Genomic DNA, 92,692 nt, shown 5'->3' on the forward strand with positions numbered 1-92,692 from the left:
ACCTGGAGGATCGCGCATCCCCGGCAGCGGGGGCACTGGCGGCCTTGGCAGCGGCGGCTCGGGCAGCACCGGCGGCGGCTCCGGCGGCCTCGGCTCCGGCGGGCGCGGGTCCGCCCCCGCGTTGTCACCCTTCGGCGGCGGCCCCAGCGGCACCGCCATGGGCAGCGGCAGCGCAGGCACCCAAGCGGGCGGCTCAACCGGCGTCGCGCCGAACACCACCTCGTCACAACCAGGCCGCTCCACCGGCCCTGCCACCACCAGCCCCGGCGCCGCCGCCGCGGCCGGAGGCCCGATGGGCGGCCACGCGGGCGGCAAGTCCGAGGAGGACAAGGAACGCAAGTCCCCCAACTACATCATCTCCGGCGACCTCTTCGACGTACCGGGAGCAGACCTACCCCCGGCGGTGATCGGCGACGCGAAGCCCAAGAAACCAAAGGACAAGCAGTGATCACGCTGACAACCCGTGACCTCGACCTGTGGTGGAACAAGGCCGAACTGGGCCCGCTCCCCTACCCCCTCGACGTGCCGAGCATCGGCGACACCGAGGAGGAACGGACCCGGCTGCGCCAAGAGATCCAACCGGACCAACGAGCCGAGGATCTCCTGCGACTGCTGGCCGAACACGAGGTCGCGGTGCACGCGGTGGGGAGCACCGGCCGCGCCATCGCCACCTCCGCCGGCACGCGGGCCGTCCTCGCGGTGCTGGACGACGAAAAGGTCAGTTTGACCGAGATCCGGCCGACCTCGCTCGCGAGGTCGATCGTCGAGGTGCTGCCCGCCGCAAAAGCAGGGCCGGGCAGCTCGTTGTCCGTCCGGCTGGAGGCGCTGAAGCAAGCGGCCGAACCACAAGAGGACGAGAACGACCCCTGGGGCGGCGAAGACGACGACCGGCAGGCACTGCGTAAGGCCGGACTGTCCACTCAGGACGCCGCTCTGCTGGACGAACTGACCGCCGGCCGGGTGGCCGGCGGTCAGTTCGGCGTCACAGGAAGCAAAACACTGGTCAACTGGTTCGACACCGACCAGGGACGCTACCTCGTGGTCACCGAGGACGGCTGGATGAGCCTGTCCCCCGCCGACAACGAGCGCATCGCGACCCGCATCGAGGAAGTGCTCAGTCCGTGAGCCCATTCCGTGCGACGACGGACGCGAAGAAACGTCCGCTGTCCTTGACGATCCGCTGCTGTGTAACGAAATCGACGTGCACCAAGCCGAACCGCTGCGTGTACCCCAGGGCCCATTCGAAGTTGTCCAGCAGCGACCAGGCGAAGTATCCGCGCACGTCCGCACCGGAGACGATCGCGGCATGAACGGCACGCAGGTGCGAGTCGAGGTACCGTACCCGTTCCCCATCGCGCACGCGGCCGTCCGGTTCCACCACATCGACGAACGCGGCGCCGTTCTCGACCACGACGAGCGGCACCGAACACCGTGAACCCAGCCACAGCAGGAGATCGGTCAGCGAAGCCGGGCGTTGCTCCCAGCCCATCGTGGTGAGCGGCCCACGGGGCGGGAGCACGTCCATCCCGCGCAGGCCCGGCAACGGGCAGTTACCGCGAGCCGTGAGATCGTCCAGCGGCGCCGTCCTGGTCGGCGCGTAGTAGTTGACGCCGAGCCAGGACAGCGGCTGGGCGATGGTCTCCAGGTCGCCGTCGCGGATCGCGGGCTCCAAAGCGCCCAGGTGCGCGACGTCGGCAAGCACGTCGGGCGGATACCCCTGACCCAGCAAGGGATCCAGGAAGAACCGGTTGTGCAGGCCGTCGAACCGGCGGGCCGACTCGCGGTGTGCCGCGTCGCGAAAATCGGTGAGTACCGGCGAGAAGTTCAGCGCGATCGAGGCGGTGCCCAGCACCTCACAAGCACGGCCGTGGGCCAGCAGGTGGTGGTGCGCGGCTACGAGCGCCTTGCCCTCGTCCTGGATTCCGGGGGCGTGCACACCGGTTCCGTAGCCGAGAAAAGCTGAACAGAACGGTTCGTTCAGCGTGGTCCACTGCTTCACCCGGTCGCCGAGCCGGTCGTGGACGACACGCGCGTAGGAGGCGAAGTGAGAGGCGATGTCCCGGTTGCACCAGCCGCCCTCGTCCTGCAACGCCTGCGGCAGGTCCCAGTGGTACAACGTGATCACCGGCGTGATGTCGCGCTCGAGCAACGCGTCCACGAGCCGGTCATAGAACGCAAGGCCACGTGACGACACCGTGCGGCCATCAGGCATGATCCGAGGCCAGGCCGTGGAGAACCGGTACGCCCGCAGGCCGAGCGAGTCGATCAACTCGACGTCCGTCAGATATCGGTGGTAGTGGTCGCACGCCGGATCGCCACTCTGTCCACCGCGCGTGAATGTGTCCCAGATGGACGGTCCGCGACCGTCGTCGGACACCGCGCCCTCGATCTGGTAGGCAGCCGTGGCCGCACCCCAGAGAAATCCCGGTGGAAACCTCACCCGTTGATCGCCCCCTTCATGATCCCGTTGACAACTCTCCTGGCCAGCAGGAGGAAGAGCACGACCACCGGGACAGTGCCCAGCGTCACCCCGGTGAGCATCAGCGAGTAGTCGGTGAAGTACCCGCTCGCCAGCCGCGACAACGCGACCTGCACGGTCGGCGTCTCGTTGGGGTCGAGGACGATCAGCGGCCAGAAGAAGTCGTTCCAGGCCGCGGTGAACGTCAGCATGCCGAGCACGGCGGCGTGTGAGCGCAACGCCGGCAGCGCGACGTGCCAGTACGTGCGGAGCAGCGAACAACCGTCCATTGTGGCCGCGTCGACCAGCTCCCGCGGCACCGCCTCCTCGCAGGCCTGCCGCATCCAGAACACGCTGAACGCGCTGACCAGCCCCGGCACGATCACCGCCGCCAGCTTCCCCTGCCAGCCGAGCTCACCCACCAGCAGGTACAACGGGATCACGCCCAGTTGCGCCGGGATCATCGCGGAGCCGACGAGCAGCAGGAACAACGTGTCCCGGCCCGGAAAGCGCAGCCGGGCGAACGCGAAGCCGGCCATTGTGGACAGGAGCAGGTTCGACGCCGTCACGGTGACCGACACGATCAGCGAGTTCTGCAGCGCGAGCCAGAAGTCGACGGTGTCGAACACCCTGCGGATGTTCTCGACCAGGTTGCCGCCCGGGACCAACGGCGGCGTACGCGAAGCGATCGCCGAGCCGTCGCGCGAGGCCACCACGAAGGACCAGTACAGCGGGAAGACCGAGGCGAGCGCGATGCCCGTGAGCAGGGCGTAGGTCAGCCGGTTTCGCATCACTTCACCACGCGCCGGACGAGCTTGAAGTTGACCATCGCGAACACCGCGCACAGCAGGAAGAGCACCCACGAGATCGCGGCCGCGTAACCCGCGTCCAGCCGCCCGAACCCGTTCTCGTACAGGTACATCGCGATCGTCTGGAACTGCCGGTCGTTGCCGCCGACCCCCGAGGCGTCGAACAGCTGGGGTTCGGCGAACAGCTGGAAGCCACCGATGGTCGACACCACCACGACGAACAGGATCGTGGGCCGGATCGCCGGCACGGTCACAGCCCAGAAGGCCTGCCACCGCGACGCGCCGTCGAGCACGGCGGCCTCGTGCAGCTCGCCCGGCACCGACTGCATCGCCGCCAGGAACAGCAGGGCGTTGTACCCGGTCCACCGCCACGTCACCATCGCGGCGACACCGAGGTGCGACGACCACACCTCGGACTGCCAGGAGATCGGCTCCACCCCGACCAGTCCGAGCGCCCAGTTCACCAGCCCGTAGTCACGCCCGAACAGTTGAGCGAAGATCAGCGCGACGGCCACGACGGGCACGACGTTCGGCAGCAGTACGACCGCGCGCCAGCCCGTGCGGCCCCGCAGCGGGCGGTCGAGCAGCGCCGCGATCCCCAAGGCGCACAACAGTTGCGGGACCGTGGCGAGGACGAAGATGCTCACCGTGTTGAACAACGCGTTGTAGATGAACGGATCGCCCAGCAGCGCCAGGTAGTTGGCGCCGCCGACGAACCGCTGCCCGCCCTCGATCAGGTGCCAGCGGTGCAGCGACACCCACACCGTCGACAGCAGCGGGAACACGCCGAACACCGCAAACAACACAAAGAACGGTGCGACGAACAGCAGCGGTCCCGCCCGCCGGACCATCAGCTCCCACCCCAGCCGAGCACTGTGGCGCACCGCAGTGAACGTGACGTTCGAGGACTTCTATGTCCCTGAACGCCACGTTCGCTCCACCGCCCAGCGACGAACAGCAGCGGTCCCGCCCGCCGGACCATCTAGCGCACCGCCGCACGAGCCTCGTCGACGGCCTGCCGCCACGCCTCGTCCACGGTCTGCTTGCCGTCCTCGATCCGGCCGAGCGCCATGCCGAACTTCGGCCGCACGTCCGCGTCACGCAGGCCGCGGTAGTTCGGCCTGATGTCGTCCGACGAGGCGCCGAACAACTTGCCGACCGGGGCGTCGCCGAAGTACGGGTCGGTGTGACCGGTGACCGCTGGGTCCCGGTAGACGGCGGGCTGGCTGGGCAGGATCTCCTTGCTGAGGAACAGTTTCTTCTGCTGCTCCGGCGCGGTGAGCCACTCGGCCAGCTGGTACGCCTCACGCTGGTGCGCGCCCTGTGCGGGCACCGCCAGATAAGAACCACCCCAGTTGCCGCCACCACCGGGCACCGTGGTCACGTCCCATTTGCCGCTGTTCGCGGGTCCGCTCGCCTGCTTGATCAGGGCGAGCATCCAGGCGGGGCAGGTCATGGTCGCGAAGCTGCCCTGCGCGAGCGCGACGTTCCACGGTTGCGTGAACGTCGTGACGTTCGCCGTCTGCTTCTTCGCGCCGATACTGCCCGCGATGTCGAACGCCTTGCGCACGTTGGGGTTCGTGTCGCCGATGAACCTCTCGTCCCGGGCGAAGTAGTTCTCCTCGGCCTGGTTGATGATCGCCGTGTACACCGTGCCGGCCGAGTCGGTGAACTTCGCGCCGGGAACCGAGAACCGGTCCGCCACCGACGCGTACGCCTCCCACGTGGGCCACAGCGCGGCGACCTCGTCGCGGGCGGTGGGCAGACCGGCCTTCTCGAACAGGTCGCGCCGGTAGCACATGGCCAGGCCGCCCATGTCCGTGCCGAGTCCCATGACGAAGTCGCCGTCCACCCCCTGTTCCCACTTCCAGGGCGCCCAGCGGTCACGCAGATCCTTCGCCCCGAACTGAGCGAGATCCGCGAACTTGTCCTTGGACTGACGGAACTTCGGCATGTACTGCTCTTCGATCGCCACGACGTCCGCCGCGCCGTTGCCGCTCGCGAGCGAGGTGATCAGGCCCTTGTGGTGTGCGTCGAAGTCGGCGACCCGGCCGACGACGTCCACCTCCGGGTGCGCCTTCTCGTACTCGGTGAACAGCTCCTCGTACCCGAACTCCCCGAAGGTCGCCACGGTGATCTTCGTCTTGCCGTCACCCGAGGCGCCACACCCGCCGGCGAGCAGCGCCAGTACAGCCATGAGGCCGGCCAGCGACCGTTGCATCGCAGTTCCTTCCAAGAAGTGATCAGTTCGACGCGCCATCATCACCCAGCCCGGCGGCGCTACAGCATTCCGGCTCGCATGGCGTACGCCACCGCGTGAGAGCGGTTCCGCAGCTTGAGTCGGGTGGTAACCCCGGAGATCACGTGTTTGACGGATCGCTCGGAATAACACAGCTTCTGCGCGATCTCCCCGGTGTCCATCCCGTCGGCGACCAGCCGCAGCACGTCGATCTCCCGGCCGGTCAGACCGGCCGCGTTCACGCCCTGCGGCATCAGCACCTCGCGTTGTACGCGCTCGACGTGCCGGAGCAGCTCGCCGAGCAGCTGCGGCGGCAGGACCCCTCCACCCGCCGCCGCGGACTCCACCGCCCGCACCAGCCGCTCGCCGGTGGCCGCCGCCCGCGGCACCACCGCGACCACCTTGCACTCCACCGCCGCCAGCAGCTCGGCCTCGCTGATCTCATTGACCACCAATACGGTCGGCGTCCCGAACGCCGCGGCCGAGCGGCGTAGCACGGTGACGACCTCGGCCGTGAGGCGATCGACCGCGACGACGGCGACGTCCGCGTCGGCACGTCGATCGGCGGGCAGCACCTCGACTTCGTGGTGGGACGCGAGGTGGCTGGTGAGTCCCGCCCCGCTGATCGGATCGGCTGCCTGTACTGCGACGAACATGCGTTCCACTCCTCCCCAAGTGGTCGGCCGGTACTGGGGAGAAGTGTGGGAGTGCGGTCCTTCACGAAACCTCATCGCGCACGTCAGCACGGGTTTGGGTACGTACGAGTAGGGTGGATCCTCGTGGCCGGGTTACGTGTTGACGTACTGGGACCGGTGCGGGCCAAGCGGGGAGACGCCGAGATAGATCTCGGTTCGGCACAACGGCGTGCGGTGTTCGCCGTGCTCGCGTTGCGGGCCAACGAGATCGTGCTGCGCACGGAGATCATCGACGCCGTCTGGGGCGAACAGGCGCCGGAGCGGGCCGCGGGCAGCGTCTACAACCACGCCTCCGCGCTACGCCGGGCCGTGGGATCCGAAGCGCTCACATCGGCGGGCGGCGGCTACCGCCTACAGGTGACGTCGGCCGACATCACTGACTTCCAAGCGCATCGGGAAGAAGCACGTCAGTGCCGCGAACGCGGTGACCTCGCGGGCGAGCGCGCCGCACTGGAGGCCGCACTCGGCCTGTGGCGGGGCGAGGCGCTGGAGGGGCTGACCGGCCCGTTCGCCGAGTCCCATCGCGTCCGGCTGGGCGAGCTCCGGCTGTCGGCCGTCGAACGACGTGCCGCCGTCGCACTGGACCAGGGCGACGACCTGGTGGCGGAGCTCCGTGACCTCACCGAGCAGCACCCGCTCCGGGAAGGCTTGTGGGAGCTGCTGATCACGGCTTTGGCCAGGTCCGGCCACAGGTCCGAGGCGCTGGCCGCGTTCGACACCGCGCGCGAGATCCTGGTCGAACACGCGGGCACCGAACCGGGGCCCGCGCTGCGCAAGCTGCGTGACACGTTGTCCGGCGGCACCCCGGTCCGCGCGGGTGACCGGGCCGAGGTCTTCGTCGGCCGGGAGTACGAGGTGGCGCGGTTGCGGGGCGCGGTCGCGGACGTCGTCGCGGGGCGCGGTGGCTGCGTGTGGGTCGTGGGCGATCCGGGGATCGGCAAGTCCGCACTGCTCGCCGAAGCTCTGCACGACGCCCCGGCACAGGGGTGCGTGCTGGGCTGGGGAGTCGCCGACGAGTTGTCGCACCAGGTCCCGTTCGGCGTGGTGATGGAAGGCCTGCCGCACGTCGCCGAACCGTCGGTCGAACGCGCGGTCGAGGTCGTGCGGGACGTGTGCCGCCGGTCACCGCTGGTGTTCGTCGTCGACAACGCGCACTGGGCCGACGGCGAGACGCTCGAAGTGCTGCAACGCCTGCACGAGTTGACGTCGCGACTCCCGTTCCTACTGGTCGTCGCCTCGCGACCGATGCGGGCCGAGTTCGACACCCTGCCGCTCGGCCCGCTCTCGCCCGACGAGCAGCGCCTGCTGGTCGGGCAGCCGTCGAGCGAGGCTGCGGGCAACCCGCGCTATCTCCGCGCGCTCGCCGGACACGAACCCGTCGGTCCCGCTGTCGAGCGGCACCTCGGCGCGCTGCCGGAGTCCGCACGCGACACCGCGCGCACGGCCGCGCTGCTCGCGGACCCGTGCACGGTCGAAGAACTGGCGGCCGCCACCGGACATGACGTCGCCACCGACGTGGAGGAGGCTGTCCTGGCCGGCGTCCTGAACGCCGGAGGCGGGTTCCGGTATGCGGTCGTGCGCCGGGTGCTGCGCGACTCCGTGCCCGCGGCGCTGCGGGCCACGCTGCATCGGCAGATCGCCGAACGGATCGCTCCGGTCAGTACGCCGGAGCGGGTCGCCGCCCAGCTGCTCGCCGGTCCGGTCCCGCTGGACGACTGGACGTCCCGTTGGCTGACCGCCCACCTCCCCGCGCTCGCCGAAGGCGCGTCGCGGACTGCGCTGGCCCTGCTGCGCTATCTGGCCGACCAGCCGAGCGTGCCGGGCGGGCTGAGTGACGGGGTGGCGGCTGCGGTGGGAACTCTGCTTGCCCGCCAACGTGATGGGGCCGCGTGATCCGCGTCGACGTCCTCGGACCGATGCACGCCTGGCTGGGCGACGAGGAGCTGTCCCTCGGCCCGGCCAGGCAACGTGCGGTGTTCGCGGTGCTCGCAGCGCAGCTCGGCCGGGTCGTCAGCCGCGACGAGCTGATCGGTTCCGTGTGGGGCGAGACCGCCCCGGCGACGGCGGCCGGCAGCGTGCACACCTATATATCCGGGTTGCGTCAGGTGCTCCCGCCGGACGTGCTGGTCTCGTCGCCGGACGGGTACGAGCTGCGGCTCGGTGAGGAGGCGCTCGACGCGGCGAGGTTCGCCCGGCTGCGGAACGACGCGCAGCAGCGGCTCGCCGAAGGTGCCAATGCGGACGCGGCCAGAACACTGGACGAGGCGCTCGCGTTGTGGCGTGGCGAGGCGTTCGCCGGCGTGCCCGGCCCGTTCGCCGAGGTGGAACGACGCCGGCTCGCCGAGCTGCACCTGTCGACCGTCGAGCAACGTGCGCGGACGCTGCTCGAGCTCGGTCACCACCACGAGCTGATCGGCGAGCTGACCGGGCTGGTGCGCGAGCACCCTTGGCACGAACCGATCTATGAACTGCTGATGGTCGCGTTGCACGGCGCCGGGCGCACCGCGGAGGCGCTGGAGGTCTTCCGCGAGGCGAGGCGGACGCTGGTGACCGACCTCGGCGTCGAACCGGGCACCGCGCTCCAGCAGGTGCACCAGCGGATTCTCCGGGACACCGGCGACGTGGCTCCGCTCGCGGTCATGCCCGCCTCCGTGGCCAGGGCGATGCGTGCGGGCACGCCGTTCGTCGCCCGCGAGTCCGAACTGCGGCTGTTGCGCGGGCTTGTCGCGGATGTGCGGGCGGGCATCGGCCGCACCGTGTGGATCGAGGGCGAGCCGGGCATCGGCAAGTCGGAGCTGCTGGCCGTCGCGTTCGCCGGGGTGACCGTGGACGGCTGCCAGCTCGCCTGGGGTGTGGCGGACGAGCTGAACCGGCACCTTCCCTTGCGGGTCATGGCCGACGCGCTGGAGCTGGATCTCGCAACCGACGCGACCGCCGACCAGGTGGTGGCGGCCGTGCGCGCGTTGTGCGCGACCGCTCCGCTCGTCCTGGTGATCGACGACCTGCAGTGGGCCGACGAGACCAGCGTCCTGGCGTGGAGCCGGCTCGCCGCGGCCACGCGGCAGCTGCCGCTCCTGCTCGTCGCGGCGACCCGTCCCGAGCCGACCCGCAAGGAGCTCGCGCAGCTCCGGCGCGGCGTTCTCGCTCGTGATGGACAGGTCGTCGTGCTGGATCCGTTGGCGCACCAGGACGTGGAGCGGTTGATCGGCACGATCGTGCCGACGCCTGCCTGCGACGGGACGCGCGCGATCGCACGGCGAGCCGCCGGGAACCCGTTGTACGTCAAGGAGATGGCGCACGCGTTCGTCCGCGAGGGCGCCGTGCCCGACGAACCGCTGTCGCTGGCCGCGACGATCGCCAGGACGCTCGGCTTCCTGCGGCCGGACACCAGGGACGTCCTGCGGGTCACCGCCGTGCTGGGCATGGAGTTCGCGGTCGGCGAGGTCGTCGAGCTGACCGGCCGATCCCCCTACGACCTGGTGCGGATCTTCGACGAGGCCGTGTCGGCGAACGTGGTCGTGGAGGCGGGCCCGCGCCTGGCGTTCCGCCACCCCGTGATCCGCCGCGCGCTGGCCGACGGGGTCGCCGCACCCGCGGCCGTTCGCCGGCGGGCGGCCGAGGCACTGGCCCGCGTGAACGCCTCGGTCACGCGGATCGTCGAGCAGCTCACCGCCGACGAGGTCCTGGTGGACGCGTGGGTCGTCGGCTGGGTGGCCGAGCACCACGTCGCCGTCACGAACCGGGCGCCCGACCTGGCGGGCGACCTGCTGCGCCGGGTACTCGACACCGGCCTGCCCACGCCGGCGCAGCGGGAGGCCCTGCTCGTCGCACTGGTGCGCACGTTGTTCCGGCTCGACCGGCTGCCCGAAACCGAGGCGCGGCAAGCAGTCCGCCTCGCGACCGACCCCGAGCACGCCGCCGAGATGCGGCATCTGCTCGCCGCCATCCGCTACCGGCAGGGTGCCGTCGAGGAGGCGATCGCGCTGCTCGTCGAGGTCGAGGACGACCCCTCCGTGCCGGACCAGTGGCGGATCTGGAACCGGGGGCTGCTGGCCAACTTCCGGCGTGGCGACCTCACCGACCTCGACGCGGCCGAACGCCGCGCGCACCAGGTGTTCGCAGACCCTTACTTCATGGCACACGCGCAACAGACACTGTGGCTGATCAGCTCGATCCGCCGCGACCACGTCCGCGCGCTGTCGCATGTGGACAGTGCGCTGCGGTTGGCCGCCGACGAACCCGCTCTGCGGCACGACCTTCTGGACAACCGCATCTTCACGCTGCACAACCTCGACCGGCTCGACGAGGTGTCCGACCTGTCCGGGGAACTCCCCGCGGGCCTGCGGGTGTCCATCGCGGTGCACCACTACTGGACCGGACGGTGGGACACCTCGCTCGCCTGGCTGGCGGCGGTCGAGAACGGCGCCACGGTCACCGGTATCCGCGACTTCGGCGCGGTCGCACTGCTGCTGCACGGCGTGACGGCGCTGATCGCCGGGCGCCGCAACGACCACACGTCGGCCGAGGCGCACCTCGACGCCGCGGAGGCCAGGTTCCCGGCGTCCAACACCGAACGCGAGAACTGCGACTTCCTGCTGGTCGCCCGCGCGCTGAACCTCGAACAGCGGGGCATGCCTTCCGAGGCACTGGCCGTGCTCGAACCGGTGCTGCGCCCCGCCTACGCGCCGCTCATGCTGCGCCACCAATGGCTGCCGTACATCACGCGGCTCGCGCTCGACCTGGACGAACCCGCCATCGCCCAGGAGGCCATGGACATCTGCGCGTCGGAAGCGGCCCGCGAGACGACGCCCGCGCGGGCGTTCACCGCGGCTCTGCACTGCCAGGCTCTGGTCACGGACTCGCCGGAGCCCGCACTGAAGGCGGCGGCCCACTACCGGCGCGTGGGCCGGGTGCCTGAACTCGCCGCGTCGTTGGAGGACGCCGCGGTACTACTGGCCCGCGCCGGCCGGATCGGCGCGGCCGTCGACGCGTTCGGTGAGGCCGTGGACATCTTCACGACCCTGTCCGCGCACTGGGACCTGCGCCGCGCGGAAACCAGGCTGCGACCGTTCGGCATCGGGCGCCCCGCCGGCGGCAGCACCGAGCTGTCATCGATCGAACGACGCATCGCCGCACTCCTCGCCGACGGCAAGTCCCGCGCGGACATCGCGCTCGAACTCGGCCTGCCACCGCTCACCGTCCAGTCCCACGTCACCAACATGCTGGGCAAGCTCGGATCCTGAACTCGCGATCCGCAACGCCTCGATGTACTTGGGCAACTCCACTACCGCGCGCCCTCGCAGTCCGGTGTCGCACCGCGCGGTCACCTCGGCGAGCGTCGCGGTCAGGCCCTCGATGACCGGACCGGCCTCGTCCGGGCCGAGCACGAGCGCCCCCTCGACCGCCAGCCGCAGGAAGACCTCACCCGCGAAGCCCCACTCCTCGTTCGACTCCACGCGCTCATCAGACCGCATCCGATACGTCGCCGCCACCGTCTTGGCACCCGCGGCCACGTGCTCTGCCCCTTCGGGCCGAGCTCCACAGTGGACGGTGTGTGACCGGCTCTGGCCACGACCGCCACGGGCCATCGGCGGCCCTACCCGGCCGGCCGAGGGCCGTGCCATGGTCGTCACCATGACCGCTGCTGTGCGCACCGCCCTGGTCACCGGGGCGAGTCGGGGGATCGGGCGCGCCGTCGCCGAACGCCTCGGCCGCAACGGGTTCGTCGTCGCGGTGCACTTTCGCGAGGACGCCGCTGCCGCCAAGGAGACCATGTCGGCCGTCGAGGCCGCTGGGGGCCAAGCGTTCCCCATCCAGGCCGAGCTCGGCGTGCCGGGTGACATCGACACGTTGTTCGCCGGGCTCACGGCGGGGCTCGCCGAGTACGGCGGCAAGCTGAACGTGTTGGTCAACAACGCGGGCATCGGGTGCAAGGGCGGCGTCGACGAGATCACGCCCGAGCAGTTCGACCGGGTGTTCGCGGTCAACGTGAAGGCGCCCGTCTTCCTGGTGCAGCGGGTGTTGCCGCTGATGCCCGAGGGCGGGCGGATCGTCAACGTCTCGTCGCTCGCCAGCCGCGCCGCGCACCCGCAGATCGTCGGATACGCCATGAGCAAGGGCGCGCTGGACGTGTTCGGACGCTCGATCGCCGCACAGCTGGGTGCCCGCGGCATCACGGTCAACACCGTCGCGCCAGGTCTGATCGACACCGACTTCCACGGCGACCGGTTCGCGCGGCCCGAGGTGCTCGCCGAGGCCGAGGCGCTGTCGGTGTTCGGCCGGCTCGGGCAGGCCGGCGACGTCGCGGACGTCGTCGCGTTCCTCGCTTCCGACGAGGCGCGCTGGCTCACCGGCGAGCGGATCGAGACCGCGGGCGGGACGCGGCTGTGACGCGGCTGGTGACCCGACACGCCAGCCCACCAGCCAGCGACTCGAAACCGTGGGCCGAACGCGCCTCCGACGCCGCCCGCCGGCCCACCAGCCAGCGGATCGGACCGCGGGCGGGACGCGGCTGTGACCATCTCTGAAGGAGTCTGACCTTGCGCCTCAACGACATCTTCGTCGACTCGATCGGCGTCCGCCTCGGCCGGTCCATCGACCTGGCCGACGCGGTCGCCGACGGGCGGTACGAAGCCAGTGAGTACACGGCCAACGGCCTGCTCAAAGCCGTCGTCTCCGACGACGAGTTCGCCCCCGACATGGCGATCAAGGCCGTGCGAACCGCCATGGCCCGTGGTTCCGCCACGCCCGAGGAAGTCCGGCTGATCCTGCACGCCAGCGTGTACTTCCAGGGCCAGGACATGTGGACGCCCGCGTCCTACATCCAGCAGGCCACCATCGGCGGGAGCGCTCCCTCGATCGACGTCGACCAGAAGTCCAACGGTGGCATGGCCGCCCTCGGGCTCGGCGTCGCGTACCTGTCGAACCTCGACGACGACGCGGCCGTGCTGATCACGACGTGCGACCGGTTCTGCCTGCCGGGCTGGGACCGGTTCCGCAGCGAGAGCGGCACCGTGCTCGGTGACGGCGCGACGGCCACCGTGCTGACCAGGCGCCCCGGCTTCGCGCGCGTGCTCTCGTGCGTCATGACGGCCGACCCGACGCTCGAGGAGATGTACCGCGGCGACGGGCTCACCACCACGCCCGCGCCGACCGATCGGCCGCTCGACCTGCGCAAGCGCAAGAACAAGTACATGCGCCGGAACCTGCGCCAGCTCGACGAGATCTCGCTGCGCATCGCGCGGGGCGTCGGCGACTCGATGACCCAGGCGCTCGACGAGGCCAAGGTCGAGCTGGACGACGTGACCCGCGTCGTGCTGCCCAACATCGGCAAGACCGTGCGCTGGTGGAGCCTGCTCGCGGAGATGGGTGTCGGCGAGGAACGCACCACGTGGGACTTCGGCCGCAATATCGGCCACCTCGGCGCGGGCGATCAGTTCAATGCACTGCACCATTTGGTCTCCACTGGACTACTGGCGCCGGGGGACCGTGTTGTGCTGGCCGGTAGTGGACACGGGTTCAACTGGGCCAGCGCGGTGATCGAAATTCTGGACATTCCGGACTGGTCGAGCCATGAATAGTGATTTGAATCGCAGCCAGCTCGTCGAGGAATGCGACAAGGCATTCGCGGACGTGCTCGGCGCCGATCTGACCGTGCCATTGGTCCGCGGCGGGGAAACGCGGTACGTCAACCTCGACCACGCGGCCAGCACGCCGCCGTTGCGGGCGGTCGCGGACCATCTCGCCCTCATCACGCCGCACTACAGCAGCATCCACCGCGGGGCGGGTTACGCCTCACTGGTGTCGACGTCCATGTACGAGGCGGCCCGCGACTCCGTCGCGCGGTTCCTCTGCGCGCGACCGGACGACAAGGTCGTGTTCACCCGCAACACGACGGACTCGCTGAACCTGCTGTCCCGCTGCGTTCCCGGCGAGGTGCTGGTGCTCGACGTCGAGCACCACGCGAACCTGCTGCCCTGGCAGGCCGGGTCACACCACGTCCTGCTGGCGGCGGACACGCTGGCCGAGACGTTGGCAGAGCTGAACAGAACGCTCGCCGAACGTGGTTCCGCGCTGCTCGCGATCACCGGCGCGTCCAACGTGACCGGCGAGGTCGTGCCGCTCGAACGGATCGTCGAGATCGCGCACCGGCACGGCACGCGCGTGGTGGTGGACGCCGCGCAGCTGGCGCCACACCGGCGGATCGACGTCACCCGCAGCGATGTCGACTACGTGGCGTTCTCCGGGCACAAAACCTATGCGCCGTATGGCGCGGGCGTGCTGCTCGGCCGGCCGGACTGGCTGGACGAGGCCCCGCCGCACCTCGCGGGCGGCGGCGCGGTGCGGGAGGTGCGGCTCGACGGAGCGCTCTGGGCGGCCGCGCCGGAACGGCACGAAGCGGGCAGCCCCAACGTGTTGGGCGTCGCCGCGCTCGCGAAGGCCTGCGATGTGGTCGGCGAACTGCTCGGTGACGCCTCGGCCGAACACGAGGCGCGCCTGCGGGAACGCCTGGTCAACGGCCTCGAAAGGCTCGACGGTGTCAGCACGCATCGCTTCTGGGCGGACTGCACGGATGTCATCGGCGTGGTGACGTTCTCCGTCGCCGGCTACGACGCCGGGCTGGTCGCGGCGTACCTGTCCGCGGAGCACGGCATCGGTGTGCGGGACGGCCGGTTCTGCGCGCATCCGGCGATCACGCGCCTGGGACTCCCCCGCTCCGGTGCGGTGCGCGCCAGCTTCGGACTGGGTTCGCGGCTCGACGACGCGGACCGGTTGGTCGCGGCGGTCGAACAGCTGCTGATCGAGGGACCCGGCTGGGGATACGCGCAGCTGAACGGTCGCTGGACGCCGGCGCCCGACCTGCGTCCGATGCCCGAGTGGCTGCCCGTCGGCACGAACGCGGTGCCGCGCCTCTGCTCGTGAAAACGGCCGGGGTGTGTTGTCCCCCGGCCGTTTCACCTCTCGCGCTCAGCCAGCGCAGCTGAGCTGCTCCATCGATTCCCGCGGCTGCGCCGCCCCCAGGAGGTCGTGATGACGTGCCGCCACCAGACCGGCCTCGAACCGGCTGCTCACGCCGAGCCGCCGCAACAACGACGAGACGATGCGCCGCAACGTTCGCGGCGACACCTGGAGCTCACGGGCGATCGTCGAGTCCTTCCGGCCACACGCCCACAGCCGCAACACCAGCAGCTGCTGGGTGTCCAGCCGGAGCGTTGCCGCAGGCCGGTCGGCCGACTCCGCCACGAGTTCGGGTACGGGCAACGCGTTCGTCGTACCGTCCCAGCAGAACTCGAACATCCGGCGCAACAGCCGCACCACCGTTGGATCACGCACGAGCAGGACCGCACCAGGCTCGTCGTCCGGACGATGGGCCGCCGAGACCAGTGCCAGCGACTCGTCCACGACCAGCAACCGGTAGGGCAGCAGCAGCGATGTGCGCATCTGCACGCCCATCGCGGCGAGCTTCCTCAGGTAGGCCGTGGACTGCGTGCCCTCCGCGGGACTGGTCTGCATGATGGCCCGGACCTCGACGCCACGCTCCCTCGCAAGGCGGTTGCGGGACAACGACCGCGCGTGCTGGTCGGTGGCCGCGATCACGGGGTACATCCACAGGATCTCCCGCGTCGCGAGCACCGTGGCGTGCTCGACCAGCTCCTCGGCCTGGAGCGGGTCGGTCACCTCCTCGACGCCCAGCATCCCGGTTTTCGGGTTACTTGCGTAAAGAGCGAGCGCGGAGATCTGCGCACGGACCGAATTCGCATGGTTCGACGCACTTTCCAGCGTTCGCTGCTGTTGTTCCAACAGTCCGCTGAGCACTTCCCAGGGACAGTTACCCGCTGTGGTAGCCGTTCCTTCCAGGATCACTTAGACATCCCCCTGAATGATCCGCTGTCCGCCCATGGCCACGACCGCCACGGGCCACCGACAGGTCTACACGAAGTCGAAGACTTCTGACAACGTCGGACTCGAATCAGTGGATTTCCACCGTTTCACGAATCTTGATCATCCAAACGCCGTAGAAGAGCGCGCCCTGGAACAGGAAGCGAGGAGTGCACGGGTGAACGGTTACACGCCCGCCTTGTACGCCCCATCGGGGTCCGTCGGGGTGCTGGACTCGGCGATCAGCACTGGTCAGGACGCCTCATGGCGCTGGGACCGGATGATGCTCACCGCGCCCGCCGGTACGCGCGCGGTCGCCTGCCGGGACGTGCCCGCCGAGCTGCGCCCGGTGCTGCGGCTCTTCGACACCGCGTCCGCGGGCACGCTCAACGGTGGCCCGTCGGTGCCATCGGCCGGAGCGTTGCACCCCTACGAGTACTTCGCCGCCGTGGGCGAGGCGATCTACGCGCTCGACGCCGCACGGCATCGGTGCACGCTGGTCCGTTCCGGCGCCGCGGTGCGCACGGCGCTGGAGCAGGCCGGCCTCGCCGACACCGACGCGGCCGTGCTCGTCGTTCTGCGGCCGTGGTTGTCGATGCGCAAGTACGGCGACCGCGGCTACCTCTACGCCCAGCTCGACGCCGCACATCTGGCCACCCACCTGCTGGTTCTCGCCACCGAGTCGCACGATCGCGCGGAGCTCCGGACCACCCCGTCCGGCTCGCTGGGCGAGCTGCTCTCGTTGGACGCCAACTGCCGGTACGTGCACAGCGTGCTGGCGTTGCGTGGCGCGCACCACGACACCCACCCGCACGAATGGTCCTTTGTGGACGAACGCGGGGCCGCCGTGGCCGGTGACCGGTTCTGGCTGGAGCAGGAGTGCTGGAAGTCACTCGCCGGTCTGCGTGGTGACACCCCCGGCCCGGCCGCGTCGGTGCGCCGTGGCCCGTTGTTACCCGAGATGCGGGCCCAGCCGGAGACCGACCCGTTCCCCGGACCGGAGTCGATGACGTCGCTGGCCGCGAAACGCCGGTCCGCCAAGGACTTCGCGCCCGCCGTACTGACATGTGACGAGATCGACCGGACGCTGGCCGCGCTGCGCACCCCGCTGCTCACCGACCTCCCGCCGGACAGCGGGCTCGGCCTGACGCTCGTGGTGCGCGAGGTGGCGGACTGCGCGCCGGGCAGCTACCCGCTCTACGGTCCCGGCCGGATGTCCGACCCCGCCGCGGTCGCCCCGAGCGGCGACGAGCTGGTGCGGGTGTGCATGGGCCAGGAGCACCTGCGGCACGCGAGCGCGGTGCTGTTGTGCCACACCGATCGGCAACGGCTGCTCGATGCCGGCCCACGCGGTGTCAGCGACGCGTTGTTCCGCGCGGGTGCGCTCACCCACCTGCTGTACCTGGGCGCCGCGGCCACCGGCGTCGACGTGACCGCGATCGGCGGTTTCGACTCGATGGGCTGGCGCGTGCTCGCCGGACTGCCGGACGGGCACGAGGTGCTCTACGTCGCGCTGCTGGGCCGGTCCGGGCGCACCTCCGTGAAGCTCGACCGGCTGCACCGCGCCTACGCGCACAACGAGAGGTGATCCGATGCTGAGCGCGCTCTTCGACGAACTCCTGCGCCGGCACGGCGACCGCGTCGCGGTGTCCGACGGCGAGACCACCCTGACCTACCGGGAACTGGCCGACGCCGTCAGGTCCGCACGCCTGCCCATCCCAGCGGTCGAGCGGCCACGGGTCGGTCTGTGCGCGGGCAACTCCACCGCCTACGTGGTGCGCTACCTCGCCCTGCTGCACGCGGGCTGCGTGCCGTTCCTCATCGACCGCGCGACCGGCCCGCAGGACCTCGACGCGATCGTGGCCGACTGCGGGCTGGACCTGTTGCTGCACGAGGAGAACGTCACCACGTTCACCCCGCACCAGCGGCCGGACCTGCACGCGGACACCGAGGTGTGCCGCTTCACCTCGGGCTCGACGGGCCGGCCGAGCTGCATCGAGTTCTCCGGTCACGCCGTGCACCGCGCGGCGGTCAACTGGGTCGACGGCACGAAACTGACCGGCGACGACCGGATCGCGTGCTTCGCGACGCTGGCGAACGGCCTGGCGTTCAACACCTCGCTGCTGGCGGCGTTCCTGGTGGGCGCGCAGCTGCATCTCGGCCGTGGCCTGCCGACCGCGGGCCGCGTGGCGCGGATGCTCGACGGGTGCGGCGCGACCAGGCTGGTCGGTTTTCCGGCGCTGTACGAGTCTTTGGTGCGCCGCGGGCAGCGGTCCCTCGGCGCGCTGCGGCTGGCGATCTCGTCGGCCGCGCCGCTGTCGCCCGAGGTCAAGGCCGCGTTCACCGAGCTGACCGGCGTGCCGGTGCACAACTACTACGGCGCCGCGGAGGCCGGTCCCCTGACGTTCGCCACCGAGCCGCTGACCGATCCCGGTCTCGGCCGGCCGCTGCCAGGGGTGTCACTGCGGGCGGGCACGCCCGGTGAACCGGCGCCGATCGAGGTGCGCAGCGAGTCCATGGGCACGCGGTATCTCAACGCGCCCGGCCTGCTGGAGAGCCGGTTGACCGACGACGGCCACTACCGGACCGGCGACCTCGGTTACCTCGACGGCGGCAGCCTCGTGCTGACCGGACGTACCAGTCACATGGTCAACGTCGGCGGCCGCAAGGTCGACGCCGTCGAGGTGGCGTCGGTACTGCGGGACGCACCCGGTGTCGAGGACGCCGTGGTGCTGGAGGTGGCGGACCGGCACGGCGCGCCCGCGCTGGGCGCGGTGCTGGCCGGATCCCCCGACGCCACAGAGGTCCGCCGGTACGCGGCGACCAGGCTGGCGCCGCACCAGGTTCCCGCGCTCGTGCGGACCGTGCCGCTGATTCCCCGTGGCAGCACCGGAAAACCCGCGACGGCGCAGCTGCGCCGGATGTTCGAGACAACGTCATGAAAGAGGAGAGCACCGCCATGTCGCAGCCGGACGACCTCCGCGCCCGCATCGTCCGCATCGTCGTCGAGTCCGCCGAGGGTGACCTGTCCGAGCAGGACCTCGTCGCCGCGGGCGGCTCGCTGCCGGGCGTGAGCTACTCGTCGCTGTCGCTGATCCGCATGATCGACGCCGTCGAGAACCAGCTGGGCGTCTACCTCGACCCGGATTCCGACAGCGCGCGGTTCGAGACGATCGACAGCCTCGTCGAGCTGGTTTCGGAGAACCTGTGCGTGAGCCAGTGATCGGTGTTGTGGGCTTCGGGCGGCTCGGCCGGGCGATCGCCGCGCACACCAAGGTGATCCAGCTCGACTCGCGCTCTCCGCACGAGTGGGGCGAGGGGCCCGAGGTGATCGTCGACTGCGCCGCGCCCGAGGTCACCCACCAGGTGATCGACCTGTGCCACAAGCTGCGCGTGCCGCTGGTCGAGTGCGTGTCGAACCTGTGGCCCGGCCACGTCGAACGGCTGACCGAGCTCGCCCGCGACGTGCCCGTCGTGCGCGCGACGAACCTGGCGGTGGGCAACTACCTGCAGGCCCGCGTCGTGGATCACCTGGCCGAGCTGCTGGGCAAGCTGGGCGTCGGCCTGCCGGAAGCGTCCGTGCTGGAACGGCATCCGGCGACGAAGGCCCATCGGCCCAGCGCCACGGCCGTCGCGCTGGCCGACCGCTGGCACACCCGGACCGGACAGCAGGCCTCCGACATCGCCTCGCTGCGCGCCGGACCTCCGGTGAGCGACCACGAGATCCACCTCGGCTGGCCCGAGCAGTCACTGGTGGTGCGCCACGAGGTCCGTTCGCTCGACGCCGCGGCCGCGGGCGCGGTGACGGTCGCCCGCTGGGTGGCCGGGCGAGCACCGGGGCTCTATCCCGTACACGCGATCTACGACGATCTGGTGGAGGCGAACTCATGACGACCGTTCCGGCCCGCCTCGCGGCGCAGCTCGCGTTCGGCGCCCGCATGCTCTCGCTGGACGGGCACGACGACTTCAACCAGGGCCAGATCTCGGCCCGGATGCCCGGCTCGGACACGTTCTTCATCAAGAACGCGTTGTGCGGCTTCGACGAGGCCACCCCGGAGCAGGTCGTGGCCGCGTCCGTGCACCCCGACGCGCCGATCGACCCGCTCGCGCCGCCGGAGCTCCCGCTGCACCAGGCGATCTACCGGGCACGCCCGGACGTCAACGGCATCGTGCACAGCCACGCGCCGCACACCCTGGTGTTCGGCGCGACCGACCTGCCCGTGCGGCCGATCTCGCACGAGGGCGCGCACTTCGTCGACCGGCTCGGCCTGTTCACCGACACCAGCAACACCGTGCTGGACCAGGAGACCGGCGAGGCGATCGCGAAGGCCCTCGACAACGGCGAGGGTGTGCTGCTGCGCAACCACGGCGGAGTCGTCATCGGCAAGAGCGTGCGGCACGCCGCGGTGTTCGCGCAGGTGCTCGAACGCGCGTGCCGCCTGCAGCTGCTGGCCGAGCAGAGCGGGCAGCCCTACCACTACTCGACCGACACCGACGTGGCGTTGAAGCGGGACTTCATCTACGCGGACCTGTCCGTGCGGTCGTACTGGGACTACGCGGTGCGTCGCGTGGCGCGGGTCTGGCCGGAGGCGGCCGGTTGGGGGCGGGCATGACGTCTGTCGAGGTGCAAGATCTGCTCGCGTTGACCCGTGAGCTGGCCGACGAGGAGCTGGCGCCGCGCGCGGACGACTTCGAGGCGCGCGCCGAGTTCCCGCGCGAGCTGCTGCGGCTACTCGGCAAGTCCGGGCTGCTCAGCCTGCCGTACCCGGTCGAGCACGGTGGTGGCGGCCAGCCGTACGAGGTGTACCTCGAGGTGCTGGAGATCCTGGCGCGGCGCTGGCTGTGCGTGGCCCAGTCGGTCAACATCCACGTCCTGTCGTGCTACGGGGTAGCCGCACACGGCACTCCGGAACAGCGCGAGGAGCTGCTGCCCGCGTTGCTGGGCGGCGAGCTGCTCGGGGCCAACTGCCTGTCGGAGCCCGAGGTCGGCTCGGACATCTCGGCCATCGGCAGCACGGCAGTGCTCGACGGCGACGACTACGTGGTCAACGGCATGAAGTCGTTCACCAGCCACGCCGGTCAGGCGGACTTCTACAACCTGTTCTGCCGCACCGGCGGACCGGGTGTGCGCGGGTTGTCACTGCTGCTCGCCGACGCGTCGACGCCGGGACTCTCGTCGCTGGCGCCGGAGAAGAAGATGGGCGTGCGGTCCTCGCCGACCGCCACCGTGGTGCTCGACGACGCGCGCGTGCCCGCGTCGCGGCTGGTCGGCCGGCCCGGCAAGGGCTTTCTGATCGCCATGGGCCTGTTCGACCGCGGCCGGCTCGGCATCGCCGCGTGTGCCGTCGGGCTGGCGGACGCCGCGCTCGCGCACGCCGTGCGGTACGCGAAGACCCGCAAGCAGTTCGGGCAGCCGGTGGCGGACTTCCAGGGCGTCGGTTTCCTGTTGGCGGACATGTCCACGCAGGTGGCGGCCGCGCGGGCGCTCGTGCGGGAGGCCGCGCGGGCGTTGGACGCGGGCGCGCCGGCCGGTGAGGTGACCGCGATGGCGTCGCGCGCGAAGCTCTTCGCCACCGAGGCGGCCATGCGGGTGACGACCGACGCGGTGCAGGTGCTCGGCGCCTACGGCTACGTGCAGGACCACCCGGTCGAACGCTGGATGCGTGAGGCGAAGCTGCTGCAGATCATCGAGGGCACCAACCAGATCCAGCGGCTGGTGATCTCACGTGGCCTCAGTGGGTCATGACCGGACGTGGCCACCCCCTCGCTGACGGTCACAGCGGTGGATCTGCCAAGGTCGAGCCTGGTTCGTCTTCTCTCGTGAAGGTAAGGCAGTGGCACAACAAGCCGAAGAAAAGTCCACCCCGGTGGACGACCGGATCGACCCGGCTCTGCTCAAGATCGCGATCGTGGTGCTGCTCGGCAGCTTCACGACGTTGCTCGACACAACCATCGTGGTGGTGGCGTTCGACTCGCTGGTCAGCGAGTTCCACAGCTCGCTGGCCGCGGTCCAGTGGGTCAGCACGGCGTACCTGCTGGCGTTGAGCGCCGTCATCCCGCTCACCGGGTGGGCGTCGCACCGCTTCGGCGTCAAACCGCTGTGGATGGTGTCCATCGCGCTGTTCGCCGGTGGCTCGCTGCTGTGCGGACTCGCCTGGTCGTTGCCGAGCCTCATCGTGTTCCGGATCGTCCAGGGCCTCGGCGGCGGCATGATCATGCCGCTCGGCCAGACCCTGCTCGCGCAGGCCGCGGGTCCCTCGCGGATGGGCCGGGTGATGGCGCTGGTCGCGATCCCCGCGCAGCTCTCGCCGATCCTCGGCCCGGTGCTGGGCGGTGTGCTCACCGACGGGCCCGGCTGGCAGTGGCTGTTCCTCATCAACGTCCCGGTCGGCGTGGTGGCGCTGGCGATGTCGGTCAAGGCGATCGCGCCGACGACGCCGGAACGCGGCGAGCGGCTCGACTTCGTCGGCCTGCTGCTGCTCTCCCCTGGTCTCGCCGCGCTGGTGTACGGGTTGTCCGAGGTCGGTGGGCACCGGACCGTTGTGCTGCCACTGGTACTCGGCGCGGTGCTCGTGGCGGCGTTCGTGGTGTACGCGCTGCGCACGAAGATCACGCCGCTGCTCGACCTGCGGCTGTTCACCCGCCGGGCGTTCACCGCGCCGACGCTGGTGATGTTCTTCTTCGGCTTCTGCTACTTCGGCCCGATGTTCCTGCTGCCGCTGTACTTCCAGCAGGTACGCGGGCACGGGGCCCTCGCGGCCGGCCTGCTGCTCGCCCCGCAGGGGCTCGGCACGCTCACCGCGATGCTGGTGGTGGGCAAGAAGACCGACAAGATCGGCCCGCGACCGTTGATCATCGCGGGCCTGATCATCACGCTGCTCGGCACCGTCGCCTACACGCAGGTGCAGGCGGACACGAGCGAGCTGCTGCTCGGCCTGTCGCTGTACGTCCGCGGCATCGGCATCGGCGCCGCGGTCATCCCGATCATGGCGGCGGCCTACATCGGGCTGGAGAAGACGGCCATCCCGAAGGCCAGCACGACCGTGAACATCATGCAGCGCGTCGGCGGCTCGTTCGGCACGGCGCTGCTCGCCGTGGTGCTGCAGCACGAGCTCGCCGGTGGCGGCGACGTCTCGGTCGCGTACGGCCACACGTTCTGGTGGACGCTCGGCTTCAGCGTGATCGCGCTGGTGCCCGCGTTCCTCATCCCGCGCAAGGGTGCTTCGTGAACCCGGTGCTCGGTAGCGAACGTGGTGTTCAGGTACATCTATGTCCCTTTTCGTCACGTTCGCTACATCGGCCGCCCTTCGTGAAGCCTCAGAGAACTGGAGTCTAATGTGGACCGACGGCTGGACTCGCTGACCGGGGCGCGCTTCGTCGCCGCGTTCCTGGTGTTCTGCTTCCACGTGGCCACGCTCGGCCTGTTCGCGCCGGAGACCGGCGTGAGCGGGCCGCTGACCCTGCTCACGAAGAGCGCGGGCACCGTCGGTGTCTCGTTCTTCTTCGTGCTCAGCGGTTTCGTGCTCACCTGGTCGGCGCGTCCGGCCGACACCTACGGCGGATTCCTGCGCCGCAGGCTCGTGAAGATCTTCCCGAACCACGTGGTCACGTTCGCTCTGGCGATGGCCCTGTTCGCCGCGGCGGCCACCCCGCTGCCGACGGTGCTCGCGAACCTGTTCCTCGTGCAGGCCTGGGTGCCGGACCCCGCCACGTTCCTCAGCGTCAACGGCCCCAGCTGGTCGTTGTCGTGCGAGCTCGTGTTCTACCTGCTGTTCCCGGCGCTGCTGGCCTTGTCGGGACGGATCAAGCGGCTGTGGTGGTGGGCGGGTGGCGTGGTTGCGTTGATCGTGCTGCTGCCGGTGCTGGGTTCGCTGCTGCTGCCCGCCGAGCCGCGGTTCGAGCTGCCCGGAACCGTCCTGGATGGACAGTCGATCTATCCGATGTGGCTCGTCTACATCTTCCCGCCCGCCCGGCTGCTGGACTTCTTCCTGGGCATCCTGATGGCCCGGATCGTCCTGTCCGGCAAGTGGATCGGGCTCGGGGTGCGGCCCGCCGCGCTGCTCGCGGTGGCCGGGTACACCATCGGCCTGTTCACGCCGATGGTGTTCACCGTCGATGTGGTGACCGTGGTGCCGCTGGCGTTGCTGATCGCGGCGCTGGCCACCGCCGAGCGACAGGGTGCTTCGACGCTGGGCGGGCCCGTGTGGCGCCGGCTGGGTGAGGCTTCGTTCGCGTTCTACCTGATCCACGAGATCGTGCTCGTCCTGGTGCGGGCCACGGTCGGCTTCGATACGCAACTTTCCCTGTTGCCGGGCATAGCGGCCGTGCTGGTCGCGCTGGCGTTGAGCGTCGGCCTGGCGTTCGCGCTGCACCGCTGGGTCGAACAGCCCGCGATGCGCCGCTGGGCCCGCAATCCTGTTCCCGCGCCAGTGGCGTGACCCGCAACATTGGTCGTGACGTTGCGACTACCTGAGAGGTTTGCATGCGGATTCTCTTCGTGACCGGTGGCAGCCCGGCAACGGTGTTCCCACTGACCCCGCTGGCGACGGCGGCCCGCAACGCCGGCCACCAGGTGTTCGTCGCCTCCACCGAGGAGACGATGCCCGCGGTGGCGGGCGCGGGCCTGCCCGGCGTGTCCGTGTCGCCGACGCCGATCCGGACCTACATCACCACCGACCGCTCCGGCGCGCCGATCCAGGAGCCCACGGACCCGTTGGAGCACATGCACTACATCGGCCACGGGTTCGGCCGGCTCGCCGCCGGGCAGCTGCCCGGACTGTTCGAGCTGGCCCAGGCGTGGCGCCCGGACGTCGTGGTGGGCGGCTTCCTGGTGTTCGCCGCGCCGGTGCTGGCCGCCCGGCTGGGCGTGCCGTACGTGCGGCACTCCTGGGACTCCGGCGAGCCGCCCGTGGTCGACGTCGCCGCGGAGCAGGAGATGCGGCCCGAGCTGGAAAACCTCGGGCTGTCCGGAATCCCGGCCGCCGACCTGTGGATCGACATCTGCCCGCCGAGCGTGCGGCCGCCGGACGCGCCCGCGGCTCAGCCGATGCGGTACATCCCGTGCAACATGCAGCAGACGCTGGAACCGTGGATGTACACCAAGGCCAACGACCGGCGCATCCTCGTCACGGCGGGCACCAAGGTCGCGATCGACAACTTCTTCGACTACCTGGTGAACCTGGTGGACAAGGTGAAGCCGCTGGACGCCGAGATCGTGGTCGCGGCGCCGGACCGGGTGTCGGCGCAGCTGACCGAGCGGCTCGGCGTGCGGGCCGGATGGCTGCCGCTGGACGTCGTCACCCCCAGCTGCGACCTGCTGGTGCACCACGCGGGCGGCGGGACGGCGTTGACCGGCATGGCCTGTGCGGTGCCGCAGCTGCTGATCCCCAACATGCCCAAGCTGATCGGCCCTTCGGAGCGACTGGCCGCCTATGGCGCGGCGAAGATGCTGCGTGAGGGCGAGGACACCCCGGACGCGATCGCGGCGGCGTGCGAGGAGTTGCTGACCACGCCGTCCTACGCGCAACGTTCCGTCGACATCTCGCAGGAGATCGCGGCCATGCCATCGCCCGCCGAGGTGCTGAGCGTAGTGGAGAAGCTGGCGTGAACCCGTTCTACCACATCTGTTTCGTCGTCCCGGACATCGAGGCGGCGATGGCCGACCTCACCCGGACCGTCGGGGTCGAGTGGGGTGCGGTGAAGGACGACGAGCTGGGGCCGTGGCAGTACCGGATGGCTTTCTCCCGCTCCGGGTTCCCCGCGTTCGAGCTGATCGAGGGGCCGGCGGGCAGTCCGTGGGACTCGACGCTCGGCGCGCGCTGCGACCACATCGGCTACTGGGCCGACTCGGTTGAGGAAAGCGCGCAACGCCTGACGGAGGAAGGGTTTCCGGCCGACTTCAGCGGCTGCGCGTACGGCCGGCTGTACAGCTATCACCCGGTGCCGAGCCTGGGTGTCCGCCTGGAGATGATGGACATCTCCAGGCAGGACAACTTCATGGCCACCTGGATGAGCTGAGGCGGGTCGTGAGTGGTTTCCGTCGCCACAGCAACGGAAACCACTCACGACCTGTGCAGAATCCGCCGGTAGGCCTCAGTGAGCGCCCCCGGCTCGCCCGCCTGGGTCGCACGCCAGCCTACGAACCCGTCCGGCCGCACCAGCAATGCGCCGGATTCCCCGATCCCGGCCCGGCGCAGCCAAGCCCGATCCTCGATCACGTGGCCGTCCACCTCGGGCAGTTCTTTAAGCCACTGCTCACCATCAGGCCCGGCCAGCACCGTGAACCGACCCCGCACGAGATCCAGCGTCGACCGGCCATCGGCGAGCCACGCGTGCGGCAACCGCGAACCGGGCGCGCCGTCGAGGTCCAGCTCCACATCCTCTGTGGACGGAAGCACCGGCTCCGGACCGATAACCGCGCCGGAGTCGTAGCGATAACCCAAGTGCACCACCGGGGCGTTGAGGACACCGGCCGCGGCCCGCCGTTCGGCCCCCTCCGGCCCGCGTGCCCAGTGCAGGCTCGGATCGGCCAGCCGGGCCATCGCCTGCTCCATCGCGGTCAACGCGACCGGACGGCGTTCCGCTTCATAGGTGTCCAGCAAGCCAGGTCCGGCGCTTCCGTCAAGCACCGCCGCCAGTTTCCATGCCAGGTTGTGTCCGTCCGCGACACCGGTGTTCATGCCGAACGCGCCGACCGGTGGAATGACATGCGCCGCGTCGCCGGCCAGGAACACCCGCCCGGACCGGAACGCGGTCGCCACCGCACCGCGTGCCTGCCACGGCAACACGCTGACGATCTCCAACTCCAATTGAGACTTCCCTGTGGCAGCACGGATACGCTCCTCGATGCGCTGCGTCGTGAAGTCCTCGAAGCTATCGGCGGCCGGGTCGTAACGAAAGTGGTAGATCCACTTGAAGTGGCCGTCCACCGGGAGCAGTCCGCCGGGAGCCTCAGGAGTGGTGATGTCGCAGACGATGAAGGTGTGACCGCCGGTGAGATCGCTCAGATCGGCGTGGAACAACACGCTCACCAGCGGCTGTCCCAAAGCGCCCGGCCCGGTCGTGCCGATTCCGGCCGCCGCGCGTACCGTGCTGCGGGCGCCGTCCGCACCGACGAGGTACCGTGCCCGCACCTCGCGTCCGTCTCGTAACATCGCGGTCACTCCGGCGTCATCCTGTTGGTAGGACAACAGTTCCGCGCCGAACTCGGCCGGAGCGCCCGCGGCCAGCAGCGCGGTGTCGAGCTCGTGTTGCGGGCACGTGCCGCGCAAAGCCCGCGGTGTCAATTGGTCGAACTCCGCGGTGCGCGGCGGAGCGGCCGCGGCCAGCGCGTCCAAATCGGCCTCGGCCAGTGTGGGCGCCGAGAACATCTGCAGGTTGCTGCCAGTCATGTCCATGCAGGCGGCGTCGACGACATCGACTATTTCAAGTTCCCGCAACAACTCCACTGTGCGCGGACCGATGCCCATGGCCCGCGGGTGCACGGGCGGGGCGGCGGCGCGGTCGATGGCCAGCGCCGAAACACCCTGCCTGGCCAGCATCAACGCGGTGCACAGGCCAACGGTGCCCGCGCCGGTGATCAGCACGTCGGTGCGCATGTGAGTCCCCATTCTTTGTTCTCCCCCAACATAGTTCTCCTGACCTGCGAAAGGCGTGTCCGCCGGTGGCCACGACCGCCGGTGGCCACGTTCCGGATCTACCCGGATGCGCTCGGCTCTGGGAAAGTCAGATCGGTCGTGTGGGTGGAAAAACCATTTGGGAGGCGGGTCTCGATGTCCGATCTTGTGGCGGAACAGCCCGCCATCGACGGCTGGTTCACGCTTCCCGCGGCGCAACAGCCACAGTGGAGCAACAGCTGGTTACGTCATCAGATCAGGGCGGATCTGGCCGGCCTGCCAGGTCTGGTGGACCACGACGCGGTCGCGTTGCTGCGCAGGCAGATCGGTGAGGTCGCAGCCGGGCGCATGCGCGTCGTCCAAGCGGGCGACTGCGCCGAGGATCCCGCCGAGTGCGGCGCGGAAGACGTGCGACGCAAGGCTGTGATGCTCGACGCACTCGCGGGTGTGTTGCATGCGAACACTGGTAGGCCCGTGCTGCGGATCGGCCGGCTCGCCGGGCAGTTCGCGAAGCCGCGGACGGAGGCGACCGAGCGCGTCGGCGATCTGGAGCTGCCTTCCTACCGCGGGCCGATGGTGAACGGGCCGGAGCCCGTGCCGGGTGAGCGCATGCCGGATCCGTTGCGCCTCATGGCCGGCTACCACCTGTCGGCCTCGGTGCTGAACGGGCTGGCCGAGCTCGGCCGCACGGAACCGGTGTGGACGAGCCACGAAGCGCTGCTCCTGGACTACGAGGTGCCGTTGCTGCGCCGGACCCCGGCCGGGGAACTGCTGCTGGCCTCGACGCACTTCCCGTGGGTCGGCGAACGGACCCGCGCGCTCGACGGCGCGCACGTGCGGCTGCTCGCGTCCGTGGTGAACCCGGTGGCGTGCAAGGTCGGGCCCTCGATGACGCCGGACGAGCTGGTGCGGTTGTGCGAGCTGCTCGACCCGGACCGTGAGCCCGGCAGGCTGACGTTGATCGCGCGCCTCGGCGCGGACGCGGTGAGCCGGGTGCTGCCGCAGCTGGTGCGCGCGGTTCGCGAGGCGGGGCATCCGGTGGTCTGGCTGTGCGATCCCATGCACGGCAACACCGTGCGTGCCGTGTCCGGCCGCAAGACGAGGGCTGTTGAGACGCTGGTGCGGGAACTGGCGGGATTCCAGGACTCGATGCTCGCCGAGGGTGCCGTCGCCGGTGGGGTGCACCTCGAGGCGACACCGAGCGCCGTGGCCGAATGCGTGTGGCGCTCCGGTGATCAACCAGGAGATCCCTACCTGACCTTGTGCGACCCTCGACTCGACCTGCGTCAGGCGGTCGAAGTCGTGTCCACCTGGTGGGCCTGACAGATTCCTGGAGGATTTCCTTGGCAGCCAACGACTTCTCCGGCAAGATCGGCATCGTGACCGGTGCGGCCGGGGGCATCGGCGAGGCACTGACGCTCGCCCTGGCCGAGAGCGGCGCGACCGTGGCCGCGGTCGACGTGCACGACGAGCCGCTGCGGGCGCTGGAGCGCAAGGCCGGCTCGGTCACCGGCTTCGCCGCCGACGTCGCGTCCGCCGAGGCGGTTGAGTCCATTGTGGACCAAGTGGAGCAGACGCTCGGACCGATCTCTTTCCTGGTCAACGGCGCGGGCGTGCTGCGTGCCGCGAAGGCGCTGTCGCTGACCGCCGAGGACTGGGCGAAGACGTTCTCCGTCAACGTCGACGGCGTCTTCCACTTCTCGACCGCGGTAGCACGCAGGATGGTGCCGCGCCGTTCAGGCGCGATCGTCACCGTGGCGTCCAACGCGGCGAGCGTGCCGCGGATGCACATGGCCGCGTACGGCGCGTCCAAGGCGGCCGCGACGGCGTTCACCAAGAACCTCGGGCTGGAGCTCGCCGAACACGGCATCCGCTGCAACGTGGTCGCCCCCGGATCCACGGACACTCCCATGCTGCACCAGCTGTGGCACGACGAGACCGGTCCGGCGAGCTCGCTGCGCGGGTCGCTGCCCGAGTACCGGGTCGGCATCCCGCTCGGCAAGTTCGCGACCCCGGCCGACATCGCGAACGCCGTGCTGTTCCTGTTGTCCGACAACGCTTCCCACATCACCATGCACGACCTGTACGTCGACGGTGGCGCGGCGCTCGGCCGATGAGCACCGCACGAGAGGACACGACCGTGGGCATTCCCCCCATCACGCCCTATCCGATGCCGCTGCAGGACGACCTGCCGGCGAGCACGCCGGCCTGGGCACCCGACCCCGGCCGGGCCGTGCTGCTCGTGCACGACATGCAGCGCTACTTCGTGCGCCCGTTCGCGCCCGTCCAGGCACGCGAGCTGGTCGCGAACTGCGCGGCGCTGGTGGACCGCGCCCGTGCGCTCGGCATCCCGGTCGCCTACACCGCGCAGCCCGGCGGCATGACCCCGGAGCAGCGCGGACTGCTCAAGGACATCTGGGGTCCGGGCATGACCACCACGCCGGAGGACCGCGAGGTGATCGACGAGCTGGCGCCGGACGCGGACAGCGCGCTGTTCACGAAGTGGCGCTACAGCGCGTTCTTCAACAACGGGCTGCTCGACTACCTGCGCACCCTCGGCCGTGACCAGCTGATCATCTGCGGGGTCTACGCGCACGTCGGCTGCCTGATGACGGCGGTCGACGCGTTCACCAACGACATCGAGACGTTCTTCGTGGCGGACGCGACCGCGGACTTCACGCCGGAGTACCACCGCCTGGCACTGGACTACGCCGCCGCCCGGTGTGCGGTCGTGCTGACCACGAGCGCGATCCTGTCCTCTGTGGACCGGATGGTGGCGACATGACCGCGGAGTTCACCTCGCTGCTGGCCCGTGTCCTGTACGCCGAACCGGGCCCGTTCGTGCTGCTGCACCGGCCGGAGGCGGTCGGTGACCGGGTCGAGCTGCTGACCGGCGACGTGGCCGAGTACGCCACGCTGGCCGACCTGCCGCTGCCCGAGCCGGTGGCCGGGCAGCCGCGGCACGAGCTGTTCGCGCTGGTCCCCTACCGGCAGATCGGCGAACGCGGGTTCGAGTGCCACGACGACGGCGCGCCGCTGCTCGGGCTGACCGTGCGCGAGCAGATGACCTGTTCCGTGGCCGACGCACAGCGGATCATCCCGGCCACGCCGATCACGTTGTCCGGCGGCGGTTTCGAGCCCGCCGACGAGGAGTACGCGGAGATCGTCGACCGCGTGCTGGCGGCCGAGATCGGCCACGGCGCCGGTGCGAACTTCGTGATCAAGCGCGCGTTCACCGCCGACGTCACCGCCTTCACCCCGCGCACCGCGGCCGGGCTGTTCAGCCGGCTGCTGGCCGGGGAACGCGGCGCCTACTGGACGTTCGTCGTGCACACCGGCGAGCGGACGTTCGTCGGCGCTACGCCGGAGCGGCACGTCAGCCTGTTCGACTCGACCGCGCTGATGAACCCGATCAGCGGCACGTTCCGCTATGCGGCGGAGGGCCCGAAGCTCAGCGACCTGATGGCGTTCCTGCGTGACGCCAAGGAAACCGGCGAGCTCTACATGGTGCTCGACGAGGAACTGAAGATGATGGGCCGCATCACCGAGCGGGGCGGCCGCGCGGTGGGGCCGTTCCTCAAGGAGATGGCCACCCTCGCGCACACCGAGTACCTCATCGAGGGCCGGACCACCATGGACGTCCGGGACATCCTGCGCGAGACGATGTTCGCGCCCACCGTGACGGGCAGCCCGGTGGAGAGCGCCTGCCGGGTGATCCGCGAGTACGAGCCGCACGGCCGCGGGTACTACAGCGGGGTCGCCGCACTGATCAGCCACGACGTCAACGGCGGGCGGTCGCTCGACTCCGCGATCCTGTTGCGCACGGCCGAGATCACCGGTGACCGGCTTGCCATCTCGGTGGGCGCGACGCTGGTCCGCGACTCCGATCCCGCGTCCGAGGTGGCCGAAACCCGGGCCAAGGCAAGGGGAATGCTGCGCGCTCTCGGCGTGGAGGACACACCGTCCGGCGGGCCGGTCTCCGCGCACAGGTTCGGCGACCATCCGGACGTGCGCGCCGAACTGACCGCGCGCAACAGCGACCTGGCGCGGTTCTGGCTGGACCGCCCGGCACCCGACGAGCTCGTGGTGCCCGCGCTCGCGGGCAAGCGGACGCTGGTCGTCGACGCGGAGGACACGTTCACCTCGATGCTCGGCCACCAGCTGCGTGCGCTGGGACTCGAGGTCGAGGTGGCCTCGTATGCCGACGCGTGCCCCGCCGGGCACGATCTCGTCGTGATGGGGCCGGGTCCCGGTGATCCGCGTGCTATCGATCATCCGAAGATCGCGGCGCTGCGCGCGCACATGCGCTCGTTGCTCGACACCGCCACGCCGTTCCTCGCGGTGTGCCTGAGCCACCAGGTGCTCGGCGGTCTGCTCGGCTTCGAGACGATGCGCCGCGAGAGCCCGAACCAGGGCGTGCAGCACGAGATCGACTTCTTCGGCCGGCGGGTCGGAATGGGGTTCTACAACACCTTCGCGCTGCACAGCCCGAGCGACGAGGTGGCGTGCCCCGGCGTGGTGGAGAAGGTCGCGGTGAGCCGGGATCCGCTGACCGGTGAGGTGCACGGGCTGCACGGGCCGGGGTTCCGCTCCACGCAGTTTCACATGGAATCGGTGCTCAGCCCGCACGGCCTGGACGTGCTGAGCGAGCTGGTGACGTCGTTGCTGGAGGTGGACCGGTGTCCGAGTTCGTGGTAGCCGGCGGTGGGATCAGCGGGCTCGCGGTGGCGTTGGGCATCGCTCGCAACGGGCACACCGTGCGGGTGCTGGAACGCAACGCGGAGTTCGCCGAGCTCGGCGCCGGAATCCAGTTGGCCCCCAACGCCTTCCACGCGCTCGACCAGCTCGGCGTCGGTGCCGAGGTGCGGGCGAGCGCCGTGCACGTGGACGCGCTGCGCCTGTTCGACGGTCTCTCCGGCGCGACGCTCGTCGCGCTGCCGCTGGGCGAGGAGTACCGGCGGCGGTTCGGCAACCCGTACGCGGTCGTGCATCGGGCGGACCTCTACGCGCCACTGCTGCGGGCGTGCCGCGAACATCCCGGCATCGAGCTGCGTTCGGGCAGTGAGGTCGTCAGCTACACGCAGACGGCGTCCTTGGTGGAGTGCATGTTGCGTTCCGGCGAGCGGCTGACGGCGGACGGCCTGATCGGCGCCGACGGCATCCGTTCCGCGATCCGGCGGCAGCTGGTCGGCGACGGTGCCCCGCGCGTCTCCGGCCACACGATCTTCCGATCGGTGGTGCCGATGGACTCGGTGCCCGCGCACCTGCGCTGGAACTCGGTGTGCCTGTGGGCCGGTCCGGACTGGCACTTCGTGCACTACCCGATCGCGGGCGGCCGCGAGCTGAACATGGCGATCACCCGCAACGACGGCGCTTCGGTGGCGGTGTCCGGGGATCCCGTCGACCGGGACGTCGTGCTCAACGGGTTCCCCGGTCTGGCGCGCACCGCGTGTGAACTGCTCCGGCTGGGCCGCGACTGGCGGACCTGGGTGCTGTGCGACCGCGACCCCGTCCAGCGCTGGGCCGACGGCCGCGTGGTGCTGATCGGCGACGCGGCCCACCCGATGCTGCAGTACGCCGCACAGGGCGCGTGCCTGGCCCTGGAGGACTCGGTGGCGCTGGCCGGTTTCCTGGGCAGCGGTTCCGAGATCGCCCCGGCGTTCGAGACGTTCACGGCCGCACGCCGCGACCGCACCGCCCGCGCGCAGCTCGCCGCGCGCTGGATGGGCGACGAGCTCTACCACCCCGCGGGCGCCCGCGCGACCGCGCGCGACGCCATGCTTCGCGAACTGTCCACAGAGGACCTCTTCGACACCGTCTCCTGGCTGCACGAGACACCTGTCCGACAAGGAGTGTGAAATGCCTTTCCCGCCGCTCGTGAGCCCGGCCGACGACCTCGGCGACGACTACGTGCGCGCTCATGCCCACCAGCTGATCCTGGTGGAGGTCGGTGCGGCCGGCCAGCGCCGCCTGCGCGCGGGCAGCGTGCTGGTGGTCGGCGCGGACGAGATCGGCGCCCCGGCCCTGACCCACCTGGCCGACGCGGGTGTCGGCCGCCTCGGCATCGTCGACGGCTCTCCCCTGCACCCGTGGGACCAGTACGCCGGACTGCCGGGCTACACCGGCACGCGCGCCGCGGCGTGGACCTCGACGCTGCAAGGGGTTCACCCGTCGCTGACCATCACCGCGTACGAGAGCCGCCTGTCCGCGGACAACGCGCTCGAGCTCATCTCGGACTATGACGTCGTGCTCTACGCCGGCGAGGACCCCGCGATGTGCTGTCTGGTCGACGACGCGTGTGCACGCCTGGGCAAGCCGTTCGTGTGGGCGGGCATGGAGGCGGCGCAGGGCCGGGTCAGCGTGTTCTGGGAGCAGCACGGCCCCACGTTCCGCGACCTGCAGCCGATGCCGTCGCCGTACTTCCGCGGCATGGCCGGCGCGCTGAAGGCGTTGGGCGGCTGGCTTTCCGCGGTGATGGCGACCGAGACGATCAAGCTGCTGACCGGCACCGGCGAGCCCCTCGTGGGCCGGCTGATGACCTACGACGCGATGAGCGCCCACACCTCAGTGGTTCCTTTGGACCGGACTCCCCACGTCCGCCCCGGCAAGCTGACCGCGGCCGAGCCCTTCTTCGGCCTGCTCTCCCCCGCGGCCGCCGACGCGGCGCGGGAGTCGACGATCTCCGCCGAAGAGCTGAAAGTCATGCTGGACAACGAGGTTCCGTTGTTGCTGGTGGACGTGCGCGAGGCGGACGAACACGCGTTCGCCGACCTGCCGGGCTCAGTCCTGATGCCGAAGAAGGAGTTCCTCGAAGGCGACGCGGCGCTGTCGTTGCCTCAGGATCGCAAGGTGGTCCTGTTCTGCCGCATGGGTATCCGCTCGGCCGAGGCACTGGCCGTGGTCAAGAAGCACGGGCACCCGGACGCCGTGCATCTGGGCGGCGGCATCCTGGCCTGGGCGGACCGGGTCGACCCGAGCCTGCCGAGGTACTGATGTCGAACCTGCTGGCCACGTTGGCGGAACAGGAAGAACGCCTCCAGTTCGCGTCGTTCTCCAACTCGACGGCCCTGGCACTGGGCCAGTTCCTGCTGGCCGCCGCCCAGGCTCAGGGCCTGGCTGTCACGATCTCCGTGCGCCGCAACGGGCAACGTCTCTTCCACGCGGCGCTGCCCGGCACGTCCGCGGACAACGACGCGTGGATCGAGCGCAAAAGCCGGGTGGTGGACCGCTACGGTCACAGCTCGTTCTACGTCGGCGAGCGATTCCGGGCGCGCGGCAGCACGTTCGAGGAGCGGTCCCGGCTGGACCCCGACCTGTACGCCGCGTACGGCGGGGTGTTCCCGGTGATCGTGCGCGGCACCGGGCCGGTGGGCACCGTCGGGGTGTCCGGTCTGCCGGAGGTCGAGGACCACGCGTTCGTCGTGGCCCAGCTGGAGGCGTTCCTCACCGATCACCGGAACAACAGCTGAAGCACCGACCGCCCAGGCGGAATAGTCGCGGGCATGACATCGCGATCTTCAGCCATCGCACTGGTGCTCCTGGCCGTGGCTTTCGTCTTCGTTCCCGGCATGGTGGCGGGCGACCTCGGTCAGGACAACCTGGCTGAGGTCTTCCGCAAGGGGTTCGTCGGATACTGGAGTTCCGGTGCGGGCTTGGACGGCGTCGTCGACTACTGGTTCCGCTACCACGTGGTCAAGGCCGTCATCGCGGCGCTGCTGGTGATCGTGCTCGGCGTTCTGCTCCGGCAAGTCACGTCTCGCGTGGCCGTCGTTCTCGTCACGCTGCTCGGGCTGTTGTCGTTGGCGGCGTTGATGGCCAACGTCCAGGGGATGGTCGCGCCCCTGTCCTCGTTGTTGCCGATGCTTCAGGGCGCCGGCCCGGAGCTCGCCGACACGCTCAACGAGGTCAGGCGGCGACTGGCCGCGGGCGACCACACGCCCGTCCTGGACGTGTTGGTCGACGACTTCGCCCGGTATCACTGGGCGATGGCCGTCATCGCCGGGGTCGTGGCGGTCGTCTTCGCCGGCCTGAGCGTGTGGTCGTGGAAGAGGCGCGTGTGGGGCTTCGGTGTGCTCACGACGTTGCTCTCGGCGGCCCTGATCGTTGTCGTCGTGGCGAACACGATCACCGCGGCGCACTCGGCGCCCGCTCTCCTGGCCCTCTTCGAGGGCGGCTGGTAACGCCACGCGGTACGGTCTGAGTATGCCGCAAGACGCGGAAGGACCAGTCCTCGAAACCACGCTGGCCGAGTGGCTCAAGGCCCGCGATGAGACCAGGCAGCACCTGGATGCCGCGGACCCGCCGCTCGACGTGGGCTGGGTGCAGCGGCTGGCCGACCTGCTCGCCACGGAGCGGTCGTGGCAGGACCAGTACACCGAACTCGTCGCTCTGGGTAGCCGCGGCGGCAGGTTTCCGAACTCGAACCGCTGAACCAGCGGTGGAACACGCAGAGCGGGGCCCGACGGGCCCCGCTCTGTGAGTGGATGGAGATCAGACGGCGCGAACGCCGACGGCCTGCGGACCCTTGGGGCCCTGCTTCACCTCGAACTCGACGCGCTGGTTCTCCTCCAGGCTGCGGAAGCCCGAGCTGTCGATCTCCGAGTGGTGCACGAAGACGTCAGGGCCGCCCTCCTGGGCGATGAAGCCGAAGCCCTTCTCGGCGTTGAACCACTTGACGGTTCCCTGGATCATGTTCTCTCCTTGTCAGAGCCTTGGTACAGGCGCCGCAACACACGGCACCCCCGGCCGGTTTTCAGACGACGACTTCTCCGGCTCGGCCTGACAGGGCAAAGTGAGAAAACGTCCGCAACATCGTTCCCGAAGTGTGTGGAACCACGGACCCAAGATTGACGACCAACCCCTACAACGCGGGAGGCGCTCAATCGGTTCCCGGAGGTGTCACACGTCACCATTTCGTGAACAGACCATAGTAGACACTTTCGGGCCGCACGCCCGTCAGTCGCGCCGATGAAGTACTGTCGGCTGCGTTGGGACGCGAGCTGCCGGCATTCGGCCGGCGCGGTACCCGACCAATCCGGCCAGGATTCATCATTGGCCGGGGACGGGGGCACCCGTTTGCCACCGGATGGTCTGTTCACATCGTCAGTCGCAAGTCCCAGCGGTTTCGCGGAGGCGCGAGCCGCGGCCGACCGGGCCGAAGCCGTCACGCGGTCCCGAGCCGCCCTCACGGTGGCGGGCCACTCGCGGGACTCACTCGACTGCCACGAGCTGTTGCGCATGCTCGGTCTCGCCGAACCTGAGCACGCACGGAGACGGTGATCCACTGTGGACTGTTCAGACCCGGCTGCGCCGTACGCATCCGGCCCCCAGCAGGAGGAGCGCCCAGTGACGCAGGGAATCGTCAAGTGGTTCAGCGGTGCCAAGGGGTACGGCTTCATCGCCCCACAGGACGGTGGAGCGGACCTGTTCGTGCACCACTCGCAGATCCAGGACTACGACTTCAAGGGACTCGCCGACGGCCTGCGGGTCGAGTTCGAGGTCGGTGCGGGCCAGAAGGGCCCGCAGGCCAACTCGGTTCGCGTGCTCTGACGCCGGTTCCCAGAGTGACGCGAACGGCGTAGTGTTCGAGGCACGTGCCCTGGACCCCGGCTGACTGCAGCCGAGCGAGGGATCATTCCATGGCACGTCTCGATTACAGTCCTGCCACCACGACGATCCCTGGCGCCGAGCCGAAGCCGCTGATCGTTCCCGGCCGGTCGATACGCGACCAGGTCCTGGTCAAGGTCTTCGTGCTGATCCCGTTCGCCGCGCTGGTCGCGGCGGTGCCGATCGCCTGGGGCTGGGGGCTGGGCTGGACCGATCTGATCCTGGCCGCCGTCTTCTACGTGGTGGCCTGCCTCGGCGTGACGGTCGGTTACCACCGGTACTTCACCCATCGTGCGTTCAAGGCGAAACGCGCCATGCGCATCGCGTTGGCGGTGGCCGGCGGCCTGGCCGCACAGGGCCCGGTGATCGGGTGGGTCGCCGACCACCGGCGACACCACGCCTTCTCCGATCGCCAGGGCGACCCGCACTCGCCGTGGCTGTTCGGCACCGGTCCGCTGGCGTTGGCCAAGGGCTTCTGGCACGCCCACATGGGGTGGCTGTTCGAACGGGTCAGCACCAACGAGGAACGGTTCGCCCCCGACCTGCTGGCCGATCGCGACATCCGGGTGATCGACCGGCTGTTCCCGTTGTGGATCGCCGTCAGCATCGGGTTGCCCACAGCTCTGGGTGGCCTGATCTCGTGGTCGTGGTGGGGCGCTCTCACCGCCTTCTTCTGGGCGGGCCTGGTGCGGGTGTCGTTCCTGCACCACGTGACATGGTCGATCAACTCGATCTGCCACATGATCGGCGACCGGCCGTTCGTCTCGCGCGACAAGGCCGCGAACTTCTGGCCGCTGGCGATCCTGTCGATGGGCGAGTCCTGGCACAACTCGCATCACGCCGACCGCACCTGCGCCCGGCACGGTGTGCTGCGCGGTCAGATCGACATCTCGGCCAGAGTCATCTGGATCTTCGAGCGGCTCGGGTGGGTGTCCGAAGTGCGCTGGAGCAACCCGGCCCGGCTGGCCCGGATCAGCGCCACTTCTCGTTCGGGGTGAACCTCAGTCCGCGCGCGACCACGTCGGTCGCCACCTCGGAGAGGCGGCGACCGGTGAGGTAGGAGTGCGCGCGCAACCGGATGAACGCCTCACCGATGTCGGTGCCCAGCTGCACCGACACCATGCCCGCGGCCTGGTTCACCAAGCCCCAGCGTTGCTCCGGCTCGATACCTGGCTGGTCCAGCATCAGCGTGATCGCCACATCCGCGTACAGCAACACGTCGGTGAGCTCGTCCGGTGCCAGCGCACAGCCGGTGTCCCGGCAGATCTCCAGCACGCCGAGCGAGATCGCCCCCAGGGTCAACGGGATCGCGAACACCGCGGCCACGCCTGCCGCCATCGCGGCCGGGGTGAAGACGGGCCAGCGTTCAGCGCTCGCGGAGTCGTCGAGATGCGGCACGAGCACCGGCTGGTTGTGCCGGAGCGCATCCCGCAGGGGCCCTTCCCCGACCGTGAGCTGTAGCTCGGCGATCTCCTGGCCGACCTGGCCGGTCGTCTCGAGCGGGTGAGCGGCACCGCCACTGGCGAGTAGATAGACCGCCACGCCGATGGCGTTCGTCCTTATCCCGCAGGCAAGACAGACATGGCGCACACCCGCCCGTTCGCCGTCGAGCTCGGCGATCTTGTTGACCGCCTCGATGGTGTCGAGATGCCGTTGTGCGTCCACGTGGAGTTACTTCAAGCCGCGTTCATGCGGTGTCGCTTACGGTGCTCACTGACATCTCCTCACGAGACCAGGGCAACCGCGGGGTCCAGGCGGGACGACGTGACCTCAGCGTAGACCCGGAACCGGCGATATCAAAGCGTCTCCGGTGAAAGAGTGTCGAGTCGAGCCACATGTTCTTGTCCGAGCGCGGAATCAAACCGATTCGGTGAGTAACGTCTGCACGCGCGTAGTGCTGCCCAGCGGTGTGTCCACAATGCACTACAGGTCGATGGTCGTGCACACCGAGGAAGAAGACACAGCCGCAAGTCCGTCCACAATAGACGACCCTGCGGTCAGCGTTCCTCGGAGTTGGTGACGCCGGAGGGTTCCTGGAACAAACCCTGGTACGACGGCTCGCCATCGGCGTCCGGTGCCGGGACGGGGGTGTGCGGTTCGTGCGTGTCGGGATGACTGAAAAGTGGTGACATGGTTTTCCGATCTCCCTGTCCACCGGCGTACGGATCACCGCGACGCGGGACTCGGGAACTCTTGGAGCGAGTGCTCCAGACACCTCAACCCTACACGACGCTCCTCAGCCGCCGCAGATGCAGCCTCGGACCAGCGTGAACGTCGTCGTCGCCGTGCAGTACCGCACCCCGAGCGCGTCGTGCTCACTCCAGCTATGAACGCACGCGGCGCACGTGTCGTCGGCGCGGGCGCCACCCTCCGCGGAGCCTGGGTCAGAGATTGCCATGCGGGTACTCCGATGAACGGTTCTGGAACGAGAGGATGTTGGGGTTCTGGACGACTCCGTCGCGAATCTCGATGGCCCGCCGGATGGTCTCGCTGCCGTCCCAGGCGCCCGTGAGCACCGGCCGGAGGTGGGGCAGCAGGGCCTCGCTGATCTCCCAGCTGGCGGAGTCCCACAGGTAGGACGGGCTGTGGTCGACGCCGTAGTAGTACACGTGGTCGCCGACCTGGAAAACCGGATGCGTGAACGACGTCGGTCGCGCCCAGCCGAAACCCATTGCCGCGTCACAGGAGACGTCGACGATGAGGGTTCCGGGCGCCAGCGTGGCGAGGTCGTCGTCGACGAGGAAGGTCAGCGGTGCCCTGGTGTCCTGCAGCACGCAGTTGACAATGATGTCGAAGCCGGCGAGGAACTCCGCCAGCGGGACCTCGCCGTGGTCGGTGAACGCCTGGCTCCGACGCGGGTTTTCGTCGTCGTGCGCGAAGTGGACCATCCGCGCGGAGTGGATGGGCGAACTGACAGCGGCGACGCGGCGGTTGGTGAGGATGCTGACGTCGTGGATCCCATGCGCGTTGAGCGCCGTCACGGCGCCTCGTGCGGTCGCTCCGAAGCCGAGCACGGCGGCGCGCAGTCGTCTGCCGTAGTCACCGGTCGAACCGATGATCTGCAAGGCGTGCAGCACCGAGCAGTACCCGGCGAGCTCGTTGTTCTTGTGGAAGACGTGCAGGCTGAACGAACCGTCGGCCGTCCAGTGGTTCATGGCCTCGAACGCGATCAGCGTCAGCCGTCGTTCGATGGCCGTCTGGGTGAGCTTTCGTCCTGGACACAGTGCGGCCAGCCCCACAGCACCTGTCCGACCCGCAGATCGGCGAGGTCCTCCGCGAGGGGCTTGGGCAACAGGATCACGTCGCAGTCCGCGATGAGCTCCTCGCGGGAGCGCATTCCGGCCACGGAAGCGGCGACCTGCGCGTCGGACATGCCGAAGCGCTCGCCGTAGCCATGTTCGAGGTAGATGCGTTCGCGAAGGTCCGCGGCTATCCGCTCGATGTGCCGCGGGTGAATCGGCAGCCGCCGTTCGTTCTCCTTGCGCGATCGCGAGATGACGCCGAGGCTGAGCTGGTTCACGTCGTTGGTCCGTCCCCGGCCTTGGGTGACCGCTGTGGCGTGCGCCGGGAACGGCGCCGGCTTGTTCGCCGGCACACGACGGGCTCTCGGTTCCTCCGATACTACCAGGCAGCACTTTGTCCTTTTTGGACATGACGGAACTGGTTCCACCGAATCCCGCACAGACTCCGAAATGCGCGTACAGTCGGCCCGGTCGAGGATCCTCGACGAACCAGACCGGCCGGATCCCCCCGAGCGGCCGGGGACGGGAACACGGCACGACGCCGGATCATCCGCTCACTTCATCACTCCGCCGGCCGTACGGCCGTTGAGCAGCCGGGGCTGAAGTCAGCCCGTGGCGCTCACCTGGAGTCTGCCGAGCGATCCGATCCCAGCCGGCCCGACCGTCGAACCCTCCGCATCGAGGGTTCGACCCTGGTCCCGGCTACCGCCGCGGCTCGGGTCCGTCCACCGCGCCGGCCAGCGCGGCCACGCCGATCGTTCCGGCGACGACCGCTTCGGCGACCGAGCTGAGGTACTGGTTGTGGCCTCTCGCGTAGCGCCGGAGTATCCCGAACGCCTGGTCCACGTCGACGTGCAGTCGCTCGGCGAGCACACCCTTCGCCTGTTCGATGAACACCCGGCTCTGCAGGGCTCTCTGCAACTGCTCGGCGAGCAGCTCCTGGTGACTGATGATCCGCGCCTGAAGCAGGCCGATGGTCGCGACGTCCGCCATGGCCTGCGCCACCCGAACCGTCGACTCGCCCAGCCGGCGCGCGGCGACGGTGAACAGGTTCAACGCACCGATGGCCTGCGCGCGCAGCCGCATCGGCACGGCGTGCACCGCGCCGAACCCCGCCGCCACGGCCGCCGACGTGAACTCCGGCCATCGTCGTGCCGCCTCCGTGACGTCAGCGGTCACCCGCTGCTGAGTGCGGTAACTCTCCATGCACGGCCCCTTGTGATGTTGCAGCTCGAGGAGCTCGAGCAGTCTGGCGCGTTCGCTGGACGCGCCGAGCACCTGCAGTTCGCCGCGGTGGTCGACGAGGAGGATGCCGGCGGCGTCGACCCCCAGGGTGTCGACGCACCGGTCCGCCAGCAGGTGCGCGAACTCGACGGGGTCGAAGTCGGCGACGAGGGTGTCCGCCAGCTCGACGAACGTCTCGGCCAGGTTCTCCGCGGACATGGGGCACCTCTGTTGCTCGGGCTCACGGACCTCGTCCATGGTCACACCGAGTCGGGCGGCAGGCATCACGGCTCGAGGCCGACGCCGATGACCAGTTCGATTCTCCGGGCACGGGCGCGGGTCTTGGCGATTCACTGGGGTGGACAACCACGAAAGGCGTCTCATGACGATGTCGAAGCGCGGCGGAACATTGCTCCGCCGCGAGCTGGGTGGCCTGATGTCGATGATCCTGCTGGTACACGGACGCAAGGACGTGCCCGCGGACGCCACCCCGATCCGGTACGGGTCCGCCCAGAAGACGTTCATCATCGTGATGATGGTCCTGGGGCCGTTCGAGATCGTGCTCGTGGAGCTGGTCGTTCCGTGGGCGTGGCTGCGCACCGTCCTGCTGGTCGTCGCCATCTACGGCGTCATCTGGATGTTCGGGTACTACTCGGGCCTGCACACACGGCCCCACTACATCGACTTCGAACGCCTCGTGCTGCGCAACGGCCACCTGGCCGCCGCCTCGGTCGACGTCGGTTTCGTCAACGCCGCGCGCCGCGAGACCCACGAGAAGTACAAGGGGCTCGTCGCCGTCGAGGACGACGTGGTCGCGGTGCCGGGGATGAACGGCACCGCGCTCACGTTGACGCTGGAACCCGAGACGCCGGTTCAGGTTCAGGGCCGCGGAACCGTGCGCGCCCGTGAGATCCGGTTCGACGCCGACGATCCGGAAGCCGCCCTGAGGTCCATCAGGCAGCGGCTGGCCGGCTAGGTGCCAACGCCGTGAACAGAACGATGGCGCCCGCTACGAACGGCGCCGGCGGCATCAGCTCGTCCAACGCGGTCCGCCGCCAGCGGGCCCAGGACGAGCATGACGCGTTCGTTAAACCGAGCGATACATCGGATGACTTAGGGAACGAAGGGTCATATTCCCTGCTCGTCGGTTGTCAATCGGGACTATTCATCGTATGTTTCCCGCTGTTTGGTCAAGGGCGACCGCACAGTAGGAGCGCGTGATGGACGATTCCGCGACTTGGCCCGATCACCCGACCCGCCGGGGCTTCATCAAGGCCGGTGCGGTCATGGGAGCGGCCTTCCTGGGCTTACCCGTTTTCCCGGCCGCGGCCGACGTGGTCCGGCCGCGGTCGAGTCCGCTCGTCCCGGACCCGGTCACGCTCTGGTACCGGAAGCCGGGCACGGAGGCCCGGATCATGGAAGAGGGTCTGCCGGTCGGCAACGGCAGGCTGGGCGCGCTGGTCACCGGCGACCCCGGCCGTGACGTGCTCTGCCTGACGGACGCGACGCTGTGGACCGGTGGTCTCAACGACACGCTCGGCGCGGACGGCCAGTTCGACTACGGGACCGGATTCGGCTCGTTCCAGCAGCTCGCCAAGATCGTCCTGAACGTTCTGGCGCACGCCTCACCCACCGGCTACCGCAGGCAGCTCGACCTGAGCAACGGCTTCGTCAGCGCGCGCTACCAGGTCGGAGGTGTCACCTACCGCCGTGACGTCTACGTCAGCCACCCCGACGACGTGCTGGTCATCCGCCTGTCCCAGAGCGGCGGCGGCCGCTACACCGGGTCGTTGTCGCTGAGCGGCACCCACGGCGAGACGACCACCGGCGCCGGCGGCGCGATCTCGTTCGGCGGCACGTTCTCCAACACGCTCAAGTGCGGCGCGGTCGCCGGCGCGTCCGGTTCGGGCGTGGTCGAGGTGAGCGGTTCGACCATCGCGTTCACCGACTGCGCGGACGTGCTGATCGTCGTGGCGGGCGGCACCAACTACGCCCCCACTCGCGCCACCGGATACCGCGAGCCGACGCTGGACCCGCGTTCCCGGGCCGCGGCCAAGGCGAGGGCGGCGCTCGCGGCGGGCGCCACCGCCCTGCTCGACACGCACGTCGCCGACTATCGGCGGCTGCACCGGGCGATCACGGTCGACCTGGGCGTTTCGACGAGTTCCCAACGGGCCATGGACACTCCGGCCCGCCTCGCCGCCCGCGCCTCCTCGGGCATCGCGGACCCGGAACTGGAGGCGAGCTACCTGCAGTTCGGCCGCTACCTGGCGATCACCGGCTCGCGCGGCAGCCTGCCGACCAACCTGCAGGGCCTGTGGCTGGACCGCAACAACCCGGCGTGGATGTCCGACTACCACACCAACATCAACGTCCAGATGAACTACTGGCCGGCCGACCGGGCCGGTCTGGGCGAGACCGTCACCGCGCTGGCCGACTACTGCCTGTCCCAGCTGCCGTCGTGGACCGACCTGACCGCCCGCCGCTACAACGACAGCCGCAACGCCTTCCGCAACAGCACCGGCAAGGTGGCGGGGTGGACGGTCGCGACATCGGCCAACATCCACGGCGGCCTGGGCTGGCGGTGGAACCCGGCGGGCAACGCGTGGCTGTGCGCCTCGCTGTTCGAGCACTACGAGTTCACCGGGGACAAGTCCTATCTGGACCGGATCTACCCGTTGCTCAAGGGGGCGTGCGAGTTCTGGGAGGCACGCCTGATCACCACCACGGTCAACGGCCGCAAGGTGCTGATCGACGACAACGACTGGTCGCCGGAACACGGGCCCTGGCCGGCCGGCACCAAGGGCATCACCTACGCCCAGGAACTGGTGTGGGGGTTGTTCGAACACTACCGCGAGGCCGCGGCGACCCTGGGCCGCGACGCCGCCTACGCCCGTACAGTCGCTGCCCTGCAAGCAAAACTCCACCTGCCGGTCGTCAACGCGGGCACCGGCTGGCTGGAAGAGTGGATGAACGCGGGCAACCTGGGCGAAACCACTCACCGGCACCTCTCGCCGCTGGTGGGCCTGCACCCCGGCGACCGCATCACCGCAGACCGCAGCGACGCCGACCTCCTGGCGGGTGTGCACAACCTGCTCACGGCACGCGGCATGGACAGCTTCGGGTGGGGGTGCGCGTGGCGGGCGCTGTGCTGGGCGCGGCTCAAGCACGCGGGCAACGCCTACCGCTCGTTCCTCAACGTGCTGCGGCCGTCGGTGAACTTCAGCAACGGCACCGCGATCAACTTCTTCGACATGTACAGCCGTGGCAGCAGTTCGGTGTTCCAGATCGACGCGAACTTCGGCGCCATCGCCGCGATGCTGGAGATGCTGGTGTACTCCCGCCCCGGCGTGGTCGAGCTGCTGCCCGCCCTGCCAGACGCCTGGATGACCGGCAGCGCCACGGGTCTGGGCGTGCGCGGCGGCTTCACCGTCGACCTGACCTGGGCCGGCGGCAACGTCACCAGCGCCACGATCCGCAGCGTCGGCGGCACCAGGACCACCGTCCGCTTCGGCTCGTGGAGCCAGACCGTCTCCCTGCGCCCAGGCCAGTCGACGACGCTCACCCCGCCCGCCCGCGTGTCCATCTACCGGCTCGTCAACCGGTCCAGCCGCAAGGTGCTGGACGTCCCGGGCGCCTCGAAGCTCGAGGGCGTCGGGTTGATCGAGTGGCCGGACCGCCACTCTCCCAACCAGCACTGGGAGTTCCGGTCCGACGGCGCACTGGTCAACGTCAACTCCCGGCTGGTGGCGGACATCCGCGACGGTGCTTCGGTGATCCAGTCCTCCGACCGGGGCACGCCGAACCAGCGCTGGCGGGTGGCCGACGCGGGTGGCGGCTACCTGAAGCTGGTCAACGTGCGCAGCGGCAAGGTCATGGCCGTTCGCCGAAACCCCGACGGCAGTACCGCGGTCGTACCGCAGACCGACACGGGCGACCACAGCCAGCACTGGCTGCGGCTGCCGGTGTGAACGGCGTCACCTGTCAGCGCATTGTCAGCGTCGGCTCCTAGCTTGTCGGTACCCGCCCGATCATGAAGCTGGGAGTTCGACGATGATCAGCATGGCCAGAACGGTTCTCGTCGGTGTCGCCGGTGTCGCGCTCGCGGCCGCGATCACCCCGTCCGCCTCCGCGGCGACCTACTACAACCTGGTCAACCAGAAGAGTGGCAAGTGCATGTCCGTCGCGGGCGGCGGCAGCACCGCCAACGGCGCCAAGATCGTCCAGTGGACGTGCAACGACAAGGGCGAGCAGCTCTGGTACCGGGTCGGCGACCAGCTCAAGAACCGCAAGAGCGGCAAGTGCCTCTCGGTGTCCGGTGGCGGCAGCCCCGACAACGGCGCCGAGCTCGTCCAGTGGAGCTGCAACGGCGCGTTCGAGCAGATGTGGAAGCCGATGGACGGCTACCTGATCTGCCACAAGAACGGCAAGGTCGCGTCGGTCTCGGGCGGCGGCAGCACCGCGAACGGCGCCAAGATCGTGCAGTGGACCGCACACGGCCACGCCGACCAGCTCTGGCGCTTCGACGCCCGCGTCATCGACGCCTGATCTCCCGACGAGGCCCTCGACCGGCACGAGCCGGCCGAGGGCAGCACAACCGGCTACGCGGCTCGCAAAGCGGGCCAGGTCAACGCCGACGAACCCCAGGTCGCGCCGCCGCCGAAGGCCGTGAGCAACACCTTGTCCCCCGCAAGCAACTCACCCGTCGCGACGGCGTCGGCCAGCGCCAGCGGAATCGAGGCCCCGGCAGTGTTGCCGACCCGGTCGATATTGATCACCGCACTTTCTGGCGCGACCTCCAGTTCCCGCGCGACCGCGTCGAGGATCCGGCGGTTCGCCTGGTGCCCGACGAAACGGTCGACGTCCTGGGGCTTCCAGCCCACCGCGTCGAGAACGGCTCGGGACGAGCCGACCATGCGCCGTACCGCGTGCCGGTACACCGCCTGGCCCTGCATCGCGAACCAGCTGTCCGCCGCGTCCGGCCGCGGGTGCCTCGCGCCGCCGCCCTTCGTCATGATCAGCTCGGCTAGCCCGCCGTCGCTGCCCAGGTCGAACGCTTGCACGGCACCGAGTTCGCCGGGCTCCCCCGCACGCACCACGACGGCTCCCGCGCCATCGCCGAACACCGAGACCGTGGCCCGGTCGTACGGATCGAGAATCGTCGTGTAGGCCTCGGCGCCGATCAGCAACACGTGCCTCGCGAGACCGGAGGCGATCATGCCGGCCGTGACGGCCAGGCCGTAGACGAAGCCCGAGCAGACGGCGCTGACGTCGAACGCCGGTACGCAGCCGAGACCGAGCCGCTGTGCGACGGTCGGAGCCGTCGCCGGGCAGGGGTGATCCGGGGTGGTCGTGGCCAGCACGACCACGTCGATGTCCCGCGTACCCGCCGACTGCAGTGCCGCCTCGGCGGCGCGTACCGCGAGGTCGGAGGTCGCCGTGCCCGGTTCCACCACGTGCCGCTGGTGAATGCCGACGCGGCTGCGGATCCACTCGTCGGACGTGTCCAGCCGCGCCGCCAGATCGTCGTTGGTGACCACCTTGGGTGGCACGTATCCACCGACGCCGCACAGAACCGCCGCCGGTGTCCGGGCCGTGATCACAGAGCGGTCTCCACGAACTCGACGAGCGCCCCGACGGTCGTGATCACGGGAATCCCGCTGTCCGGCACCGCGATGCCGAACTCGTGCTCCACGCTGTTCAGGAGGTCCACCACGTCCATCGAGTCCAGGCCGAGGTCCCGGAACTCCGCGGACGACGGCAGCTCCCCCTCGACCTTCGATCCGACCTGCCGGATCAGCCGGCCGACACGGGAGCTGATCTCCTGGGTTTCCATGCGACTACTCCTTTACAAGGCTCGGCAAGTCATGCCGAATTTCGGGAACACGAATCCCGCGACCGCCATGGAAAGTACGCACATTCGCGAGCGTGATCTTGCGTTTGTCCCCCGTTTTATGGAGCCGTTCGTACCAGCCAGGTCGCCGTCGAGCAGCCGTCGCAGGGCTCCCGGAACCACGACACCATAAGGACCACCGCGATTTCTGGAGGCGTGGTCGTGAGGAAGATCGTCCTGGCCCTGGTGCTCGGTCTGGCCGGAACCGGGCTGAGCGCACCCGCGGACGCCGAGCCACGGTCGGACAGCGTGCGGGTGTGGAACGAGCTCGCGTTGGCCGCGGTGCGCGTCACCCGCGCCACCGACGCCGACGCGGCCCGCACATACGCGATGCTCAACGTGGCCATCTACGACGCGGTCAACGGACTCACCGGTCCGGCACGCGCCCACGCGCTGATACCCGGCCCCGGCCCACGCGGCGCCGATCCCCGCGCCGCGGCTGTCGCGGCGGCACACGACGTGCTGGTCCGGCTGGACCCCGGCCGGACCGCCGTCTACGACACGCAACTGCGTGCCGACCTGGCCGGGCTACCTCCCGGCCGGCACCGCGACGCCGGGGTGCGGTGGGGAGGTGAGGTCGCCCAGCGCGTCGTGACCTCCCGCGCCGACGACGGCTCGACTCCGGTGCGAAGCCAGCCCGCCGGCTCAGGGCCCGGTGTATTCCGGGCCGATTGGTCCGGCGTGCAGTACCGCGACGTCCGCCCGTTCGCCGTCATCAACCCCGCCGCGTACATACCGGGTCCGCCGCCTGCCTTGGACAGCCTGGACTACGCCGCGGCCTTCGCCGAGGTCGCGCTCCTCGGCGACGCCGCGATACCCGCCCCCGACAAGCTCGCCACCTTCCAGTTCTGGTCCTTGCCGGCCGGCACCGACCAGCCCGCCGGCGAGTGGGTCAAGATCGCACTGACCGTGTCCCATGGCCAGTCGCTGCCGGCCTCGGCGCGCCTCCTGGCGTTGCTGACGATGACGCTGGCCGACACCACGGTCACCACCGTCGCGACCAAGTTCAACTACCGTCACTGGCGTCCGGCGACGGCGATCCGCGAGGCGGACACCGACGGAAACCCGTTCACGCAGCCGAACCCGAGCTGGGCTCCGCGGGCGGGCAGCACCGGCGGAACACCGGAATACCCGTCCGGACACAGCTCCTACAGCGGCGCGGCGGCCGCCGTGCTGGCCGGGTTCTTCTGCGCGGACGACATTCGCTTCACGCACACCACGGACACCGCACCGGGCGGCCAGGCGCGCAAGTACCCGGGTTTCTCCGCCGCCGCTGCCGAGGCCGGCCGGTCGCGCGTGTTCGGCGGACAGCACTTCGAGTTCAGCGATCAGGCGGGTTTTGCCATCGGACGCGGCGTCGCAACCGAAGTTCTCTCCACCCGGCTGCTGAAGCGAACCGGACCCACACACCACGGCGATTGTCCATTGTAGACGAACTGGTGCGCCTGGTTCGCTTGCCGTCGTCCGCGAGACCGACTGCGACATCTTCGAGGACATCGAGCAGCACGTGCGTCCGTGACCTCCGGTCAGCCTCCCGTCCTGAGCAACTGCTCGTTCATGATGAGAAACGCGCCCAGCCCGTGGAAGTCGTTCGTCGCACGGGTGCGGTTGACGTAGTAGCTGTAGTCGCCGACGTTGGTACCGATGGAGATGTCGGCGATGTTCGTGAGACCGTCGCCGCCCAGCGACACCTTGGCGAGCACCCCCTGATAGCCGGAGCTCGCCAGCGCCCGGTAGCCGGCGTCGACATACCCGCGTTCCACCGCCCTGGAGGCGACGAAGGTGAACATGCTGGAGCACGACGTCTCGGTCCAGTTGTCGGAGCGGGAGCCCTTGTCCACCACCTGGAACCAACGTCCGGTAGCGGGATCCTGGTAGCGCGCGTACGCGCTCACGAGGTCCCGGATGTAGGTCACCAGCTGGGCCCGCCGGGGATGGTCGGCCGGCAGGTGCTCCAGCACGTCGATGGTGGCCATGCTGAACCAGCCGATCGCGCGGCACCAGTACTCCGGCGCCACACCGGTGACCGGGTCCGCCCACGTCTGCGCTCGCGCCTCGTCGTAGGCGTGCCTGAGCAGACCTGTCGACTGCCGCAGGTGGTTCGCGTAGGTCACGAGCTGGTTCGACGCCTCGTTGTTCGCGTACGTGCTGTCGCCGAACCGTTGCCCGTACTCGACCAGGAACGGGCTCACCATGAACACGCCGTCGGCCCACAGCTGGTTCTCGCGGCTGGTGGCGTGCCAGAACCCCTTGTCGGACGTGCGGGGATAGGTGTTGAGGCGGGTACGGATCCTGTCCGCGGCGATCTTGTAGCGGGACTGGCCGGTCTCGGCGTGCAGGATCACCAGCAGCCGCCCGGACAGCATGCTGTCCAGGTTGTTGAAGCTCTGGCTGATGTTGCCGCTGCTGTCGACGAAGCGGTCCACCCAGTCCTTGATGTAGCGCAGGTATCGCGGATCGTGCGTGCGCTGGTAGACGAGGTACTGGCCGTAGAGGTACAAGCCGCGCGTGTACGACCAGCCGCCGAGGGTGTCCGGCGGGTACCGGCGCATCGTGGACTCGACCACCGCGACCGACCAGTCGGTGCCCCCGCCGCCTGCACCGACGGTCAGCGAGTCCAGGTTCGGGCCGCCGTTGCCGGTGGTCGCGGTGGCGCGGATCTTGTTGGTACCCGCGTTGAGCGGCACCTGGACGGACGCCGTCCGCCAGGTGTCCCAGGTGGATGTTCCGGTGAACGCGAGCTCGTCCGCGGCGAGCGCCCCGTTCACGCTCACGTCCATCGGCCGGTTCGTCGTCGTACCGTTGGAGTAACGGAACGTCAACGCCGTCGTGCCCGAAACCGCCGCCTCCACGGTGAACTCGACGTAGCCGCCGACCATGTTGTCGTAGTTCACGAAACCGGTCCCGGTGAAGCCGGTGTGGTTCGCCTCGACGACACCCAGCGAGATCGTCGCGTTCTCCGCCTCGTACGCGGTTGCGGTGGCGGCGGCCGGAGCCGCCGTCACCACCGACGCCACGAGTGCGGCCAGCAGGGGCAGTGCTGCTCGTCTCATGTCGTCGCTCCCTCCTCAGCCCGCGTACTGGGCGATGATCTTCGTGAAGTCGTAGGGCTGCTGGGAGATCCCGCTGCACGAGTCGCCGGCGGAACCCGACGTGCACGGCCGGTCGCGGTTGACCGACCAGAACGTGAACCGCGCGAGGTGGTGCTGCTGCGCGTAGGACAACATCGCCTGGAAGTCCTGCAGCCGGACCACCTCACCCGCGACGTCCGTCTTGCCGTTCATCGACGAGATGCCCATGTGCCGGTACGCCGTGTCGTCGCTGTAGCCGTAGGCGGTCTTGATCCTGCTCTTGAGTCCCTCGGCCGCCTGGATCGTCAGCGGGCCCATGTTCGTGCTGCCGCCGCCGAAGTCGAACGGCATGATCACCCAGCCGTCGTTGGCCAGACCGGACGCGGCGCCCTTGCCGATCAGGCCGGTGCCCCACGAGTTCGGACCCGTCTGCTCCGTGCCCATGGTGATATAGGTCTTGATGCCGGGGTTGTTCGTCTTGACGATCTTCAGTGCGTCGATGACGCGCTGCTGCACCGTGTTGTTGGTGAACTCGGTGTCCTCGATGTCGATGTCGATGGCCTTGAGCTGGTAGGCGTTGATCACCTTCTGGTACGCGCCGGCCAGCGCCGAGGCCGACGAGCAGTACTCGCCGAGCTTGCGGCCGGACCAGCCGCCGAACGACGGGATGACGTCACCGCCCGCCGCGCGGATCGCGTTGATCGCGGACTGGTCCGTGCCGCCGGTGAGCGGCCGCGCGCCGTCCCAGGCCGGATTGCACGTGCCGTCGGACAGGATGAACGCGAGCGTGAACCACTTGATCCCGGTCGCGGACATCACGGTGGTGGGCGACTGCGGGTCGCCCCAGCCCAGGTACTCGTAGGGCGCGGCCGCCATCGCGCCGGCTGATGGCGGTGCCGGGTCTCCCAGGGTCAGCTTGTCGAGGTTGGGACCGCCGTTCGCGGTCGTCGCGGTCGCGCGGACCTTGTTGGTGCCGGCGTTGAGGGTCGCCTGAACGGACTTCGCCTGCCAGCTGTCCCAAGTGGACGTTCCGGTGAACGCGAGCTCATCGGCTACCAGAGCACCATTGACCGTGATGTCCATCGGCCGGTTCGTCGTGGTGCCGTTGGAATACCGGAACGTCAACGCCGTCGTGCCCGCTGCCGCCGAGTCGACGGTGAACTCGACGTAGCTGCCGATGACGTTGTCGTAGTTGACGAACCCGGTCCCGGTATAGCCGGTGTGGTTGGCCTCTACGACGCCTTGCGAGATCGTGGCGCTTTCGGCCTGATAGTCGGCGCTGGGCGCGGCGACGTCCACGTCCACGTGGTCGAGATTGGGGCCGCCCGCGGCGGTGGTCGCCGTGGCGCGGATCTTGTTGGCGCCGGTGTTGAGCGCCACCTGGATCGACTTGGTCTGCCAGCTGTCCCAGGTGGATGTTCCGGTGAACGCGAGCTCGTCCGCGGCAAGAGCACCGTTGGCGGTGATGTCCATCGGCCGGTTCGTCGTGGTGCCGTTGGAATACCGGAACGTCAGCGTCGCCGTCCCCGCCGCGGCGGCGTTGACCGTGAACTCGACGTAGCCGCCGATCACGTTGTCGTAGTTGACGAAACCGGTCCCGGTGAAGCCGGTGTGGTTGGCCTCCACCACGCCCTGCGAGATCGTCGCGGTCTCCGCCTCATAACGGACGGGAGCCGCCGAGACGGTCGTGGCGGGCGCCCACAGGGCGACCAGCAAACCCGCCACGAGCACAGAAATGCTCCTGAGCATAGTGATCCTCCTGGTCGGGGTCGTGAGTGCTTTCCGTCGCCATGGCGACGGAAAGCACTCACGACCAGCGTGGGCGTCAGGCGATGGTGATCCGGAAGATCTTGTCCGAGCCGTCCGCGGCTCCACCGTTGTTGTCGCAGTTGGTCGTGCTCAGCCACAGCTGGTCGGCGCCCGGCACCTTGGTGACCGTGCGCAGGCGTCCGTACGTGCCGACGTAGTACGCCGTCGCCGTGCCGACGCTCTCGGTGTCACCGTTGATCGGGATCCGCCACAGCCGCTCACCGCGCAGCGCGCCCATGTAGATGACGTTGCGGACGATCGCGATGCCGCTGGGCGACGCGCTGCTCACCGACCACGTCTTCTTCGGGTTCTCCATGCCCGTGACCGAGCACGTGCCCTCACAGGTCGGCCAGCCGTAGTTGCGGCCCGGCTTGATCAGGTTGAGCTCGTCGTAGGAGCTGTTGCCGAACTCCGCCTCCCACAGCCGCCCGTTGCGGTCGAACGCCAGGCCCTGCGGGTTGCGGTGCCCGTAGCTGTAGACGAGCGTGCCGAACGGGTTGCCCGGCGCGGGCTGACCCGTCGTGGTCATCCGCAGGATCTTGCCGTTGAGCGAGCTCTTGTCCTGGGCGAGGCTCGAGGTCTGCGCGTCACCGGTGCTCGCGTACAGGTAGCCATCCGGACCGAACGCCAGCCGGCCGCCGTTGTGGTAGCGGTTCTTCTTGATCCCGCTGACCAGTGTGGTGTACCCGCTGAGCGACGTGCCGCTGTAGGTCATCCGGACGATCCGGTTGCCCTCCGAGGCCGTGTGCATGAAGTAGACGTAGTGGTTGCTCGCCCAGTTCGGGTCGACGGCGACGCCGAGCAGACCGCCCTCGCCGTCGGTGGTCACCACGTTCGGGACGGAGCCGACCTGGGTCTTGGTGCCGTTGAGCGCGACCTTCCAGACGCGGAAGTCGTCGCGTTCGGTCACCAGTGCCGTCTGACCGTCGGGCATGAAGTAGGTGCCCCACGGAATGGTCAGTCCGGTCGTGATGGTGGTGATGCTGGACGGAACGCCGCCGTCGGTGGTGCACGGGCTCGTCCGGAACGACACCGAGTTGCTCTGGGCCGAGACGTTGCCCGCGGCGTCCCTCGCCACGACGTGCAGGGTGTACGGGCTGTCGCACGCCAGACCGGTCACCGTGGTCGAGGTGGCGGGCGGGTTTCCGGTGACCGTCTTGTAGACCGAGGTACCGCTGCGCACGTCGTACGCGGTGACGGCGACGTTGTCGGTGGAGGCCGTCCAGCTCAGGCCCGCACTGGTCGACCCGACGCTCGACTGCGTCAGGTTCGCCGGCGCGGTGGGCGCCACCACGTCCGAACTGGGCGAGGTCGTGCAGATCGCCTGGGCGCTGCTCTGCGACACGTTGCCCGCGGCGTCACGCGCGAACACCGACAGCCGGTACTGCGTGTTGGGCGTCAGGCCGGTCAGGTTCTTGGTGGTGCTGCTGCCCGGCGCCTCGCCGAGCTTGTTGCCGTCGTGGTAGATGTCGTACGCGACCACGCCGACGTTGTCCGTCGAGGCTCCCCACGTCAGGGTCAGGCTGTTCTCGGTGATGTTGCTGCAGCTGGGCTGTCCCGGCGTGGTCGGAACCTGGGTGTCGGGCGACAGGCCCGCGCGGAGGCGGTCGACGTTCGGCCCACCGTTGATCGTGGTGGACGTCGCGCGGATCTTGTTCGTGCCCGCGTTCAGTGTCGCGGTGAACGTCGCGTCCGCCCACGTGTCCCAGGTCGTGGTGCCGCCGAACGCCATCTCGTCGCGCACGAGGGTGCCGTTCACCGTGATGTCCATCGGCCGGTTCGTCGTGGTTCCGTTGGAGTACCGGATGGTCAGGCCCACGGCGCCCGCCGCGGCGGCGTCGACCGTCCACTCGACATAGCTGCCGACCACGTTGTCGTAGTTGACGAAACCGGTCCCGGTGAAGCCGGTGTGGTTGGACTCCACCACACCCTGCGAGATCGTCGCCGTCTCGGCCTGGTAGTCACTGGTGGGCGCCGCGACCTCGACCGCGAGGTAGTCGAGGTTCGGCCCGCCGTTGACGGTCGTCGCGGTCGCCCGGATCGTGTTCGCGCCCGCCCTGACCGCCGCCTGAACCGACTTGGACTGCCAGGTGTCCCAGGAACCCGTGCCGGGGAAGGACAACTCGTCCGAGACGAGCGTGCCGTTGACCGTGATGTCCAGCGGCCGGCCCGTCGTGGTGCCATTGGCATAGCTGAACGTCAGCGTCGCCGTGCCCGCGGTGGCGGCGTCGACCGTCCACTCGACGTAGCTGCCGACCACGTTGTCGTAGTTGACGAAACCGCTGCCGCTGAAGCCCGTGTGGTTGGACTCGGCCACGCCCTGCGAGATCGTCGCGCTCTCCGCCTCGTACCGGACGGGTGCCGCGGACACCGGTGCCGACAAGGCGGCGACCAGGCCCACCGCAAGTAATGCCGCTGTGCGTTTCCTTCTCATGGCCCGCTCCTGTCAGCTGACGGTGATCTTGTCGAGGTTGGGTCCGCCGTTGGCGGTCGTCGCGGTCGCCCGGATCTTGTTGGTTCCTGCGTTGAGCGCCACGGTTCTGGTGACGGTCTGCCAGGTGTCCCAGGTGGACGTTCCGGCGAATCCGAGCTCGTCGACGGCAAGAGCACCGTTGACCGTGATGTCCATCGGCCGGTTCGTCGTGGTGCCGTTGGAATATCGGAACGTCAGCGTCGCCGAGCCCGCTGCGGCGGCGTCCACGGTGAACTCGACATAGCTGCCGGTCACGTTGTCGTAGTTCACGAATCCCGTGCCGGTGAAGCCGGTGTGGTTGGACTCCACGACGCCCTGCGAGATCGTCGCGTTCTCGGCCTGGTAGTCGGCCGAGGGTGCCGACGTCAGCTGGTATGCCCGCATGTTGGTCAGCAACAGATAGCAGTCCTGCAGCGAGCCGGAGGTGTCGCCGAGCGAACGGTAGATGCCCCACTTCGGCCGCACGCGGTCGTCCAGCCACGTGTCGACGCCGGACTTCGAGGCGTCGATGACCGTGCTCGTGCCGTTGCGCACGACCCAGCGCACCCAGCCGTTCGGCGCGTCGTCGATCTTCATCTCGAACTCGACGTCGACCCATCGGTTCTGCAGCGGGTCCAGGTCGACCGCGCCGACCAGGGTGTTCGACCCGACGACCTTCAGCTCGATCTTGGGCACACCGCTGTAGCGCCGCAGGGACATCACGACGATCGGCGCGGTGTCCGTACCGGGCATCTTCATCTGCATGATGTGCGTGAAGGTGGTGGTCGCCTTCAGCGAGCTCGGGATGAACATCGACTGGGTGAACCGCCAGGTCTGCCCCTTGAGCAGGCTCAGATAGTCACCACCGGCGGGCGACCGCATGCCCTTGACCTCCTGGCGCTGCCGGTCGGTCGACGAGTCGCGGTCCACCATGTGCATGTTGAAGCGGAAGTTGTTGTCCTGCACGAAGATGTGCGGCTGGCCTTCCGGATGCGAGTTCGCCCGGTCGTCCTCGACGCCCTCGAAGGCGTCGAGGCCGTCGGTGCTCGCCTCCGGGGCCCAGCGCAGCTGCCAGGCCGCCTGCGCGGCGGCGGTCGGCTGGGCCAGCGTGAGACCGGCGAGGAGCAGGGAGCCGCACAGGGTTGTCAACAGCCGACGCCGCAGGGATGAAGCCATTGCCGCACCTTCCATGGGGAATCGCGCCACCGGCAGGAACCGGTGGGCATAGTCAGGAAGGCCACCCCTGGCGGCGGTGGGGTGGCCGTCCGGTCAACCGATGCTGATCTGGTCCAGGTTCGGGCCACCGTTGACGGTGGTGGCGGTGGCCCGGATGGTGTTGGCGCCCGCGGTGAGGTTCACCGTGAGGGTCGCGGTCTGCCAGTTGTCCCAAGTGGACGTTCCGGCGAACCCGAGTTCGTCCGCGGCGAGGGTGCCGTTGACAGTGATGTCCATCGGCCGGTTCGTGGTGGTGCCGTTGGCATAGCGCAACGTCACCGTCGCCGGACCCGTCGCAGCCGCGTTCACGGTGAACTGGACGTAGCTGCCGATCACGTTGTCGTAGTTGACGAACCCGGTCCCGGTGTAGCCGGTGTGGTTCGACTCCACCACGCCCTGGGAGATCGTGGCGTTCTCCGCCTGGTACACCGTGGCGGGCGGCGGTGCCGTGGCGACAGACACGTCGAGGTAGTCCAGGTTGGGACCGCCGTTGGCGGTCGTCGCGGCCGCCCGGACCAGGTTGGCGCCGGCGTTCAGGTTCACCGTGACGACGCTGGTGCGCCACAGGCTCCAGGCGCCGCTGCCGGGGAACGACAGCTCGTCGGCGGCCAGGACGCCGTTGACGGTGACGTCCATCGGCCGGTTGGTCGTGGTGCCGTTGGCGTAGTCGAACACCAGCGTGGCGGGACCGGCCTGGGCGGCGTTCACCGTCCATTCCACCGCGGAGCCGGTGACGTTGGCGTAGTTGACGAACCCGGTGCCGGAGAACCCGGAGTGGTTGGACTCGACCACACCCTGCGAGATGGTCCCGCGCTCGGCCTCGTAACGGTTGGACGTACCCGCCCGCGAGACCCGATACAGGACCGTGCCGTGCGGCGGCACCGAGGCGCTGATCGCACCCGTGGTGGTGCGGATGCTCTTGGTCCACAGGTCCTTGAGCGTGTACTGCGGCGAACCGCCCAGGCCGATCGCCGACGCGGTCGTGCCGATCGTCGCGGTCGCGGTCGTCTCGTTCGACAACGCGACCGCGCGGTCACCGTTGGCCAGCACCTTGCTGTAGACGACGAGTCCATTGGAACTGCTGATGACCGTGCCCTGCCTGCCGAGCGGATCCTGGTCCACCGCGATCACGTCGGTGTTCTTCAGGATCGTGAACGTGTCATCGTTCACCTTGCGCAGGTCGGCGCCGATCAGCAGGGGCGCGGACATGATCGCCCACAGGCTGAAGTGCGTGCGGTACTCGGTGGCGGTCATGCCGCCGTTGCCGACCTCGAGCATGTCCGGGTCGTTCCAGTGCCCCGGACCGGCGTACTGGGCGAGGCCGCGGTTCGCCTGCGCCTTGCCGATCATGCTCGTCCAGTTGTCGCTGATGTCGCCGGTGGTGCGCCACAGGTTGCCGACGTCCTCGCCCCACGTCCACACCTTGGGGTCGGACCGGCCCCACTCGCAGATGCTGTAGACGATCGGCCGGCCGGTCGCCTTCAGCGCGTCGCGCATGGTGGTGTAGCGCTGGACGGCGTCGACACCCTGGTTGTTGCAGTTGTCGTACTTGAGGTAGTCCACTCCCCACGACGCGAACAGCCGGGCGTCGGAGTACTCGTGCCCGAGCGCGCCGGGGAACCCGGCCGTGTTGCAGGTCTTGGTACCCGCGCTGGTGTAGATGCCGAACTTGAGCCCTTTGGAGTGGACGTAGTCGGCGAGTCCCTTGATGCCGTTGGGAAAACGGGCCGGGTCCGGAACGAGGTTGCCCTGGGAGTCGCGTTGCGGCAGAGCCCAGCAGTCGTCGATGTTCACGTACTGATAGCCGACGTCCTTCAGACCGCGCGAGACGAAGATGTCCGCAATGGACTTGATCATCGCCTCGTTGAAGGTCGAGGTGCAGTGCGTGGTGTTCCAGTTGTTGAAGCCCATGGGCGGCGTGCGGGCCAGGCCGTTCTCGAGGGCCCGCGCCGGCGGGGGCGTCGCGATCTGGGTGACTGCGGTCAGCAGGACGGTGATGAGGGCCGCTGAGAGCGGGCGAAGGCAGGGCGATCTTCGCACGGACGTAACTCCTCGGATCCGGGGGCAGCGGATGCCCCGGAGTGGTCGAGGTGGCAACACGTCCGTCCGACCGGTGCCGAGCAGGAAAACACCCGTCGCGCGTTTCTCTCACCCCAAGGCCACCTCGACTCGGGACGAAAGATAGGAGGTCTAGTCCATCAATGCGAGATGTAAGTAAAGGGCTCTGTCAAGTCCGTGTCAAGCGTTGTGGGCGCCGGATAGAGAACTTTGTTTCCTGACAAGGGTTTCGACGTCTCATTGCCCCGCAGCTACGCGCCGGATCCGACGTTTGGTCGTTATCGCGATCGGCCAAACGGGTCATTCGTCCCATGAATACGTTGAAACTCGCCGTTGACGTCGCGGTGTAACCGGTCGCATGCTCTATGGCGCTCACAGTGGATTGATCGGATCTCTGGCCGCCGCCTCCTTATCCGCCGCACCTGTGGGAGGAAACCCCGTGCGCAGAAATCCGGGCAAGAGAGCCTGGCCCTGTCTGGCCGCCCTGTTGATCGCCATCGGCGCGTTGGTCGCGCTTCCGCCGCCGTCCGCTCACGCCGAGCTGAACCATCCGCGGCAGCAGTTCCTGCGCGACTCCACCGGCGGGTTGTTCCTGCACTGGGGCATGCGCACGTCGCCCGGCTACACGAGTTGCGGCGCCTGGGAGTCGGCCGTCACCAACGGCGGCTGGAACCCCGGCTACTGGGTCGACGAGACCAGGAAGCTGCACGGCCAGTACCTGGTGCTGGCCACGTTCCACAGCCGGCTCGGCTACGCGCGGCCGTGGCCGTCGGCGATCCCGGGCAGCTGTCACACCAACCGCGACCTGCTCGGCGAGCTGATCACCGCGGCGTCGGCCAAGGGACTGAAGGTCATCCTGTACATGACCGACGATCCACAGTGGCACGCCGAAGGCCTGCCCGCGGGCAGCAGCTGGCTGAACTCCAGCGCGTACTCGCAGTACAAGGGGCACAGCGTCGACCTGACCACGCGGGACGGCTTCGGCGAGTTCGGCTACGACAACTTCGTCGAGGTCATGCAGCGCTACCCGAGCCTCGGCGGGTTCTGGATCGACAACGACAACGGGTACTGGGAGCAGCACGGGTTGTACGAGCGGATCCGCAGCGAGCGACCGGACTTCACGCTCAGCAACAACAACGAGGACACGCCGATCATGGACATGATCAGCAACGAGCAGAAGACCGGCATGACGCCGAACTACGACTACCCGCAGGCGGTCTACACCGCCGCGCCGCGGTTGATCGAGGCCGACTTCAAGCTGCCGAGCTCCGGCGCCTGGTGGTACACCGGCACGGATTCCACAGTGGATTACAAGCTCACCCTCGGCAGGCTGATCACCTGCGCCGGGTCGTCGGTCAAGGCGTTGATGGCGGAGACGCCGATGGTCAACGGCCGGATGCCGGCGAACCAGGAGGCGTTCAACAACTTCGCGAACGGCTACCTGAACACCATCTGGGAGTCGATCGGCGGCACCGAGGGCGGCGGCTACCTGCGCGGCGGGCTCAAGCCCGGCTTCTGGAACGACGGCGCGCACGGCGTGACGACCATCAGCAAGACCAATCCCGACCTGCACTACGTCCACGTGGTCACCCGTCCGTCGGGCAGCACGCTGCGCTTGCGGGACAACGGCTACCGGGTCACCCGCGTCAGCGATCTGCGCACCGGGGCCGCGGTCGCCTTCTCCCAGGGCGGCGGGAACCTGACGATCACCGGAGTGTCCACCTGGGACCAGTACGACACGGTGTTCAAGGTGGAGACCGCGGGCCGCGAGGGCATCTACCCGCCCTCGTCGTACACGATGAGCGCCAGTGCCTCGGCGAGCGGGCACGGTGCCCCGGCCGCGGCGGACGGCGACTACCTGACGTACTGGGACAGCAACAAGACCACGCCGGTGTCACTGCGGTTCGACCTCGGCTCGGCCAAGCGCGTGCAGTACATCGGGATCAACCAGCGCGAGGACTCGGTGAGCTATGCCCGTTCGGGTACCGAGCAGTCCGCGCGCATCCGCGACTACCGCGTCTACGTCAGCGCCGACGGGACCAACTGGGGCACCCCGGTCAAGACGGGCACCCTGCCCAGCCACCGCGGCGTCGCGTTCGTCGACATCCCCGCCACGACCACGCGGCACGTGCGGCTCGAGGTCGTCAACACCCACGCCGCGTCCACCGACACCACCCGCTACCAGCGACTGCGCGTCGACGAGGCGTGGATCGGCTCGGACTACGCCGGTACGACGGCGCCGTCGAGCCGCTACGAGGCGGAGAACGCCACGATCTCCCAAGGCTTGGTGGAGTCGAACCACACCGGCTACACCGGCACCGGCTTCGTCAACTACGACAACCTGACCGGTAGCTACGTCGAGTTCACGGTCAACGCCGCCGCGGCGGGGACGGCGACGCTGACGTTCCGATACGCCAACGGCACCACCACGAACCGGCCGATGGACATCACCGTCAACGGCACGCTCGCCGCGGACGAACTCGCGTTCATCGGAACGTCCACTTGGGACATGTGGCAGACCAAGTCCGTTCAAGTGACGCTCAACGCGGGCGCCAACAAGATCCGCGCCACCGCCACGACCACCAACGGCGGCCCCAACGTCGACCACCTCGTAGTGGCCCCGTAGCAACCCTGCATCCCGTCGGAGGAACCTGTGGCATCCAGATCCCGTCTGCGCGTGGCCGTCGCGATAGTGGCCGCCACGGCGATCGCAGCGACATCGATACAGGCGATCGCCGCGCCCATCCGTTATGAGGCGGAGAACGCGACGATCTCCCAGGGTGTGGTGGAGTCCAACCACACCGGCTTCACCGGCACCGGCTTCGTCAACTACGACAACGTGATCGGCAGCTACGTCGAGTACACCGTGAACGCCGCACAGGCGGGCGAGGCGACCCTGACCTTCCGCTTCGCCAACGGCGGTACCACCAACCGTCCCCTGGACATCACCGTCAACGGCGCCCTGGCCGCCGACGAACTGGCCTTCGCCCCCACCGGAGCGTGGACCACCTGGCAGACGGTCACCACCAAAGCGAACCTGACGGCGGGCACGAACAAGATCCGCGCCACCGCCACCACGGCGAACGGTGGCCCCAACGCGGACTCCCTGGACGTCACGGTGGCCGCGCCGAACACCGACTACCAAGCCGAAAGCGCGACGATCTCCCAGGGCGTGGTCGAGTCCAACCACACCGGCTTCACCGGCACCGGCTTCGTCAACTACGACAACGTGATCGGCAGCTACGTCGAGTTCACCGTGAACGCGGCGGCGGCAGGCGCGGCGACGTTGACGTTCAGGTATTCCAACGGCACCACGACGAACCGGCCGATGGACATCACCGTCAACGGCACGCTCGCCGCCGACGAACTCGCGTTCGCCGGAACGTCCACATGGGACACCTGGCAGACCACGTCCGTGCAGACGACGCTCAACGCGGGCACCAACAAGATCCGCGCCACGGCCACCACCGCCAGTGGCGGCCCCAACCTGGACAAGCTGAGCGCGAGCATCAGCGGCCCACCCGACGTCGAACCGCCGTCCGCGCCGGCCAACCTCCGGTCGACCGGCAGCACGTGCACCAGCGCCACGCTGACGTGGGACGTCTCCAATGACGACAATGGGGTCGTCGGCTATCGGGTCAGCCGCAACGGCACGGTGGTGACCACCGTTCCCCAGCCCCCGGCGACGATCAGCGGACTGACGCAGAACACGAGCTACTCGTTCACCGTCACCGCGGTGGACGCGGCGGGCAACGTCTCCGCACCGAGCAACGCGATCTCGGTGACCACCCCGTCGTGCCCGGTGGGCCGCACCCCGGTGGAGATCAACGGACAGCTGCACGTCTGCGGCGTGAAGCTGTGCAACCAGTACAACAAGCCGATCCAGCTGCGCGGTATGAGCACGCACGGGATCCAGTGGTACAGCCAGTGCATCAAGACCGCGTCGCTGGACGCGCTCGCCAATGACTGGAAGGCCGACATCCTGCGGATCTCGATGTACATCCAGGAAGACGGCTACGAGACCGACCCGCGCAAGTTCACCGACATGGTGCACGGCTACATCGAGGAAGCGACGAAGCGTGGCATGTACGCCCTCGTCGACTGGCACCAGCTCGACCCCGGTGACCCGAACTACAACCTGTCCCGCGCCAAGACGTTCTTCACCGAGATCGCCCAGCGGCACAAGGACAAGGTCAACATCATCTACGACATCGCCAACGAGCCCAACGGCGTGAGCTGGTCGGGAATCAAGAGCTACGCGGAACAGCTCATCCCGGTGATCCGCGCACAGGACCCCGACAGCGTCGTCTTCCTGGGCACCCACGGCTGGGCGTCACTGGGTGTCTCCGACGGCCGCAACGAGACCGACATCATCAACAACCCGGTCAACGCCACCAACATCATGTACACGTTCCACTTCTACGCGGCCTCACACCACGACGAGTACTTCAACGCGTTGTCCAGGGCCGCCGACCGGATCCCGATCTTCGTGACCGAGTTCGGCACCCAGACCTACACGGGCGACGGCGGGAACGACTTCACCTACTCGCAGAAGTATCTCGACTTCCTGGCGTCGAAGAAGATCGGCTGGACCAACTGGAACTTCTCCGACGACTTCCGGTCGGGCGCGGTGTTCAAGACCGGCACCTGCTCCGGCAGCACGTTCGCCGGAACCGGCGTGCTCAAGCCGGCCGGCGTCTGGGTCCGTGAGCGGACCATGACACCGGACGACTTCCCGACCAGCTGACCGCAGGCCAGGGGTCGTGAGTGTTTTTCGTCGCTCTGGCGACGGAAAACACTCACGACCCGATTGAACCACAGTGGACTGCGGCGTGCCGCAGGCCCGGCGCGGCACCGCGCCGGGCCTGTCCCCGTCAGCGGGTCACCTGCACCGGATCCACCACCACCGGCAGTAGCCGCGGACGTCGTTCTGGATGCCCCGCCCGACGCGTTTGGCTCCGCCCTTGATCTTCTTCCATCCCCAGTGGATGCCGTCCCAGGCTTTGCCCGCCGCCCAGTCCGAGCCGAGGCCACCCGCGGCGCGGCACACCCACTTCATCTTCCGGCCGCCGCACTTCTTCTTGATCCAGCCGGACGCGGCCTTCCACTTGTTCTTCACCCAGCGCCACGTGTGCTTCCAGGCGCTCCTGGCCCACTTCTTGACGTACTTCCAGCCCTTCTTCTTGAACCAGTTGACGACGGGCTTGCAAAGGATCCTGCAGAGCGGGCCGATGATGCCCCTTGGCCTGCTGTACCGCTCCTCCGCCACCCGGTTGCCGTCGAGGTCGAACTTGTTGATCGGGTCGGCGGGATAGGTGTAGGCGTTGGCGTTGCCGCCCACCTCCGGGTCGACCGAGGTGAACAGACCGGTCGCCGGGTTGTAGAGCCGCACTCCCATGAGCAGGAGCCCGGAGTCGGACACCGCCCGCTGCTCCTCGCCGAGCCAGCCGTACTCGACGTCGCCGGTCGAGGCGGTGTTCGTGTCGGCCGGGACACCGTACTCGTCGTACTGGTTCCAGCCCGCGATCGAGGTGGCGGCCGCGTCCGCCGGCAGCTCGACCGTGGTGACGACGTCGCCGTGCGGGTTGGCGAGCGAGAGCTCGGCCTTCCCCGCATCGGTGACCGTCAGCGCCAGGTCGTCGCCGATCAGCTCGGCGAACCGGGTGGTGCCGTCCTCAGTGGACACCCAGGACGGGCTGTCCGAGGAGTCCGAGTAGTGCCGCCTGGTCGCTTTCGTCGTGCCGCCGTCGGTGACGGTCTCGACGGCGCGCCGGTCGGCCGCGTCGAGCGTGAAGTCCGTCGTGACGGTGCCCTGGCGGATCGACTTGGGCAGGTCGTTGTCGTGGTAGGTCAACGCGATGTCGCCCAGAGCGGGCTTCGGTGCGTCGGACGCGGGCAGCGTCGTCGTGCGGCCCAGCGCGTCGTAGGTGTACGCGCCCTGGCCACCCGCTCCGGTGATCGGCCGGTCGGCCGAGTCGAAGGCCCTGGTGACAGTGGTGCCTCCCGCGGTCGAGCACGTGCCGTCCGCCGCGGCGGGGGCGGTGCTCTTGTTGAGGCGGTTGCCGTTGCGGTCGTAGTCGTAAGACCGGGTGACGCAGGCCGGGTCGGTGGTGCGGTCCCGGACCTGGGTCAGCCTGCCCGCGGCGTCGTAGCCGTACGCGCGGTCGTACGGCAGGGCGTCGGCGAAGGCGCCGCCGTCCGGGGTCCACTCGCGGGCCACGCGCCCGGTCACGTCGTTGTCGAGCGACCAGGACAACCAGCCGCCGTCGGGATCGACCTCGGTGCTGCCGTCCTCCTTCACGGTCGTGACCTGGCCGGTGTAGCGGCGGCCGGTCTCCTCACCGGCGTTGTCCACCTCCGTGTGCTGGGTGACGCCGCCGGGCAGCTTCTGCAGGACCAGCGAGCCGTCGGCGTCGTAGGCACCGGTGGACGACCAGGTGGAGCCCGCCGTGGTGACCTCGACCTTGGTGGCGAGGCCACGGCGTTCGGTCTTGCCGGCCGCGTCGGTGCCGTCGTAGGTGAACCTGGTGGATCCGTTGGCGTCGGTAACGGTCGCGACCGAGCCGGCCGCGTCGTAGACCGTCGTCGTCGGAGCCTCGTTCGACGGCTGGTAGCTGGTCTGCCTGCCCCAGCCGTCGTAGCCCGTGGTCACCGTGCCCGCGACCGACCCGTCGGCGTTGCGCGCGGTCACCTTGGTGGCCGCGCCGGTGGCGGGGTCGTACTCGTGCTCCTTCCTGGAGATCGGCGCCGAGCCGCTGAGCCCGGTCACCTTCGTCTCGGTCCACGCCATCTTGCCGTCCGGCCGGTAGCTCGTCGTCTCCGTGCGGGTCACCTGACCGGAGGTCTCGACGGAGGACGTCGGTGAAAGCAGGTAGTCGAAGCCCGTCGCCGTGGTCGTCGGCAACGACGGCCCGGACGTCGGTGGCGCGGCGGGGTAGCTCTTGCAGACCAGCCCGGCCCACTGCGGCTTGCCACCGCACTCGGCGTGCGATCCGTTGGCGGCCGCGGTGAAGTACACGGTCCTGGTGGTGCCCGCGTCAGCGCCGTTGGAGCCCGGCTGACGCTTCTCGACTTCCCGCCCCTCCGCGTCGTGCCGGGTGACCGCGACGATGTCCACAGTGGACGTTGCTCCGTCGAGATCCACGTCGGTGGTCACGGTCGTGGCGTCGCCCAGCGCCCAGCCGTCCGGATCGCCGGCGACGACCGGCGCGTACCCGGTCAGCGTCCGGGACACCGCCTCGACGTCCACGCTTTCACCGGGATCGTGCGCCCACACCGTTTCCGCCGTGCGCAGCCGGTACGGCAGGCCCGTCGCGGCGTTGATTCCGCCGTTCGGGGCGTTCTGGTCGTACTCGGTCCTGGTGTGGGTGCGCAGCCACCGGAGCGTTCCGTCGCGCAGCGCGGCCTCGCGGGCGGGACCGTAGACGTCCGTGACCATCGTGCCCGCCGGGGTCACCACGGTGTCCCCGTTCTTGATCTCGGTGTTGTACACCGTCACGGTGGCCAGCTGGTCCGCGGTCGCTCCCGCGGGCAACTGGTCGTCCGCGATCAGCCGCAGCGCGCGTTCGTCGAGCTGCCGCACGACGTTGCCCTGCGCGTTGTAGTCCGTGGCGGTGAGCTGCCACGCCCCGGCGCCGTACTTCGCGGTGTTGACCGTGTAGCCCTCGGCGTCGGTGTACTGCAGGTCCGCGTACTGCCAGTCGCTCGAACCCGCCGGCCGGTCGGAGCCGAAGACCGCGAAGCCCTTCACCGGCGCCACGGCCTGGTTCCACTTCTCGACGGCCGCCGCGGACAGGTCGGGCAGACCGGCGCCGGAGGTCGGGACGTCGTACCCGAACGACGCCAGCGTCGCCGTGCCGCCGGTGGGATCACCGGCGGGCCGATCGCGTTTGACGTCGGTCAGCTTGAAGTCCGGCGCGGCGCTGTACGAGAGCTGGAACGCCGTCTGGCCCGCGGGTTTGACCGACGTGAGCCGGTTGCCCGAGTCGTAGCCGTACGCGGTGCCCAGGTTGTTGCGCGGATCGGTGACCGAGGCGAGCCTGCCCGCACTGTCGTACGCGTAGGCCGCGACCTTGATCGAGTCCATGCCGGCGCCGCCCGTGCGGTCCGGGTTGAAGATGTCGAGCCACGCGGCGACGAGGCGCCCGTTCGCCGAACCCGTTGTGCCGTAGTCGAACCGCAGCGATCGGCAGCCGATCGCGTTGGTGTAGCCGCCCTGGGCGTCGGTGCAGACGACACCGGGCGCCGTGGGTGCGGTGATCCGGGTGACCCGGCCGGTCACGGGGTCGTAGGAGTAGGAGGTCTTGCCCGCGACACCGGGTTCGGTGACGCCCGCCGGGCGGAACCGGCCCGCGGCACCGGTCGTCGGCGCGGACGAGGCGGCGAAGGTGGTGATGGTGCCGTCGTCGTCGGTGTAGGCGATGGTGGTCGCCGCACCGGTACCCGCGACGGTCAGCTTGCCCGCGTCGAGCGAGGTCTCCTCGTCGGCGGCGACCCAGGTGCCCGCCTCCAGGTTCGCGGAAGTGCGCCGGGTACCGGAGGGTGACTCGTAGACCAGTGCGGTGCCATCGCCGTCGATCAGCACGACGGTGCCGTCGACCCTGGTGTTGTCCACGACCTGCATGCCCGCGGCACCCGCGTCGGCACCGTCGAACTGCGCGGTCCAGCCGGGACCGAACACGCCGGTCACCGCGTCGGTGGCGCCCGCGAACGTGGAGTGCGACCGCGACACCGTCAGGTTCCCGGTGTAGCCGGGCACCGTGATGTCGGTGGTCTCCGTGTTGAACTCACCGGTCCACAGCGCCACCTCGCCCGGTCCGGCCTCCGCGGTGGGGAAGCCGTTGCCGAACGCATGCGGCACGCGCAGAACCGTGGTACGGGACTGGGACCAGGTGCACTGGGTCGAGCCGGAGTACGCCAGGCACACCTGCACGTCCATCAGCACGGGCACGCGGTCGCCCAGCGGTGTCGGCTGCACGCCCGCGGTGGCGGGATCGGCGTCGAGCTGCGCGTCCTGGGTCTCCGCCGTGGTGTTCCAGGTGCCGGACACGGTCACGCCCGCGGCCCCGTTGTCCGTCACCGTCAGCGGCGCGTTCACCGCGGTGTTCCAGCCGGTGGTCTCACTGGTGCCGCCGTAGCCGGAAGTGCGCCAGCGCACGGTGGCCGTGACCGCGCCGGACGTGCCCTTGGGCGGCCCGGAGGCGCTGATGCGGACACCACCGGTCGTGGTCGTGCGTGGACTCACCGCCGGGCTCGCGAGCGTCGCGGATCCATAGCCGAACGAGTAGTTCGTGATCGAGGAGAGCTTGCCCGCCGGGCTTTCGGCGCGCACGGACACCGAGTGCTGGCCCGCGGTCCTGGGAATGGTGACGGTCGTCCTGCCGTCACCGCCCATGCTGGTCGGGGTGATCTTGAGCTGGCCGGGCGCGCCGCCGGCGAAGTTCGTCGGGTAGGGCTTGCCGTCCACGTTGACCCGCACGTAGCCCGGCGCGCTGTACCCGGTGCCCGTCGCGGTGAGGACGCACGTCACGACCATGGTGGGCAGGGAGTCGCTCCACGAACCGTTGGCATAGGGACACGCCACGGTCGGGGGTGGTGGCGTCCCGGCGGCGACCCGGAAGAGCGCCCAGGCGGACCAGCCCGATCGCAGGCTTCCGTCGAACGTCCGTGCTCGCACGACAATCGCCGTGTTGTCCGGCAGGTCGGCGTTGGGCTGGCAGCCCGCCTGGGTGCCCGACGGGTAGGACGAGCTCGTGCAGGTCCCCTTCAGCGTGGTGGAAGACGTGGTCGTCGAGGTGTGGAACTCGAACTCGTAGCGCACGTTGTTGCCGTCCGCGTCGGTGCCCTTCGTCGACACCCAGTTGCGCCGGTTCGCCGTGTAGAGGTAGGTCGCGGCATTCGGAGCGGCGTACGCGACGGCGTTGACGATCGTCGGCTGCGCCGGGACCGATGGCGGGCGGTTGTACGTGAAGGAGATGAACGGGGGCGCCGAGCCCTCGCTGGAGTGGAATCGCTTCCACGAGTTGGAGTCCGCCTCGTTCGCCGCCATCAGCACCATGCCGCCGACGGTGTAGGACGCGTTCGACCACGCCTGCACCAGGCTGGTGATCGGCACGGACGTCCGTCCGGCCGGGCAGTTGCCGTCGTGTCCCTTGGCGACCGACGCCGAGCCGTACTGGCTGCCGATCGGGGGCTGCGCCGTCCAGCGCGTCGCGGTCGACGCGGTCTGCGCGCTGCGGACCACGAACGTCGAAGCCGTGCAGGAGTAGGACCACGTCTCGTAGAGGGACAGGCTCGCCGAGACGATCTGCTTGCCCTTGAACGGCGCGACCGGGACGTTGAGGAAGGAACGCGCCTTCACGCCGCCGCCGTTGTAGGTGCCGAGCTTCAGCTCCTGCGACGCGGACTGGTCGGACGTGTAGTCCGACTGCACCCAGGTGTCGAAGTTCGGCTTGGCGGTCGTCGCCGCGTACGTCGGGTCGACGGTGACGGGGAAACTGCGGTTCGCGTCCATGAACCACGCGGGATCGGGGGTGATCACGAGGTTGTCGCCCTCGACGCGGAGGTCCACCTTCGCGCGGTTGACCGGCTCACCGCTGTGCTCGTCCACCTTCGCGTCCCACATGTACGCGACCGGGATCGACGAGTGCGGCTTGCCTTCGGAGTCCACGAACAGGATCGAGCCGTCCTCCTGCGGTTTCGGCTTCAACCCCTTGGTGCGCAAAGGAACCCGCCACACGGGGGCCTTCGCGGGCCGTTGCTTCACCACGAAGTCGTACTCGAATCCGGAACGACGCGAGTGCACGACGAAGTCGACGCCCGGCTCGACGTCTGCGTACCGCGCCTTCGTGTTCTCCAGCACCGGCTTGGGCAGCGGCCACGGCGCGTCCCAGCGCACCTCCCGTTCGGCGTCCGGTGCCGCCCTGAGGAGCAGTCCGCCGGCTTTCGCGTTCTGCTTGCCGAGCTTGACCTGCAACGGATGCCCGCCGGTCGCCACGGTGCCGTCGCGCTCCGAGTGCCAGTTGAGGTCCACGTTCTGCCAACGGCCGTCGGACGCGCGGAACCGCACCGCGGCGCCGTGCTCGTCCGTCGTCATCGTCCCGTCGGGGTTCGACCACGTGGTCGACGTCTCGGTCCTCAGCTCCTCCACCTCGACCCGGGAGCCCTGCGCTCTCGCCGACACCGCGGCGGACACGACATCGGTTCTGGAGGCCACCCGAGGGGCCTCGGCCTTGGCGGGTGGTGCCGCGAGCGCCGGGTCCGGCAACACCACCTCCACCGCGGACGCGGTCAGCGCCACCACGGCGGTCAACAGGATTGTTCTGCGCAGCCCGGACAGTCGTGTGGTCAGTCGTGTGGTCACAGGGCCCCCAGTCGGAGATCGGGACAGCTCGCGCCACTCTGGCGGCGCCCGGTCCGATCAGCCCAGCGACAACCTCTACAAATCACCTACACAGTTGTCGCTCAACCGCTCCGCGACCATCTTCTCCCCGGCCGGGTCGCCGTACCGGCGCATCAGCGCGAGCGCGTCGGTCAGCACCTGCCTGGCCGCGTCGGGCTCGCCCGCGGCCAGCAGCGTGTCCCCCAGCTCCACCAACGTGTTCGCCTCGCCTGGCGCGTCGGTGATCCGCCGCCACTGCTCGGCACTGCGGCGCAGGCTCGCGATCGCCTCCGGGAACCGTCCCTCCGCGCGTTGCGCCATGCCCAGCACGACGAGTGCGTAGGCCAGGCCGTGGGCGTCGTCCAGTGGCTCGAGCACGGCGATGGCCTCGGCGAGGTAGCGGTTCTGGGCGTCGCGATCACCGGCCAGCCCGCAAAGCTCGGCCAGGTTGACCATCGTCAGGCCGCACATGTGGTCACTCACCCGCGCTTGCACCGCAAGGGCCTGCTCGCCGAACGCGATGGCTTCGGCGACGGCTCCGCTGAGCCGGAAGACGTAGCACGCGTTGGTCAGCGCCCTGGCGGTGATGCGGTCGTCGCCGTGCGCCTCGAACAGCGCGACGCTGTCGCGGACGTGTTGCCGCGCAAGGCGAAAGTCACGCAGACCGTGGTGCGCGATCTCGGCTTCCGCCACGGCGAGGTCGAGCAACAGGTTCGCCTGGACCAGCCGGTCCCCCGGTTCGCGCAACGCCGCCTCGCACACCTGCCGCCAGTCGTGCCACAGCCCTCGGGTGCGGTAGAACTCGAAGAGTCCCAAGGCGAGGCTCGCGATCCGTGCTCGATCCACCTCGGGATCCGCCACCGCCTGCGTGACCGCCGCGACCAGATGGGCGCGTTCGGAGTCCAGCCACCCGAACGCGTCCGCGACCTCCGGTGCGCCCGCGATGCGCGGCGCCATGGCCAGTCGCGACGAGTCCGGACTGGCCAGGGCGAGCCCATGCCAGGCGACCGCGCCGTACCGCTCCAGGAGACGGGTCAACGCGGCCGGCCGCTCCGTGCTCGCCAGCCCGGCCCCGTACACGCGCAGCAGGTCGTGCAACCGGTAACGACCAGGCGAGGTCGCCTCCAGCAGGCTGGCGCCGGTCAGTCGTTCGAGCAGCCGTTCGGTGGCCGTCTCATCGCGGTCGAGCAGCGCGGCCGCGACGCCGACGGACAGGTCCGGCAGATCGGGCCACGCCAGCAACGGGTACGCGGCGGCAGCGGCCCGGTCGGCCGGATCGTCACTGCCCGACAACGCGTCGATGGACAACGCGAAGCAGGCCCGCACACCGGCCTCGTCCTGGTCCAGTTCCGCCAGCCGGTCCCTCGCATCGGCCAGCCGTTGCGCCAGGTAGGACAGCGGCCAGGCGGGTCTCGCCGCCAGGCGTGCGCCCACGAGCCGGACGGCGAGCGGCAACCGGCCGCAGCGGCGCACCACCTCCGCGGCCGCCTCCGGTTCGGCGTCGACCCGTGCCGCACCGGCCGTCACGGCCAGCAGCGCCAGAGCGTCCGGCTCGGCCAGCACGTCCAGGTGTACCTGCCGAGCCTGCCGAACGGCCGGCAGTGCCCGCCGGCTGGTGATGATCGCGGCGGCACCCGCGGTTCCCGGCAGCAGCGGCGCCACCTGCTCGGCACCGGCGGCGTTGTCGAGGACCAGCAACATCCGGCGACCGGCGAGCTCGGTCCGCAACCTGGCCGCCGCCTCGTCGACCGTGCCCGGCACGTCCCCGCCGGCCAGGCCGAACGCGCGGAGGAACAACCCCAGCGCCTCCAGCGGCGGCACCGGCTCGCGCGCACCGTGCCCCTGCAGGTCGAGGTACAGCTGTCCGTCCGGGAAGTCAGCGGCGACCAGGTGGCCCACGTGGACGGCCAGCGCGGTCTTCCCCACCCCGCCCATGCCGCTGATCGCGATCACCGCGGCCCTGGCCGGGTCACGCAGCACCCCCGCCACGTACTCGGCCACATCGGACCTGCCCGTGAGGTGCGGGACGTCCGCGGGCAGCTGCCGCGGCGTGGCCGCCGCACCTCGCCGCGGCTCGCCCTTGCGCGACGCGGCGCGCACGAACCTCTCCCGCTCCGGCCCCGGCAACCCCAGCGCGCCGGCCAGCCGATCGAGGGTGACGGCCTGCGGATACCGTCGATCGCCGCGTTCCAGCGCACCGATCGCCTGCTCGCTGAGCTGAGCCTTCTCCGCCAGCGCCTGCTGGGTCAGCCCGAGCCTGGTCCGATGGTCTCGAAGGAGCTCACCGAACGTGTTGTCCCCCAGCCTCAACGCGCCCACGGCAACACCATAGAGACCGACGGCCCCGCAGGTTGGCGCTTGCCGCCGACCGGTGTGATCCAGCACTCTTCTGCGAACTGGTACAGCGCTGTACGAGCAACTGGGGAGATGCCCTCATGCGTCATGTTTCCCGCGCGTTAGCCGCGATCTGCGTCAGTCTGGTGATCACACCCCTCGCGTCGTGCGGATCCGGCAGCGGTGGTTCCGGCGAGTCGGGTGCCATCAAGATCGGCGTCCCGGTCCCGCTGACCGGCGACTCAGCCTCAGCAGGTCAGGACATCCTCGCCGCGGCGCGGGTGGCCGCCGACGAGGTCAACGCCGCCGGTGGCGTCAACGGCCGCAAGATCGAGATCATCGAGGCCGACGACGCGTGCAGCGCCCAGCAGGGCGCGCAGGCCGCCCAGAAGCTGCTCAACAGCGGCGCGGTCGCCATCGCGGGCGGCTACTGCTCCGGCGCCGCCGTACCGGCTCTTCCGATCTACGGTCGCCGTTCCGTGCCGTTCGTCCTGGACGCGTCCACGAACCCGGTGCTCACCGACACCGGCGACGGCAAGGTCTTCCGGACGTGCGGCCGTGACGACAAGCAGGGGCTGTTCGCGGCCAAGTTCATCACCGACCAGCTCAAGGCCAAGCGGGTCGCGATCCTGCATGACAACACCACCTACGCGAAGGGGCTCGCCGAAGCCGCCGCGAACTCCGTCAAGCAGGCCGGCGCCGCCGAGGTCGTCTACCTCGACGCGCTGCAGCCCGGCCAGTCCGACTACACCCCGGTGCTCACCAAGATCGCGTCCACGACTCCCGATGTCGCGTACTACACCGGTTACTTCGCAGAGGCGGGCCTGCTGCTGAAGCAGCGCGCGCAGCTGGGGCTGAAGTTCCCGCTCATGGGCGGTGACGCGACGACCGACGCCACGGTGATCAAGACAGCGGGCTCGGCCGCCGACGGCTACATCGCCACGACCGCGCCGCTCCCCAAGGACCTGCCGACCGCCAGTTCGTTCGTGACCAGCTACAAGTCGAAGACCGGCGCCGACCCCGGCCCGTTCTCGGTGTACGAGTACGACGCGATCAAGGTGCTGGCGAAGGCGATCGGCGACGCGAAGTCGACCGAAGGCGCGGAAGTGACGAAGGCGCTGCACGCGATCAAGGACTTCGCCGGCGTGACCGGCAGGATCGGCTTCGATCAGAAGGGCGACCGCGAAGGGTTGCTCTACATCACGGTCACGGTGAAGAACGGCGAGTTCACCGGTTACAAGAAACTCGACGACGCCGGCGCCGCGTGGGTCGACGTCAAGCCGGCATGAGCGATTTCTTCCAGTATCTCGCCAACGGGCTGACCATCGGCGCGTTCCTGTCGCTCATCGCGCTGGGCTACTCGATGGTCTACGGCGTCATCCGGCTGATCAACTTCGCGCACGGTGACGTCTTCATGATCGGCGCCTTCGCGGGGTTCACGGTCCTGACGGCGATCGGCGTCACCGGCGGCTTGGCGCTTCCCGCCGTGCTGGCGGCCGTCGTCGCCGGGAGCCTCGCCTCAGGCGCCGTCGGCGCGGGCATCGCGCGAGTGGTGTACACGCCGTTGCTGAAGGCCCGGCGGCTTTCGCTGTTCATCGCGGCGATCGGCGTGTCGCTCGCGCTCGAGGAAGGCGTCAAGCTGCTCACCAGCGCGCGGTTCAAGTCCTATCCCAGCGCCCTGGACGGCGGGCAGCTCATGGCGGGCTCGGTCCGGGTCGGCTACGCGCAGCTCGTGCTGGTCGTGTTCTCGGTGGTGCTGATGGCCGGGCTGTGGCTGTTCGTGACGCGCACGGTCACCGGAACGGCCATGCGCGCGCTGGCGATGGACCGGGACGCGGCGCGGTTGCAGGGCATCAACGTCGAGCGGCTGATCCTGACGACGTTCCTGATCGGCTCCGTGCTCGCGGGTGCCGCGGGAGTGATGTACGGCCTCTACTACACCCAGATCAGCTTCGGCATGGGCTTCCTGATCGGCCTGCGCGCGTTCACGGCCGCGGTGCTCGGCGGGATCGGCAACCTGCCGGGGACGATGGTCGCGGGTGTCCTCATCGGACTGATCCAGTCCTTCGCCGCGGGCTACATCTCCTCCCGGTGGACGGACGTGATCATCTTCGGGGTGCTGATCGCGGTTCTCGCGTTCCGGCCGTCCGGGCTCTTCGGCGAGCGCGTCGTGGAAAGGGCGTGAGCATGCTGCGCGACTACGGTGGCTGGCTGCTGATGATCGTGATCATCGCCGCGACGGGATTGTTCTTGGACGACTACGCACTGACGGTGGCGGCCAGCACGCTGATCTACGCGATCCTCGGTCTGGGCATCAACGTCGTCGTCGGCTACGCCGGGTTGCTCGACCTGGGTTTCGCCGCGTTCTTCGCGATCGGCGCCTACGTCTCCGGCCTGCTCGTCCTGAAGCTCGGCTGGGACTTCTGGCTCACGTTGCCCGCCGCCGTCGCGGCCGCGGCCGTCGCGGGAGTCGTGATCGGCTATCCGACACTCCGGCTGCGCAGCGACTACCTGGCCATCGTCACGCTCGGGTTCGGCGAGATCATCCGGATCACCGTGATCAACCTCGAGATGACCGGCGGTCCGAACGGGCTGACCGGGATCCCGCCGGTGCGCATCGGCGGCACCGAGATCGTCACCCCGCAGGACTTCTTCTACCTCGTGCTCGTCTTCTTCGTGGTGGTGCTGGCGGTCACCGGCCTGCTCGCGCGGACGCGGCTGGCGTTCGCCTGGCGCGCGATCAAGGACGACGACCGCGCGGCGGAGGCGATCGGTGTGCCGACCCGCCGGGCGAAGCTGCTCGCATACGTGATCGGCGCCGCGGTCGGAGCCGTCGCGGGTCCGCTGTCCGCCGCGCAGCTCGGCACCGTGGATCCGTCCAACTTCACCTTCCTGACGTCGCTCTTCGTCCTGCTCGTCGTGATCATCGGTGGAACGGGCAGTCGTCCGGGAGTGATGGTCGGCGCGGTCGTGGTCGTCGCGCTCCCCGAGGCGTTGCGGTCGGCCGGGGACTACCGAGGCCTTGCGTTCGCACTGTTGCTGATCATCATCGTGATAGCCCGGCCGCAGGGCCTGTGGCCGGCCCGCCGGCGGCCGCTGCGGGTGCCCGCGGAAAGCACACCGTCCGAGGATCGGGTACCCGAGGGTCGCCTGGTGGTCGACGAACTGTCGCGCAACTTCGGCGGCGTGACAGCGGTGGAGGACTTCCGCCTCACGCTGGACGCGGGCGAGGTGGTCAGCGTGATCGGCCCCAACGGAGCGGGAAAGACGACGGCCTTCAACTGCGTGACCGGCGTGATCGAGCCGTCGCGCGGGACCATCACGTTGAACGGCAACAGTTTGCGCGGCCTGGCGCCGCACCGCGTCGCCGCGGCCGGGCTGACCCGGACGTTCCAGAACATCCGGCTGTTCGACGACATGACCGTCGCCGAGAACGCCCTGATCGGCCGCTTCTCCCACAACCGCACCATGTTCCGCCCACCGAACCACACCGACCTCGACGCCGTCCGCCGAACCCTCGAGTTCGTCGGGCTCGCGGACGCCGGTGACCGCGGGGCGAGCGAACTGTCGTACGGCGATCGGCGGCGACTGGAGATCGCGCGGGCCCTGGCCGGTGAACCCAGGGTCATCCTGCTCGACGAGCCGGCCGCGGGCGCGAACCCGACCGAGAAGCACGAGCTGATGCGACTGATCGGTCGGATCCGGGCGCTCGGCGTGGCGGTCGCGTTGATCGAGCACGACGTGAGCCTGGTGATGTCCGTGTCCGACCGCGTGATCGTGCTCGAACACGGCGAGACGATCGCGTCCGGTGAGCCGGACGAGATCCGGCGGGATCCGCGCGTCATCGCGGCATACCTTGGCATGCCTGAGGATCCGGAGCCCGATCTGGTCGCGGAGGTGCTGCGATGAACCTGCTCGAGGTGTCGGGACTCACCAGCCGATATGGACAGATCGAAGCCCTCGCGGGGATCTCGTTCGACGTCGGTGCGGGCGAGATCGTGGCCATGCTGGGCAGCAACGGCGCGGGGAAGACGACCACCCTGCGAACCATCACCGGGCTGCATCGCGCCAAGGCCGGCCGGATCCTCTTCGCCGGCAAGGACCTCTCCCGGCTCGGCGCCCACCAGATCGTCGAGCTCGGCCTCGGGCACGTACCGGAGGGCCGACGGGTGTTCCCCGCCCTCACGGTCGCCGAGAACCTCCTGCTCGGTGGCTACCTGAAGCGCCGTGAACGCCACGTCGTCACCGAGCGACGCGCGGAGATCTACGAGATGTTCCCGCGGCTGGGAGAGCGGCGAAGCCAGCTCGCCGGGTTGCTGTCCGGTGGTGAGCAACAGATGCTCGCGATCGGCCGTGCGCTCATGCACCGCCCCCGGCTGCTCGCCCTCGACGAACCGACCATGGGCCTCGCCCCGCAGACGGCGCGGCAGGTGCTCGAGATCGTCCGCCGGATCCGCGACGAGGGCACGACGATCCTGATCATCGAGCAGAACGCGCACCAGGCGTTGCGCCTGGCCGATCGCGCCTACGTACTGGAGAGCGGCCGGATCGTCCTCAGTGGACCGGCCGCCGAGCTCGCCGTGGACCCGCGGGTCAAGGCCGCCTATCTGGGTGGCGACCCGGCGCCGGAACGCGGGACCGCAACGGGTTGAGCCACCGGCCGAGCCACTCCGGATACCCGCTCGAGTCCAGGCTCGCCGAGATCTCCAGCATCGCGGACACCTCCTCGGACGAGTGCCCGCGCGACCACGTGGCGAAACTCGTCGCCGAGCACCCACGGCTCGGGAAACTCCCGCCAGTGCCCCGGATACGCGTCGTCGGGCCCGCGGAACCGGTCCGGGTCGACGGTCGGTCCGCCATCCGGGTCGAGGCTGGTCCACGGCACGGTCCGCTTCTCCTTGACGCCCCGTTTCTTCGCCGTGCTGACCAGGATCCGGTACACCCGCGTACGCAACGACGAGTGCCCGTGGAAGCCGTCGGCGCCGCGGATGACGGCGAGCCAGGTGTCCTGGACGACTTCGCCACCGGACCGGAGTCCGGCGACGAGCACGTCGTCCGCGGGCAGCGTCCAGGGGAATCCACCGGTACTCGAGATTGCGTCCCTGAGCGTGCGGGCGGCGGTCCGGGGAAAACCGCATGATCACCACGGCGAAGCCCCCGCGAGAGCGGGGGCTTCGTTCATTGTTTGGCGTAGTCGGCGAGTCCGGTGAAATCGAGGACAACGCACGATTCGTCACCGACGATCCAGGCGTCGTGGCCCGGCTCGATCAGGACGGCGTCGCCGGGACCGGCCTCGGCTTCGGTGCCGTCGTCCATGCGGACGTGCATCCGTCCGGAGACCACGTAGCCGGTGTGCAACGCCTGGCAGGATTCGGTACCCGCGATCGGCGCGACGTCGCGTGACCAGCGCCAGCCGGGCTCGAACTCGGCCCGGCCCGCGGTGACGCCGCCGATCATGACGAGGTCGATGTGGCCGTGGGGGAACCGGCGGACTTCCTCCGGTGCGCTCAGGTTCTTGGCTTCGATGGCGGCCATGACGGGCTATCCTTGCGCGACCGGGTAGATCTCGTCGGCGACGAGGCCGTGCGCTTCGCGGTGCACCCGGTGCGCCGCCTCGGCGTCCGGGGCCTCCACCAGGCAGAACACCTTGCCGGCCTGGTCGTCGACCCAATAGTTGATGTACCGCACGCCGTACTGGTCCTGCGTGCGCAGGTCCGCCGCGTGGGCTTCCGCCACGTCCTTGGCGGTGGCACCTTCGGGCAGTTCGTTGTGGACGTCCATGAACAGCATCGCGGTCCTCCTTTCTCAGAAGCTGTGCATCGACGCTAGGCCCCGCGGCGTTCCCCGAGCGTTCCCGGCCGGCCCGGCGTACGGTTCCGCCATGCCGGCCACCTGTCAGGTGCGTGTGCTCGGCGGGTTCGGCGTCACAGTGGACGGCAAACCCGTCCCCAACCACGCCTGGCGCAGCCGGCGAGCCGCCGACGTGGTGAAGCTCCTGGCGATCGAGGCCGGGCACCGGCTGCACCGCGAGCAGGTGATGGACCTGCTCTGGCCGGACCTGCCCGCCGAGGCGGCGGGCGCGAACCTCCGCAAGGCCGTGCACTACGCCCGCCGGGCACTCGGCAGTCCCGAGGCGATCGATGTGGAGGGCCACGTGCTCGTGTTGTGGCCAAACGGTGTCGTCGACTGCGACCTCGAGAGGTTCGACCGTGCCGCGGACGCCGCGCTGGCGTCCGGCGACGCACGGGCATGTGCGGCCGCGGCCGCGCTGTACGGCGGCGACGTGCTGCCCGACGACCGGTACGAGTGGTGGGCGGAGGAACGGCGGGCCAAGGCGAGAACCCGCCACACCGCGCTGCTGCGGGCCGCCGGGGACTGGACCCGCCTGCTGGAGCTGGACGAGACCGACGAGGAGGCGCACCGCGCGCTGATGCGCCGCCACCTCGCGGCCGGGCGGCGCCGCGAGGCGTTGCGCCAGTTCGAACAGCTCCGCGAGGCGCTGCGGGAGCGCATCGGCGTCGGGCCGGACGCCGAGACGGTCGCGCTCTACGAAACGGCGCTGGCCGAGGGCGCCGAGCCGCCGTCGGCGGAGCAGACGGTGGCGGTGACACTCGCCAACGGACTGGTCGCCTGGGGACGGCGCAACGTCGAGGAGGCCGAGCGGCTGGCCAAGCAGGCCCGTGCGCTGGCGCTGGACGCGAACCTCGGGCACGAGCTGGGCGAGGCGTCCACGCTGCTCGCCCTCGTCGCCTACGCGCGCGGCACCTGGCACGAACAGTTCCGGCAGGAGTTCGCCGACTCCGTCCGGCGGTCGGCCGACCTGGAGGGCGCCGTGTTCGACGCGCACCTGTGCTTCCAGGAGTTCTACCTGTACGGACCGGAAGGCCACGAGGGCGCCGAGTCGTTCGGCCGCGACCTGCTCGGCATCGCGGCCGAGGCGGACTCGCCGGCCGGCCGCGCGCTGGCCCAACTGCTGCTCGGTGAGTTCGCGCTGCTGTCCGGGCAGCTCGACGAGGCGCTTGTCCACCTCGAGCGGTCGCTGGCGGACGCCGAGGAGGCCGGCTGCCTCTCGGCACAGAGCATCGCGCTCGAACGATCCGCGGAAGCACAGGTCCGGCGCGGCGACCGGGCCGCCGCCGTCGCACTGCTCGACCGGGCCATGCCGCTCGCGCGCTCGTCGGGCATCCGGTCCCACCTGATCATCCGAATCCACGGACTGCGCGTGCTCGCGGCCGGCGGCCTGGTCGAGGCACTCGGCGCGGTCCGCGATGGCGAGCGCCTGCTCGCGGAGGCGGCACACGTGTGCGATCCGTGCTCGATGGGTTTCCGGATCGAGGCGGCACGGGCCTGCGCGCGTGCGAACGACCTGGGCCGCGCTCGGCGGCACCTGGCCGAGGCGGAACGGATCAGCGGGCTGTGGCAGGGCGGCCCGTGGTCGGCCGCGCTGTGGGAGGTCCGGGCCGAACTGCGCCGGGCGGCCGGGCAGACCACCCAGGCCGCCGCGCTGTTCCTCGAAGCGGCCGAGCTGTACTCCGCTCTGCGCCGGCCACTCGACGAGGACCGCTGCCGGATCGCGGCGGGTGTCCGCTAGGAGCATTCCAGCGTCCGTAGTGCCGGCTTGGCGCACCACGACCGCTCAACGACACGAACCTGACTCGATCTTCCCGGGTTCGCCGATCCCAGCACGGACGCTCGCCGCCTCGTCATATCGACGCTGGATGAAACTGAGGGCGGTCAACAGGTCGGAGCTCGACACGGCCGCCGGCCCCGCGGTGCCGTCGGCCCGGATCGGCATGGCACCCACCGATGACCACCGCAGGCGGCCGGTGTTGTCGAGGTAGCTGCGCGAGCGGCCCGTGTTGTCCGCGTGCAGGCAGTACGGCACATCCAGGTATCCGGAGGCGAAAGCGCGCACGATGGCCTTGCCGACGTCGGAGTGCAGCTCGAGCACGGCGTCCACGAACGTTCGCGCCTCGGCCAGGACGCCGGTGTCCTCCGGAGGTTCGCCCACGGTGGTCTGGCGCGCTCGCACGGCGGCGAACTCCAGTGCCTCGACGTTCTCGGCGATCGTCGGAATCCGGTATGACTCGGCGACCGTCTTGACGATCAGCCGGGCGGCGCCGCCTCGCACGGCCAGGGAGGTCGCGTCCGCGAGCAGGCTGAGCGCGCCTCGCGGGCTGCGCGGGTACACGCCCATGTACGCGTACAGGACGACGTGCCAGTCGATGTCGGACAGTTTCTCCGCGGCCAGCGCGTGCAACGCGGCCAGTGCCTCCAGGTCCTGCCCGGCGTGGGTCTGCTGGGTGAGGCTCAGTGAGACGCTGCGGACCCCGTGCTGCCGGAAGAAGAGCCCTTCCAGCACGGTGATCGCCACGAGCAGGCTCGGGGGACAGAGCTGCCCCAGCATGCACCCGCCGAAGCTCTCCAGGTGCGGCTCGAAGCCGAACTCGCTCAGTTCGGCGAACCGCTCGCAGCAGGCCGCCCACTCCTGTACCGCACGGCTCAGCGGAACGCGGCTGTAGGGCAGGCAGTACGAGGCGGGGCCGCCCTCGGTGGCATCGAGGCCGAGTCCGACCATCGCGTCGAAGACCGCCGTGGGCAACGCACTGCCGTGGCGCACCTGGACCGGGAATCGAGGGTGGCCGACAGTGTCCAACATGGACAGCGTGACGAACGGGTCGATACTGGCGATCGGGTAACCGTTGAGCTCGACATCGTTGTCGATCGCCTCGAGCACCGCGGCGAAGTCGCCGACCCTGGTGTAGCTGTCCAGGGTGATGGTGCCGGCCGTGTGCGCGGCGGCGTGCTTGGTGGCGAGCAGGCCGTGTAGCATCCGCTGTGGATCGCCGAAGCCCATGCGGGGCTGCACCACGAGGCCACCGCTCGCCGCGACGGATCGAACGTGGCCCGCGAACGAGGGCCGAGCGGGGACAGCCATCAAACGCCCACTTCCAGTGACGGCACCGACGACTCGATGAACCCCAGGAAGTCGCCGACATCGGCGTTGTCCTGGAACACCGCGTCGAAGCCCGCGTCGACCAGCTCCGCGGCGCAGGAGTGGTCCGCCGCGCCCGCGACACCGAGCTTGCCGCCGATGACGACGGTCAGCCCGCGCAGCGCGGGGTCGGTGCGGATCCGGGTGATCAGCCGCTTGCCGTCGGCCGCGCCGTGGCCGTTCACGGTGCTGATGACCACTACGTCCGGCCGGTGCTCGGCGCACTCGGCGACCAGCAGGTCGTCCGGCACGCAGGCGCCGATGTTCACCACGTCGTGCCCGGTCTCCTCCAGCAGCAACTGGAGGAACACGAGATTCCACGTGTGCGAGTCGGACGAGACGCTGGACAGCAACACCTTCGGCCGGCGCGGTGCGAGCGGACTCGTGGAAACTTCAACAGCGGTGTATTCGGCCACGAGTGACGCCTCCAGTGTTTCCGGAACGATTTCTCGGTCCCATTGCGTCTGGCCAGTCTCGGGACGTCCGGTCACACCGATCAATCGCGATGCAGTTACTTGCACTGGCTAACGACTTAAACCGCACGTTGCTGCAACGCGGTTGCCCTCGCGGGGCCGCGTGCCGTCTCCTGATCCGGTACGAGAACGAATGCCTCGGGCAGGCGACCCCAGGGTCGCCGCCGCCCGCATCGAGCGGGGCTCCGGCTAAACCCACCCCCATCTGCCGGAGTCCCGCGCCGCGGTGTTATCTCGCTGTGACGTCGCAACGACGCAGAGTGTCGCCGTTACTTACTATTCAGGTTTCAATGGTGACGAACGGTGTTCGCGCCCCTTCAGGTCGGTGTAGCGTCGGCTCATACGCTATAGCGGACGCTGGGGGTAGCGGGTGGACAGCGACGGGCGGCGGTTCGACGACATCGCTCATGTGGGACAGGACTCTGTCGACGTGTACAGATTCCTGACAGAGGGACCGGCCGACGCGGCACAATGCTGTGCCGCCACCGGAATTCCGGCCGAACAGGTGGCCTCGGCGCTGGCCGAGCTCGCCGAGTACAAGCTGATCCGGCCGACGCTCGAGGACCGGGCGCAGTGGGAAGCCGTCTCGCCGGACACGGCCATCGCCGAGACCCTCGCTCCCATGCAGACGCAGGTGCACAACCTGACGCGCTGGGGCGACCAGGTGCGCCGGACGCTCGGCAGCTTCGACTCGATCTATCACGACGCGTACCGCAAGCGGCACATGCAGTCGAGCACCGAGGTGATCTGCGGCGGCGACCAGGTCCGCCAGCGTCTCGCCGACCTCGCGAACCAGGCACAGAACCAGGTGCTCGCGGTGCACCCGACCATGGCGCCGATCGAGGTGCTCCGCGCCGGGTCCGACCTCGACCGCTCACTACTGGAACGGGGCATCAACTACCGGGTGGTGTGGCCGCATTCGGCCAGGCGCCAGACGGAGGCCGTCCAGTACATGCGGATGCTGCAGGACCTCGGTGGCGAGGTCCGGACCGCGGCGATGCCACCGTCCCGGATGATCCTGCTGGACGGTGAGGTGGCGCTGGTGCCGCTTCCCGCCCAGCAGGGCCCCGGCGCGGGCATCCTGCGCGACCCGGTGGTCCTGGACTTCCTCAAGCAGATCTTCGAGCACGTGTGGCAACAGGCTCAGCCGGTCAGCTCGATCGAGTACGACGACGCCGTGTTCGAGCAGATCGAGCTCGCCATCCTGTCCGAGCTGGCCCTCGGCAAGACCGACGAGGCCATCGCCCGGCGGCTCGCGATCTCGACCCGCACGTTGCGGCGCTACCTGAACACCCTGTTCGAACGGCTCGACATCGAGACCCGATTCCAGCTGGGTCTCGCCGCGGCCCGCTCGAACCTGGTCAAGCTGCCGGGTAGCTCTGGCGACCCGGAAGCGGACTGACCCGCTCGCGTCACCAGTTCGGATCGACCCAATACGGCAGCGGAGGTTCCGTAGCGGGATCCGCGGCGCCGTGCTCGGTTCCAAGTTCTTCTTCGGGGCATTCCTGCTGCGGTGGACACTGTCGCTTCTCGCCCTGATCGCGCCGGGGCTCCATGTTTCATCCTTTCGCGACTCCCCCACCTGATCCCCATTGTCGCTCGCGCAACCGGCCGGCTTCGCCGGCGGGGGTTGTCACATCGCGGACAGTCCGCAACCGGACGGCCCCGCTGGGATCGACCTGCCGCGCTCCAGCACGGCAGGATGACCATCAGCTAGTAACTCCCCCGGTCACGGGGCGTTGGCCTTGGTGAGAAATCAACCAATAATCAGCGGCTTTGGCCAGTTCTTGACACCCCCCGTCCGGGTTCGGACACCTCGAACCCCTGGCCCGGACCCCACCGATGAGATTGATTGGTGGCACAGCGCAATCCCGATCGAAAACGGGAAGCGAAGATTCTTCATCCAGGGGTGAAACCATGCTGAAGCTTGTTTCTCACACTCGTCTTGCCGCCTTGTTCGCGTCGACCGCGATCTCCTGCTTTCTGTTCTGCGGCACCGCAGACGCGCAAGAGAACGCTCCCACGACCGCAGGCGAACCGGCCCTCTGCGCGGACGGCCTGTTCTGGCCGAACGGCTGCCCCACACCGTGACCCGGCTAAACCGATGGCACGAACAATGACATCGACATCAACCACGAAAACCCCCTCATCACAATCCGCTGCTGAGCGAGGGATGTCATGAGTGAACTAGCAACAAGACCGTTGACCGACTCATCCTTCCCTTCCATCGAAAACCTGCTGATGGGAGTCAGGCGGGAAGTGTCGCTACTGGTGTCCACCTACTCACCCGACTCATTCGAGTTCTCCAGCCAGGTCGTCGATCTCGTACTGCGCCGGACCGGCTCGTTGCGCTTGGTTTGGTCGGCCGATTTCGTCCACGAACCCGCGGTGATCACTTTCGCCCGATGGCTCGGCGCCCGAGGCGTCGTACCCAGGGCCGTGCATCACGTGCCGGTACGCGCTCTGATCATGGATCGCACCGTGGGCGTGCTGTTCGACGGCGAGCAGAGCGAGCTGGTGCGCACATCGGCACTGCAATCGCTTTGCCAGTTCGTCGACCGGATGTGGGAACGAGGCAGGCCGGTTCCCAGCGCGACGGCCGCCGAGGCGGCGACCAGTCCGCCAGCGCGCAGTGAGCTGATCCTCCGGCTGCTCGCCGAAGGTCTCACCGACGAGGCGGTGGCACGGCGCATCGGGGTGAGCGTCCGTACCGTCCGCAACGACGTCGCGTCGTCCATGAGCTGCTTGGACGCTCGAAGCAGGTTCCAGGCGGGGGTTCGCGCCGCACAGCTCGGCCTGATCTGAGCCGAACCGCGGTATTTCTCTTTTCACACGAATTTCACCATCGGACGCCCCTGCGCTGAAGCGTCCGTCCACAATAGACACAACTGGGGTCGGGGACTGACAACCACGAAGCGCGGGGCACCGCATGCCAGCGGTGCCCCGCGCTTCGTCATGTCGTGAGCCAGTCGGCTTCCAGCAGGTCGATCTCGTCCTGGGACAGCGACACCAGCGACAGGTCCGACGGCGTGTGACCACCCGCGTCGGAGGCGGCGCCGAGCCCGCCGAGCACGTCCAGCGCACGGAACCAGGTCTCCGCGAGGTCGCGGACATCGGCTTCGGTGAGCAGTCCGTCCGGCCACGTCCAGGTCGCGACCAGCCGCGGCCCGGCCGGGTGGTCCTCGGTGTGCGCGTTGACCTCCAGCGCGTGCGTCATCGGCATCCCGGCGTCCGCGCCGGCCCCGAGCGGCTCGGCCTCGGCCGCCGCCGACCAGTCCGCGGGCCGGGTGGACACGGGGAACCGGCCCAGGTAGTTGAACCCGAGCTGCGGGGCGGGCCGGTCCGCGAGTACCGCCGCGGTGTCCGGGTTCAGGTGCCGCAACAGCCCGTAGCCGATGCCGTTGTCCGGCAACGCGCGCAGCTGCTCCTTGATCCGCTTGAGCACCCGGCCCGCTTCCCCGCCGCCGCGCCACAGCTCCGCCCAGTCCCGCACGTCCGGGTCGAGCCGGACCGGGTAGAGACTGGTGAACCAGCCGACGGTGCGGGACAGGTCCGCGCCGGCCACGGACTCCTCGCGGCCGTGTCCCTCCAGGTCGAGCAGCACGGTGCCGTCCCCGCCGCGCGAACGCCGGCGCCGCCAGTCCGCGACGGCGAGCGCCAGGCCGGTGAGCAGCACGTCGTTGACTCCGGCGTGGTAGGCGGCGGGCACGGTGGTCAGCAACGGTGAAGTGCGCTCGGCAGGCAGGGCCAGGACGAGCTCGCGTGCCGTGGACATCACGTCGGTCGTCAGGTCGAGGGCGCGGTCGCCGAACAGCGGGTCGGGCCCGTCGAGCTGTGCGGTCCACAACGGAAGCTCGCGCAGCCGTTGCTCCTCCGAAGCCGCCCGCGTGAGCCGTTCCGACCACGTCCGCAACGACGTGCCGACCGGCTCGAGTGCCGCGGCCCGCCCGGCGCTGACCGCCTCGCACGCGGCGGCGAGGTCCGGCACCAGGATGCGCCAGGAGACACCGTCGACCACCAGGTGGTGCACGACGACCAGCAACCGGCCGGACCGGTGCGGACCGGCGTCGAACCACACCACCCGCACCAATCGACCGGCCGCCGGGTCGAGCTGTGCCACCGCCGCGTCGAGGTGTTCCGCGATCGCCGCGCGCAGGTCGTCGAGGTTGTGCGCGTCGACCCGCCGCACCAGGCCCGCCGCGCGGACCACTCCCGGCGCCGGTACGTCCAGCGTCCCGTTCGCGGTGTTCAGCCTGGCGCGCAGGGCGTCGTGCCGGTCCAGCACCGCCTGGACCCCGGCCACGAGATGCTCCTCCCGCAGCCCGGCGGGCACCTGCAGCACCATCGACTGGTGGAACCGGCGGATCGGGCCGCCGCGCTCGGCGATCCAGCGCATGACCGGCGTGGCGGGCACCTGCCCGACACCGGTGTCCGGGCGGGCCGGCTCCGCCGCGGCCCGGTCGACCTGACGCGCGATCGAGGCGAGCATCGCGGGGGTCTTGTGCTCGAACACCTCCCGTGGCGTGAGCTCGACACCGGCCTGGCGAGCGCGGCTCACCAGCTGGATGGAGATGATGCTGTCGCCACCGAGGTCGAAGAAGCTGTCGTCCACGCCGACCCGGGACAGGCCGAGCAGCTCGGCGAACAGCCCGCACAAGGTCCGTTCGACGGGTGTCCCCGGCTCGCGTCCACCGGCCACTGTGGACAGATCGGGCGCGGGCAGGGCCGCGCGGTCGAGCTTGCCGTTGGGTGTCTGCGGCAGCTCGGTCAACGCGACGATCGCGGCGGGCACCATGTAGTCCGGCAGCGACTCGCCCGCGTGCCGCCGGAGCGCACCCGAGTCGATCGGTCCGTCAGCTCGGGGCACGACATAGGCGACGAGCTGCCGGACACCGGGACGGTCCTCCCGCACCACCGCGGTCACCTGCGCGACGCTCGGGTGCTGTGCCAGCACCGACTCGACCTCGCCGAGCTCGATGCGGAAACCACGGATCTTCACCTGGTGGTCGATCCGGCCGCAGAAGACCAGGTCACCGTCGGCGTTCGCGCGGACGAGGTCGCCCGTGCGGTACATCCGCGAGCCGGGCGGCCCGAACGGGCAGGCGACGAACCGTTCCGCCGACAGGCCCGGACGGTTGAGGTAGCCGCGCGCCAGTCCCTCGCCCGCGATGTAGAGCTCGCCCCGCACGCCGGGTGGAACCGGCATGAGGTTGCCGTCCAGGACATAGGTCTGTGTATTGGTGATCGGACGGCCGATGGGCGGCAGCCCCGCACCGGTCAGCGGTGCGCTCATCGACGCGCACACGGTCGACTCGGTCGGTCCGTACGCGTTGATCATCCGGCGGCCCTGCGACCACCTGGCCACGAGTTCCGGTGCGCTCGCCTCACCGGCCACGACCAGCGTGCCGCCGGCGAGCAGGTCGGTCTCGGCCGGCATCGCGGCCAGCGCCACCGGCGGGATGGTCGCGTGCGTGACCCGGTGCCCGCGCAACAGGTCCGCGAGCGGGTCTCCGGGCGCCAGGTGTTCCGGGGGCGCGACGACGAGTGCGGCGCCGGACAGCAGTGCCATGCACAGTTCCCAGAACGCCGCGTCGAAACTGGGTGAGGAGAACTGCAGCACCCGGCACCCAGGGCCGACCTCGAACCGTTCAATCTGAGCGGCCAGCAGGCTGGCGACGCCGCGGTGGGGCACCACCACGCCCTTGGGCCGGCCGGTCGAGCCGGAGGTGTAGATGAGGTACGCGGGCTGCTGCGGCGAGATCGGGGCGTCCGCAGCCGGAGGCGTGGCGTCCAGGAGCTCGACGGTGGCCGGGTCGTCCAGCAACAGCGTCGCCGTGCCGTCCGGCAGCCGATCCGCGACGCCCGCGGTGGTCAGCGTCAGCGCGGGGCGGGCGTCGTCGAGCATGTAGGCGATGCGGTCGCGCGGATACTCCGTGTCCACCGGGAGGTACGCCGCGCCCGCCTTGAGCACGGCGAGCAGCGCCACGACCATCTCGACCGAGCGTGGCACGGCGACCGCGACGAACTGCTCGGCGCCGATCCCCCGCGCCACGAGCAGACCGGCCAGCCTGCTCGCCCGCTCATCGAGGTCCACATAGGACAGAACCTGGTCACCCGACAGCAGCGCGGGCGCATCGCCGTCCCGCCGGACCTGCGTGGCGAACAGCTCGGGCACGCTCGCCAGGGGCACGTCGGCCGCGGTGTCGTTCCACTGTTCCAGCACGAGCCGGCGCTCGTCGGCTTCGAGCAGGTCGAGCCGTCCGACGAGCAGGTCCTCTTCCTCGACGACGCTGGTGAGCAGCCGCACCACGCGGCGCATGATCGCGGCGACGGCGTCCGCGCCGTACACGTCCGTGCGGTAGTCCAGCCGCACCCGCAGCCGCTCCCCCGGTGTCAGCACGATCGCCAGCGGGTAGTGGCTGGTGTCGCGGTCCTCCACCGCGGCGATCCGCAGGTCGCCGTCCGCCCCGGTCCCGTCGGTCTCGAACGGGTAGTTCTCCACCATCGTGGTGGTGTCGAACAACTCCCCGACGCCGGTGAGGCGCTGGATGTCGGCCAGGCCGAGGTACTGGTGCGGCATCAGCGCGGCCTGCTGGTCCTGGATCCGCACGAGCAGCTCGGCCAGCGACTCGGCCGGATCGAGCGTGACCCGGACCGGCAGCGTGTTGATGAACAACCCGACCATGTTCTCGACGTCGGGCAGCTCCGGCGGCCGGCCGGACACCGTGGTGCCGAAGACGACGTCCGTGCGGCCGGTGAGCCGCGCGAGCAGCAGTCCCCAGACGCCCTGCAGCACCGTGTTGATCGTCAGACCATGCCTGCGGGCCTGCCGCCGCAACGCTTCGGTCAGCTCGGCGGAGAGCTCCTCGGTCAGCTGCGCGGGAGTCACGGACACCCGGCCGGGATCCGCGGGCGCGAGCCGGGTGGGTTCGTCGAGTCCGGTGAAAGCCTGCCGCCACGCCGCCTCCGCCGCCGGGCGGTCCTGCTCGGCGAGCCAGGCGAGGTAGTCGCGATAGGGGCGAACGGGTGGGAGCGCGCCGCGCCCGCGCAGCCCGTCGTAGAGCGCGAGCAGATCCCGCGCGATCAGCGGGGTCGACCACCCGTCCATCAGCAGGTGATGGCTCGTGATCAGCAGCCGGTGCGCCTCCGGTCCGACGCGGACCAGAGTGCACCGCATCAGAGGTGGTCGCGCCGGGTCGAACTTGCTGCGTTGTTCCTGCGCCAGCAGGGCGTTCACCAGTTCCTCGTGGGCGAACTCCTCCATGGTGGACAGGTCGATCTCCTGCCAGGGCAGGTCGGCGTCGCGCGGGATGTACTGCAGCGGCTGTGCGACATCGGTGTGCCAGAACCCGGCGCGCAGGTTGGCGTGCCGGTCGAGCAGCGCCCGGCAGGCGGCGCGCAGCACTTCCACGTCGAGCGGGCCGCGCAGGTCGACGACCGTCTGTCCGATGTAGACGTCGATGCCCTTGTCGTCGTACAGCGTGTGGAACAGCAGGCCTTCCTGCAACGGCGACAGCGGCAGGATGTCGTCCACCGCGGGCAGCCGCTCCTCCAGCCGCTCGATCTCCCGCTGCGACAGGGATACCAGCGGCAGGTCGGAGGGAGTGCGCCCGCCGGTTCCGGCATGGCGCACGAGGGCGTCGAGTGCGGTGAACCACGACTCCGCGAGGTCGGCGATGTCCTCTTCGGACAGTGCTTCGCCCGCCCACGTCCAGGTCGCGCTCAGCCGCGGACCGTCGGCGTCGTCGCGGGTCAGCGCGTTGACCTCCACGGCGTACGGCAGTGGCAGGTCCGGCGCCATGCCGCTGTCCAGCACGTCCTGGCCACCGGCCATCGTCCAGTCGCGCTCGGCGTCGGCCCCGAACCGGCCGAGGTAGTTGAAGCACAGTTGAGGCGTCGGCGCCCCGGCGAGCGACGGAGCCGTCTCGGGGTTGAGGTAGCGCAGCATGCCGTAGCCGATGCCCTTGTCGGGCAAGGCGTTCAGCTGTTCCTTGACCCGCTTGATCGCGTCGGCCGCCGCGATGCCGCCCGTGGTCACCTCGGCCAGGTCGGTCACCCCGGCGTCGAGCCGGACGGGGAACACGCTGGTGAACCAGCCGACCGTGCGGGAGAGGTCCACCCCGTCCACGATCTCCTCGCGGCCGTGCCCTTCGAGGTCGATCACGATGTCGCTGTTCGAAGTGCCCCGGCGCCGGCGGCGCCAGTCCGCGAGCGCGAGCGTGAGACCCGCGAGCAGCACGTCGTTGACGCCCGCGTGGAACGCGGCCGGCAGGCTGCTCAGCAGCGGCGCCGTCCGTTCGGCGGACAGGTCGACGGTCAGCGCGCGCAGGGTGCCCGCCACGTCGCGCGCGGGCTGCAGCGGCCGCTCGGTCAGCGCCGAGCCGGGGCCGTCCAGGATGCCGGTCCACAACGGCAGCTCCGCGACCCGTTCCGGCGACGACGCCTGCTCGGCCAGCCGCCGGGCCCACTGCCGGAACGACGTCGGCACCGGCTCGAGGCGCGGGCGGTCGCCGGCCGCGATCGCCTGCCACGCGGCGGTCAGGTCGGCCAGCAGGATCCGCCAGGACACGCCGTCGACGACGATGTGGTGGATCACCAGCAGCAGCCTGCCGGGCCGCCGCGGCCCGGCGTCGAACCACACGGCCCGGACCATCTCGCCGGCTTCCGGGTCCAGAAGTCCTTCCACACGAGCGGTCTGCTCGGCGACGACGGCGTCGAGCCGTTCGTCGTCGAGCCCGGTCACGTCGACGCGATGCACGAAACCGGCCGCATCGACCGACCCGACCGGCGTGATCTCGGCGGAGAGCGTCTGCCCGGCGGGCGTGTGCACCACCCGCATGCGCAACGCGTCGTGGTGGTCGAGCAACGCCTGGATCGCCGCGACGAGCCGGTCCTCACCGAGCTCGGCGGGCACGCGCACGAGAATCGACTGGTTGTACCGCGTGCTGGACGCGGTCCACTCGCGCAGCCAGTGCATGATCGGTGTCGGGGTGACCGGCCCGATCCGCGTTTCGGTGCTTTCCGCGATCGGTGAGACGACCCGGTCGGCAACGAGCGCGAGCGCCTCGGCGGTCTTGCGCTGGAACACGTCGCGCGAACTGAACCGCAGGCCCGCGCGGCGGGCGCGGCTCACCAGCTGGATGGCGACGATGCTGTCGCCGCCAAGGTCGAAGAAGCTGCTGTCGACACCGACACGGGGCAGGCCCAGCACCTCGGCGAACAGCTCGCAGAGGAGCTTCTCCTCGGGCGTCCGGGGTTCTGCCGTGCTCACCGCGTCCGCGAGGTCGGGCGCGGGCAGCGCCTTGCGATCCAGCTTTCCGTTGGGGGTCAACGGAAGCGCGTCAAGTGCGACGACCGCCGCCGGCACCATGTACTCGGGCAGCAGCGCGGCGACGTGCGCGCGCAGCACCGCCGCATCGGGTACCGCCTTCGGGGTCACGTAGGCCACGAGCTGCTTGCTGCCGGGGCGATCCTCCCGCACGATCACCGCGGCGTTGGCGACGTCCGGATGTCCGGCGAGCGCGTTCTCGATCTCACCGAGCTCGATCCGGAACCCGCGGATCTTCACCTGGTCGTCGACGCGACCGACGAAGTCGATCTTTCCGTCCTCGGTCCAGCTGACCAGGTCGCCGGTCCGGTACATCCGCGACCCCGGCGGGCCGAACGGGTCGGCGACGAACCTCTCGGCGGTCAGCGCGGCCCGGTTCAGGTACCCGCGCGCGACACCGGCACCCGCGACGTACAGCTCCCCCGTGACGCCGGGCGGAACCACCCGCAGGTTCGAGTCGAGCACGTACAGCCGCGCGTTGCGAATCGGCACGCCGATCAACGGCCGGTCGCTGTCGGCGATCCGCCAGAACAGCGCGTCGACCGTGCACTCGGTCGGGCCGTAGGTGTTGTAACCGACCAGGTCGCCGCGCCCGGCGAGCTCCGTCCACAACGACTGCGGAACCGCCTCACCACCGAGGTTGACCGCGCGCGGCACATGCCCGCCCGGTTCCGTGACACCGACTGCGGCGAGCTGCTGGAAGTAGGTCGGCGTGAGGTCGAGGTAGTCGATGCGGTGCGCGGCGACGTACTCGGCGACCGCGTCGGCGTCCCGGCGGGTGTCGTCGTCGATCAGGTGCAGTTCGTGCCCGGACGCCATACCCGCCACGGGACTGAGGGACGCGTCGAACGAGAACGACGCCGAGTGCAGCAGCCGCAGCCGCCCGCCTTTGGCGACGGGATCGAACACGTTCACCCGGTAGTTGTGGGACAGGTTGGTGAGCCCGCCGTGGCAGACCACCACGCCCTTCGGTTTCCCGGTGGATCCGGACGTGTAGATGACATAGGCGGGATGCGCCGGCGCGGGCCGCTCGACGTCGAGATCGTTCGCCGCCCTGGCACTCAGCTCTTCGACGACATCGGGCGTATCGACGACCAACCGCTCGGTCTCCCCCGGCAGCTCGGCGGCCACCTTTGCGGAGGTGATCACCAGCATCGGTCGCGCGTCCTCCAGCAGGTACGCGATCCGGTCCGGTGGGTAGGCGATGTCGACGGGCACATACCCCGCCCCGGCCTTGAGCACGGCGAACAACCCGACCACCAGGTCGAGCGACCTCGGCAACGCCAGCGCCACCAGCGACTCCGGCCCGGCGCCCCGGCTCACCAGCACCCGCGCCAGCCGGTTGGCCCGCACGTTGAGCTCTACATAGGACAGACGTTCTCCGTGACATACCAGCGCGATGTCGTCCGGTGTCGTTCGCGCCTGCCGCTCCAACTGCTCGTGCAGGTGCTCGTCCAGCAAAGGGTCATCGGTGTCGTTCCACGCCAGCAACATCTCGGCGCGCTGGGCCGGCGTGAGCAACTCGACCAGCGAGGCGGGCCACATCGCGGGGTCCGACATCACTTGTGCGGTCTCAGACATGGTTTGTCCACCTCGAACTTCGTCGATCGCGTGCCGCCACGTGGAACGGCGCAATGCCCGATTATTGAGTGGCAAGGCCGGTTTTCGGCTCGCTGATGCCGCTACTTGCAACGGGTTCTTGGCTGCCGGTGTCGTGGGGCGCTGCGTCTTCCGGGGCGCCTTCGGCGCCGCGATTGGGGCTTGACTTGGGGCCCCTCGCGGCGTGGTGGGCCGGCTCCGCCGGCAGATCACGATCTGCCGGCCCAACAAGGGCTACCACACCGCACCCCAAGTCAAGCCCCAATCGCGTTCCGTACGTGCCCACCAGACGCGCCCCACTCTGGGTGCGTGGTCGCC

General features: G+C 69.5%; 69 protein-coding genes and 2 pseudogenes. 42 read left to right on the plus strand and 29 right to left on the minus strand.

The features are described from left to right. Positions 1-448, plus strand: a pseudogene (locus QSK35_RS07175) (PPE domain-containing protein); the annotation flags it as partial. Then, positions 445-1,125 carry an ESX secretion-associated protein EspG gene (locus QSK35_RS07180; RefSeq protein WP_285743471.1) on the plus strand — a complete coding sequence of 227 codons (681 nt, stop codon included), beginning with the start codon at positions 445-447 and terminating at the stop codon, positions 1,123-1,125. The pseudogene QSK35_RS07175 and the gene QSK35_RS07180, both read left to right, overlap by 4 nt. Here QSK35_RS07180 and QSK35_RS07185 read toward each other — a convergent pair. The 5 genes from QSK35_RS07185 to QSK35_RS07205 all read right to left on the minus strand — a co-directional run bounded on the left by QSK35_RS07185 (position 1,115) and on the right by QSK35_RS07205 (position 6,162). After that, a complete protein-coding gene (locus QSK35_RS07185; RefSeq protein ID WP_285743472.1) occupies positions 1,115-2,440 on the minus strand; it encodes a GH1 family beta-glucosidase in 1,326 nt (441 codons plus the stop codon). The two genes, QSK35_RS07180 and QSK35_RS07185, sit on opposite strands and share 11 nt — an antisense overlap. Continuing rightward, positions 2,437-3,249, minus strand: a complete 813-nt coding sequence (locus QSK35_RS07190; RefSeq protein WP_285743473.1) for a carbohydrate ABC transporter permease — start codon at positions 3,247-3,249, stop codon at positions 2,437-2,439. Before QSK35_RS07190 ends, QSK35_RS07185 begins: the two co-directional genes overlap by 4 nt. Then, positions 3,249-4,118: a carbohydrate ABC transporter permease gene (locus QSK35_RS07195; RefSeq protein WP_285743612.1), complete on the minus strand. Its 870-nt coding sequence runs from the start codon at positions 4,116-4,118 to the stop codon at positions 3,249-3,251. Before QSK35_RS07195 ends, QSK35_RS07190 begins: the two co-directional genes overlap by 1 nt. Before the next feature lie 131 nt (positions 4,119-4,249). Continuing rightward, positions 4,250-5,488 carry an ABC transporter substrate-binding protein gene (locus QSK35_RS07200; RefSeq protein WP_285743474.1) on the minus strand — a complete coding sequence of 413 codons (1,239 nt, stop codon included), beginning with the start codon at positions 5,486-5,488 and terminating at the stop codon, positions 4,250-4,252. A 59-nt stretch (positions 5,489-5,547) separates the two neighbouring features. Then, a complete protein-coding gene (locus tag QSK35_RS07205) occupies positions 5,548-6,162 on the minus strand; it encodes a helix-turn-helix transcriptional regulator (protein WP_285743475.1) in 615 nt (204 codons plus the stop codon). A gap of 123 nt (positions 6,163-6,285) precedes the next feature. On the opposite strand from QSK35_RS07205, the gene QSK35_RS07210 reads away from it, so the two are divergent. The 5 genes from QSK35_RS07210 to QSK35_RS07230 all read left to right on the plus strand — a co-directional run bounded on the left by QSK35_RS07210 (position 6,286) and on the right by QSK35_RS07230 (position 15,123). Then, positions 6,286-8,094, plus strand: coding sequence for an AfsR/SARP family transcriptional regulator (locus QSK35_RS07210; protein WP_285743476.1), 1,809 nt, complete (start codon positions 6,286-6,288; stop codon positions 8,092-8,094). Further along, positions 8,091-11,444, plus strand: a complete 3,354-nt coding sequence (locus QSK35_RS07215; RefSeq protein ID WP_352243394.1) for an ATP-binding protein — start codon at positions 8,091-8,093, stop codon at positions 11,442-11,444. The genes QSK35_RS07210 and QSK35_RS07215 overlap by 4 nt, the downstream gene beginning before the upstream one ends. A 391-nt stretch (positions 11,445-11,835) precedes the next feature. Continuing rightward, positions 11,836-12,591, plus strand: a complete 756-nt coding sequence (locus QSK35_RS07220) for an SDR family NAD(P)-dependent oxidoreductase (RefSeq protein ID WP_285743477.1) — start codon at positions 11,836-11,838, stop codon at positions 12,589-12,591. Positions 12,592-12,740: 149 nt separating this feature from the next. Beyond that, positions 12,741-13,781: a ketoacyl-ACP synthase III family protein gene (locus QSK35_RS07225; protein ID WP_285743478.1), complete on the plus strand. Its 1,041-nt coding sequence runs from the start codon at positions 12,741-12,743 to the stop codon at positions 13,779-13,781. Then, a complete protein-coding gene (locus QSK35_RS07230; protein WP_285743479.1) occupies positions 13,774-15,123 on the plus strand; it encodes an aminotransferase class V-fold PLP-dependent enzyme in 1,350 nt (449 codons plus the stop codon). The genes QSK35_RS07225 and QSK35_RS07230 overlap by 8 nt, the downstream gene beginning before the upstream one ends. Positions 15,124-15,168: 45 nt before the next feature. On the opposite strand, the gene QSK35_RS07235 is transcribed toward QSK35_RS07230, so the two are convergent. Next, positions 15,169-15,879, minus strand: coding sequence for a helix-turn-helix transcriptional regulator (locus QSK35_RS07235; RefSeq protein WP_285743480.1), 711 nt, complete (start codon positions 15,877-15,879; stop codon positions 15,169-15,171). Between the two features lie 379 nt (positions 15,880-16,258). Between QSK35_RS07235 and QSK35_RS07240 the strand changes: the two genes are divergently transcribed. From QSK35_RS07240 to QSK35_RS07285, 10 genes are all read left to right on the plus strand, one after another. After that, positions 16,259-17,668, plus strand: coding sequence for a nitroreductase family protein (locus QSK35_RS07240; RefSeq protein WP_285743482.1), 1,410 nt, complete (start codon positions 16,259-16,261; stop codon positions 17,666-17,668). Positions 17,669-17,672: 4 nt separating this feature from the next. After that, a complete protein-coding gene (locus QSK35_RS07245) occupies positions 17,673-19,022 on the plus strand; it encodes a class I adenylate-forming enzyme family protein (protein ID WP_285743483.1) in 1,350 nt (449 codons plus the stop codon). Beyond that, positions 19,019-19,303 (plus strand): hypothetical protein, encoded by a 285-nt coding sequence (locus QSK35_RS07250; RefSeq protein ID WP_285743485.1) that lies wholly within the window; start codon positions 19,019-19,021, stop codon positions 19,301-19,303. Before QSK35_RS07245 ends, QSK35_RS07250 begins: the two co-directional genes overlap by 4 nt. Next, positions 19,288-19,971 (plus strand): dihydrodipicolinate reductase C-terminal domain-containing protein, encoded by a 684-nt coding sequence (locus QSK35_RS07255; protein WP_285743487.1) that lies wholly within the window; start codon positions 19,288-19,290, stop codon positions 19,969-19,971. The genes QSK35_RS07250 and QSK35_RS07255 overlap by 16 nt, the downstream gene beginning before the upstream one ends. Next, positions 19,968-20,693 carry a class II aldolase/adducin family protein gene (locus QSK35_RS07260; RefSeq protein ID WP_285743488.1) on the plus strand — a complete coding sequence of 242 codons (726 nt, stop codon included), beginning with the start codon at positions 19,968-19,970 and terminating at the stop codon, positions 20,691-20,693. The genes QSK35_RS07255 and QSK35_RS07260 overlap by 4 nt, the downstream gene beginning before the upstream one ends. Continuing rightward, on the plus strand, positions 20,690-21,826 hold the full coding sequence (locus QSK35_RS07265; RefSeq protein ID WP_285743490.1) for an acyl-CoA dehydrogenase family protein: 1,137 nt from the start codon (positions 20,690-20,692) through the stop codon (positions 21,824-21,826). Before QSK35_RS07260 ends, QSK35_RS07265 begins: the two co-directional genes overlap by 4 nt. An 88-nt stretch (positions 21,827-21,914) precedes the next feature. Continuing rightward, a complete protein-coding gene (locus tag QSK35_RS07270) occupies positions 21,915-23,309 on the plus strand; it encodes a DHA2 family efflux MFS transporter permease subunit (RefSeq protein WP_285743492.1) in 1,395 nt (464 codons plus the stop codon). Positions 23,310-23,417: 108 nt separating this feature from the next. Next, positions 23,418-24,518: an acyltransferase family protein gene (locus QSK35_RS07275; protein ID WP_285743494.1), complete on the plus strand. Its 1,101-nt coding sequence runs from the start codon at positions 23,418-23,420 to the stop codon at positions 24,516-24,518. A 44-nt stretch (positions 24,519-24,562) separates the two neighbouring features. Beyond that, positions 24,563-25,687, plus strand: coding sequence for a glycosyltransferase (locus tag QSK35_RS07280; protein WP_285743495.1), 1,125 nt, complete (start codon positions 24,563-24,565; stop codon positions 25,685-25,687). Continuing rightward, positions 25,684-26,097 carry a VOC family protein gene (locus QSK35_RS07285; protein WP_285743496.1) on the plus strand — a complete coding sequence of 138 codons (414 nt, stop codon included), beginning with the start codon at positions 25,684-25,686 and terminating at the stop codon, positions 26,095-26,097. The genes QSK35_RS07280 and QSK35_RS07285 overlap by 4 nt, the downstream gene beginning before the upstream one ends. A gap of 44 nt (positions 26,098-26,141) precedes the next feature. Here the strand turns inward: QSK35_RS07285 and QSK35_RS07290 are convergent, their stop codons facing one another. Beyond that, positions 26,142-27,689 carry an FAD-dependent monooxygenase gene (locus QSK35_RS07290; RefSeq protein ID WP_285743498.1) on the minus strand — a complete coding sequence of 516 codons (1,548 nt, stop codon included), beginning with the start codon at positions 27,687-27,689 and terminating at the stop codon, positions 26,142-26,144. A gap of 162 nt (positions 27,690-27,851) precedes the next feature. Here QSK35_RS07290 and QSK35_RS07295 point away from each other — a divergent pair, with 162 nt between their 5' ends. From QSK35_RS07295 to QSK35_RS07335, 9 genes are read left to right on the plus strand one after another with little or no spacing between them, the layout of a single operon-like run. Then, on the plus strand, positions 27,852-29,018 hold the full coding sequence (locus QSK35_RS07295) for a 3-deoxy-7-phosphoheptulonate synthase (protein ID WP_285743500.1): 1,167 nt from the start codon (positions 27,852-27,854) through the stop codon (positions 29,016-29,018). 20 nt (positions 29,019-29,038) lie between these two features. Further along, the gene (locus tag QSK35_RS07300; RefSeq protein WP_285743502.1) at positions 29,039-29,812 is read left to right on the plus strand and encodes a 2,3-dihydro-2,3-dihydroxybenzoate dehydrogenase; all 774 of its coding nucleotides are present in this window, start codon (positions 29,039-29,041) and stop codon (positions 29,810-29,812) included. Beyond that, the gene (locus QSK35_RS07305; protein ID WP_285743504.1) at positions 29,809-30,480 is read left to right on the plus strand and encodes an isochorismatase family protein; all 672 of its coding nucleotides are present in this window, start codon (positions 29,809-29,811) and stop codon (positions 30,478-30,480) included. The genes QSK35_RS07300 and QSK35_RS07305 overlap by 4 nt, the downstream gene beginning before the upstream one ends. Continuing rightward, positions 30,477-32,393 (plus strand): anthranilate synthase family protein, encoded by a 1,917-nt coding sequence (locus QSK35_RS07310; protein ID WP_285743506.1) that lies wholly within the window; start codon positions 30,477-30,479, stop codon positions 32,391-32,393. Before QSK35_RS07305 ends, QSK35_RS07310 begins: the two co-directional genes overlap by 4 nt. Next, positions 32,375-33,553, plus strand: coding sequence for an FAD-dependent monooxygenase (locus QSK35_RS07315; protein WP_285743508.1), 1,179 nt, complete (start codon positions 32,375-32,377; stop codon positions 33,551-33,553). The genes QSK35_RS07310 and QSK35_RS07315 overlap by 19 nt, the downstream gene beginning before the upstream one ends. A 1-nt stretch (position 33,554) precedes the next feature. Further along, the gene (locus QSK35_RS07320; protein ID WP_285743510.1) at positions 33,555-34,688 is read left to right on the plus strand and encodes a ThiF family adenylyltransferase; all 1,134 of its coding nucleotides are present in this window, start codon (positions 33,555-33,557) and stop codon (positions 34,686-34,688) included. Beyond that, positions 34,688-35,164, plus strand: a complete 477-nt coding sequence (locus QSK35_RS07325; RefSeq protein ID WP_285743512.1) for a heme-degrading domain-containing protein — start codon at positions 34,688-34,690, stop codon at positions 35,162-35,164. The genes QSK35_RS07320 and QSK35_RS07325 overlap by 1 nt, the downstream gene beginning before the upstream one ends. A 33-nt stretch (positions 35,165-35,197) precedes the next feature. Then, positions 35,198-35,875, plus strand: a complete 678-nt coding sequence (locus QSK35_RS07330; protein WP_285743514.1) for a hypothetical protein — start codon at positions 35,198-35,200, stop codon at positions 35,873-35,875. A 22-nt stretch (positions 35,876-35,897) separates the two neighbouring features. Further along, the gene (locus QSK35_RS07335; RefSeq protein ID WP_285743516.1) at positions 35,898-36,125 is read left to right on the plus strand and encodes a hypothetical protein; all 228 of its coding nucleotides are present in this window, start codon (positions 35,898-35,900) and stop codon (positions 36,123-36,125) included. Positions 36,126-36,185: 60 nt separating this feature from the next. On the opposite strand, the gene QSK35_RS07340 is transcribed toward QSK35_RS07335, so the two are convergent. Then, entirely contained in the window at positions 36,186-36,386 is a 201-nt protein-coding gene (locus QSK35_RS07340) for a cold-shock protein (RefSeq protein WP_285743518.1), read from the minus strand. Between the two features lie 654 nt (positions 36,387-37,040). Here QSK35_RS07340 and QSK35_RS07345 point away from each other — a divergent pair. Both QSK35_RS07345 and QSK35_RS07350 read left to right on the plus strand, forming a co-directional pair. Further along, a complete protein-coding gene (locus tag QSK35_RS07345) occupies positions 37,041-37,244 on the plus strand; it encodes a cold-shock protein (protein ID WP_285743519.1) in 204 nt (67 codons plus the stop codon). An 89-nt stretch (positions 37,245-37,333) separates the two neighbouring features. Further along, positions 37,334-38,299 carry an acyl-CoA desaturase gene (locus QSK35_RS07350; RefSeq protein ID WP_285743520.1) on the plus strand — a complete coding sequence of 322 codons (966 nt, stop codon included), beginning with the start codon at positions 37,334-37,336 and terminating at the stop codon, positions 38,297-38,299. On the opposite strand, the gene QSK35_RS07355 is transcribed toward QSK35_RS07350, so the two are convergent. The 6 genes from QSK35_RS07355 to QSK35_RS07380 all read right to left on the minus strand — a co-directional run bounded on the left by QSK35_RS07355 (position 38,274) and on the right by QSK35_RS07380 (position 41,986). Further along, positions 38,274-38,966, minus strand: coding sequence for an ANTAR domain-containing protein (locus tag QSK35_RS07355; protein WP_285743521.1), 693 nt, complete (start codon positions 38,964-38,966; stop codon positions 38,274-38,276). The two genes, QSK35_RS07350 and QSK35_RS07355, sit on opposite strands and share 26 nt — an antisense overlap. 332 nt (positions 38,967-39,298) lie before the next feature. Then, positions 39,299-39,433 carry a hypothetical protein gene (locus QSK35_RS07360; RefSeq protein ID WP_285743522.1) on the minus strand — a complete coding sequence of 45 codons (135 nt, stop codon included), beginning with the start codon at positions 39,431-39,433 and terminating at the stop codon, positions 39,299-39,301. Positions 39,434-39,537: 104 nt separating this feature from the next. After that, positions 39,538-39,699 (minus strand): RGCVC family protein, encoded by a 162-nt coding sequence (locus QSK35_RS07365; RefSeq protein ID WP_285743524.1) that lies wholly within the window; start codon positions 39,697-39,699, stop codon positions 39,538-39,540. Continuing rightward, positions 39,686-40,540 carry a Rossmann-fold NAD(P)-binding domain-containing protein gene (locus QSK35_RS07370; RefSeq protein ID WP_285743526.1) on the minus strand — a complete coding sequence of 285 codons (855 nt, stop codon included), beginning with the start codon at positions 40,538-40,540 and terminating at the stop codon, positions 39,686-39,688. Before QSK35_RS07370 ends, QSK35_RS07365 begins: the two co-directional genes overlap by 14 nt. Next, complete coding sequence (locus QSK35_RS07375) at positions 40,477-40,821, minus strand: Rossmann-fold NAD(P)-binding domain-containing protein (protein ID WP_285743528.1); 345 nt, start codon at positions 40,819-40,821, stop codon at positions 40,477-40,479. The genes QSK35_RS07370 and QSK35_RS07375 overlap by 64 nt, the downstream gene beginning before the upstream one ends. Positions 40,822-41,245: 424 nt before the next feature. Next, on the minus strand, positions 41,246-41,986 hold the full coding sequence (locus QSK35_RS07380; RefSeq protein ID WP_285743530.1) for a GAF and ANTAR domain-containing protein: 741 nt from the start codon (positions 41,984-41,986) through the stop codon (positions 41,246-41,248). Positions 41,987-42,149: 163 nt separating this feature from the next. On the opposite strand from QSK35_RS07380, the gene QSK35_RS07385 reads away from it, so the two are divergent. The 3 genes from QSK35_RS07385 (at position 42,150) to QSK35_RS07395 (ending at position 46,315) form a co-directional block, all read left to right on the plus strand. After that, on the plus strand, positions 42,150-42,743 hold the full coding sequence (locus tag QSK35_RS07385; protein WP_285743532.1) for a hypothetical protein: 594 nt from the start codon (positions 42,150-42,152) through the stop codon (positions 42,741-42,743). A 244-nt stretch (positions 42,744-42,987) separates the two neighbouring features. Continuing rightward, positions 42,988-45,738, plus strand: coding sequence for a glycosyl hydrolase family 95 catalytic domain-containing protein (locus QSK35_RS07390; RefSeq protein ID WP_285743534.1), 2,751 nt, complete (start codon positions 42,988-42,990; stop codon positions 45,736-45,738). Between the two features lie 91 nt (positions 45,739-45,829). Beyond that, a complete protein-coding gene (locus QSK35_RS07395; protein ID WP_285743536.1) occupies positions 45,830-46,315 on the plus strand; it encodes an RICIN domain-containing protein in 486 nt (161 codons plus the stop codon). A 53-nt stretch (positions 46,316-46,368) separates the two neighbouring features. Here the strand turns inward: QSK35_RS07395 and QSK35_RS07400 are convergent, their stop codons facing one another. Together QSK35_RS07400 and QSK35_RS07405 are read right to left on the minus strand one after the other, a co-directional pair. Next, a complete protein-coding gene (locus QSK35_RS07400) occupies positions 46,369-47,370 on the minus strand; it encodes a beta-ketoacyl-ACP synthase III (protein WP_285743538.1) in 1,002 nt (333 codons plus the stop codon). Then, positions 47,367-47,603 carry a phosphopantetheine-binding protein gene (locus QSK35_RS07405; RefSeq protein WP_285743539.1) on the minus strand — a complete coding sequence of 79 codons (237 nt, stop codon included), beginning with the start codon at positions 47,601-47,603 and terminating at the stop codon, positions 47,367-47,369. Before QSK35_RS07405 ends, QSK35_RS07400 begins: the two co-directional genes overlap by 4 nt. A gap of 219 nt (positions 47,604-47,822) precedes the next feature. Here QSK35_RS07405 and QSK35_RS07410 point away from each other — a divergent pair, with 219 nt between their 5' ends. Then, complete coding sequence (locus QSK35_RS07410) at positions 47,823-49,091, plus strand: vanadium-dependent haloperoxidase (RefSeq protein ID WP_285743541.1); 1,269 nt, start codon at positions 47,823-47,825, stop codon at positions 49,089-49,091. Between the two features lie 95 nt (positions 49,092-49,186). Here QSK35_RS07410 and QSK35_RS07415 read toward each other — a convergent pair whose 3' ends face one another. The 5 genes and pseudogenes from QSK35_RS07415 to QSK35_RS07435 all read right to left on the minus strand — a co-directional run bounded on the left by QSK35_RS07415 (position 49,187) and on the right by QSK35_RS07435 (position 58,118). Then, positions 49,187-50,713 (minus strand): glycoside hydrolase family 88 protein, encoded by a 1,527-nt coding sequence (locus QSK35_RS07415; protein ID WP_285743542.1) that lies wholly within the window; start codon positions 50,711-50,713, stop codon positions 49,187-49,189. Between the two features lie 15 nt (positions 50,714-50,728). Then, positions 50,729-52,480: a carbohydrate-binding protein gene (locus QSK35_RS07420; protein WP_285743544.1), complete on the minus strand. Its 1,752-nt coding sequence runs from the start codon at positions 52,478-52,480 to the stop codon at positions 50,729-50,731. Positions 52,481-52,556: 76 nt separating this feature from the next. After that, a pseudogene (locus QSK35_RS07425) lies at positions 52,557-54,914 on the minus strand (PQQ-dependent sugar dehydrogenase); the annotation flags it as partial. A gap of 72 nt (positions 54,915-54,986) precedes the next feature. After that, on the minus strand, positions 54,987-55,412 hold the full coding sequence (locus tag QSK35_RS42810; RefSeq protein ID WP_502881625.1) for a carbohydrate-binding protein: 426 nt from the start codon (positions 55,410-55,412) through the stop codon (positions 54,987-54,989). Positions 55,413-56,261: 849 nt separating this feature from the next. Further along, the gene (locus QSK35_RS07435) at positions 56,262-58,118 is read right to left on the minus strand and encodes a carbohydrate-binding protein (RefSeq protein ID WP_285743616.1); all 1,857 of its coding nucleotides are present in this window, start codon (positions 58,116-58,118) and stop codon (positions 56,262-56,264) included. A 622-nt stretch (positions 58,119-58,740) separates the two neighbouring features. Between QSK35_RS07435 and QSK35_RS07440 the strand changes: the two genes are divergently transcribed. Continuing rightward, positions 58,741-60,891 (plus strand): discoidin domain-containing protein, encoded by a 2,151-nt coding sequence (locus QSK35_RS07440; protein WP_502881626.1) that lies wholly within the window; start codon positions 58,741-58,743, stop codon positions 60,889-60,891. 51 nt (positions 60,892-60,942) lie between these two features. Continuing rightward, positions 60,943-63,012, plus strand: a complete 2,070-nt coding sequence (locus tag QSK35_RS07445; RefSeq protein WP_285743552.1) for a cellulase family glycosylhydrolase — start codon at positions 60,943-60,945, stop codon at positions 63,010-63,012. A gap of 135 nt (positions 63,013-63,147) precedes the next feature. Here the strand turns inward: QSK35_RS07445 and QSK35_RS07450 are convergent, their stop codons facing one another. Both QSK35_RS07450 and QSK35_RS07455 read right to left on the minus strand, forming a co-directional pair. Further along, positions 63,148-69,627: a DNRLRE domain-containing protein gene (locus QSK35_RS07450; protein WP_285743555.1), complete on the minus strand. Its 6,480-nt coding sequence runs from the start codon at positions 69,625-69,627 to the stop codon at positions 63,148-63,150. A 75-nt stretch (positions 69,628-69,702) separates the two neighbouring features. Continuing rightward, positions 69,703-71,964, minus strand: coding sequence for an ATP-binding protein (locus QSK35_RS07455; RefSeq protein ID WP_285743557.1), 2,262 nt, complete (start codon positions 71,962-71,964; stop codon positions 69,703-69,705). Between the two features lie 161 nt (positions 71,965-72,125). On the opposite strand from QSK35_RS07455, the gene QSK35_RS07460 reads away from it, so the two are divergent. The 4 genes from QSK35_RS07460 to QSK35_RS07475 are packed head-to-tail and all read left to right on the plus strand — an operon-like array spanning position 72,126 to position 76,631. Next, a complete protein-coding gene (locus QSK35_RS07460) occupies positions 72,126-73,268 on the plus strand; it encodes a branched-chain amino acid ABC transporter substrate-binding protein (RefSeq protein WP_285743559.1) in 1,143 nt (380 codons plus the stop codon). Then, positions 73,265-74,164 carry a branched-chain amino acid ABC transporter permease gene (locus QSK35_RS07465; protein WP_285743561.1) on the plus strand — a complete coding sequence of 300 codons (900 nt, stop codon included), beginning with the start codon at positions 73,265-73,267 and terminating at the stop codon, positions 74,162-74,164. The genes QSK35_RS07460 and QSK35_RS07465 overlap by 4 nt, the downstream gene beginning before the upstream one ends. Positions 74,165-74,166: 2 nt before the next feature. Further along, entirely contained in the window at positions 74,167-75,888 is a 1,722-nt protein-coding gene (locus QSK35_RS07470; RefSeq protein WP_285743618.1) for a branched-chain amino acid ABC transporter ATP-binding protein/permease, read from the plus strand. After that, positions 75,885-76,631: an ABC transporter ATP-binding protein gene (locus tag QSK35_RS07475; RefSeq protein WP_285743562.1), complete on the plus strand. Its 747-nt coding sequence runs from the start codon at positions 75,885-75,887 to the stop codon at positions 76,629-76,631. Before QSK35_RS07470 ends, QSK35_RS07475 begins: the two co-directional genes overlap by 4 nt. Here QSK35_RS07475 and QSK35_RS07480 read toward each other — a convergent pair. The 3 genes from QSK35_RS07480 to QSK35_RS07490 form a co-directional block, all read right to left on the minus strand. Then, a complete protein-coding gene (locus QSK35_RS07480) occupies positions 76,583-77,029 on the minus strand; it encodes a sigma-70 family RNA polymerase sigma factor (protein WP_285743563.1) in 447 nt (148 codons plus the stop codon). The two genes, QSK35_RS07475 and QSK35_RS07480, sit on opposite strands and share 49 nt — an antisense overlap. A 128-nt stretch (positions 77,030-77,157) precedes the next feature. Beyond that, positions 77,158-77,514 carry a cupin domain-containing protein gene (locus QSK35_RS07485; RefSeq protein WP_285743565.1) on the minus strand — a complete coding sequence of 119 codons (357 nt, stop codon included), beginning with the start codon at positions 77,512-77,514 and terminating at the stop codon, positions 77,158-77,160. Positions 77,515-77,520: 6 nt separating this feature from the next. Continuing rightward, positions 77,521-77,769, minus strand: a complete 249-nt coding sequence (locus tag QSK35_RS07490) for a DUF4242 domain-containing protein (protein WP_285743567.1) — start codon at positions 77,767-77,769, stop codon at positions 77,521-77,523. Positions 77,770-77,860: 91 nt separating this feature from the next. On the opposite strand from QSK35_RS07490, the gene QSK35_RS07495 reads away from it, so the two are divergent. Beyond that, on the plus strand, positions 77,861-79,570 hold the full coding sequence (locus QSK35_RS07495) for an AfsR/SARP family transcriptional regulator (RefSeq protein WP_285743569.1): 1,710 nt from the start codon (positions 77,861-77,863) through the stop codon (positions 79,568-79,570). 45 nt (positions 79,571-79,615) lie between these two features. Here the strand turns inward: QSK35_RS07495 and QSK35_RS07500 are convergent, their stop codons facing one another. Then, positions 79,616-80,917: a methylaspartate mutase gene (locus QSK35_RS07500; protein ID WP_285743571.1), complete on the minus strand. Its 1,302-nt coding sequence runs from the start codon at positions 80,915-80,917 to the stop codon at positions 79,616-79,618. Further along, complete coding sequence (locus tag QSK35_RS07505; RefSeq protein WP_285743573.1) at positions 80,917-81,390, minus strand: cobalamin B12-binding domain-containing protein; 474 nt, start codon at positions 81,388-81,390, stop codon at positions 80,917-80,919. The genes QSK35_RS07500 and QSK35_RS07505 overlap by 1 nt, the downstream gene beginning before the upstream one ends. 487 nt (positions 81,391-81,877) lie before the next feature. Between QSK35_RS07505 and QSK35_RS07510 the strand changes: the two genes are divergently transcribed. The 3 genes from QSK35_RS07510 to QSK35_RS07520 all read left to right on the plus strand — a co-directional run bounded on the left by QSK35_RS07510 (position 81,878) and on the right by QSK35_RS07520 (position 84,252). Further along, on the plus strand, positions 81,878-82,849 hold the full coding sequence (locus QSK35_RS07510; protein WP_285743576.1) for a helix-turn-helix transcriptional regulator: 972 nt from the start codon (positions 81,878-81,880) through the stop codon (positions 82,847-82,849). 515 nt (positions 82,850-83,364) lie between these two features. Further along, positions 83,365-83,538 (plus strand): hypothetical protein, encoded by a 174-nt coding sequence (locus QSK35_RS07515; RefSeq protein ID WP_285743578.1) that lies wholly within the window; start codon positions 83,365-83,367, stop codon positions 83,536-83,538. Between the two features lie 168 nt (positions 83,539-83,706). Next, positions 83,707-84,252 (plus strand): helix-turn-helix transcriptional regulator, encoded by a 546-nt coding sequence (locus QSK35_RS07520; protein ID WP_285743580.1) that lies wholly within the window; start codon positions 83,707-83,709, stop codon positions 84,250-84,252. Positions 84,253-84,400: 148 nt separating this feature from the next. Here QSK35_RS07520 and QSK35_RS07525 read toward each other — a convergent pair whose 3' ends face one another. After that, positions 84,401-92,356: a non-ribosomal peptide synthetase gene (locus tag QSK35_RS07525; RefSeq protein WP_285743582.1), complete on the minus strand. Its 7,956-nt coding sequence runs from the start codon at positions 92,354-92,356 to the stop codon at positions 84,401-84,403. Positions 92,357-92,692 lie beyond the last annotated feature (336 nt).

Origin of the sequence: Lentzea sp. NBRC 105346 (assembly GCF_030269605.1) — a bacterium.
In the GTDB taxonomy this organism is placed as follows: domain Bacteria; phylum Actinomycetota; class Actinomycetes; order Mycobacteriales; family Pseudonocardiaceae; genus Lentzea.

What these genes read in the sequence shown, in the direction of transcription:
- QSK35_RS07190 (WP_285743473.1), bottom strand. Translation starts at nt 3,249, where the DNA reads ATGCGAAACCGGCTGACCTACGCCCTGCTCACGGGCATCGCGCTCGCC.
- QSK35_RS07195 (WP_285743612.1), bottom strand. Translation starts at nt 4,118, where the DNA reads ATGGTCCGGCGGGCGGGACCGCTGCTGTTCGTCGCACCGTTCTTTGTG.
- QSK35_RS07200 (WP_285743474.1), bottom strand. Translation starts at nt 5,488, where the DNA reads ATGCAACGGTCGCTGGCCGGCCTCATGGCTGTACTGGCGCTGCTCGCC.
- QSK35_RS07205 (WP_285743475.1), bottom strand. Translation starts at nt 6,162, where the DNA reads ATGTTCGTCGCAGTACAGGCAGCCGATCCGATCAGCGGGGCGGGACTC.
- QSK35_RS07220 (WP_285743477.1), top strand. Translation starts at nt 11,836, where the DNA reads ATGACCGCTGCTGTGCGCACCGCCCTGGTCACCGGGGCGAGTCGGGGG.
- QSK35_RS07230 (WP_285743479.1), top strand. Translation starts at nt 13,774, where the DNA reads ATGAATAGTGATTTGAATCGCAGCCAGCTCGTCGAGGAATGCGACAAG.
- QSK35_RS07245 (WP_285743483.1), top strand. Translation starts at nt 17,673, where the DNA reads ATGCTGAGCGCGCTCTTCGACGAACTCCTGCGCCGGCACGGCGACCGC.
- QSK35_RS07250 (WP_285743485.1), top strand. Translation starts at nt 19,019, where the DNA reads ATGAAAGAGGAGAGCACCGCCATGTCGCAGCCGGACGACCTCCGCGCC.
- QSK35_RS07260 (WP_285743488.1), top strand. Translation starts at nt 19,968, where the DNA reads ATGACGACCGTTCCGGCCCGCCTCGCGGCGCAGCTCGCGTTCGGCGCC.
- QSK35_RS07265 (WP_285743490.1), top strand. Translation starts at nt 20,690, where the DNA reads ATGACGTCTGTCGAGGTGCAAGATCTGCTCGCGTTGACCCGTGAGCTG.
- QSK35_RS07280 (WP_285743495.1), top strand. Translation starts at nt 24,563, where the DNA reads ATGCGGATTCTCTTCGTGACCGGTGGCAGCCCGGCAACGGTGTTCCCA.
- QSK35_RS07290 (WP_285743498.1), bottom strand. Translation starts at nt 27,689, where the DNA reads ATGGGGACTCACATGCGCACCGACGTGCTGATCACCGGCGCGGGCACC.
- QSK35_RS07295 (WP_285743500.1), top strand. Translation starts at nt 27,852, where the DNA reads ATGTCCGATCTTGTGGCGGAACAGCCCGCCATCGACGGCTGGTTCACG.
- QSK35_RS07305 (WP_285743504.1), top strand. Translation starts at nt 29,809, where the DNA reads ATGAGCACCGCACGAGAGGACACGACCGTGGGCATTCCCCCCATCACG.
- QSK35_RS07310 (WP_285743506.1), top strand. Translation starts at nt 30,477, where the DNA reads ATGACCGCGGAGTTCACCTCGCTGCTGGCCCGTGTCCTGTACGCCGAA.
- QSK35_RS07320 (WP_285743510.1), top strand. Translation starts at nt 33,555, where the DNA reads ATGCCTTTCCCGCCGCTCGTGAGCCCGGCCGACGACCTCGGCGACGAC.
- QSK35_RS07325 (WP_285743512.1), top strand. Translation starts at nt 34,688, where the DNA reads ATGTCGAACCTGCTGGCCACGTTGGCGGAACAGGAAGAACGCCTCCAG.
- QSK35_RS07330 (WP_285743514.1), top strand. Translation starts at nt 35,198, where the DNA reads ATGACATCGCGATCTTCAGCCATCGCACTGGTGCTCCTGGCCGTGGCT.
- QSK35_RS07335 (WP_285743516.1), top strand. Translation starts at nt 35,898, where the DNA reads ATGCCGCAAGACGCGGAAGGACCAGTCCTCGAAACCACGCTGGCCGAG.
- QSK35_RS07340 (WP_285743518.1), bottom strand. Translation starts at nt 36,386, where the DNA reads ATGATCCAGGGAACCGTCAAGTGGTTCAACGCCGAGAAGGGCTTCGGC.
- QSK35_RS07350 (WP_285743520.1), top strand. Translation starts at nt 37,334, where the DNA reads ATGGCACGTCTCGATTACAGTCCTGCCACCACGACGATCCCTGGCGCC.
- QSK35_RS07360 (WP_285743522.1), bottom strand. Translation starts at nt 39,433, where the DNA reads ATGTCACCACTTTTCAGTCATCCCGACACGCACGAACCGCACACCCCC.
- QSK35_RS07365 (WP_285743524.1), bottom strand. Translation starts at nt 39,699, where the DNA reads ATGGCAATCTCTGACCCAGGCTCCGCGGAGGGTGGCGCCCGCGCCGAC.
- QSK35_RS07380 (WP_285743530.1), bottom strand. Translation starts at nt 41,986, where the DNA reads ATGTCCGCGGAGAACCTGGCCGAGACGTTCGTCGAGCTGGCGGACACC.
- QSK35_RS07385 (WP_285743532.1), top strand. Translation starts at nt 42,150, where the DNA reads ATGACGATGTCGAAGCGCGGCGGAACATTGCTCCGCCGCGAGCTGGGT.
- QSK35_RS07390 (WP_285743534.1), top strand. Translation starts at nt 42,988, where the DNA reads ATGGACGATTCCGCGACTTGGCCCGATCACCCGACCCGCCGGGGCTTC.
- QSK35_RS07395 (WP_285743536.1), top strand. Translation starts at nt 45,830, where the DNA reads ATGGCCAGAACGGTTCTCGTCGGTGTCGCCGGTGTCGCGCTCGCGGCC.
- QSK35_RS07405 (WP_285743539.1), bottom strand. Translation starts at nt 47,603, where the DNA reads ATGGAAACCCAGGAGATCAGCTCCCGTGTCGGCCGGCTGATCCGGCAG.
- QSK35_RS07415 (WP_285743542.1), bottom strand. Translation starts at nt 50,713, where the DNA reads ATGAGACGAGCAGCACTGCCCCTGCTGGCCGCACTCGTGGCGTCGGTG.
- QSK35_RS07420 (WP_285743544.1), bottom strand. Translation starts at nt 52,480, where the DNA reads ATGCTCAGGAGCATTTCTGTGCTCGTGGCGGGTTTGCTGGTCGCCCTG.
- QSK35_RS07435 (WP_285743616.1), bottom strand. Translation starts at nt 58,118, where the DNA reads ATGGGCTTCAACAACTGGAACACCACGCACTGCACCTCGACCTTCAAC.
- QSK35_RS07465 (WP_285743561.1), top strand. Translation starts at nt 73,265, where the DNA reads ATGAGCGATTTCTTCCAGTATCTCGCCAACGGGCTGACCATCGGCGCG.
- QSK35_RS07470 (WP_285743618.1), top strand. Translation starts at nt 74,167, where the DNA reads ATGCTGCGCGACTACGGTGGCTGGCTGCTGATGATCGTGATCATCGCC.
- QSK35_RS07475 (WP_285743562.1), top strand. Translation starts at nt 75,885, where the DNA reads ATGAACCTGCTCGAGGTGTCGGGACTCACCAGCCGATATGGACAGATC.
- QSK35_RS07485 (WP_285743565.1), bottom strand. Translation starts at nt 77,514, where the DNA reads ATGGCCGCCATCGAAGCCAAGAACCTGAGCGCACCGGAGGAAGTCCGC.
- QSK35_RS07490 (WP_285743567.1), bottom strand. Translation starts at nt 77,769, where the DNA reads ATGCTGTTCATGGACGTCCACAACGAACTGCCCGAAGGTGCCACCGCC.
- QSK35_RS07495 (WP_285743569.1), top strand. Translation starts at nt 77,861, where the DNA reads ATGCCGGCCACCTGTCAGGTGCGTGTGCTCGGCGGGTTCGGCGTCACA.
- QSK35_RS07500 (WP_285743571.1), bottom strand. Translation starts at nt 80,917, where the DNA reads ATGGCTGTCCCCGCTCGGCCCTCGTTCGCGGGCCACGTTCGATCCGTC.
- QSK35_RS07515 (WP_285743578.1), top strand. Translation starts at nt 83,365, where the DNA reads ATGCTGAAGCTTGTTTCTCACACTCGTCTTGCCGCCTTGTTCGCGTCG.
- QSK35_RS07525 (WP_285743582.1), bottom strand. Translation starts at nt 92,356, where the DNA reads ATGTCTGAGACCGCACAAGTGATGTCGGACCCCGCGATGTGGCCCGCC.